Here is a 115343-nt window from a genome sequence, read left to right as displayed (position 1 = left end):
GCGTCGCGCCCGCGCTCATCCCCGCGGGCCTCGCAGGGCTGCTCTGGCTCCTCTCGACCGCCCACCTCATCCCCTACAACGCCGGCGCGTGGTATTTCGAGAATGACGGCGTGCCCCTCGTCATCAGGCTCGTCCTCACCTCCATACTCGTCCTCGTCCTCGGATGGGCCTTTCAGACGCCGACCGCGCGGGAAGCTCTGTGGCGGCGCGTTCGCGAATACTCGCCCGACAGCCGACCGCTCGAGGAAGGGGATTCCGAGGTCCTCGCCGCCCTGCGCCTGAGCATCCTGCCGCTCTGCGTCTTCGTGATCCTCCCGCTGCTCGTGGACGTCGGCCCGGGGACGAGCCCTTATCTCGTGCCGCTCCTGACCATGCTCGTCCTTGATCTCGTCGCCGAGGTCCGTGCACGCATGCAAATCGAAGGCGAGCTCGTCTCGGTTTGGCCGGAGCACCGCGTCTTCGCCGCGGACATGGTCGCCGCCGTTCTTCGCAGCGAGGGAATCCCGGTCCTCCTGCGCGGCGTCCTCTACCGGACGATGGCGCGTTTCGCCCATCCGTTCGTCCCCATCGAGGTGATGGTCCCCGCCTCGCGCGCCGAGGACGCGACGCGAATCGTGCGGCAAATCATGCTCGGGGAGATGCCGCCCGCGGAGGTTCGAACGGACGAACCCGCATCTCCCGCGAAAAAGAAGAAACGCAAGAAGAAGCCGACGGAGGACGCGGCGACGGCGTGACCGTCACTTCGGACAGACGTCGAACTCGGCGATCGTCGTCTCGAGGTAAAAATTCGAGCCCGACGTATGCCGCTCGGCGAAGAAGAGCGCGAAGGGGAACACCTCGCCTTTCGTGATCCCGAGGGCCTCGGCCTCCTCGTCGAGGAGGATCGTCCGGCTCTCGGTCGCGTGCACGCCCCCGAGATCGATGGCGAGCTTGTCGTTGATGAAGACCCAGAGGTCGTCGTCCCCGCGAAACGTGAGTGATTCGCCGCCGACGTACCGGAACGGGCTCTGCATCTCCAGCGTGAAATGGAAATTGTGCGGGTTTCCCTCGTTCCCGAGGAGCTGCCCGTCGATCGGGAAGAAATCAGGCGCGTTGAACTGGTACAGATTCGGCGCGCCCGGGCTCGACGCGAGCTCGAGCGTGAACGACGTCGACGCGTTGACCCCGGGGACGTCGCGGTACCATTCGTCGAAGCCCGCCTTGCCGCTCGTCGTGAGCGTCGTGGGGTTTCCCGCATAGACGGGTTTGCCGTCGCTGCCGAGGTTCGTCTCGACGATCCCGAGATCGAGCCCGATCGAGGGCTCTTCGAAATCGGGGTGCGACGCGCTGAAATCGCGGATCGTCACCCCGATGGGGATCGTGGAGGAGGGCCGGGGCGCCGTGCAGCCCTCCCATTTCCCGAAGACGCACGTCTCCACGCCCTTGCCGCAAATGGTCTCGCATTCGCGCTTTTCCCCCTCCACCTGGCAGACGGGCAGCTCGGTGCGCGCGCCGCAGCCTGAAACGAGGCCGAGGAGGAGGAGCCCACGAACGATCGTCGCCATGACGATCATCGTCTCCCCGGCCCCCGGGGAAATCAATCGATTTTACTGGAGGAAGCCCGCTGTGCAGGCGTTCGCCACGAGCCGCGCCCAGTCGCCGGTGCCTTGCATGTTCGGGTGCCCCGTGCCGTTCGAGTAAACGACCTTGAAGTCGGGGCGGTACGCATGCGCGATCTCGCCGTCGGCGTACGTGCCGTCGATGATGCCGGCGCCCTGCAGGATGAGGATGTCGCGGTAGAACGAGGCATACGTCGAGACGCCGCTGTGGATGAACGTCGTGCCATTGCCCGAATAACTCGACGAGGTGTAGCGGTTGTCCCCGGTCGGCGAGACCACGGGCGAATATGCGGAGGTCATGATTTTGCCCGCGAGCGAGATGTTGCTCGTGTAGGTCGAGAACACGCCGAGGACGACGTTTCCGCCCGCGTCCACGAAATCGCCGAGGTTGTTGCCGAACGTGGTCGCGTTTGCAAAACCCGTGTTCACCCACGTGTGCACGCAATCATAGGTGTTCAGCGTGGCGAGCGAGGGCGTCATCGTGCGGGGATCGACGTATGTGACCGTGCCGCCCGTGATCGCCGCGATGGCAGAGCGATAGGTCGAGGCGTCGGGGTTCGAGGGAGCGTACGCGATCTTGATGCGCGCGCACGTGCTCGGGGTACCCTTGCACCGGAAGTACGGCTCGACCTTGCAGGTCGCGCTGCACCCGTCGCCGCCCACGGCGTCCCCGTCGTCGCATTTCTCGCCGGCCAAGAGGATCCCGTCGCCGCAGAGCGGTCCGCACACGCTCGGCATGCCGGTGCAGGAATAGCCGGCCTCCACCTGGCAGGTCGCCGAGCACCCGTCGCCGGACGTCGTGCCCGCGTCGTCGCAGCCCTCGCCCGCGACCACGAGGCCGTCGCCGCAGACCGACGTACACGTCTTGCCATTGCCGGTAAAACCCTGATTGCAGGCGCAGGAGAAGGTGCCGGGCTGGTTCGTGCACGTCGCGTTCGCGTCGCAGTCGTCCGTGCCGGCGGAACACTCGTTCACGTCCGTGCACATGGCGCCGCTGCCGGTGTATCCCATGTTGCACGCGCAGGCAAACGAGCCGGGCGTATTCGTGCACGTCGCATTCGAATCGCAGTTATCCGTATTCAACGCGCACTCGTCCACGTCCGTGCACATGAGGCCGTCGCCGGTGTACCCCATGTTGCACGCGCAGGCGAACGAGCCGGGCGTATTCGTGCACGTCGCATTCGCGTCGCAGTTGTCCGTGTTCAGCGCGCACTCGTCCACGTCCATGCACAGGACGCCATTGCCGGCATATCCCATGTTGCACGTGCACGAGAACGAGCCGGTCGAGTTCATGCAGGCCGCGTTCGCATCGCAGTTGTCCGTGTTCAGCGCGCACTCGTCCACGTCCATGCACAGGGTGCCGTCGCCCGCATATCCCATGTTGCAGGCGCAGGTGAACGAGCCCGGCGTATTGGTGCACGTCGCATTCGCGTCGCAGTTGTGCGTGCCGAGCATGCATTCGTCGAGGTCCGTGCACACGGTCGGCTCTCCGGCGCAATTCCAGCCGGACTCGAGCACGCAGGCCGCCGAGCAGCCGTCCGCATCGACCTCATTGCCGTCGTCGCACGCTTCCATGCCGGCGATCACGCCGTCGCCGCAGCCGGTCGTGCACACGCTCGGCTCCCCGGCGCAGCTCCATCCTGCTTCGACCGCGCACGCCGCCGAGCAGCCGTCCGTATCGGCCGTATTGCTGTCGTCACAGCCCTCACTGCCCTCGACAGCGCCGTCACCGCAGACGGCGCTGCTGCCGCCCGTGCCGCCCGTGCCGCCTTGCCCCCCTGCCCCCCCCTGTCCGCCCTGGCCTGCGTCGCCGCCCTGGCCCGCATCGCCGCCCTGGCCGCCTTGACCGCCCGCCCCTCCCTGGCCCGCGCCGCCGCCCTGGCCGCCCGCCCCCGTCGCGGTCGTCGCGGGATCGTCGCTACAGCCCGCCGCTGCGACCGATATGGCCCCGAGGAGCAAAACCCCGCCGATCGCCCGAATCCCGAAACGCATGCTCCGACCTCCTCGTGGGCTGCTCCGTGCAGCGCACAAACGTCGGGCATCGAAACCTGGACAGCCGCGCTTGTCCAGAGATTTTCGTGAGGGATCACGGGCGATTGCGTGCTCGCTCCGCCGTCAGGCTCTTGGCCGTTGCACGAGCCGCGTCGAGAGGAAAATCAAATACAGACCCGAGAGGCCCACGAGCACGTACACGATGCGCGTGAGCGCCGAGAACGTCCCGAAAAGAGCGGCCACGAGGTTCCAGTCGAAGAGCCCCACGAGCGCCCAGTTCAGGGCGCCGACGATCACGAGGACCATCGCCACCCACGCCAGCCCCGACATCCCATCCGTGCGTGTATCTACCATGCAGGGGCGGCGATGCATGGGACGGACCAGCGATCCGCCCAGGCGAGCCGAGCCACGTCAGGATAAAAAATCGAGCAGCGCGCCGTAGGTTTCGAGCGGCGCCTCCAGCGGCACGAGGTGCCCCACGCCGCGCAGCGTGCGGAGCCGCGCGCCCGGAATCCGCCGCGCGAGGAGCTCGCCATTCTCGTACGGAATGAGCGGATCGGCGTCGCCGTGCACGACGAGGGTCGGCACGCGGACGTCGCCGAGGCGATCCCAGATGGAGAACCGACTGATCGCCTGGATCTGCCGCAGGAGACCGTCCACCTCGGGCGCGCCTTCGAGCGCGAACGCGATGGCCATGTCGAGGATCTCGGGGTTCTTCTGGACGAACGCGGGGCCCGTGATGGCGCGATAAAACGCGGCGAGGCGCGCCTCGGCCGCCGCGCGATCGTCGCCGCCGGCGAGCGAGGCGAGCTCGGAGAGGATCGCGCCTTCGGCCTTCTTCGCGAGGTCGCCGCCGGCCCAGGTCGCGAGGAGCACGAGGCGCGAGAAACGCTCGGGGAAACGCACGGCGAGCTCCTGCGCGATCATGCCGCCCATCGAAATGCCGACGAGCCGCGCCTCGCCGATGCCGAGGTGGTCGAGGAGCCCCACGGCATCCTTGGCCATGTCGGCGATCTCGTAGCTCCCGCCCGGGAAACGCGAGGAGCGGCCGACGTCGCGGTTGTCGAACTGGATCGCGCGGAAGCCGCGGCCGGCGAGGGCGCGCGAAATGGCCGTCCAGTTGTCACCCCGCGAGCCGAGGCCCATGACGAGCAACACGGCCGGGCCGGCCTCGCCGAAGGTGTCGTAATGAATGTCGACGTCGCCGATCCGCGCGATGCCCATGGTCCTCGGAGGAGGTAGCCGCTTACGCCCACGACGTCGAGGCTTCCCAGCGGGGCCCGTCTTCCCTTACCCTGCCGGCACGGCCCTTCCGGGCCCTCGGGAGAGCATCGATGCTCGACATTTCGCAGCTGCTCAAGGCCTCGATCGCCACGCTGATCTTCGTGGTGATCGGGCTCGTCGTCTTCGCCGTGGCGTTCTTCATCATCACGAAGGTGACGCCGTTCTCGATCCGCAAGGAGATCGAGGAGGACCAGAACACCGCCCTCGCGATCGTGATCGGCTCGGTGATCCTCGGGCTCTCCTGGATCATCGCCGCGGCCATCCACGGCTAGGGGAGGGCCGAGGAGGTCCCCGAGCGCCTCGTGAACGGGCCCTGGATCTGGGGCGCGCGCGTCGACGTGGCCGTCTTCGGCGGGTCCGCGGCGCTCGCGCTCGCGCTCGCCGCGCTCGCACCCGCGCTGAGCGACGAGGGCGCGCTGCCGCTCTGGGGGTGGATCACGTTCGTGCTCGCCGTCGATGTCGCGCACGTCCACACGACGTTCTTCCGGACGTACTTCGATCGCGAAGAGCTCCGCAAGCGCCGCGCGCTCTACGTGGCCACGCCGCTCGCGTGCTGGGCCGCGGGCGCGCTGCTCCACGCCACGTCCGAGCGGCTCTTCTGGCGCGTGCTCGCGTACGTGGCGGTGCTCCACTTCGTGCGGCAACAAGCGGGCTGGGTGGCGATCTACCGGGCGCGCGCCGGCGAGCGCTCGCGGCTCGGACGCGCGCTCGACGACGCCACGATCTACGCGTCGACCTGCTTCCCGCTGCTCTACTGGCACGCCCACCTGCCGCGCGCGTTCCGATGGTTCGTCGAGGACGACTTCGTGACCGCGCCGTGGCTCCGCGCGCTCGTCGTGCCCGCAGGCGTCGTCTGGGCCGCGCTGCTCGTCGCGTACGTCGCGCGCGCCGTCATCGTTTCGCGGCGGGGCGGGCCGCGGAACCCGGGCAAGCACCTCGTGGTGGCGACGACGGCGATCACGTGGTTCTCCGGGATCGTCGCGACGAACTCGGACTTCCAGTTCACCGTGACGAACGTGCTCGTGCACGGGATCCCGTACATGGCGCTGCTCTGGGCGTACACGCGGGAGCGGGCGCGCGAGGCTCCCGCGGGGCTCGTCGCGCGGATCGCGGCAGGCGGCGTGCTCGCGTTCGCCGCGGCGGCGCTCGCGCTCGCGTTCGCCGAGGAGGCGCTCTGGGATCGGCTGGTCTGGCACGACAGACCCTCGCTCTTCGGCGGGATGCGCGAGGCGCCGCTGCTCGGGCCCTCGGCGCGGGCGCTCGTCGTGCCTCTGCTCGCGCTGCCGCAGGCCACGCATTACGTGCTCGACGCGGTGCTCTGGCGCCGCAAGGACACGGGCCCGGCGCAGGCGCGGGCGCTCGGGTTCCGGGGCGCGCCGGAGCCTGCCGCTTGACCGGGCCGCGCCGCGCGGCGAACGTTCGATCGATGCTTGCTTGGTCTCGCGGAGCGCGGCTCGCCCTGCCCTTCGTCGTGCTCGCCCTCGCGGGCTGCATCCCGAACGCGCCGGTCTTCCGCGTCGAGCCCGCGGCGACGGCCACGGAGCAGGCGCCGAAGCCGCCGCCGACGCTCGCGAACGGCCGCCTGCCGGACACGGCGCGGCCGCTCCGTTACGCGCTCTCGCTCTGGGTGAACCCGAAGGAGCCGCGCTTCACGGGCGAGGTCACGATCGACGTGGAGATCCCGCGCCCGACGTCGCACGTGGTGCTGCACGCGGCCGAGATCGATCTGCGGCGCGCGCAGGTGGTCGTCGGCAACGAGCGGCGCCCGGCGCGGACCTCGACGCGGCCGAGCGCGGGGCAGACGACGCCGAACGAGCTCGTGCTCGCGTTCGAAAAGCCGCTGCCCGTGGGGCGCGCGTCGATCGAGATCACCTACGTCGCGCCCTTCGGCGAGGGCACCGCGGGCCTGTTCCGCGTCGAGGACGCGGGCGCGTCGTACGCGTTCACGCAGTTCGAACCCGTCGACGCGCGGCGTGTCTTCCCGTGCTTCGACGAGCCCGGCTTCAAGGTGCCGTTCGACGTGAAGGTGACGGTGCCGAAGGGCCAGCTCGCGCTGTCGAACGCGCCGGAGACCAGCCGGACGGCCTCGCCGGACGCCGCGCACGAGACGTTTGCCTTTGCAACGACGGAGCCGCTCCCGACGTACCTCGTGGCGCTCGCGGTGGGGCCGTTCGAGGTCCGCGAGGCGAAGACGAACGTTGGTGGTCAAAAGGAACCCGTGCGCCTGCGCCTCGTCACGACGCGCGGCAAAGCGAAGCTCGGCGAGCTCGTGCTCGACACGGCGGCGCGCGAGCTCGCGATGCTCGCGGGCTTCTTCGGTCGCGCGTATCCGTACCGCAAGCTCGATCTCGTGGCGGTCCCGGATCTCATGGCCGCGGCGATGGAGCACCCGGGGCTCGTGACGCTCCGCGAGGATCTGGCGCTGCTCGACCCCGACGCGGCGTCGGCGGTGGGCTTGCAGGAGATGGCGTCGATCGTGGCGCACGAGCTCTCACATCAGTGGTTCGGCAACCTCGTCGGGCCGCCGTGGTGGGACGATCTCTGGCTCAACGAGGGCCTCGCGACGTGGATGACGGCGAAGGTCATCGACACGATCACGAAGGACACGGGCGCCGCCGCGTCGGCCGTGCGGGACAAGCACCTCGCGATGAAGCTCGACGAGCTGCCCTCGTCGCGCGCCGTGCGCGCGCCCGTGGTGAGCACGGGCGACGCCGAGGACATCTTCGACGCGATCACCTACGAGAAGGGCGCGAGCCTCGTGCGGATGCTCGAAGGGTGGCTCGGGGAAGACGTGATGCGGAAGGGCCTCGCCGCGCACACGTCCGCGCATGCGCATGGCACGGCGTCGACGGACGTCTTGCTCGCGGCGCTGGCCGAGGCGTCGGGCAAGGACGTCGCGGCTGTCGCGCGCCCGTTCCTCGAACGCACGGGCGTGCCCTTCGTGCGCGCCGAGCTCACCTGCGAGGCGGAAAAACCGCCGCGCGTCTCGCTCGCGCTCACGCCGCCGGCCTCGCGGCCGGGCGCGGGCGGCGAGGAGCCGCGGGCGTTCGTCGTGCCTGCGTGCGTCGCGTACGAGGGCGCAGCGGCGCCGGTGTGCGGGCTGCTCTCCGATCGCCTGACGCTGGAGCTGCCGCGGCGCGGCTGCCCTTCGTGGGTCCATCCGAACGCGGACGAGCGCGGCTACTACCGGTTCACGCTGCCGCGCGCCTCGTGGGACGCGCTCGCGAAGGTCGCGAAGAAGCTCGCGCCGACGGAGCGCGTGGGCCTCGTGGCGAACGCGCTCGCGCTCGTGCGAAGCGGGGAGCTCGGGGCGGATGCGCTGCTCGAGCTGCTCTCGTCGCTGCGGGGCGAGCGGCACCCCGCGGTGCTCGCCGAGATGACGGAGAGCCTGCGCTGGATCCGCGTGGTGCTGCCGGACTCGGGGTCCCGCGAGGCGCTCGGTCGCTTCGTCGGTTCGCTGTTCCTTCCGCTCGGCAAGGAGCTCGGGTGGGCGACACGCAAGCAGGACGACGAGGCCACGCGCCTCGCCCGCGTGGCCGTGCTCGAAGCGCTCGGCGTGCTCGCGGAGGAGCCGTGGACGCTCCGGCAAGCGGCCTCGCGCGCGACGGCGTACCTCGACGATCCGCGGGCGCTCGACGCGGACACGACGGCGGTCGCGCTGCTCGTGGCCGCGCGGACCGGCGGCGACGAGCGGCTGCAAGCGCTACGGGACGCGGTGCGGCTCGCGGCGACGCCGGAGGAGCGGGTCATCGCGGCGCGGGCGATCGGGAGGATCGGCGATCCGGCGGAGCTCGGCCGGGGCCTCGACATCGCGCGGGCCGGCGAGCTGCGGGCGCACGAGTTCGCCCGCGCGTTCCACGAATCGGCGCGCGCGCCGGAGACCTTGTCGACGTCCCTTGGATGGATCCGCGCGCGTGGCCCCGAGCTCGCGCCTCGGTTCGGCGGAGGGCTCTTGCTCGAGCTCTCGAGCGCGGTGGGCGAGGCGTGTGATCCGGTGACGCGGGACGACGCGCTCAAGGTCTTCAAGGCGATCTTCGAGACCGTGGACGTGAGCCCGAAGAAGCTCGCGGCGCTCGAAGAGCAGGCGAATCAGTGCATTGCGGTGCGCGAGCGCGAGACGCCGCGGCTGCGGAAGAAGCTCGGGCTCGGGACACGCTGAGCGATGCCATGGGTCACCTGGAAATGTGACCCGGACGCGAACGCACGCCGACCCAGTAAGCCCAGGCGATGAACACGATCTGAAATGGAAGCCGGGCCCAGAGCGCCCATTCCGGCACGGGGTCCTCGCCGATCGAGATGTTGTGGATCGCCATGTTGATGTTTGCCGGGAAAACCGCGACGTAGAGGGCCATGAGGCCGATGCCCGCCGCGCGCCGGAGCCGCGGGATCAAGAGGCCCACGCCTCCGGCAATCTCGGCCACCCCGCTCACGTACACGAGCGCGAGCGGCGCGGGCAGGGCCGCGGGGACGATGCGCACGAAAGGCTCGGGGGACGTGAAATGCAGGACGCCGACCCCGATCATGGCCAGGGCGAGGACGATGCGGAGGGCGACCTTCACGCGGCTCTCGGGCGGCGCGGGTTCGGCGGGACGATCGGCGGGGGCCATTCGCCCTCTTTTCGAGCGCTCGGCGGACCCCGTCAAGCCTCCGCGCGAATCTCGCCGCCGCCGAGCCGCTCCACGAAGAGCCGCACCGCGGGCAAAACGACCTCGACCGTCGCGCGTCGGGCCACCTCCTGCACCTCGGCCTCGCCGAGCCGGCCATGCGCCGCGAGGCGCGGATCACTCGGCGTTCGCTCGCCGGGCGCGCCTTGCCCGAGCGCCGCGAAGACCTCGAGGACGGCCGCGCGCACCGCATCGCCGCCCACGCGCACGGCCCAGGCCACCGTGCGCCATGCGAGCTCGGCGTGGCGCGCCTCGTCCTCGGCGATGAGCCGGAGGACCGCGTGCACGGCCGGATCCGTGGCGGCCGCGAGCTGCTCGGCGGCGACGGCCGCGGCGATCGTTTCTCCAATACAACCTTCCCGCGCGGCGCGCGCGGCGACCGAGGCGAGATCGGCGCAAATATCGATGCGCCCCTCGAAGGGGAACGGCCCCGGGGCCCTGGCTTCCCCGGCGTAATTCGAGGCGAGCGCAAAACAGAGCTCCGCGTGGCGCACCTCGTCCTCCGCGGCTCGATGCGCCCGCGTGACGAGATCCGCCGGGGCGCCCACGGCGAGCAGCTCCAGGGCAAACCGTCCGAAGGAGGCGACGGACGCATGCTCGAAGAGCCCATCGCGCGTCCATGCCGCCGCGAGCAGGGCGCGCTCGTCCGCGGAGAGATCGTCGATGTTCGGAGCCATCGCCTCCGGGCTGCGCGCGCCCGACGCGAAGGCGCCGCGGACGGGCTCGGCCGTGCGGGGCGCGTCGTTCACGAGGAAGGGGCGACCCCCGATACACAAGGGCTTGAAGAGCGTATCGTAACAGCACTGACCATTCTGGAGCGTGCCGTCCGATTCCATCGTGTGCATCCCGGCGGTTTGTTGGTCGAGGATCGACTTCGCTTCGGCCTGCGCGGGACACATCACGGGGGCGCCTCCCCCGGCGCCGCCCGCGCCGCCAGCGCCTCCGCTGCCGCCGCTTCCGCCCGCGCCCCCGCTGCCCACGGCGCCGGAATCCTGGGGCCAAGCGAAACACGCGTGCTTCGGGGCGGCCTCCGGGCAATCGCCGCCCGTGGATTCTTGCACCACGCAGCCCGAGAGCGCGCTCATCGTGAGGGGGAGCGCGGCGGCGACGAGCGCGAGGAGGCGACGCGCGAGGTTCCGGCGAAAGTCATGCGAAGCATTCATGGGTGACCTCGTGAGTAAGGAAGTATCTCCGTGATGCGGAGCACGCGCATGGTACGGCGATTCTCCACCGAAAGCGAGCGCGACCGTGGAGAGAACTCATAGAACGTGCGCGACCGTGCTCACGACGCTTCCCATATTGTAAAATTATGGTAAGAGGCTTGAGGACTGCAGAATTTCCTGGTAGCGGTGGATTCGTCGACGGTCTTCACGCCAGGAAAGGTCCTGCGAAATGGATGCTTGGCGTCCGTGCCAGGGGGGGAACGCCCTTGTCGGCCCCTTTGGCCCCGCAGCATCCGCGGACGAGGTACGGCGCACGCTGGGCCCGTTCCTCGCCGAGCGAATCAACGCGGTGGCCCGGGACCGCGATCGTGACGCGCGTCCGCTTCCCCTCGAGGTGCTCGGGGACATCGCGCGGCTCGGGTGGATGTCGCGCCTTCCGCTCGCGGGGAAGAGCGAGGCGTGGATCGAATGGGGGTGGCTGCTTCACGAATGCGGGTTTCTCGGCGAGGACCTCGGGCTGCCCGCGCTCCTCGCGCTTTGCGGCACGATGGGCGACATGCTGTCCCAGCTCGGGCGGGACGATCTGAGAGAGCGGTATTTGCGCCCTTTGCAGGAGGGTCGGGCGTTCATCGCCTTTGCGTGGAGTGAAGGCGCCGATCCATTCTCCTTTCGTACGACCGCGCGGCCGGACGGCTCCGATTTCGTGCTGGACGGGAGCAAGAAGCCCATCACGGGGGCCATGCTCGCGACGGCGCTCGTCGTCTTCGCTCGCCATGCCGAGACGAAAGAGATCGTGGCGGTCCTCGTGGAGCGAGACGATCCCGGCGTGGAGGTGAGCCCGGTCTCGATGATGGGCCTGCGCTCGGCGGGCTTCGGCCACGTGCGATTGCAGGGATTCACCGCCTGAAAGCGCGTGTCCCCGCCGACGAGACGTGCGGGGTCGTGCTGGAGTTCGTTTCCGGCCCGAACGCACCGGGCGACCCCAGCGAGCGCGGGGGCGGACCGGGGCTCGGAGGGTCGGGCGGCTCCTGACATCTTTACGCGATAGTTGGAAAAACCCACCGAGATCGTTTGATGTCGCACGATCCGAGGACGGATTCCCCGCTTCTGCCCGGCGGGCTCTTCGGATAGCCTCGGTCGTCGGACGACATGGCAGCGATCCAACTGTACTGCCCCTTCTGCGGGCAGAAACTATCCATCGAGACCGAAGCATTGCGCGTGCAGACGACGTGCCCGCGTTGCGCAAAGGGCTTCGTGCCGATCGACGCGATTCCGCGCGACCAGACCTTGCCGGCGATGAAGGTCCCCGGGACCGCCGACGTCGCGGCGCCGCCGCCCGCCGAGGCGAAGGCTCCCGCGAAAAAGCCGGGTTCACTCGCGGGGCAAGTGGATACGATCTTGCTGCCGCCGAATGGAGGTCCGCTCCCCATCGTCACGGGCGCGCATCGAGCCGCCGCGCCGGAGCCGGCGGCGCCGAAGCCCGAGCCCGCGCCGGTCGCAGCGACGAACGTTTTGCCGGCGCCCACGCCGCCGCCCGTCCTCGACGGTCCCACCTTGATCCGCGCCGCGCCGCCGGAGCCCGCGGCCAATGCGTCGGAAAAGGCCGATGCGCTCGCGGCGACCGTCCCGGTCGATCCTCCGGCGGCCGAGCCTCCGGCCGTCGAGGCAAAACCCCTCGAAGTCACCGTGCCCGCAGCTCCGGCCGTCGAAACCACGGCGCCCGCCGGGCCTGAGGATCTGCCGCCGGTGGCCTCCGATGGATTGGCCGCGACGGTGAACGAGCCCGAAGCCCCGGCCGTCATTCCGCCGCCCCCGAAGACGGCGCCGGCAGAGGGAGCGATTCCCGCGGAGCTCGCCGCGCGCGCGTCGACGATGCTCGGATCCGTGAAGGTCGGCAGCTCGAAGGCGCTCGGATTCGAGCACGTGGCCCTGGTCGCGGCCGTCGCGGCCGTCCTCTCGCTCGTGCTGCTCGCCATCACGAACGTCGGCGCGTTGCGGCTCATCGGCGGGTTTTTCGGGACGATTTCGCTCACGGCGGCCTTCCTCGCGGGCGCGGCGTTCTGGCTCGTCCGCTCGCGGAAGGACAGCTCCGCGGCGCCGGCGATGTCACGACCGGCGCGAAATGCGCTGATCGGAAGCGTCGTCGCCTCGCTCGTGCTCGGAGCCGCGATCACGGGCGGCGTCGCCGCGGCGACCGGCAGCCCCCCCGAGCTCTTGCGCGCCAAGCACATGCCGCCGCCGAAGCTCCCGCCGAAGCCCGAGCTGCCGCCCGAGCAGCGCGCCGATTACAAGTTGAAGCGCGAAGGCCACGTCTTCGTGAACGGCGGCCTCCTGCACGTCCCGCCGAAGTTCCGCTCCGACGACGGCGCGTTCGACCTGTACATGCATTTCCACGGCAACACGAATCTCGTCGAGGAGAGCGCCACCGCGGCCGGGCTGAACGCGCTCGTGTACACGGTGAACCTGGGCAATGGCTCCGGGCCGTACGAGGACAAGTTCTCGGTCGTGGGCGTGCTCGACCAGACGATCGACAAGATCCAGGACATGGCGAGGAAACATGGGCTGCGCGACGCCAAGGTGCGGCGCGTGGCGCTCGGCTCGTGGAGCGCGGGGTATGGAGCGCTCGCGAAGCTCCTCGACGTCGCGAAAAACGTCGAGCGGATCGATTCGGTGCTGGTGCTCGACGGGATTCACGCGGCCTACCTCGACCCGAAGGCGAAGACCGTCGATCCTCTCCGACTCGCGCCGTTCTCGCGATTCGCGAAGCTCGCGGCCGAGGGGAAGCGGCTCTTTTCGATCACGCACTCGGACATCGGGGGCACGGAGTACGCGAGCTCGGGGGAGAGCGCGGACGCGCTCCTGCGCGACGTGGGCGCCGAGCGCGCGCCAGCGCAAGCGACGCCGCCGCGCGTGACCACGAAGGCCGCGCTCACGGCGTTCAACAAGGGGGCGCAGGAGACGCGGCTCGAACAGACAACGGAAGCGAAAAAAGGCGGATTGCACGTGCGTGGTTATTCGGGACAAACGCCCGATCAGCACATGGCGCACCTCGTGCAAATGTCCGTGACCGTGCTCCCCGAGCTCGCCGAGCGCTGGAAGGAATGACGAGCTTCCTCGCCATCGAGGGCACGTGATGCGGGCGCTCCGCGCGCTCGCCCTCGCGGCGATTTACGTTTCCGGCTGCTCCCGCACCCGCGAACTCCCGCCGTGTGACGCTTCCCCCGCGCTCCCCGTGACGCCGAAGGATCCCTCGGCCGCCGTGATCGTGGCGGCCGGCGATATCGCCGAGTGTCCCGGGGGGCGGCAGGAGGAGACGGCCGCCCTCGTCGAGCAGATCGGGCCGGACGCGGTGTTCACGCTCGGGGACACGACGTATCCCGACGGCACGCTCGACGAGTTTCTCGATTGTTATCACCCGAGCTGGGGCAAGTTTCGCCCGATCACACGCGCCGTCGTGGGGAACCACGAATATCACGCGCCGCGCGCCGGGCCGTTCTTCGCTTATTTCTGCGGCGGCGCGGGGGCGCCTTTCGAGGGGCGCGCGAGCTTCGACATCGGCGCCTGGCACGTCGTGATGCTGAATTCCAATTGCGGCGGCGATCTCGACGTGCCCGCCTCGGTGCCGGACGATTTCGGTGGCTGTGGCCCGGATTCGCCACAGGCGCGCTGGCTCAAAGGGGACCTCGCGGCGCATCCGTCGCGCTGCACGCTCGCAATGTGGCATCACCCGCGTTTCACCTCCGGGGAGCACGGGAGCGCCGATTCCATGCGCGACCTCTGGAGGATCTTGCAAGACGCCGGCGCCGACGTCGTCCTCGCCGGCCACGCGCACCTTTACGAGCGATTCGCGCCGATGAATGCCGAGGGACAAATCGACGTCGCGCGAGGAATGCGCGGGTTCGTCGTCGGCACCGGCGGGAAGATGCCGCTCCACGCCGTCGACGAGGTCCACGCCGGGAGCGAGGTAAGGAATCTCGATACACACGGCGTCCTGCGGCTCGAGCTCCGGTCGGAAGGATACGCGTGGCGATTCGTCCCAGCCGCGGGTGGCTCGTTCGCCGACGAGGGCGAGGCGGCGTGTCACGATTGACGTGCGCCTTCCTGGTCTCTCTCGTGACCACCCTGTTCACGCAAACCGCCCATGGTGAAACGGGGCATCGATGGAGTGTCGATGCCCGCCTCGGGTATGCCACGTCGTGGACCACCGGGCAGTCGTACCTCGGCGCGGCAACCGGGCTCATCGGGGGATGGACGTTCCGCGTGCCGATACACGTCGAGCTCGGCGCGGCGTATCACGTGGGCAGCATCGAATCGGCCGCGAACGATTCGCTCGTCTACTGGTCGCGGCGGCGCTCCGTGTTCGTGCACGCCGCAGCCGGTTACGATCGGACGATCCTCGCGGGGCGACTGCTCGTGAGGCCGAGGCTCATCCTCGGTTCTTTCTTCATTGTCGACGAGGCTGAGCTCGGCGGTGCGATGCGCGAAGGGATCGAGCCGCGGTTCGCGCTCGGCCCCGGTGTCGACTTTCTCTTTCGTTTCGGGGCTCTGCACGCGGGGCTCGACGCACGCGCGCTCTTCGTTCCGTCCCATGTGGCCGCGCCGATCGGCGGCCTGTTTGGCGTTTTTGGCATCACGCGGTGAGCCCACGGCGGAACCAAACATTGCCGCAGCGCGCAATCGTACCGTATCATTGCTTTATATTGATTACGCTGCATCGGCTGTGATAATAGCTGAAAGGATGATGGCCTCGACGCGTCGATCCTTTCCCGTCGCTCCGTTGCTCCTCACGATGTTCTTCGCCGCCGGCCCGCTGGGCTGCGGATCCACCGCGGAAAACTGTCGACCCGCGATCTCCGGAGACGTGGCGGCACAAGCGCCTCGCGTGGATGCAGGCGTGAGCGGGACGGCCGGCGCGCGCGTGGATGCGGCCGCCGATGCGAGGGCAAACGTCGAGCCGCCGCGGGCCGAGGCGCAGCTCCGCGAGGCCGCCGAGCTGCGCGCACGGGCCAAGGTGAACATCGACGCGGGTCGTCTGCGGGAGGCGCTGCCGGATCTCGAGCGCGCGTTCGAGCTCTCGGGCGACGTGACGATCCTCGGGGATCTCGGCCTCGCGCTGCAGGCCGCCGGGCGCCTCGACGAGGCCTGGCTCGCGCTGCATCGATTCCGCGCGGAGGCGCGCGCGGCCTACGAGCCGGTCCGCGCGAAAATCGACGCGGCGCTCGGCGAGCTTTCGGGCAAGCTCGGCGGCCTCGTCCTGGAGGGCGGCGTGCCGGGGGCCCTCGTGCTCGTGCGCGGGCAAATCGCCGCGAAATTGCCCATGGCGTCGCCCATTTACCTCGCGCCGGGGGACGTGTCGGTCGTGGTCCGCCCGCCTGGAAAGCCCGACCTGACGGTCCGCGCGCGCGTCGCCGTGGGCGCCATTGCCCGCGCGAGCGCGAACCTGGATACGCCGGGCATTGGCATCGCGGCCGGAGGCCTCACCGGGACGGTCGGCGGGCTCGCGGGCGGGCTCGGCAAACCGACGGGACAACTCACGGGGGCGGTCGGCGGACTCACGGCGCCTGTCGGAGGGCTCACCGGAGGACTCACCGGAGGGCTCTCGGCGCCCAATCCTGGGCTCGAGGCGCCCAATCCTTCCCTCAACGTGCCCAATCCCAACATCGGCGCCCCGAATCTCTCGGCGCCGGTCGGCGCGGTCACGGCGCCCGTCGGCGCGGTCGCGGCGCCCGTCGCCGCGGTCACGGCGCCCGTCTGGCCCATCGTGGTGGGCGTCGGAGGCCTCGCGGTGATGGGCGGCGCGATTGCGGCCTCGGTCGTGCATTCGGGCAGGCTCGACAATTTCGACGCCAACCTCTGCGGCGGGTCGGGCGCGAGCCCCGAATGTCCCTCGATCGAATCCGGGATCAAGGTGACGACCGGCCTCCAGGTCGTGGGGTACATCCTCGGAACCGCCGCGCTCACCACGGGGATCGTGGTCTTCGCGCTGTCGCGCTCGACGCCCGACCTCGAATGCCCGAAGGTGGGACGCGCGCCGGCCTTGACCCTCCAGTGCGGCCCGCACGTGGGCGGCAAGGGCGGCGGCGTGGGCTGCGTCGGCACGTTCTGAACGATTTTCTGCTACAGACTCGACCATGACCGAAACCACGAGCAGGTTCGTTCGCGTGGGCGACGTGGAGCTCCACGTTTTCACGGAGGGCTCGGGCCCTCCGATCCTCGTCCCCACGGGCGGCGGGATCGAATTCTACCGGCGCACGTTCTCCCGGCGGCTCCTCGATGCCCATTCGTTCGTCTATGTCGAAATGCGAGGGACGGGGCGATCGACCGGCACGCCCGAGGGATCGACGTACGCGACGCTCGCCGACGACATCGACGTCGTACGCGACAAACTCGGGATCGATCGCGCCGTCGTGATGGGTCATTCGAACCACGGCGGCATCGCGCTCGAGTTCGGATTTCGCCACCCCGAGCACGCGGCCGCCGTCGTCTCCGTGGCGAGCGTGCCCGATTTCAGCCGCGCCATGAGCGTGGGGATCGCTCGCTGGGAGGCGGAGGCGAATGCGCAAAAGAAGGAGCTCCTCGCCCAAAAACAAGCCGAATTCCACGCCCTCGATACGAGCGCCATGGATGCCGACGAGGTCGTCCTGCGGCAATATCTCGCCTTGCATCCGCTCGTCTGGAATGACCCGGCGCTCGACGCCGGCGCCCTCTGGGGCGGCGTTCCGAAGGGGTTTGCCCGCTACATGCAATCGGTCATCCTCCCGGAGGCCGAGCGCTGGAGCCTCGTTCCTTCCCTCGGCAAGATTCCTTGCCCCGTCCTCGCCCTGAGCGGCCTTTACGATTACGTCTGCCCTGTCGAGCTCTGGGCGGAGGCCAGCAAGAAGCTGCCGCGAGGCCGTCTCGACATCTTCGAGCAAAGCGGACACAATCCACAGTTCGAGGAGCCGGCTCGATTCGACGCCGTCTTGCTCGAGTTCTTGCGCACCCTTTCTTGAGGGGGCGCGCCGCTCGATGGAGGTCAGGAGCATGGAATCGCTTGGTGGATGCTGCACCCTCGACATCGACACCTTCCGAAAGACGCGCGACGCGGTGGAGAGAGCGCCCGAAGCGGGGAAAGGGAGCTTCGAGACCGTGACCGAATGGCGCGACGGCGCGCAAGCCGTGACGCGGGCGAGGTCCTTCACGATCGAGACCGACGAGCCCACGCCGCTCGGCGGAAAAGATCAACACGTCGATCCGATGGAGCTCTTGCTCGCGGCGCTCGGATCGTGCCTGACCATTGGATGGGTCACGCAGGCGCGCCTCCGCGGGATCACGTATCACAAGCTCGTGATCAAGGTGCAGGCGCCGTTCGACCTGCGCGGATATCTCGCGCTCGAGCCTTCCGTCCGGCCCGGGTTCGGGCAGCTCCGGTATACCGTGGACGTGGACACCGACGCCGACGCCGCGACGCTCGAAGAGATCCGGATCGCCGTGGAACGGACGAGCCCCATGTTCGACAATATCCTTCGTCCGACGCCGATCGAAGGGATCGTCCAGCGCCCTGCCAGTATGTCGGCCTGATCCCCGCGCCTCCGTCGCCCTCACCACGCCGCACACCATTCGAACCCGCGCGACGCCGCGGACGTTCGTATCCTCCTAAAAAGCACCGTACGGGAGAATACCAGCGCTCAGGCACGGGCGAGAGGGGTGCGCTGCGCTATGGTGTGCGAGGTCGCAGTCGCACGGGAGATCGTCGGGCGGGGGGGACGAATGCAGGTCGAGCGCAGGTCGGATTCGTCGTGGGAGGACGAGCCTTCGGGTCTGCCCGTGGCCATCGGCGACGTCCTCGATGGCAAGTATCGCGTCCTGCGCGTCCTCGGCAAAGGCGGCATGGGCGTCATCGTGGCCGCCGCGCACGTGGAGCTCGGGCACCGGGTCGCGCTCAAATTCCTGCTGAAATCCGCCACCCAGAACGAGGAGGTCGTCGCCCGGTTCGCCCGCGAGGCGCGCGCCGCGGCCATGATCCAGAACGAGCACGCGACGCGCGTGCTCGATATCGGGCGATTGCCGAGCGGACAGCCGTACATGGTGCTCGAGCTGCTCGAAGGCTCGGATCTCGGCGCATACGTCACCCGGAACGGCCCCCTCCCCATCGACGACGCCGTCACGTACGTGCTCGAGGCGTGCGAGGCGATCGCCGAGGCCCATTCCCTCGGGATCGTCCATCGTGATCTGAAGCCTGATAACCTCTTCCTCGCCCGACGCCCGGACGGATCACGCACCGTGAAGGTGCTCGATTTCGGTATTTCCAAGCTGTCGGTCGACAATGATAGGGCGTCGGAGCGCGGCGGGCCGCTCACGACGACCTCCGCCGTCATCGGATCGCCGATGTACATGTCGCCCGAGCAGCTCCGGGCGACGCGCGACGCCGATCCTCGCTCGGACATCTGGTCCATCGGCGTCACGCTGTACGAGCTCATCGCGGGGGAAGGACCATTCCCCTGGCAAAGCCTCCCGGAGCTCTGCGCGGCCATCCTGAAGGACCCGCCGATGCCGCTGAAGGAGCGTCTTCCCGACGTGCCGCCGGGGCTCGACGCGGCGGTCCTGCGTTGCCTTCAGAAAAACCCAGCCGACAGGTACGCGAACATCGGCGAGCTCGCGGTCGCGCTCTCGCCGTTCGGAAAGCCCGGGGCCATTGCGTCGAGCGAGCGCGCGGTGCGCCTGCTTTCGCGCGGGTCGTCCGCGGACCGATTTTCGAGCACGCGCGCCCTGCACCAAGCGTCGGACGCGAGCACGAGCCCGACGTTGACCGATCCGCGCGTGCCCTTGCCGCCTCCGCACTCGACGCCGCCGGTCGCCGCGACCGCGATCCTCGCGCGTGATCCCGCGGGGGCGAAATGGCAACGAATGCTGCGGCCCGTGCCGCTCTTCGCCATGGTCGCGGCGATCGTCCTCGTCGGCGGCGCGGGGATTCGTCTGCGTCGCGTGTTTGGCGCGTCGAACGTCCTCGCGGCCACGGCGCGCGGGGGAATCGAGGCGACGCTGGCCCCGGCATTCACGAAGGTGACGCCGGCGGCGTCGGTCGAGGCCGCCGAGACGAAAACGCCTCCGCCCGTCGTGGAAGACGTGCGAACCGCGCCGCGCCCGATGAACAAGGCGCCGCAGGGGGGCTTTTCAAAGCCCCGCCCGCAAAGCACGATCACGGACAAGACCTCGGAGAAACCTCCGTCGTCCGTGAAGCGCCCCAATCCTTTCGATGGGCGCGAATGACACCCATGACGAATACGATCCGCGCCGCTCATCGTGATCCGAGGAGAAACGCCGTCACGTCCGCGGTCGCCCTCGCTTTCGTGCTTGTCTCCGGAACGGCCGCCGCGAATCCGCCCGACCCGATGGAGGACCGCGCCGCGCGGCGCGCCGCCGCAGAAGCGCTCTTCGACGAGGGCAAATGGCTGATGGACGAGGGGCGATATCCGGAGGCTTGCCCCAAGTTCGCCGAGAGCCAAAGGCTCGACGCGGGCGTCGGGACGCTCTTGAACCTCGCCGATTGTCTGGAAAAAATCGGTCGCACCGCGAGCGCCTGGGCGGAGTTCCGGGCTGCCGCGTATGCCGCGCGCGAAAAAGGGCAGGTCGAGCGCGAGCAGGTCGCGCGCGAGCGGGCCGCGGCGCTCGAGCCGAGGCTCGCGCGGCTCGTGATCACCGCGCCGTGGGCCGAGCAGGCGCAGAGCCTCACGATCCGCAAGGACGGGCAGATCCTCGGGCGCGCGCTCTGGGGAACGGCCGTGCCCGTGGACCCGGGCAAACACGTGCTCGAGGCCCAGGCCGAGGGCAAACGCCCCTACCGCGTGGAGGTGGAGGTGCCCGGCGGCGAGGCCACGCGGGTGACGGCGGCCATTCCCGAGCTCGCGGACGTCCCCCGAGCGCCGGCGTCCGAGCCCGTCAAGCTCCTTCCGAATTCGAGGGCGAAGGTGCACGAGATCGCGGGGATCGCGCTGGGAGGCGCGGGCATCGTGTCCATCGTCGCGGGCTCGATTCTGGGGATGCAGGCCATCGCGCGGAACGACGCGTCGGCCGCCCATTGCATCGAGGGCAACCTCTGCGACGCGACGGGCGTCGCCCTGCGCAGCGAGGCGCGCGCGCGTGGCGACGCGGCGACGGGGACCATCATCGGGGGCGTCCTCGCGGCGACGGGAGGACTCGTCCTGTACCTGACGGCGCCGGAGAGCACGCCCGCGCGGGCCGGCGTGGGGACGGTGGGATCGGGCACGGGGCTCGTGGTCGGAGGTGTGTTTTGAGTATCAAACGGCAAACGGGGCGCCCGCGCGGACGTCCCTTTTGGTGGCTCGGGCTCTTCGTGCTCGGCCAGGCCCTCGGCTGCAATGCGATCGCCGGAATCGAGGAGGGGGTGCTCGCGCTTTGCCAGGACGGCACGCGTATCGATCAGACCGGCTGCCAGGGCTCGGACGAGGGGAACGGCGGCGGTGGCGGCGGGGGATCGTCTTGCCGGAGCTGTCCCGACCCGGAACCCGACCCCGACGAATGTCCATTGCCGTGGCAATGGAAGTCGCCGACGACGGGCTCGTGTTATTTGCATCATGGCACGGAGCGCGACTGGAACACGGCGCGCGAGCATTGCCTGGAGCTCGGCGGCGATCTGGCCGCGCTGAGCTCGGCCGAGGAGTTCTGGTTCGTGGCGAGCGTGGTGTCGGGGGATGTCTGGATCGGCGGGACGGACGCCCAGCAGGAGGGCGAGTTCTCGTGGTCGAACGGCGAGCCGTGGGGGTTCACGGCGTGGAAAGAGGGCGTGCCCGGGGATCAGGGCAGCAAGCAGGACTGCGTGATGCTCTCGGCGTCGCCGGGGACCGCGGCGTCGTTCGACGACAGGTCCTGCGGCGAGAAGCGCGGATTTCTCTGCGAAAAATCCACGACGCCTTGACTTTTCTTGTCGCCGGCCCGCACAGGGTGCGATTCTGAAGGCGTATGCGGAAGGCTCCCCTTTCCCTTTCGTCCGTGCTCGTGCTCGCGCTCGCCGCCGGCTGCGGCGGCGAACAGAGCTCGCCGGCAAACTCCGGCTGGTCCCAGGATCTCGGTGATCCCACGGGCCAGCCGCTCCGCCGCACCGAAACGCTGAGCGAGCTCGATCAGCCCCCCGCGCCGCTCACCGGGACGACCGCGACGCCGCCCACGGAAAAACGGGTGCGTCACGACGTGATGATCGCGAAGGACGCGCCCCACCCCGCGACGTGCTCGTGCCTCGCCGTCGTGGTCGGCGAGCCGGGGAATCCGCGCTTCACGTGGCAAGCCCAGGTGCCGAAGCTCGGCGCGGACGTGGCGGTGGTCGCGGTGAGCGCCAAGGGCGTGCCCTGCCCCGGGATGGCCGAGGATGCGCCGCGGCGGCCCAGCATCGCAGCGGTGGAGCAGGAAGGGGCCGACGTGGTGCTCACGATCGAGGAGCTCGCGCCGGGCCGTCCGCAAGCCTCGGGGGCGGTCGTGCCGCGGCCCGGGCCGGGCGGAGCGGTGTACGTCAAGCCGAAGGGGCCGAAGGTCCCGTATGGTCGACCCGCGACGGGCGCGGGGGCGCGCTGCAAGGTGCAGTGACCGAAGGGCCTATCCGGGGAGCGAAACACGGAACGTCGCGTAATCGCCCTCGATGCTGTCGAAGGTGATGCTGCCGCCGTGGCCATTGACCACGATGTCGTAGCTCAGGGACAAACCGAGGCCGGTGCCCACGTTGCCGGGCTTGCTCGTGAAGAAGGGTTCGAAGATCCGGTCCCGTACCGAAACCGGGATGCCCGTGCCGTTGTCACGGATCGTGACCTCGACCATTTTGCCCTGCCGGCGGCTCGAAACATGGATCGTCGGCACGTACCGAGGATCGCTCCGCTGTTGTTTCTCGCCGAGGGCGTAGAGCGCGTTGTTGAGCAGGTTCACGATGACGCGCCCGAAGTCCTGCGCGACGATCTCCACCATGCCGACGCTCGGATCGTAATCGCGCTCGATGTGGACCGGGTTCTCCCCGCGCGAGCCGTGGTACGAGAGCTTGACGTAATCCTCGACGAGGGCGTTGATGTCCGTGGGCTGACGGACGCCCGTCGCGCCGCTCGCGTGCTGCATCATGCTGCGAACGATGTCGTCGGCCCGCTTGCCGTGCGACGCGATCTTCTCCGAGTTCGCGCGGACGTCGGCGAGGATGTCCGATACCTCGTCGAACGTCGAGCCGCTGGCCGCGCTCTCCTCGATTTCCTGGATGAGCTCGGCATTGATCTGGGCGAAGTTGTTGACGAAATTGAGCGGGTTTTTGATCTCGTGGGCGATGCCGACGGTGAGGCGCCCGAGCGAGGCCATCTTTTCCGCTTGCACGAGCTGCGCCTGCGTCGTTTTCAGATCCTCGATGGCCTGCTGGAGGTTGATGTTCTTCTTGCGTAGCTCCTCCGTGCGTTCGAGCACCCGCTGCTCCATCTCGCGATAGAGCTGCGCGTTCTCCAGCGAGATGGCGATCTGCGACGAGAGCAGGCGGAGCATCTCGAGCCGCTCCTTGGTGAATGCGCCGGTCGTCAGGTGGTTTTCGAGGTAAATGATGCCGAGCGGTTTGCCCTGGTGCAGGAGCGGCGCCACGAGCATGCTCTTCGGCGCGTGCGACGCGACGTAGGGGCTCCGGGTGAAGGCGCCGGCGCGCGCGGCGTCGTCGAGGATCACGGTCTCACGGGTCCGCGCGACGTAACGGACGATCTCCTCGGAAGCGTTCGGATACTCCTCGATCGGCGTCGAACGGAGCACGCCCACGACCTCGCCCGTGGCCGCGACCGTGGCGTCGACCTCCACGACGAGCCTGCCCTTCTTTTCGAGGACGAGCGCCCCCCGCTGCGCGCCGGCATTCTCGATCACGACGTGCATCAGGGTCGTGAGGAGTTTTTCCAGTACGATTTCGCTCGAAATGGCGAGAGACGCCTTGATGACGCTCCCGAGGTCGAGCCTGTCGCCCGCGGTCCGGCTCGTGGTCGAGGAGGGACCGGAGGGCGGCCCGGAGCGGCGTTCGTTGATGTCGCGGGGCGTGAGGGACGGAGAATACCGCTCCCGGAGCAGCCCGAGCTTGCGCCGGGCGCCGCGGAGCTGATGGGCGCGGTAAGCCTCGCGGAGATAGGCCTGGGCAATCGATTCTCGACCGCGGGCGAGCCAGGCTCTGCCCGCGAGCTCGTACGCGAGCGCGGTGTGCTGCAAGAAATTCCCCCGCCGCGCGCCCTCGATGGCCTGCTCGTACAGATCCAGCGCCTCGGAGATCCGGCCATCGACGCGGTAGACCTCCGCCGATACGAGGGCCGAGAGGTGCGCGAAGTTGTCCGGTCCGGTCTCGGCCCATCGGACGAAATCAGCGGCGAGCGCGCCGAGCTTCTCGCGAAGTCCGGCTCGGTCCGCCTCCGGCGCGTCGGGAATCACCGCCGCGAGGCTCAACGCGTGATAGAGGTGATGGTGCGCGACGGCGACGTTTCCGATGATCGCGGCGAGGAGTGGCTCCGAGCGCGTGGCCACCTCGAGCGCGCGCGCAGGTTCGTCGTGCAGGTACAGCACCTCGGCCTTCAGCGTCGGATAAAACGCGAGCGCCATGGAGCTCTTGTGCGCCTCGCACGCGGCGAGATAGGCCGCATCGTCGATGCCCTCGGCGCTGAAATCGGTCCGTGACGGCGTGTTGCCGAGCAGGTTCTCGAGCGCGAGGCGCAGCCCGACGATGATGTCGCTGGCGATCTCGTTCTTCGTCTGCTGCGTCAGCTTGAGGAAGCCGGGCAGATCCTGGGCGATCGGGTCGAGCGCGGCGCCCTCGTAGAATCGATTGAAGAGTTTGTAGATGAGGATGTAGCCCGCGTACTGGAGCTCGCCGCCCTCGAGTCCGGCCTGATAACCCGCGTCGTTCACCGGCAGGCTCTCGCGGAGGTGCCTCACCCAGGGCGAGATGAAGTTCGCGAGCAAGAAGCTGCTCCGGCACTTGTCGTCCGGCGCGCGGAACCGGTCGGAGAGCGAGAGGGCCAGCATCGCGAGCTCGCGGCCGAGCCGGCGATCGCCGAGGATGCTGCTCGTGATGTGCCCATAATACGCGTAAATGTCGGACGACTCGGGCGCCGGGCCGAACTTCAGCGAGATGTTGACGGCCTTGACGATGATGAGCGCGTAAAGGAGCGGGCTCACGAAAAACGCGGGCGCGAGGACCGTCGTGAGCAGGCCCATCGCCGCGCGCGCGGTCGGATCCGTCATGGGAGGCGCATCGCGGAGCGAGCCGAGCGAGCGGATCGCGAGGGTCGCCTGCACCTCGGCGATTTCGGCGCCCATGGCTGCCTGAATGCCCTCCGGCGGGAGGTGGATCGGCAGGTCGACCCCGAGGATCGCGAGGCCGTCCTTCGCCGCATTGATCGCCTCGTCGTACCGCGCCACCATGGTGTCCTTGCGGACGAGCATCTCGTACGACTCGGCCTTCTCGATATCGGTCGGGGCGTGCTCGAGCACGTGCCGGATGAGGGCCTCCGAGCGCTCGTAGTTGCCGATCAGCGCCGAGACCGCGGCGAGCTCCTTGTGCAACAAGAGCGGGAGGAAGGCGTCTCGCTCCGTGTTCGTCTCGGGCAGGGCGGCGAGGCCCGCTTCGAGGTATGCGCTCGCGGCCGCGTAGGCCGTGGCGCGCTTGGCGCGCAAGCCCGCGTCGAGGTTCAATCGGCAAAGCTCGCGCAGGCCGGGCTCGTCGGTGATGAGGCGGCGGCCCCGGTTGAGCTGGTCCACGACGTCGAAGAGCCGTTCGCCCGCGTCGTGCCCGCTGTCGAGCAGGTGCCGCCCGATCCGGACGTGCACGCCCTCGCGCTCGTCCTCGCCGAGGAGGGCGTAGGCCGCCTGCTGGACGCGATCGTGAATGAAGCGAAATTCGCGAATGACGAACGGGGAACCCGCGACGTCCGGCTGGGCGAGGACGAGGCCCGAGAGCGCCACGACAAACCCCTCCTGGAGGGCCGGCAAGAGCCTCTCGTACGCCTCGGGTTCGCTGATCTCGAGCACGACGGCGAGCGGCTTCAATTCGAAGACGCCGCCCATGCACGAGGCGATCTCGATGGCGCGACGGCTGACCTCGGGCAGGCGGCGCAGCTTGCCGATCATCAGGTCCACGACGCTGTCGGTGATGCCTTGCGCCTCGATACGCGTGACGTCCCATGTCCAGCGCCCCGCCGCGCGATCGAAGGCGATGAGTCCTTCCTGATAGATCGTCTTCAAGAGCTCGCCGACGAAGAGCGGGTTGCCCTCGGTCTTCCGGGCGACGAGGCGCGCGAGGGGCTCGACGTCGGCGGGGCTCCGGCCCACGGCGTCGGCGATGAGCGCCTTCACGTCCTCGATTCCGAGGGGCGAGAGCGGAATCCTGTCGATGGGCACGTGGTCCGCCTCGAGGGCGCTCAGCATCATGCGCAATGGATGCGAGGGTTCGACCTCGTGATCACGATACGCGCCGATGACGAGGAGGCATTGCGGCTCGACGTCACGCAGGATCAGGTCGATGAGCTTCAAGCTCCCCGAGTCGGCCCATTGCAGGTCGTCGAGGAGGAGGACGAGGGGGTGCGACGGCTGCGCGAAGACGCGGATGAAGCTGCGGATGGCGAGGTTGAAGCGATTCTGGGCCTCCGTCGGCCCGAGCTCCGCGACCTCCGGCTGCGGCCCCACCACGAGCTCGACCTCGGGGATGACGTCCGTGATGATCCGGCCATTGGGGCCGAGCGCCGCGACGAGCTGTTCGCGCAATGCCGCGAGCACGTCCTCGCTCTCGCCGAGGATCTGGCGGACGAGGGATCGAAACGCGGAGACCAGCGCGGAATAAGGCGTCGTGCGCAGGAACTGATCGAATTTCCCCTCGATGAAGTAGCCGCGTTGCCGGGTGATGGGCTTGTGGAGCTCGTGCACGAGCGCCGATTTGCCGACGCCCGAGTAGCCCGTGACGAGCGAGAGGGCCGCGCTCTTGCCCTCGGTGACGCGATCGAAGACGCCGAGCAGCGTCGCGAGCTCCTTCTCGCGGCCATAAAGCTTCTGCGGTACCTGGAACTGCTCCGGGACGTCGTGCTGCCCGAGGGGGAAGACGTCGATCTTGCTCTTCGCCGCGAGCATCTCGGCGCACGCGCGAAGATCCGCCTGGATGCCGTACGTGCTCTGGTAACGCGCCTCGGGCGTCTTCGAAAGGAGGCGCATGAGCACGTCCGAGAGGGGCTTCGCGATGCTCGTGTTGCGCTCGCACGGCGCGATCGGCACGCGCGCGAGGTGGCAATGCACGAGCTCCATCGGGTCGTCGGACGAGAACGGGGGGACCCCGGTGAAGAGCTCGTAGAGGGTCGCGCCGAGCGAGTAGAAATCGGTGCGATAATCGAGCATTCGGTTCATCCGCCCGGTCTGCTCCGGGGAGATGTACCGAAGGGTGCCTTCCAGCGCCTCGGGGCTCAGGACGACCGCGCGCTCGCGCGACAGGATGGTGGAAATGCCCAGATCGATGAGCTTGCAGACCTGGGTTTTGGGGTTGTAGACGAGATTCGCCGGGCTCACGTCCTTGTGCACGATGCTGCGCTGGTGGAGCGCGGCGAGCGCGTCGGTGGCGGCGATGGCCACGGCGAGCCGCTCGGCGAGGGACCACGGATGCGCGGGGATCAGGCGATCGAGTGATTGCCCGCCGAAATCCTCGAGGACGATGGCGTGGCGCCCGTCCGGCGCCTCGAGGAGGGCATGGGCGCGCACGACGAAGGGCGAGCTGACCTGGGCGAGCAGCTCGTATTCGCGGCGGAACCACGCGATCTCCTCGGGCGAAGGGTGCTCCGCCTTGAGGACCTTGAGGACGACGGGCGTGTCGTCGACCTCCCGGCGCGCGAGGTAAATGCAGCAATGAGATCCTTCGTGGACGAGATCGGACGGCTCGTATCCTGTCATCATGCCCATCGCGATGGCTCCTCGGCGCTCACCAGATGGAGGGGACGTTTGGCGCGGCTCCCGGGGCGCGCCCTTTTCCACAGCAATAAGGGAGGGAGAGCTCCCAGGGCGCCCGGAGCTGGAACGCGCCCGTCGGCGATTGATCGATGCCCTCCGACGAATACCTCCCGGGCGCGAGCCCCGGCACGAATGCCTCCTGGATGATCGTCTTCGTGCGCAGGGGCCGGATCTCGGCCTCTCGCCAGAGTTTGTCGAAGTCCGAGCACGCCAGGAGGGGCCCCACGGAGAGGGGTTGCCGCGACACGAGCGGCTGGGTCATGATCTCGAGCTGTCGCTGGAAGGAGGGCACGGCGATTGCCGGCTCGAACGACCCCGTGGCGCCCCACTGCAGCCCGAGGATCTCGTCGCCTCCTCCATAGAGAGGACAAACGGCATACGACCCGTCCGTCTTCGCGGGGTTCGTGCCCTCGAGGACGCGGACCAGCTTCTTGGGAAAACCCCAGAAAAGGATGCCGCCGATGGTCGCGAGCAGGTTCGTCAGGAAAAGCCGCGGCATGTAAAAGAAAGGCCCCCGGACCCGACCTCCACAGAGCGGGCGCTTCGCGTACACGTACGGCACGCCGACCACCTGCTCGAAATACGTCATCTCGGGGGGGAAAAACCGCGGAAAGGTCATGTGCGCGTCGCGCACGTGACCGAAGTACAGCGACACCGGATGTGTATCCCGGTGCGTCAAATCCTGATCGCCGAGCTCGAGCCCGTCGGGGAGCATCCACCGGACGTCCTCGCGAGGGAGCGCGATCGTGACGCCGTAGACCGACCATTGACCGACGAGCTTCATGGCCTGGTAGGGGTTCAACGACATCGACGACCTCCCACGCATCGTGGTACGGCGAGGCGGAGCAGCCGGACCTGTACGGGTAAGAACATCGTCCCATGGTCGGGCTCGATTGGGACAGGTGTCAAGAGCCAGAATCGCCTCGCGACACTTGCTTCCGCCCCCGAAGCTCGGGTAGCCTCGTCCCCGCGTTACAGGCTCCGAAGACGCGGGGGCGCTCCGCCCGGACGAACGGGCCTCGCCCCCGAACCCCGCGGCCGAGACAAGGCATGAGCAGAGCCAATTTGCCGAGATACGTCGAGCGAGCGGACAACCAAGCGATGCCGACGCCCGCGACGCTCCGGAACGTAACGGCCTATTTTTTCCCGCTCGAGAGCGACACGCAGAGGCAACAAGCGCTCGCCGACAAGTTCTTGAACGCCCCGTCGAAGGGCCTCGCCAGCTACCGCGCGTTTTTTCCTCAGGTATTCCTCGTCTTCACCCACACGGGCACCGTGTCCTCGACGGTCCCGGTCTTCCGCGACCAGGGCAGCTTCAACTACACCGAGGCGGGGATCTGGATCCCGCTCGTGTCGATCGATAAGACAGGTCCGATCCCGGTCGCCACGCGTCTCGTGCTCTTCCCCTATTACATGTTCGCGACCTCGAGCCACGCCGTCGTGAGCGGGCGCGAGGACCAGGGATGGCCCAAGGAGACCGCGGAGATCACGGTCCCCACGAGGCCCTCCGTGGCCGATCTCTTCCAGATCCGGCCCACGCTCTTCGATCGCTTCGGGCCCGACGTGCTCGCGCAGAAGGAGTACCTCGTGCAGGTGAACCGGGTCGGAGGCACCTCGCGCGGGGTCGTGGCGCAGGGTTTTACCGAGGGCAAAGCCGCGCTCGAGGCGATCGTCGACCTCGTCTTCGGCGGCCCCACGATCACTGTCCCCGGCCTCGGGCTCGCCCTGTCGATGGTCGACCTCCTGCGCACGGGGCCCACGTTCGCATTCCTCAAGCAATTCCGGGATGTTTCGGATCCCAGCCGCGCCTGTTATCAGGCCGGCATCGAGGCTGGCACGCAGATCGACTGCTTTCGCTGGGCCGGCTTGCTGGATGGACGCTACACGCTCGACGTGAAGACCGCCGACAGCCACCCGCTGGTCTCCGGGCTGGGGCTTTCGCCGCGCACGTTCGACGCGGTCCGCGGCTTCTTCGTGGACATGGATTTCACGCTCGACACCGGGGTCACGCGCTGGAAGGCGTTCTGAGTCGAGCCCGCGCGCGCGTGCGCCCCAGGAAGGCACGGACGGTCGACATGCTACCGAAAACCTACAAGAAGCTCATCGCAGTTCACCCGAGCCGTGATTTCCGCGCCGTCGCGAAGATCGTGGACGCCGATCTCGTCTCGCCGGGGCCGGGGCAGGTCCTCGTGCGCAACGTGGTCGCCGGCGTGAACGCTTCGGACCCGAACATCTCCGCGTCCGCCTACGATGCCTTCAAGGAGGCCAGCACGAGGTCGTCCGATATCGATCTCGGCGCAGAGTCGGCCGGCGAGGTCGTCGCGGTGGGGCCCGACGTGACGAGCCTCAAGGTGGGCGATCTCGTGATGGCCCTGGTCATCGGCGGCGGGTTTCGCGAGTACCTGCTCGCCCCGGTATCGGCGTGTATCCCCATTCCCCGCGCCACGCCCGAGATGCTCGCCATCCTCGTGAACGGCCTGACCGCGTCCATCGGCCTGAAAGAGGTCGGGCACATGGGCTCCGGCGAGACGGTCGTGGTGACGGCCGCGGCCGGCGGTGTCGGGCAATTCGCGGTGCAGCTCGCCAAGCGCGCGGGCAATCACGTCATCGGTGTCTGCGGCACCGATGAGAAACGCGAGTTCCTCGAAAAGCTCGGCTGCGACCGTGTCGTGAACCATCGGACCGAGGATCTCGGCGAGGTCCTCGCTCGGGAGTACCCGCGGGGCGTCGACATCGCATTCGAATCGGTAGGCGGCGCCCTGTTCGACGCGTCGCTCGCGAACCTGGCCATCCGCGGCCGGCTGCTCGTGTGCGGGTTCATCTCCGAGTACACGCGCCCCGAGCCCGCCTCCACCACGGCGCCGCGCGTCTACCACGAGCTGCTCTGGAAATCCGCGCAGATTCGTGGCTTCTTCCTGTTCCACTTCGCCGATCGGATCGCCGGGCATCTCGCGGAGCTGCTCGAGCTTTCGAACGCCGGCGCCCTCTCGGTCCACGTAGATCCGACGCCATTCGAAGGGCTCGCGTCGTGCATCGACGCGGTCGAGCACCTGCACTCCGGGAAAAACGTCGGGAAGGTCGTCGTCCGTATCGGCGCGGGCCCGTCCTCGATTCGTCCTCAGTAGCTCCGATCGAGCACGTACCATCCGAACGCACGCAGCCGCGCCGTCGCGACCGAGGGCGCAACGAGGCGTGAGAGCCGCGTCCAAGCCGTCTCGACGAGGTCCCGAGCCTCGCGCACGCACGCGTCGAGCGCGCCCGTGCGCTCGATGCGCGCGATCAGGTCCTCGACCACGGCGTCATCGTCGGGTTTGTCCCGGAGCGTGCGCGCGAGGTGCTCGCGCTCGTCTCGGTCGAGGAGACCGAGCGCTCGCACGATGGGCAACGTGACCTTGCCGATACGAATGTCCTCGCCCCGCTGCTTCAGGTTCCCCTGGAAGCCGCGCACGTTGAGGACGTCGTCGATGATCTGGAACGCGAGCCCGATGGACTCGACGTACGCGCCGAGCCCCTCGACCTGCGCCTCGGTGCCGCCTCCGGCGATCGCCCCCATGCGCGCGAGCGCGCCCGCGGGCACGGCCGTCTTGAGCCGGTTGATGGCCGTGACGCGACGCACGAGCTCCTCGGTGTCGCCCGACGCCACGGCGGCCGGCAAGAGGTCCTCGAGGCCGGCGATGTCGAGGGCCTGCCCGCCGTGCCCCGCGCGCATCGCGTCGAAGTAGAGGTGCATGACGCGCTCGGCGCGCTCGGGCGGGAGCGCCGAGCGCGAGAGGAAGAGCTCGGCCAGGAAGTACGCCGCCGTGCCCGCGTTGATCGCCGTCGGCTCGCCGTGGAGGAGGTGACACGCCGGGCCGCCGCGGCGGATCGTCGAACCGTCCTGCACGTCGTCGACGAGGAGCGAGCCGGTGTGGATGAGCTCGGGGATCGCGAGCCAAGGCGAGAATCCCGTGGCGTCGCCGCCGACCGCGTCGATGCAGGCGAGCGTGACGAACGAGCGCCAGCCCTTGCCGCCGCGATCGAGGACGTCGAGGAGCGGCCCCGTGAGCGAACGGCCGATGAGCTCGGGCTCGACGCCCTCGAGCCTCTCCTCGTGGCCCACGCAGCCGAGGAGCTCCGCGAGCGCCGGCTGGGAAGGGGCGCGCGAGACGAGCGCGGCGATCTCGCGTCGCACGCTCCGATGCGCGGCGGAGAGGAAGCCGCCGAGATCGACATGGGCAGGCGGAGACGTCTGCTCGACCCAGCCGATCCCCTCGATGGGCCGCCCCCAGCGCGTTCCTTTGACACGCGCGCGTCCCCGCCACGCGGAGACGCTGCCCACGAGGCCATGGAACTCCTGCGCGGGCATGGCCGCTTCGAGCACGAGCTCGAGCCCTCCGCCGGGGATCCGGAGCGTGAAGGAGACGGGGTACTCCTGGTACGAGCGCGGGCTCCGCCACGTGCCGAACGGCGCGAGCGTGGCGTGCGCCTCGGCGAGCGAACGCCCGCGGACGTCCATGACGACGGCCCGCGCGCGCTTCGTGTCCTGACCTTCTCGCGCGAGGACCTGCACGACAACCGAGCTGCCGTCGTCGAGGTGGAGGAACGCCCGCTGCACCCCGGTCGGCGCTTTCGATCCATCGATCACGGATGCGCCGGAAGGGGGCCCGATCAGGCGATCGTAGTGGCCGAACCCCGAGACCCGGAGCTCCTCGCCGTCGAGGAAGAGGGTGCCGTCGACGAAGCAGCTCGGCAGCGCGTAGTGGAGCGAGGCCCCCTCCTCGCCGGCGGAGCTCTCCCGCGCGTCGTGGAGGAGCAGCGCGGGCTTGAGCGCACGCAAGCGCAGGTCGCAGCCGCGCGCGCCGCGGAGCTGCCCGAGCACGAGCCGATAGCTCCCGTCCGGCTTTCGCGAGAGCAGGCTGCCGCCGTAACGCAGCTCGAGGCCCCGCGGGTCCACGGTGGGCTCGGCGTGCATCCCGTGCGCGGGGGCCGGGAGCGTCTCGGCGTCGAGCATCTCCAGCGCGGCGCGGGCGAGGTGCCGATCCATGGGCGCCGTGCCGTGCGTGATGGCGTCGCGCAGGGCGCTTCGACGCGCGGCGTCGAGCTCGAGCCTCGGGCGGTATCGCTTCGTGCTCTCGTCGCTGAGCGCGAAGGAGAGGCCGTGGGTCAGCACCGGCTCGCCGTCCGCGCCGGCGTGGAGCCTCCGATCGAAGGCGGCCCACACCGTGAGGGCGCGCTGATCCTTCGTCTCGACGTGGACGGCGGCGGACCAGCGTTCGAACCACGCGCCCTCGGGAGCGTCGCGCTGCGTGAAGTCCACGCTCGCCCGCTCGGGGGCTTTCTCGTTTTCGGTGTGGGTCCGGGCGGGATCCGGGCCGCGCGCGGCTCCGAGCTTCATGGCTGCCGGGGTCGATGTCATCTCGTCGTGTCTCGTGCCGAGGGTTCTCCGTCGATCAAGCGAGGCTGTGCCCGCGCCCGCAGCAATGGGGCAGGCTGAGCTTGAAAGGGGCGCGAAGCTGGAACGAGCCGAGCGGCGACATGTCGAGCCCGCGCGAGCGATAGGTCCCGACGACGAGCCCCGGGACGAACGCGTCCTCGATGCGCGTCGTCGTATGAAGAGGCCGCGCCTGGGCGCGCTCCCAGTCATTTTCGTGATCGGCGCACGAGAAGAGCGGCCCGCGCGCGACCGGCTGGCAGCAGATCAGCGGCTGGCGCAGGACGTCGAGGATGACCTCGTGGTTCGGCACCTGTGTGAGGGGCTGGAAATCGCCGGTCACCTCGTAGCTCAGCGACACGATCGACTCGGCGTCGTCCCCGGGGGGGAAAACGCGGTACGTCCCGGTCTCGTGCCTCGTCTCGTGGGGGTTTTTCTCGGAACGTGGTGCCTCCGCGCCCGCGCCGTTCGCCCCCTTGTCCGGGCCGAACGACATCTCCCGAATGCGGCCGAGTTGCTTCGCCAAACCCCAGAAGAGCCATCCGCCGATCACGGGCAGGATCTGGCTCGCGAAGAGGCGCGGCAGGTAGAGGAAAGGGCCACGCGCGCGCCCACCGCAGAGATCGCGCTTGGCATGGACGAACGGCACGCCGATGGCCTGCTCCTTGTACGTCGTCCCGGGCAAGAGCAGGCGAGGCAGCGTGACGTGCACGTCGTAGCGGTGGCTGAAGGAGAGCACGACGGGGTGCGTCCCCGGAGGCGTGTGGTCCTGGGGTCCGAGCGCCAAACCCTCCGGGAGCATCCACGCCACCTCGTCACGAGGCATGACGAGCGTCACATAGGAACTGGACAGCTTTCCGACGACGTTCATGGACCGGTACGGGCTCTCGAGCATCCATCCTCCGCAAAGGACCTCGTACGGAACTCGTCATGGTACACCGAGACGCACCCCGAAGTCTACTTCAATTGCACGCAGGCTCTGCGCTCGGCCAAACGTTGCTCGGGGCTTGCGTGGCTTCTCGCAAGGCGTTTACCATGGCCGATGGCTCCTGACTGCCCTCACCGAGGGCGCGCGACACGCGCGACCGAGGATGGGGCTCTCGCGGAGGCGGAGCGAGTGATGTCCGGATCAGCACCGACCAGGAAGAAAAAAATCGCGGTCCTCGGCAGCGGCGTGGGCGCGATGACGGCGGCATTCGAGCTCACGAGTGTCCCCGGCTGGAAAGACGAGTACGAAGTGACCGTCTATCAGCAGGGGTTTCGCCTCGGCGGCAAGGGCGCGAGCGGGCGCAATCGCAAGGCCTCCGATCGCATCGAGGAGCACGGGCTGCATGTTTGGCTCGGCTTCTACGAGAACGCCTTCAACATGATGCGGCGCTGCTACGAGGAGCTCGGCCGCAATCCGAACATGCCGCTCTCGAGCTGGGACGAGGCCTTCAAGAAGTTCTCGTACGTCGGTGTGATGGAGAGCATCGAGGGGGAAGACGCGGGGATCCGCGGTCTCGAGGTCGATCCGGACTGGGTCTTCTGGATCGAGCATTTCCGGGAAAACCACCACACGCCCGGACAAGGCAAGGAGTTTTTTTCGATCTGGGACGTGGCCGGGGAGATGATCGGCCTCGCGCTCCACGCGTTCGAAACATCGCCCTACGGCCCGCCCCAGGGCGCGCCCGTCCCGGGGGCAAACCCGGACAGCGCCGCGTCGCAAACCCCTCCCCCCGAAAATACCTCGCCTCCGGTCGGCCTGGCCTCCGCGGAGGGAGCGCGCAAGGAGAGCTTCCTGGCGGACCTCGCCACCATGACGGTGGGGGTCGTGGGCAGCGCGCTCGGCCTCGTGGCGCGCCGCTCGAACGCTTCGAGCCAGCGGCACCGGACGCGGCTCGTCGTCGGTCCCACGACCGCGCACCTGCAGCTGCTCCGCGCGCGGGAGCTCGCCAGGGCCTCGCACGAGCACGGGTCGACCATCTGCGAGATCCTCGCCGATCTCCGGGAATGGTTGTGGGACGAGATCGAGCACATCGTCGAGCAAAACACGGTCCTCCGGCGCCTGTGGATCCTGATCGATCTCATCGCGGCCGGCCTGCGCGGCGTGGTCTTCGATGGAGTCCTCGAGCACGGCTGGGATGTCATCGACAAGTATGATCTCGTCGAATGGCTGCGCCGCAATGGGGCGAACGAGCTCACGCTCCGATCGGGCATCATCCGCGGGACGTACGATTTCGTGTTCGCTTACGAGAAGGGCGACACGCGAAGGCCGAACATGGCCGCGGGCGCGATGGTGCGCGCCATGCTGCGGATGCTCCTCGAGTATCGGGGGGCGATCTTCTGGAAGATGCAGGCCGGCATGGGCGACGTCGTCTTCGCGCCGCTCTACATCGTCCTGAAGAGCCGCGGCGTGCGCTTCGAATTCTTCCATCGGGTGACGAAGCTCGAGCTCGACGCGTCGAAGACGGAGATCGAGCGAATCCGCGTCGACCGGCAGGTGTGGATCAAGCCGCCGCCCACGGGGCCGCAGGAGCCGCCGCGCCACGAGGACGACGCCCCGATCCAGCAAGCGCCGCTGGTCTTGGAGACGGACGAGGCCCCGCCGTCGGAGCAACCCGAATCCGTGCGGCCGGCCCACCTTCGCGAATATTATCCGCTCTTCTCCACGAAGGGCCTGCTCTCCTGGCCGAGCGAGCCGCTCTACGAGCAAATCGTGGACGGCGACGCGCTGCGGGCGGGCTGGACGAAGCTCAATTACAACCTCGAATCCTTCTGGTCCTCGTGGAAGCCCGTCGAGAAGCGCGTCCTGAAGAAGGGCGAGGATTTCGACATCGTCGTCCTCGGCATCGCGCTCGGCGCGCTGCCGTTCATCTGCCAGGAGCTCATCGAGCACAGCCGGCAATGGAAGGACATGGTGGAGCACATCCCCACCGTGCAGACCCAGTGCATGCAGCTCTGGATGCGCCCGAGCCTCCAGAATCTCGGCTGGAACGGGGCTTCGTCGTGCGTCGCGGCTTATGCGCAGCCCGAGAACACGTACTGCGACATGACGCACCTCATCAATCGCGAGAACTGGCCCGTGGGGACGCCGGAAGACCCGAATCGCGATTACCCCGGCAGCCTCGCGTATTTCACCGGCCCGCTGCTCGACGCGGACCTCTTGCGCCCCTTCCCGGTCGCCTCGATCCCCGTCTCGACCACGCACCTGCCTCCGCCGCAGGCCCCGTTCGTCGGCGCGACCGACCCCTCGGTGAGCCTGTTCGCGCCTCCTTCGTCCACGGCCACCCCGACGGGCATCGCCGCGGCCGCGCTGCAGCGGGACGGGCTGCCCCCGCCCTGGGATCACGATTTCCCGCGGAGGATGCACGAGGCGGTCCGGTGCATCTCCGTCGAATGGCTCACGAAAAACCCCGGCGTGCTCTGGCCGCTCGCGACCACGACCCACGACGAGGACGAGCTCAACTGGTTTTTCCTGGTCGATCCCCAGCACCGCGACGGCAAGAAGCGGTTCTACGCGCAGTACTGGCGCGCGAACATCGATCCCTCGGAGCGCTACGTCATGTCGCCGAAGGGCTCGACCCATTATCGCCTGCATTCGGACAGGTCCGGCTTCGAGAACCTGTTCCTCGCCGGCGACTGGACGAAAAACGGGCTCAACACGGGCTGCGTCGAGTCCGCGGCGATGTCCGGCATGCAGGTGTCACGCGCGATCTGCGGCTTCCCGGAGAACATCGTCGGCGATTACGACGTGCGCGGCACGACGCCCGCGCTGGGCCCCGTCGAGGTCCTCGGCGAGTACGACGGCGCCGTCGCAGTCATCTTCCTCCCCGAGAACGACGTGCGGCGCATGCTGCCGAACGGGCTCGAGCTCGAGGAGCAGGAGATCACGCCGCCCGGCTTCCACCCGCTCGTGATCACGCTCGGCGCGCGAGAAGGCGCGCGCTTCTCGTTCCCGCGCTCGCTGCTCCATCGAAACTACCTGGAGGTGATGAACGCGATTCCCTTCGTCCGCATGACGGGTTTTTCCCTCGGGCGCGGCCCCTTCACGTACGTGCCGCGCTTCTATGTGACCGATCCGCTCATGGCGGGCGGCGGACTCCTCTTCTGGGGCTTCGATACCGAGCTCGCCAGCGTCGAAATCAGGGACAAACGCGGCGCCTCCACGCCCGAGCGGCTCTGGCAGGTCCGCTCGCCGCTGCGCCGCTTCTGCGCGCTGACCGCGTCGATGCAAGGCCGCGAGGCGTTCCGCAGCCTCGAAGATTGGCTCGACCGCGGCCCCGTCTGCAAGCTGCCGATCCGCAATGCCGGGTCGAACCCCGCCTGCAAGACGGAGGCGATCGCTCGCAACGTGAAGGCCCTCTCGTCGATGCTCTCGCAGCCGATCCTCACGCGCTCGGCGCGTGGCCTCGGGCCTTTCGTTTCGGCCTGCCTCGACTGGGGGCTCGGGCGGTGCGAGGTGCGCCCCCTCGACGGCCGCGTGACCCTCGATGACGAGTATCTCGCGGGCCCGATGCGCGGCAAGTACGACATCACCGGGTTCGACGCCACGACGAGCCATTCGTTCGGCTTCCAGATTCGCACGCGCTGGAAGCTCTCGCTGCCGGCGCCCTCGGGCCTCGCGTCGCGCCTCGTCGAGCTCGGGCAGGGAAAGAACAAGCTCGCGCTCCGGAGCCTCTTGTGAACGCCGGCGTCGGAAAATACGTCGAGCGCCCGGACAACCAGGCGCTCGCGCAGCCGCTCGCGCTCTCGAACGCGACGCTCTACCTGTTCCCGGTGGAGGCGGACGTCCGCCGCCTGCAGGTGGTCTGCGATCGGTTCCTGAATCGCCCGTCCTTCGGGGTCTGCGATTATCGGGTGTATTCGTCGCGGGTCGTCTTCACCCTCGCTCGATTCGGCGTCACCCGCGCCGAGAGCCCGCCCGACGCCCAGCGAGGGTTCTTCTCGGTCGCCGCGGCCGGCGTCTGGATCCCCGCCCTGTCCACGCGCCCCACGGGGCCGAGCCCCCTGACGAACCGCCCGGTGGTTTTTCCGTACTACTCGTTCTTCGACGAGGGACATGTCGTCGTGACGGGGCGCGAGGTATGGGGGATCCCGAGCGAGCTCGCGCATCTGGAGGTCCCGTACGACGCAGCTTCCGCGAGCGTGTTCCGCGTCTCGCCGGTCGTGATCGACCGATTCGGTCCACGGACCCTGGGGCGCACGGAGCAGCTCTTCCAGATCACGAAGATCCCCGGGACGAGCCGGGCGCTCTTCGACGAGGTCTGGGAGGATCCGTTGGCGGCCGGAGCGGGTTTGTCGGACCGGCTCTTCGGTGGGCCGGAGACCGCGGGGCCCGAGTCCTCCGTGCGCCTCGACCTTTCGCGATCGATGTCCTCCGGGCTCACGTTCGCGCTGCTGAAGCAATTCCGTGACGCCGAGCGGCCCGAGAAGGCCTGTTATCAGTCGGGCGTCGAGGCGAACGCGACGATCAGGCGTTTCCGCCGGGCCGGCGTGCTCGATGGTCGTTTCGCGTTGAACCTGAAGGTGGCCGACAGCCACCCGATGATCGAGGAGATGGGGCTCGCCACGAGCTCGTTCGACGACCTCGTCGGGCTGTTCGTGGATATGGATGCCGTGATGGAGAATGGCTTCGAGCTCTGGCGCGCGCCCTGATACGAGCTGCTAAAGCCCGCCCTCGACGCCGATGCTGGGTACGGTGACGGGTCCGATTTCCTGGGCCTCGCATTCGGTGAGGTCGCAACTGACGCCGGTTTGCTCCTTGCTGAGCGTCGCGTTGAGCATCTCGATCACGAGCGAGACCCAGCCGCGCTTTTTCAGGTTCCAGCGCTTTTCGATGCGCGCGTCGATGCGAAAGAACGGGTCGGTGCGGCTCTTGCCCCATACCGCGGCGGTCTCGGCCGCGAGGGGCAAACCCGTGTAGAAGACGACACGCGAGCCGAGGCGCCAGCCCTTGCCGGCCTCCCAGGAGATCGCGCCATTCAGGACGTGGGTGCGATCGAATTGCGCCGGGCCCGAGGAGAAGCCGATGCTCCGCGACGAGCGTGAGAGGGTATAAGCGATGTATCCGCCGAGCCGCTCCGTGAGCTTTCGGCGAATGTAGATCTCGAGCCCCACGGCGGTGCCGAGGGATCGATCGGAGATCACGTTCGCCTCGTCGTCATCGTCGTCCACCTCGTCGGTCGGCTGCCCGCCTGGGCCTCCGGGGCCTCCGGGTCCTCCGGGGCCTCCGCCGGGACCGCCGGGGCCTCCTCCTCCGCCGCCGGCCGCCCGGCCGACCGAATCGAGCGCGTCGGCCATGTTGAAAAAGCCATTGAGGAAAAACGTGCCCGTGGCCTCGAAGCCGAACGGCAATTTGACGTCGAGGCCGGTGCTCGACTGGACGCTGCGCTGGAGGCCGCCGGCGAGCTTGCCGATGGTGAGGCCGGGGACGGGCAAGACGAACCCGGGCGGCTGGTGGGCGAGGCCCATCGCGGAGACGAGCTTGAGTCGATGCGCGATGGGGACCTTCATCGCGAGCCGGACGTCGGCGCTGATCGCGGTGACGCCGCCCGAGCCCCAGAGGTCGACGCGCGCGCCGGGGGTGAATTCGACACCACGACCCGCGTCGAGGATGGCGTCCGCGTAAACCCCGACCGCGATGTCCTGGCGCGGCGGGAAGAACTGGTCGAGGAACGTCTGGAGATTGCGGCCCTCGTCGTCGTCCGTGCCCGCGACGAGGTCGTAATAATCGATGTTCGCATCGACGCCGGCCCGAATGAGCATGGATTCGCTGCGACGGTGGAGGATCTGGCTCCGGGCCGCGAAGAGGAAATCGCGCGCGAAAATGCCCTCCTGGCCGCCGATGGCCGTCCTGTCGTAGCCGAACGAGACGGCCTGGCGGAGGCGCGTCCGCGAGCTCACGTCCTTGTCGTAGCGGAGGTCGATGCGGTGGAACTGGACGTCGAAGAGGCCCTGCTCGACGCCGTCCAGCTCGGCGCCGAGGTAATCGTGGGCGCCGAACGCGAAGAGGGTGAGGCGATCCGTGGGCGTGACGTCGAAGGTCGCGCGGGCCTGATAGTCCCAGTAATTGAGCGTGGTTCCGGGCGCGAGCAGGGAGAGCGCGGCCGCGGTGTACGAGAATCGGCCGCCCGCCATGACGGTGGCGCGATCGCCGATCGGGGTCTCGACCATGGCGCCGGCGTCGAAAACCCGGATGTTCGCCTCGCCGTGGAGCTCGCCCTTCGGCTTGGTCGTCTCGCCGGCGACGATGCCGCCGGCAAAACGACCGAACTGCGCAGGATAGCCGCCGGGATAGAGGTCGACCCGGTCCACGATCGCCGGATTGACGACCGAGGGGCCGAGGGCGAGGTGATACAGATAAGGGACGCGGACGTTGTCGAGGAAATAACCGACGTTGCCGGGAGGAGCGCCGCGAATGTAAAAGAATGGCAAACCCGAGAAGATGGGCGTGACGCCGGGGAGGGATTCAATCGCGCGGAAAGGATCGCCGAACGCGCCGGGCAAGACGCGGACCTCGGCGCGGCCGAGCGAGGAGGTTCCGACGGCGCGGCGCTCGCCGAGCGCAAGGACCTCGATCGGCGCGGGGCCCGCCGGCTTCGGCGTCGCGGTCGGCTTTTTGCCGGGGGCGCCGTCCTTCGGCGCGGCGCCGTTTTCAGCCGCGGGAGCGGTCTCCTCCTCGGCGGGCGGCTCGGGGGGCGTGAAGTGGATGAGGACACGAATACGCGCGGGGATGGGCTTACCGTTCCGCGTTGCGGGCTCGAAACGCCAGGACGGCGCGGCGCGGGACGCGGCCTCCGTGAAGGGCGCGTCGCCGGAGACGACACGCGCCTCCTTGACGCTGCCATCCGCCGCGACGGTGACGTCGAGCATGACGTCGGCTTCGCCCGTGAGGCCCGGCTGGGTCGGATAAGCGGCCTCGAGCGCGGCGAGCGGTCGAGGCGGGACGAGGACGGGCGCCGCGGGGGGAGAAGCGGCAGGTGGAGCCGGCGCGGGCTTCGTGGGTTCGTCGGCGCGCGCAACGCCCCCGAAGAACAGGGAGGCCGAGGCCGTGAGGGCAAATAGGGGGGCTGCGCATTTCATCGGCTGGTTGCTACATCATACGCTTCGCGTTCGAATATGTAAAAATGTGTCGAGATCACGTTTCCACCAAAGCGGAAGGGGGCGCGCGCCCGACCCTTGCTCGGTCGCTGCGCGCAGGTGTATCGTCGCCGCGTGCTGGACAGTCGTAGCGGATGGGACGTTCGAGCGCGGCGGCGCACGGATTTGCTGGGGCTCGGGCTCGCCTCGACCGCGCTTCTCGTCGGGGTCCTCGCCTGCACGCCGAAAGCACGCGACTACACGAGCGGCACGGGCGGCGCAGGCGGCGCAGGCGGCGCAGGGGGGATGGGCGGCGGCGGCGGCAGCGCCCCCTGCCCGGAGACGCATCGTTGCGCGGTCCCGCCGCCGGACGGATGGTCCGCGCCTGCGGCCGTCGTCACGGGCGTCCCTTCCCCGGCGTGCCCGGAGAGCTTTCCGACGCAGCTCCTCGACGCGCGCGACGATATCACCGGCGCGCCGGCGGAGTGCGGCTGCTCGTGCGGCGCGCCGAGCGTCGATTGCGGAAACCTCCTCCTGCTCTACCATCAATCGTGCGGCGCTCCTGTCGGTCTGGACGTGGCGTCCGGGCCGCCGGACACGTGCCTCGATTCGACGCCCAAACAGAACTCGGTCCACGCCTACTTCAACGAGGTCATGGGCCCCTGCACGCCCGCGCCGACGACGACGCTCCCCGAGCCATCCTCCCAGAGCGCCGTTCGCGCCTGCGGCGGCGCGTCGACGGACGGGGTCTGCGAGGATGGCCTGCTCTGCGTGCCCGAGCCCGTCACGCCATTTCGTATTTGTGTCGTCCGCGCAGGCGAGCACCCCTGCCCGCCCGGGTATCCCGACCGCGCCATCCATTACGAGGGCAAGAACGACACGCGCGCCTGCACCGAATGCACGTGCGGCACGCCGGCGGGCGCCAAGTGCAGCGCGTCCGTGCAAGGGTACAGCGACGCGTGCACCACTGCGACAGCCGCGCTCGTGACGGACGATCAATGCACCGCGTCCTTCTCCTATTATACGTACACCACGCCGGAGGTCACCGAGCCGGGCGCGTGTCCGGCGGGCACGGTCGAGCCGATCGGCACGGTCGAGCTCGCCGACCCCATCACGTTCTGCTGCTCGGTCGATTGACCCCCTGAGGCTCGGCCGTGACCCTCGGGCAAGATCGGCAGATGGGCCGAGGCTCGCCTGTGACACTCGCCCAAGGTCGACAGATAGGCCGAGGCTCGCCTGTGACACTCGCCCAAGGTCGACAGATAGGCCGAGGCTCACCTGTGACACTCGCCCAAGGTCGCCAGATAGGCCGAGGCTCACCTGTGACACTCGCCCAAGGTCGACAGATAGGCCGAGGCTCGCCTGTGACACTCGCCCAAGGTCGACAGATAGGCCGAGGCTCGCCTGTGACACTCGCCCAAGCTCGGCAGATGCGCTGAGGCTCGCCCGTGACACTCGGCCAAGCTCGGCAGATAGGCCGAGGCTCACCCGTGACACTCGCCCAAGGTCGGCAGATGCGCAGAGGCTCGGCCGTGAGCCTCGGGCCGCTCGCGACGCCTGGGAACATCCGCTCAGATCTCCCTTGCGCTCACAGCCCAACCCATGGAAGAAGCCGCCATGGCGAAGCGCATCTATTTCTTCGGGGGCGGACAGGCCGATGGGGACGGTACCCAGAAGCCGCTCTTGGGCGGCAAGGGCGCAGGTCTCCACGAAATGACCCGGCTCGGGATCCCCGTGCCGCCGGGCTTCACGATCACCACCGAGGTCTGCACGGCCTTCTTCGCCTCCGGGGAGCGCATCCCGGAGGGCCTGCTCGACGAGGCGCGCGCGGCCATCCGTCGGGTGGAAGAGATCGTCGGCACCCGCTTCGGCGACCCCGAGAACCCGCTCCTCGTCAGCGTCCGCTCCGGCGCCCGCGCCTCGATGCCCGGCATGATGGACACGATCCTGAACCTCGGCCTGAACGAGGCGATCGTGGCCGGGCTCGGCGCGCGCACGCAAAACCCGCGCTTCGCCCTCGACGCCTACCGCAGGTTCATCGTGACGTACGCCGACGTCGTGCTGGGGATCCACCGCAAGCGCTTCGACGACGCGCTGGAGATCGCCCGCCGCAAGGCCGCGGCCGCGCGCGGGATGGCCGAGGCGCAGAGGCTCACGGTGGCCGAGCTCCAGCGCAAGCTGCCCGACTCGATGTTCGACGAGGAGACGCTGCGCTCGCTCGTGAAGGAGCAACGCCGCATCGTCCAGGAGGCGACGGGGGCGCCGTTCCCCGACGATCCGTGGGCGCAACTCGAAGGCGCGATCGCCTCCGTCTTCCGGAGCTGGAACAACAATCGCGCCAAGACGTACCGCAAGATGCACGACATCCCCGAGGCGTGGGGCACGGCGTGCAACGTGCAGGCGATGGTCTTCGGCAACCTGGGCGAGGACTCCGGTACGGGCGTGGCCTTCACGCGAGACCCGTCGACGGGCGAGAAACGCTTCTTCGGCGAGTGGCTGCCGAACGCGCAGGGCGAGGACGTGGTGGCCGGCGTGCGCACGCCGAACCCGATCGCGAAGGAGCAAGGCAACGACGAGGGCTCGCTCGAGGTGCGCATGCCCGAGGCCTACGCGGAGCTCGTGCGCACGCAGGAGCGGCTGGAGAAGCACTTCCGCGACATGCAGGACCTCGAGTTCACCGTGCAGTCGGGGAGGCTCTACCTGCTCCAGACGCGGAACGGGAAACGGACCGGGCGCGCGGGCGTGCGGATCGCGGTGGAGATGGCGAAGGAGGGGCTCATCGATCAGCGCGAGGCGGTGATGCGCGTCGACCCGGCGTCGATCGAGCAGCTCCTGCACCCGACGATCGATCCGAAGGCGCCGAAGAAGCTCCTGGCGCGAGGCCTGCCGGCGAGCCCGGGCGCGGCGAGCGGGCAGGTGGTGTTCCACGCGGACGAGGCGGAGCGGAAGGCCGCGCAAGGTCTGCCCGTGATCCTCGTGCGCGCCGAGACGTCGCCCGAGGATATCCACGGGATGAAGGCCGCGAACGGCATCCTGACGGCGCGCGGCGGCATGACGAGCCACGCGGCGGTCGTGGCGCGCGGCATGGGCAAGTGCTGCGTGGCCGGGTGTTCGGCGGTCGCCGTGAGTTACGAGACGGCCACGATGACCGTGACGATCTACGACGAGCTCGGTCGGCCCACGGACACGGTGAGCGTGAAGGGCGGCGACGTGATCACGCTCGATGGAGCGAGCGGATCGGTTTACCTGGGCGCGATCCCGACAGCGCCGGCGGCGCTCTCGTCGGAGTACGAGGAGCTCATGCGCTGGGCCGACACGGCGCGGCGTCTGAAGGTGCTGGCGAACGCGGACACGGGCGCGGACGCGCGCACGGCCCGGTCGTACGGGGCCGAAGGCATCGGCCTCTGCCGCACCGAGCACATGTTCTTCGACGACAAACGAATTGCCGCGGTGCGTGAGATGATCCTCGCCCGCGACGTGGACGCGCGGAAAGCGGCGCTCGCGAAGCTCCTGCCCTACCAGCGCGAGGACTTCACCGCGATCTTCCAGGAGATGTCGGGTCTGCCCGTGACGATCCGCCTGCTCGATCCGCCGCTGCACGAGTTCCTGCCGCAGGAGCGCAAGCAGATCGAGGACCTGGCGGCGACGATGAAGGTCCGTCCGGCGGATCTCGTGCGCAAGGTGGAGGAGCTGCACGAGCTGAACCCGATGCTCGGCCACCGCGGCTGCCGGCTCGGCGTGACGTTCCCCGAGATCAACGAGATGCAAGCCCGCGCGATCTTCGAGGCCGCGTGCGACGTGGCCGAAAAGGGCGCGCCGCCGAAGCTCGAGGTCATGATCCCGCTCGCCATGACGCGGAAGGAGCTCGCGCTGGCGAAGGCGACGATCGAGCGGGTGGCGAGCGAGGTGTTCGCCGAGAAGGGTCGGTCGGTGTCGTACCTGTTCGGCACGATGATCGAGCTGCCCCGCGCCGCCCTGCGCGCCTCGGAGCTCGCCGAGGAGGCCGAGTTCTTCAGCTTTGGCACGAACGATCTGACCCAGACCACGATGGGCATCTCGCGCGACGACGCCGGGAAGTTCCTCGGGGCCTACGTCGAAGCGGCCATCCTGCCGAAGGACCCGTTCACGAGCCTCGACACGGAAGGCGTGGGCGAGCTCGTGGCGATCGCCTGCGAGCGCGGCCGCAAGACGCGGCCGAACCTCGAGCTCGGGGTGTGCGGCGAGCACGGCGGCGACCCGTCCTCGATCCGCTTCTTCGAGCGGGTGAAGCTCGACTACGTGTCGTGCTCGCCGCTGCGCGTGCCGATCGCGCGGCTCGCGGCGGCGCAAGCGGCGCTCGCCGAGGGCGCGGCGACGACGCTTCAGACGACGGCCTGACCCATGAACGAAAGCTCGACGAGCGGCGAGGGTGACGTGAGCCGCGGGAGCGATCCCGCGGCATGGATCGTGGGCGCCGGCGACGGGACGGGCGGCGCCATCGCGCGCCGCTTCGCCCGCGGAGGCTTCGTCACCTGCGTGTCGCGCCGCAACGCGGACAAGCTCACGCCGCTCGTCGACGCCATCACCGCAGCCGGCGGCCGCGCGCACGCCGTCGGCTGCGATGCTCGCAAGGAGGACGAGGTCGTCGCGACCGTCGAGCGCATCGAGCGCGAGATCGGTCCGATCGAGGTGTACGTCTTCAACGTGGGCGCGAACGTCCCTTGCAGCATCCTCGACGAGACGTCGCGCAAGTACATGAAGATCTGGGAGATGGCCTGTCTCGGCGGGTTCCTGACGGCGCGCGAGGTGGCCAAGCGCATGGTGGCGCGCGGGCGCGGCACGATGCTCTTCACGGGCGCGACCGCGAGCCTGCGCGGCGGCGCGAATTTCGCGGCGTTCGCAGGCGCGAAGCATGCGCTGCGCGCCCTCGCGCAGAGCATGGCGCGGGAGCTCGGCCCGCGGGGCATCCACGTCGCGCACGTCATCGTCGACGGCGCGATCGACACCGATTTCATCCGCGAGAACCTGCCCGCGATCTACGCGAAGAAGGACGAGGGCGGCATCCTCGACCCGGACCACATCGCGGAGAACTACTGGCACCTCCACAGCCAGCCGCGGGACGCGTGGACGTTCGAGCTCGATCTCCGCCCGTGGATCGAGAAGTGGTGAGGTCGAGGCCGCATCTCGCGCCTCTGTGAGGAAGCGCCCTCTGGACTCTCGCCCCATGTGTCGGGCACGATCCACAAGGAGGGCATGAGCACACCGCAGCGCTCCGTCTACATCATCTCGGATCTCCACATCGGGGGGCGTTACCCGGAGCCGAACGAGCCGGGGCAGCGCGGGTTCCGGATCAACACCCGCGTCGACGCGCTCACGCGGTTCGTGCGGACGCTCGGGGCGCGACGCGCGGAAGGCCTCGACGTCGAGCTCGTCATCAACGGCGACTTCCTGGATTTTCTCGCCGAGGAGGTGCGTCCAGGCACGTTCGTCCCCTTCATCGCGGATCCCGGCGACGCGCTCCGGGTCCTCGGCGTGATCGTCGAGCAGGACAAGTCGCTCTTCGACGAGCTTCGCGCCTTCGTGGGCCGAGGCGGTCGCTTGACCCTCCTGCTCGGCAACCACGACGTGGAGCTCGCGCTGCCGCACGTGCGCGCCGAGTTCCTGCGTCTCCTCGGGGCCGACGCGTCGCCCGCGCGGATCAGCTTCCTCTACGACGGCGAGGCGTATGCCATCGGGGACGCGCTGATCGAGCACGGCAATCGGTACGACGGCTTCAACACCGTCGACCACGGCGCGCTCCGCGAGGTTCGCTCGCTCCAGTCACGAGGACAGCCGATCCCTCCCGATTTCGCGTTTCCGCCTCCCGCGGGGAGCCAGCTCGTCTCCTCCGTGATGAACGAGATCAAACGGCAATATCGTTTCGTGGATCTCCTGAAGCCCGAGACGGAGGCGGTGCTGCCCATTCTCCTCGTCCTCGAGCCTGGGTATGGCAACAAGATCCTCACCGTGGGGCGCCTCAAGCGCGAGGCGGAAAAGCACAAGCCCGCGCAGCCGGCGATGCCGCGCCACCGCGGCGATCTCTCCGCCGTGGAGGGGACGGACGGCGCCTCGCCGCTCACGCTCGCGGAGATGCTCACGGCGGCCATGCCCGCCGACGCAGCCAGGGAGTTCTTGACGAACCTGCCCGCGACGTCGACCGGCGGAGAGCTTTCGGCCATCGACGACGTGCGTTTTGCAGGTGGGTTATTGCGGTTATGGGCAAGCGGGATGACGCAGGAGCTCGAGCAGCGGCTGCCGAAGCTTCTCACCGCGCTCCGCGCGCTCCAAAAGGACCGCTCGTTCGAGCGAAGCGTCGAAACGCAGCCAGAGTATCTGAAGGCGGCGACCGAGCTCGTTCGCGGCGGATACCGGTTCGTCATTTTCGGACACACGCACCTGCCCAAGGCCGTCGATCTCGGCCGCGGGCGGATGTATCTCAACTCCGGCACCTGGGCCGACACGATGCGTGTCCCCTCCGCGCTGCTCGACGCCGAGGGTCCCGAGGCCATGGCCATGCTCCGCGACTTCCTGAGCGATCTCGCTGCGAACCGGATCGCGAGTTACGTCGAATTCAACCCGCACTACGTCAGGCTGGATGTCCGCGGTTCTCGCGTCGAGCGTGCGCTCCTCTGCAATCCCGAGGAGGAGCCGATTTGAGGGAGAGCATCGCGTCCGTCAACGTGACCGGGGACGTCGTGAGCCACCGGCCCCCCTCGCGAGGGACCGGCTTTCTCGTCGGAGAAAAGCTCGTGCTCACGGCGCTGCACGTCGTCGCCAGCAGGCAGCACAACGACGATCCCGAAGCGTTTCCGCGAGAGATCGAGCTCAAATTCTCGAACGGCAAGACAATCGAGGCGAGCGTCGTCCCCGGCATGTGGAGCCGCGAGGACGACTGGGCGCTCCTCACGTGCGCCGAGGCGCCGGGCGTGCCCTCGATGCCATGCAGCGAGCACCCCGTCGAAATAGGCAGCTCCTTTTCGACGTACGGGTTCCCGACAGCGGAGCCCAGGGGCAAACACTTCACGGGCAACGTCGTCGCCGTCGACGCGACGTACGAAGGGGCCTCCGTTTTTGATCTTTACTGCGACCAGCTCGCGGCCGGAGAAGGGGCAAGAGCGGAAGGGCTCTCCGGCGGGCCGTGCGTCGTCGAAGGTGCCGTCATCGGTATCGTTCGAGCCGGCCCCAAAGATCAGGACGGCCGCGTCGCGCTCGGCACCGTGTACGTCACGCCGATGGCGTCGATCCTGAAGCGCGCGGGGCCGCTCCTCTCTTCACTGGATCCGTGTCGCGGGCTTCCGCCGATCGATTTCCCGGCAGGTTTGCCCGAGGAGCCCTATCCGGGTCTGACGCCTTATACGCCGGCACAAACGGCGACGTTTTTTGGTCGGTGCAAGGACATCACGCAGCTCCACGGCAAGCTGACCCGATCCGACGGGCGGGGAATCGTCCTCCTGTACGGAGCTTCGGGCGTCGGGAAATCGTCGCTCCTCGAGGCCGGCGTTTTGCCCCGCCTCCGGGCGCGGCACGCCGTGCAGGTGGAGCGGCGAGATACCGGCGACGAGCTTCGTCGATGCCTCGACGACGCGCTGGCTCGGGCCTCGAAACCCCAAGATGGGGAGCCGGCGGCGCCGCGCCCGGTCCTCGTCGTCATCGATCAGGTCGAAGAGGTCTTCGCGCGCTCGCGCGCCGAAGCGAACGTCGAGATGAAGGCGTTCGTGGATCTGCTCGTCGAGCATTTCAAGCCAGGGAGGCCGCCGCGCTTCCGGCTGCTCCTCTCGTTCCGGAAGGAATGGTACGCGGATATCGCGGCGCGCCTGCGAGACCGCAGTTTGCCGTTCGAGGACCACCACCTCGAGCCGCTCGACGAGGAGGGGATCGAGGAGATCGTCCACGGCCTGACGCGCACGTGGCACCTGCGCAACCGTTACGGCCGGCGCGTCGCGGCCGGGCTCGGCAAGCGTATCGCGAGCGAGCTTTTGCCGCGGGATCGGGACTCCCCCGTCGCCCCGACGCTCGCGCTCGTCATGTACGAGCTCTGGAAACACACGCGCCCCGGGGACGAGCTGACGGCCGAGGCGTTCGACGCCCTTCGCCGGGACTGGACCGTGCTCGGCGAGTTCATTCACCGGAACGTCGGCGACCTCCGCCGAGAATCTCTCGGTGAATACGTCGATTCGGGTCTCGTGGAGGACGTGCTGCTCGCGCACACGACGCAGGCGCGATACGCGCTGCCGGTGGCGACGACCTGCGCGGCGAGGGATCTGCAAGAGGCGTATCCCCAGCTCGCGGCCTCGGGGAAGCTCGAAGCGCTCCTCGAGGCGCTGAAGGGCGCGCACTTGCTCACCAGCGAGAGCGAGGGGGCGACGCGCCTCTCGCACGATACGCTGGCGCCGCTCGTCTTCGCGCGATGGCAACAATCCGAGGCGCCCGGGCCACGCGCGCGCCGGCTGCTCGAATGGTGGACGCGAGAATGGCAACGCGATCCGCAAGAGCGACGCGTGATCGACGCGGCGGCCCTCGCGGAGGTCGAAAAAGGCCTCGATGGAATGCGGGTGCTCACGCCCGACGAGGCGCAGCTCCTCGAGGCGAGCCGCGCCGCGCGAGAGGCGGGCGAGCTGGAGCGCAAGCGGCGCGAGCGGCGCGAACGGTTCCAGAGACGCGCGCTCGGGACGCTGGGCGTGCTTGTCGTGGTCTCGTTGGCGGTTGCCCTGTGGTATAACCTCGACGCGAAGGAGCATGCGGAGAAGCTGCGCGTGCGCAGCCTGGAGGACACGGCGCAGATCCTGGCTTCACGCGGAGGAGAGAACCTCCAGACCGCGGCCCTGCTCGCCGTCGAGCTTTTGCAACGCAACTGGACGCCCGAGGCGGACGCCGCGGCCCGCTCCATTCTGGGGCAAATGGCGCTGCCCGTGCGGGTCACCGAGTACGATGGGGGGACGCTCGACTACATCAAACCCTTGGCCGACGGGGATCTGCTACTCACGGCCATTCGAAACGAGCAGGGCGTCTCCGAGGTTTCGATCACCGATCTCGCCCGTGGGGCGGAGGTGGATCGATTCGAGATACCAATCGGGAAAGAGCCCCTCACCGGCATCAACGTCAGCTCGGATGGGGGGTTCGTCGCCGTAAAATCGAACACCTATTACTGGCGGCGCGACCTCCGCGCGCACGTGACCGAGCCGAGGAAGGTGATCCCGACGAGCGGCCCCGTCATTTTCAGCAAGAACAACCGGTGGATGGCCTCGAAGTGCGCGGACGGGGTGTGCGTGTACGATCCGCAGTCCGAAGAGCCCTGGGTATCCATACCGGCAGACGACGTCGATTTCCGTGCCGACACGATGGACACGAAGTGGAGCTCCCGGCACGAGGACCTGCTCATCCACAAGATCCCGGAGGGCGTTGCGTTCTTCGACGTAGCGGCGAGATCGTACGCGGCCCCGTCGCTCCTCACCAGGAACATCGGCGCGTCGGATTATGTTCTGCTCGGCGATGACTTGCTGGCCACGTACCCGGCGCTGGGGGACGCGTCGTGGTCTCTGTGGCAGATCGAAAAGGAGGCGTGGCGACCCGTCGAAGTCCCGCTCAATACGCGACGTCCCACCCTTTCGAGCGCGGACGGGCGCCTCTTCGTCAGCACCGCTTGGGCAGGCACGGTCCAGCTCCACGAGATGAGCGGAGACGGGCGGATCAAGACGAAGCCCCAGATCGCCATCGGCCACGAATACTGGCCGATGGCGATCTCACGCGAGCAGCCCTTCATCGTCGCCAAGCATCGGCAAGATCTTCGCGTGTTTTCCATGGGGAAGGGCGCCGCACACGGGCGGGTGCTCCACGATGTCCTCAACGTCGCCCCCTCTCGCTCGTTTTTCACCACGGCCGACGCCTCGCGCATGGTGACCTGGGCCTTCCCCGGTCATGGCAGCGACAGCCTGTATCGAAGCTTCGATTCCCGACAATTGTGGGAGAGCAACTCCCCGTGGATGCTTAGCACCGTCGGAGGGATCATTCCCCTGCCGAGCGCCCCGGCCGAGTTGAACTTGTGGATGCCCGAGCGCCAAAACGAAACGCTTTGGCTCCGCGTGAGCGGGAAGCTGGGTGCGAACGATTCGATCATTGGAGCGCACACGAGCACGATCGGCTTCGTCATCAGCAGGAACGGCGAAGTCGTGGTCGTCGCCGACGAAAAACGCGCTGCGGCCTTCAAGCTGCCGAACGGCGAGCGCTTGTGGTCCCTCGAATTGCCCCTTTTGTCGCTGAAGCAGTCGCGACTCGACGAGGGCGACGAGTGGGTCGTCGTCCCCTCGCGTGAGGCCCGAGAGACGTTGTTCGGCTTCAAGGATCGCACGGAGGAGATACGCACCTTCGATTCCAAGGCCTCCATGACCGACAAGCATCTGCCGCCGAACTTCTTCGTCCGACGCCGACTTCACATCCGGGTGAAAGGAGAAGACGAGGGCCTGCCGAAGGATGCCAGCGTCTCTCTTCCTTGGAGGGCGAAAATCGCCGTGAGCCCGCAGGGCGACAAGGTTGCGATCGCCGCGGGAGACAAGGTGTGGGTCTACGATACCCACTCCGGGGCGCGAAAGGCTTATTTTTCGATCGGTATGGCCATCGATACCTTGTTCATGGAAGGCTTCTACACCAGCGCGGTCGACGAGATGATGTTCGACGACTCGGGCCAGCGACTCGGCGTCGTCACGCACCAGGGGATCTTGTGGCAATGGACGGAGAGCGGCTCCGAGCCGGTGCCTCTCAAGCGGCTCGCCACGCCGGACGGCGTCGTGATTAGGGGTCACAAGCACTTCTTCGTGCTGTATCGAGACAAATTCATCGTCAAGACATGGAACGGCGACGATGTGGCGACCTTCGGCGCCGTCGGCGGAAACCCATTGACCAGCAAGGACGACGCGCGTATCGCCACCAGCAAATACGGCGTGCATCCGAGCGCGGGGGACAAACCCACGAATTCCATCGTGGTTTGGGACATCAAAACGGGCGCCGCAGAGTACACCTTCCCCGTCGAGAATGATGCGATCGGTATTCTGAGCTGGGACGGGCAGCGTTTGGCCATCCATCACGCGAAGGGCGACATCGACGTGTGGGATATCTCCACGTATCCCGCCCGCGAGGTCGCTCGAATCCCGAGCAAGGAGCACACGTGGTCACGCTTCGGATTCGTGAACCGTGACCTGCTGTGGACGATCGCCAGCGAATTCGAGGGCGTGCACCTGCACCCACTCGGACAGGACAAGCTCATCGACGAGATCTGCCGCCGGTCCATCCGCAACATGACGGCGGAGCAGTGGGCTCGCTTCTTCGGCGACACGAAGCCCTCTCCGACGTGCAAGCTCCGCTCGGGGAAGAACTAGATCCGCCAAACTTGCTTTTCGGCTTGACAATCGCCCAAGGATCGCGGGGATCTTTCGGGATCCACGTTCCCCCTCCACACGCGGAGCCGACCATGCACATCACCTCTCGGCCCTACACCGGCCTTGCCGATCTGCGCGCTCTCCAGCGCACGATCACGGCCTCGTGGCTCCTCGCGCGGCCGTTCGTGAACATGACCGTGGGAGACGTCGCGTGGTGGATGGTCGTCTCGCCGCTTGAGGTCGACTGGACAACGCGGATCCGCCTGTGGGAGTCCGGCGGCGACGTGGTCGCCTGGGGCGGGTTCCAACCGCCGGGTGAGCTTCTCTGTCATCTCCGGGCCGACCTGCCGGCCGCGCCCCTTCGCGCCGTCGTCGCCGAGCTCGTCGAATGGCTGACGGAGAGGGTCGTGTCCCACGCGGAGGCGCCGAGCCACCTCACGACCCACGTCCTCGACACCGATCACGCGCTGCGAGAAGAGCTCCGGTCGCTCGGGTTCACACCCGCCGACGAGCCTTCGTACAGCCACTTCATCGCGCCCCTTTTCGAGAGCCCCGCCGCGCCCGTGCTCCCGCCCGGATACACGATTCGTCACGTCCGGGGCGAGGATGACATCCCGGCGCGGGTCGCCGTGCATCGCGCCGCCTTCGCGCCCTCCCGGATGACGGTCGAGAAGTACCAGCGGCTCGTCGCCATGGACCTTTACGCGTTCGAGAGGGACCTCGTCGTCGAGGCGCCGGACGGATCGTTCGCCGCCTTCACGATGGTCTGGTGGGATCCGGTGGCCCGCATCGGCGAGTTCGAGCCGGTCGGGACCCATCCGGACCATCAGCAGAAAGGCCTCGCCAGGGCCGTGAACCTCGCGGGGCTCCACCTGCTGCGCCGGCTCGGCGCGCGCGAGGCCCTCGTGTTCTCGAGGCCCACGAACGCCGCGTCGGAGGCGCTCTACGCCTCGGCCGGCTTTCGGCGCGCCGCCGTGCATCGGCCCTGGACGCGCCCGCTCCAGGCTCGGTGATCCAAGCCCCACGCTTTACAGCCGCCGCTCGCCGGTGCACCTTTGCCGCATGGGCATCTTCGACCGGATGGGCAAGGTCATCTCGAGCAACGTCAACGCGCTCCTCGACAAGGCGGAAGACCCGAAAAAGTCGGTCGATTTGATCGTCGAGGAGATGAAGGACCAGATCCGCGCCGCCCGCAAGGAGCTGGTCGAAGCGGTGGCGGCCGAGAAGGTGCTGCGCAAGAAGGTCGACGAGGTCGACGCCGAGACGACGAAGTGGGAGCGGCGCGCCGAGCTCGCCCTGAAGGCCGGAGACGAGTCGCTCGCCCGTGAGGCGCTCGTGCAGAAGAAGCGCATCATCGCCGAGCGCGACCGCGCCGAAGCGCTGCGCGCCGAGCAACGCGCGGCCGCGCTGAACATGAAGCGCGAGCTCGAGCGCATGGAGCAGAAGCAGCAGGAGCTCGAAGCGCGCAAGGGGACGATCGCCTCGCAGCTTCAGCAGGCGAAGGCCGGCGGCGGCGCCGAGGGGCTCGGCGCGCGCGGCAGCACGGGCGGCGCGTTCGCCGAGTTCCGGCGCATGGAGGACAAGATCGAGGGCAAGGTCGCCGAGGTGGCCGCCGCCCGCGAGCTCGACGACGCGCTCCGCAGCGGCGGGATGTCCGACATGGAGCTCGAGTCGAAGTTCGCGCAGCTCGAAGGCGGCGGGACGATCTCGAAGGACGGCAAGCCCTCGAACCCCGAGATCGACGATGAGCTCGCCGCGCTGAAGAAGAAGATCCGGATCGGCTGAACGACGCCGCGTTCTGGATCAGGGCGCCGGAAGGTCCGCGCAGCAGCGGAAGCCGGTGCGCGGGTCGGTGTTGCTACGCGTGATGCTCATGCTCGCCGTGGAGCAATCCAGATCTGACTCGCCGCTCGTGAACCCACCCCCGCGACGGTGGCACAAGTCGGTGTCGCCCATCCCCATCTGCGTCTCGCAGGAGTCCTCCCACTCCCAGACGTTCCCGCTCATATCGAAGATATGGTCGAACCCCCCCTCGCACGTCGCGAGGCTGCCGACGGGCACGGTCCCATTCGCCATATTGGCGCCGTTGCACGCGTCGCCCACGTACTCCTTTCCGTAGGGGAACGTGCGCATCCCGCCCATCGTGCAGGCGTTGTGCCACTGGCTGATCGTGGGGTCATCGTAATCGTTCGCGTACGGCGTGGGCCCCCCACCGATGGCGCCGCAGAGCCGCTTCTCGTGCGCGGCGCAGAATGCGAACGCGTCACACCAGTCGACGTTGGCGACGGGGTGATCGTTCGGGGAGGTGACCGCCCCAAAGCTCTTGTTGAACTCGCATTGGGGGAACGGCTGGAACGTTTCGAGCGTCGGATCGGGGTTCGTGTCGAGCCAGGCCTTGTACTGCGCGTTCGTCACCTCGGTGCTGTCGATGCAAAACCTCGTCCCGGAGGACTCGAGCTCGACCATGGCGGGCGTATTCGGGACCTTCGGACACGCGTTCTGCGGGATGCCGCCCCCCATGCCTCCACTCCCGGAGCTGCTCGACGACGACGCGCCCCCGCCCGCGCCGCCCGTTCCACCGCTCCCGCCCGTGCCGCCCGTCGCACCCGATCCGCTCGGTCCGGGCGGCGGAGCGTCGATCCCCCCACCGCCAAAGCAACCGGCCGCGATCACGAGCGGGCAAGCAATGAGCAAAAAAGAAACGGTGACGCGCATGAGTCCGACGATGACACACGTCGCCCGCGAACCGCAACGGGGGAGCGATGGCGCGGACGAAACACGCACGTCGCCCGCCCCACGCCGAGAGAACGCCGGCTACTTCGCCGTGTTGCGACCGAGCGCCACGACGTTGTCCACCGCGCTCGCGCCCCCCTCGCCCACCGTCACCTTCACCCGAGGTTTGGCCCGAAGCAGGCTCACCACCAGCGTGAGACCCCATCCATCCTCGCTGCGAATTTGCACCGCGCCGTGGCTGTCCTCGATGGACATGATGAGCCGCCCGAGCACCTCGAGCCCCGGCGGCGCCGCGCCCGGCGCGATGAGCACGCGCTGCAGCGCCGACTCGGGCAAGCCAAAGCCGAGGCTCCAGTCGAGGATCGAGAGCTCGACCGCGGTGCTCGTCTCTCGCACCGAGATCACCGGCGGCTGCGCCGACGGCGACTGGCCCGCCGCCTCGACCATGAACGCCTCGAGCGCCTTCTCCAGCGCCGATCGATGCCCGATCACGTGGCCCATGCCCCGCATCGGCTCGATCTTCACCTGCCGCCCCGTCGCCCGCGCCGTGCCCGCCACCGCCTGCGCGATCACCTCCGAGAGCGGGAACGCGCTCAGCGGATCGTGCGTCGGCGCGGTCGCGAGCGCGCGGACGTTCGTGGGTTTGTCCTCGGGCTGCTCCACGACCGACGCGACGTACCCGACGATCGACGAGAAGCCGTCCGCCTTCTGCCGGAGCGCGCGGATCGTCAGGACGAACGCCGGCGACGTGCCCGCCTGGCTGCGGCCCGTGATGCCCGACTCGCTCTGCAGCACCTCGGCCATGCTCGTCGCGGCCTCCTCGGCGGTGCAGCCGGTGAGCGCGACGAGGATCTGGCTCAGGTGGATCGATCCAGGCGGGAGCGCGCCGTCGGCCGACTCGGGCGGGACGGAGACGCCGCGCGCACCGAGCCAGCGGCCGAGCTCGCGGCTCGCGAGCCGCACGTCGCCGAGCGCGTCCGCATAAAAGAGGCCCACCGGCGAGCTTCGCAGCACCTCGCTGAACGTGGCGATCTCCTTCGCGGCGCCGTCCGCGCGTTGCACGAGGCGCTCGGACGGCGGCAAGGGCGCGTCGAGCAGGCGTGATCCCGAGATCGGCTCGCCTTCGCCCGCGCTCCCGAGGCGGCGCCTGCGCGCGATGAGCGCGAGCTCGCGCGCGAGGCGTTCGAGGCGCTCGGGGGCCTTGGCGAACGCTGCCTCGGCCTTCGGGCCGCACAGGAACACGTAGCCTTCCGTCTCGCCGAGCGCGATGAGCGGCACGACGAGCGAGGGCTCGCCGGGGTTCTTGAGGAAATCCGTCACGAGGTGGGGCGCGGCCACGCCGTGCTCGTTGATGAACGGCCTGCGGCGCACGTCGCGGCGGCGCTCGGCGATGAGGTGCTCGCCGACGTCGCCGTCGTCCCAGAACTTGAGGTGCCACTGCGAAGACGGCAGCTCCGCCACGAGCACGAAGTCGGAGGGGAAGAGGCGCCCCGCGAGGCGGCCGAGCCGGGGCCAGAAGATCGCGTCGGGCTCGGTCTGCACGCGGCGGAAGATGCCCTCGCGGCCGAGCAGATCCGAGGTGCGCGTGACCGCGCGTCGCCAGCCCGAAAGATCGAGCGAGAGCGCAACGATCGCGCCCGCGAGGATGCTCGCGGCGATGCTCGCCGCCGGCAGGAGGCCCCGCACCATCGAGGCCGCGAAGATCGCTTGCCCGAGGATCGTCGCGAGGAGGCAGATGCCGAGCGTGATCAGCGCGCCGCGGATCGACGCGACCCTCCGGACGAACGCGAGGATCAAGACCGAGAGCGAAGCGACGAGCGCGCTGATCCAGCGCGGCGCCTCGCGCCTCGCGCCGCCGTCGAGCAGGCCGCCGAGCGCGGAGGCCACGTGCGTGCCCATCGAGATCGGGGGCGCGCCCGCGGCGCTCGCGCGTGGTTCGAACGGCGAGTCGAGCGCGGCGATCACCACGCGCCCCGCGGCGACGGAGAGCGGCGTTCGTCCGGCCACGACGTCGGCGAGCGAGACCTTGGGCACGCTCTCGGCTGGCGCGGGCACGATCCACGGCGCCTCCGCGATCCCGAGCGCGGCGAGCGCCGGCCGATCCGCGGGCGGGGCCGAAAAGCCCACCGCCGCGCCTTGCGCGCCGACGCGCACGATCCCGGGCGGGAGCGGCTGGATCGACGCGGCCGGCTCCGCATTCGGCTCTTTGCGGTTCACACAAAACGCGTCGAGCGGCGGCACGACGAGCACGCCGCGCGCGTGGCCCAGGGCGACGAGATCGGAGAGCGCGCCGAGGCAATCTCGTGCGGCGAGCGTCTCGGGCGAGGCATGCACGACGAGCACGTGCGACGAGGGGCTGCGGCCTCCGATCGCGCGCAGGGTGAGCTCACGCGCCTCGTCGTCGGCGCCGCGGAGGGGCGCGATCGCGGCCGTGATCCCGGCGACGAGGATGGCCATCGCTTCGAGACGGGCGCGGCTCGAGAGACGCGATCGATCCTTCTCGAAGGCCATCGGCCGCGGGGCGCGGAACGGCTTCGGTATCTTGCGTGCTTCGAGCAGGCGTCGGGCGAAACTTCGCATCGAGGGGGTACGGGTTCAGCGTGTGCGGCAATTTTCCTGCCATCGGACCGATGCCAGGCAGAGCTCACCCGTCTCGCTGTGGGAACGTCGATCTTTGCACTTTCTCGATCCTGGAAAATCGACCGGCATGCTCCCGGGGCTGCCCTTACGGGCGTTTCCGCTGCGGTCTGGAGTCCTCGCCTCCGATGTCCACAGTCCTCACGCAGCGTGGCCTTTATACCTCAAAGTGTTGGTTGCGTGGGCGGAACCGTGGCCCGGTCCTCGATGCTACCAGGGCCCATGCCCAGGCGCCCATTTCTCGACGGCGTCCAAATATTGCTTTCTTTCCGAATATTTGAGCGACCTTCCGCCCAGAGCGCGTGCTGCACATCACCCGGAATTGGTGGATTTTTTCCTCCCATGGAGGGAGCATCGCGGACCATGCTGTCCTTGCGATTCCCTTCCACCACGGCGCGGGTACTCACGCTGCTCGCCCTCGTCAACGGCGCGGCGTTCGCCGCAGTCAGCTGCAGCGGAGGCTCCGTAGAGACGCCTCCCGGCGGCACCGCAGGCTCCACCGCCCAAGGCGGTCAAGGCGGCGTCGGCGGCCAAGGCGGCCAGGGCGGCGTTGGCGGTCAAGGTGGCCAAGGCGGTCAGGGTGGCCAAGGCGGCCAAGGCGGCCAAGGCGGCGTCGGAGGGACCGGTGGCACGGGCGGCGTCGGAGGGACCGGCGGCACGGGCGGCATCGGCGGGACCGGCGGCCAAGGCGGCGCGGGCGGCATGGACCCGTCGACCAGCAGTTCGTCGAGCTCGTCCAGCAGCTCGAGCTCGTCGAGCGGTGTGGGCGGCGGCGGGGAACCGGACGCGGGCGAATTGCCCGACGCGCTCCCCGATTTCACGGACGCCGAGCTCGAACCCGTGACGAGCATCGACGGCATCCCGAACCCGCTGCCGGGCGTCTACATGGACCTCGGTCCGGCCAATCTGAACGCAAAGTTCCGCTCGCTGATCGCCTTCCCCATCCGGGACAAGCAGGTCCTCGAGGAGACGATCGCGAACATCTACGACCCGGGCCACCCGATGTTCCGGGACTACATGACGGTCGACGAGTGGATGGCGCAGCACGCGCCGCCCGAGGTCGATCCGCACCTCGTCAAGATCTGGCTCGAATCCGAGGGCTTCACGGTGCCGTACGTCGCGACGAACCGCCTGCTCATCGAGTTCCAGGGCACGGTCGCGAGGTTCAACGAGGTCTTCCAGACAACGCTGCACCTCTTCGAGCGTGAGAACCCGCAACAAGGCAACGACCCGATCGACGTGTACGGCACGCTCGAGCCGCTGAAGGTGCCGACCTGGGTGGCGCAGCGGATCGGCGGCGTGATCACCTGCGATCTCGGGGCGTCCACGACGCCGCTCACGCCCGAGGGCGGCGGCATCGTGGTGCAGCCGCAGACCGTCCCGACGAACCGGCAGTCGCCCGCGAAGATCGCCAAGGCGTACGGCGTCGATCAGCTCTACGGCATGGGCTACCGCGGCCAGGGCGTGAAGCTCGGCGTCACGGTCGGCGCGATGTTCCGCTACAAGGATCTGCAGTCGTTCTGGCAGTCCTTCGGGATCATCCGCGACGATCCGGTGGTGACGTACACGATGGAGCCGCCGTCGACGCGTTACATCGAGACGACGCTCGACGTGGAGTGGGCCGGCGCGCTCGCGCCGGGCGCGACGCTGATGGTCTACGCGGGCCACGACGCGCGCAACACGTCGATGGTCTACACGTTCAACGAGGCGATCGCCCGCAACGAGGTCTCGGTCATCACCGACTCGTTCGCACACCGCGAGGACTCCGAGCCGGCGCCCGTGCGCATCCAGTACCACGACTCGGCGATGCAAGCGGCGGCGCTCGGCATCACGGTCATGGCCGCGACGGGCGACTCGGCGCAGATCGACACGCCCTCGGCGAGCCCGTACGTCACGGGCGTCGGCGGCACGCATCTCTTCTGGAACTCGAATGGGACGCTCGCGAACGAGACGAACTGGTACGCGTCGGGCTGCGGCGACTCGCTCACGTTCCTCATGCCCACGTGGCAAGCGCCGTACGTCACGAACGTCGAGATCAACAGCCCGCCGCGCCGAGCGACGGCGGACCTCGCGGTCCACGCCTCGCAGTACGCGGGCTACTACGTCTTCTATCTCGGGGCTTGGACGCAAGCCTACGGCGGCACGTCGTTCTCGTCGCCGGTCTTCGGCGGGCTCATGGCCGTCGTGAACCAGTACCGCGCGGCGAACAACCTGCCGCAGGCCGGCTGGCTGAACTCGATCCTCTACACGAACGCCGCCGTCAAGGCGTCGTTCCGCGACATCACGCAGACGGATCCGGACGGCAATACGCCCTCCAACAAACTGCCCAAGGCGGGATGGGATTATCCGACAGGATGGGGGGCGCCGAACGCGATGGGGCTCGCGCTCACCCTCCCCTGATCCAGGATCATGCGTTAACTCGACAGCGCGGCCCCGCCGGCGCGAAGATCATCTTTCCTTCGCGCCGGAGCTCCTAGCCGCGAGTCCATGCTGGCCTCTCTCGCCGTCTTCCCGCCCAACGGTCTCGATCGAAGCCTGCACGTCGCCGTGCTCATCGGCCTCGTGATCGGGACGATGTTCACCGAGCTGTTCGGCTGGACCTACGCAGGCCTCGTCGTCCCCGGCTACCTCGCGACGATCTTCATCGCCGCGCCCGCGACCGCGATCTTCATCATCGTCGAGTCGGTCGTGACGTACTGGCTCGTCGCGGGCGTGGGCCGATGGGTCACGCACCTCGGCGCGTGGTCGGCGGCGTTCGGGCGCGAGCGCTTCTACCTGTTCATCGTCGGCGCGGTGCTCGTGCGGCTGCTCTTCGAGGGCGTCATCGTGCCGCGTGTCGAGGCGCAATACGGCTTCGCGCACTCGCGTGAGCTCTACAGCGTGGGGCTCGTGCTCGTGCCGCTCGTGTCGAACACGTTCTGGAACGCGGGGATCATCAAGGCGTTCCCGCGCGTCGGGTTCGTCACGGTGTTGACCTGGATCCTGCTCGTCTTGCTCCTGCGCACGACGAACCTCTCGGTCTCGCGCTTCCAGGTCATCAACGAGAGCCTCTCGATCAAGTTCCTCGAGTCGCCGAAGGCGCAGATCATCCTGGTCATCGGCGCGCTGCTCGGCGCGCGGAACAACGTCCGGTACGGCTGGGACTACAACGGCATCCTCGTCCCGGGGCTGCTCGCGGTCGCGTGTTACGAGCCGCTGAAGCTCGTGACGACCACGGTCGAAGCGCTGCTCGTGTACGGCGCATCGAAGTTCTTGATGAGCGTCCCGCCCTTCTCGCGCATGCTCATCGTCGGCCCGCGGCGCATGCTCATGTGCTACATCACGGGCTTCTTCGTGAAGGTCCTCCTCGGGTTCGTCCTGGCCTACTTCTGGCCAGGGGTCCCGATGATCGACTACTTCGGATTCGGCTACCTCCTGCCGAGCCTCCTGGCGGTGAAGATGTGGAACAAGGACCACATCGGCATCGTCGTCATGCCGACGCTGCAGGTGTCGATCACCGCGTTCCTCGTCGGCAACGGGATCGGCTACGGGCTCGTGAAGGCCGAGGGGCTGCTCGTGCCGCGCGCCTCGGTCTCGGAGATCGCGATGATCGCGGGCGGCGCGACCGTGCCGTACGAGCTCACGCTGGGCGACACGGGGCCGAGGCCGAGGCCCGCGGCGGAGCGATCGGTGGGGATCACGGCGCTCGAGGTCGCGCTCGAGGTCGCGAACGAGGTCGATGGATTCACCGAGACGCGCGGCGGCGAGGAGGTCTCGCCGCGGACGCTGACGGCGGCGAAGACCGCGGGCCTCTTGGTGATGCGCGAGGAGAAGGGCGGCTGGGTGGTGGCGCGGCCGCGCGCATCGGAGATCGATCCGGACGACGTGACGCCGGCGCCGCGCTTCGCGGTGCGGCCGAAGGCAACGCCGGGGGTCGTCTCGCGTCACGGCGGCTTCCTCGTGCTCGCCGCGCCCGAGGGTCCCGGCTCGGCGCTGCCCGCGCTCGCGCACGCGGCGGCGGAGGCGCTCGGGGCGCGGGCGCTCGTGCTCTTGTCGAGGCACGAGGGGCAGCGGGCGCTCGACGAGGCGTTCGCGGCGGAGCTCGGCAAGCGGCTCGGGCTGGATCAGATGCTCGTGGTCGAGGCGGGCGGGGACGAGCCGCCCGGCGTGAGCGCGGTCGGCTCGGTGCCCGAAGGCTTCGACGTGATGGCGCTCGGGCGCATGCTCAGCGCGGAGGTGACGCTCTCGTGGAGGGCGCCGGTGCAAGGCGCGACGCAGCGGCCGTGGTCGAACGCGCCGACGTTGCGTGTGCCCTTGGCGCTCGCGGAGGAGGTCGCGGGATCGCTGCTCGGCGCGCGTGAGGTCGAGGTGTGGTCGGGCGGCTTGCGGCAGGAGCTCGTGGGCCGGGTCGTGGCGCTGACGTCGGTGGGCACGACGGGTTATCGCGGGCCGACGATCGAGGAGCTGCGCCTCTTCGACGCGACGCTCGCGCGGCGGATGCCGCACGCGGGCATGGAGCCTCGATGGACGGCGTGGGAGCGCGCGGTGGCGGCGCGGCTCGGCTACGCGATCGTGCGGGTGCACAAGCCGGACGGCGAGATCGAGGCGTGGGGGCTCGTCGAGGACGAGACGGGCGGGCGGCGCGGGAACGCGAGCCTGTTCGTGAAGGTCGAGAAGCTGGGGCTTGGGGCGGAGGACGCCGGAGGCGATCCGAAGCCCCAAATGTCGACCCGAGAGGTCGTCGCGCCGGGGGAGATCCTCATCGAGGTGCCGGCGCCGCGCTGGGAGATCGGGACGTTCGGCGCGGGTTTGTCGCTGTACGACGCGCTCGGCGCGCGCGGGCTCTTGATCGCGGGCGCGCTGCCGAGCGCCGATCCGCGCGGGTATGCGGATCCGCGGCGCCGGGTGTCGCGACGATCGTTCTTCCAGCGTGTGCACGAGGTCTGGCTCGGCGAGGGCAACTCCGGCATCAGCATGCAGGGCATCGCGCCGGAGCGAGACTACACGGGTGATCTCGTCGTTTCGTTCGGGCGTGAAGTGATCCGGCGCGAGCAGGTGCCGGAGTGGGCGCGGCCGATGGTGGAGGTGTTCGGCGACCTCGGCATGCGCGTGGGGATGTTCGACGGGGCGCGCGAGCACGCGCCGTACAACGGCTCGGCGGACCTCTCGATGAGCTACGCGCGCAAGTTCGCCGATGGTCGCTTCGCGCTCGTGTACATGTCGGGCGAGCTGCGCTCGGCGCTGTCCGCGGTCGAGGGCGACGGGATCCTCACGCCGCGGCTCGGGCGGCTCGGCGTGGATCTCGGCTCGGAGGACGTCGCGTCGCGCGCGTTCGAGCTCATCGCGTGCAAGGCCGAGGCGCCGGCGCCGAAGGGGACGCCGAAGAAGGCGGACGGCAAGAAGACGGACGGCAAGAAGAAGGGCGCGGAGGACGCGACCCCGGCCGAGGCCCCGAAGTCGCGTTGCCCGAGCTTCACGGCGGACGCGGCGAACCGGTGCGACGCCGAGGCGCGCCTCGAGAGCTTCGAGCGTTATCTCGATCAGAACAATCCGTTCGATCTGCGCGCGGCGATCAAGGACGATCGGGCGTGCCACGTCGAGGTGGTCCGGGACGCGGTGTCCCGGCGGATCTGGGCGCTCGTGGCGGAGCCGGGGCAAGTCATGCTGGTCCCGCTCGGTACGTCGCGGGTGCCGCGCGCGCCGAAGCCGCTCACCTCGATCGTGCGGGTGCGGCGCGCGGTCGCGACGGGCCTGACCAGCATACGGGTGGTGGAGAGCCCGTGATCATCCGCTGGTTCATCGTCGCGATCCTCTTCTTCGGCTGGGCGGCCTTGCTCTGGCCGCTCACCTCGCCGCCGCCCGCGTCCCACCTCGCGCTGCCCGCGATGGACGAGATCCTCGCGTATCGCGTCGACCCCGACAAACCCGTCGCCGTGAAGGTGCCCTCGTCGATCGACGCGGTCGTGGTCTCGACCTGGGCCCTCGTGCCCCGCGTGACCGTTTGTGATCCAAAGGCACGTTTTTCGTACGGATTCGAAGCAACGTTCGTCGACGAGCACGGCAAGGACGTCCAGACGCACAGGTTCGAGCTCGAGAGCCGGCTCTCGTGCGACGACAAGGACGGCGCCACGGCGGGCGAGTACGCCGCGCGGGTCGCGCAGGGCGACGAGTGGGTGCTCGATCCACGCACGACCACGATCACGACGGGGGAGCTCTTGCCGCGCGGCGGCGTGATGCGGATGCGGGGGCTGCCGATCTCGGTGAAGGACGTGCTCTCGCGCGTGGAAGGTCGATACCGGCGCGGATCGTACGAGCGCACGTTCTACGAGATGAGCCTCGACGACGAGGATCGCTCGCGCGTCGTGTCGGACATGACCTCGCTCGGCTTCGAGGATCTCCCCGAGACGGCGCGATCGCGCGCGCTCTCGGGCTGGGATCGGCGCCTCGACGCGGCCGGGCTCGAAGGCAAGGACTACTCGCTCCGGCGGCTCTTGCTCCGCAACTACCGCACGCCCTTCCCCGCGGCCGCGGGCACGGTGCCGGGGTATTCGGTGGGCGAGCGGCACGCGGCGGCGATCAACGTGATGGGTCCGGTCGAGCTCGACGTGCTCGCGCCGCCGGGGCGAACGGTGACGGTCAGCGAGGGCGGAGGCGGCGGCGCGCGGATGCTCACGGTGCCCGAGGACGGCGTGTTTCACGTGTCGTCGTCGCGCCTCAACCCGCGCACGTTCGTCGTCGAGGGCAAGGGCGACGATTTCCTCGTGCGGTTCGTCCTTCCGAAACCGTACGAGCGCGCGCAGATCGGCGATCTCATCGCGCTGCCGTTCGAGGGGGAACGGCTCGAGATCCGGCCCGACGTGCGGGTCGTGAAGTATTTGAAGCTCGATCCGGAGCGGCCGGTCCTCGCGCGCGTGGCGCCGGAGCAGCCCTACCTCGGCCTGCTTCTCCGCGCGGAGCTGCCCGAGGCAGGCGCGCCCGATTCGATGTCCGGCACCGTCGTCGCGCGCTGGGGCCCCGGGCCGAACGAGCGCGCCGAGCTGCGCCAGACCTTGCCGTACTCGCGCTTCGAACGCTGGGGCAGGCCGCGGGATCAGGCCGAGGAGGGCGGCGCGCTCGCCTCCGGGAGCGACAAGACCGAGGCCGACGCGACCGATCCGCGCCGCGCGATCCTGCGCATCCCGAAGGGCGCGACGAAGATCGAGATCCTCGGCGACGCTCACATGCGCGTGCACCTGCGCGTGCTCGATCCCGGCGTGCCCGAGGACATCCTGCGCGTGCCGTACCGCGTCGAGCTCGCGGAGAACGAGATCTGGCGATACGCGCCGTTCGACGTGCGCACCTGGACGCCCATCCGCGCCGAGAACCAGAACGAGCTCGAACGGCAAGGCCGCATCGCCGACCTCTACGAGCAGGTGCGCATCGAGCTGCGCGGCCAGCCTTCGCCGAGCGAGGCCGGCCAGAAGCCCGAGCGCACGCTCGTGCCGGACCAAGCGCCCGTCCGGCGTCGCTTCCTCGCGCCGTACGAGATCGCCGCGAAGGAGCTGCTCCCGAACGACGGGTGGACGCCGCTCGATCTGGAGAGCCCGCTCAAGCTCGGGATCGGCTACGCGGGGGAGCGCGGTGGGCGGCTGAAGGTGCTCTACCGGGCGCATCCGTCGCGGCTCGGGAAGATGGCCGAGCTCTGGATCGACGGGAAGAACATGGTGGAGCAGCCTATCGCGTCGCTCTCGGGCGTGCTGCGGGCGAGCCTCAAGGCCGGCGTCCACGACATCCAGGTGAAGGGCATCGGCGACGGGCTCGCGTACGCGGACGCGGCGCCGTGGGAAGGCGGCGGGATCATGCGTCGCCGCGACGTCTTCGAGCTGCCCGCGCGCGAGCCGCTCTCGTTCACGTTCCGGCAGCGCCCGGGCGAGTCGCTCACGCTCGTGCTGTTCGTGATCAGCGAAGCGTCGGCGCGCCCGTTCAAGATTCGCTACAGCATCGACGGGGGCAAACCGGCGCGGCAGAAGAGCGCGTTTTTCCGGTCGATCACGACGGCCAGCGGCGAGCTCTCGGGGCGCACGGGCGACGCGGGGATGGGCCTGCTCTGGGAGGCGCGACGGACGGCGAAGGAAGCGCGGAAAAACCTGGATGGCCTCGCCAAGGTAAAAATCCCGATCGGCGACGACCTCGAGCCGGGGCTCCGGACGATCAAGATCGAGAGCGTCGATCGCGTGTGGATCGGAGCGGTGCTCGTCGGCCAGACGCCGCTGCCGGGAGACCTCGAGCCGAGGCTTTGGTCGGAGGACGATCTGTGAAAAAAGCACGATGGGCAGGGCTTCTTTCGACCACGTTGCTCTTCGGCTGCGGGGCGCCGTCCTGCCCGAAGAGCCCGCCCGCGCCAGCCGCCGCTTGTCCTCCCTCGGAGGCCTCCGCGATGATGCCCCAGGTGGACGAGGGGGCGACGAAGGCGCTCGAAGAGCGGATCGCCAAGCTGCGGAAGGGCGGTCGCCGCACCGTGACGTACAAGGCGCCGACGAACGACGAAGAGCGCGCATACGCCGCCTGGGTGCGCGACGCGCTCGTCGCCGCGACCGAACGCAAGGAGCCGCCGAAGAAGGCGCCCGAGGGGTTTTCGCTCCGCGTGCTCGGAGACGTGTGGCTGCTCGAGGAGGCGCGGAAAAAGAAGCGGGGCGCGGGCGTGGTCGTGATGCGCACCGGTCGCGCGAGGCCGATCCTCGTGGAAGCGCCGCACACGTTCTACGACGCGGGCACGTTGCCGATCGCGCTCTCCGTGTTCGACGCGCAGGCGGCGCGGGTGCTCTTGATCAACACGGTGCACCGCTACATCGACAAGCCCGCGGAGGCCGCGAAGGACGGCGGCGCGAAGGACGAGAAGGCGTCCGCCGGGAAGGACAAGGACAAACCCAAGGGCACGGAGGCGGAAGGGGACGAGGTCGACGACAAGGACGACGACAAGGACGACGACAAGGGCGCCGCCGTGGAGGAGCCGGCCGGCGTCGATCGCGACGAGGCGGACGACGCGAACGCGGCGGCGCCGGTGGTCGCGTCGGACGTGGCGCACGCGGAGCGCTCGTTCTTCCACGCGGCCCATCGCGAGCTCGTCGCGCTCGTGCAAGGCGCGGTCACCGTGCAGATCCACGGGTTCAAAGACGACAAGTCCGAGGGCACGGGCATCATCGTGAGCGCCGCGAAGACGAACGCCGACGCCGCGAGCCTCGCCGCGCGCCTCGGGCCCGCCGTCACCGACACCCGCGTCAAGGTCTACCCGACCGACGTCTCGATCCTCGGGGGCACCATCAACCAGCAGGCGCGCGCCTGCCGCGAGCTCGGAGCGCCGTTCTTCCACGTCGAGCTCTCGCGCACCGTCCGCGACGCGCTCGGCGCCGACAAGCAGAAGCGCGCGCGCTTCGCCGCCGCGCTCGATCCGATCTTCGCCCGACCGTTGCCCCCGAATCCATGAACGTTCGGTCTGCCCTCGCCGCGGCCCTCGGGCTCGTCCTCGGCCTCGCTCCCGCGGGAGCGCGCGCCGATGCGAGCCTCGATCCGCCCGGCTGGGTCGCGCCGACCCGCGCCCGCGTCGCGCCCTTCTCGCTCGACACCCCCACGCAAGGCGGTGCCGTCGAGGTCGATCCGAGCGCGCCGATCTCCCTCGCGAAGGGCTCGGTCCTGCTTCTGCCCATCGAGCCCGGTGATCGCGTCCGCCTCGAAGGACCCGTAACCGCCGTCGGCCTCGGCACCGGCGTGCGCGAGGTGCCCGACGCGGTCACGTGGCTGCCGCTTCCACCCACCATCGCCCCGACGTCGGCCAAGACCCGCGAATCCCGCGTCGTCGACGTCCCCATGTGGACCGGCGCTCGTTTCCTCGTGGTCCGGTCCGACAAACCCGCCGCGATCACCGCCGCGATGGGCAGCCTCCTCCGCTCCTCGCTCGCCTGGCACAGGCTCGACGAGGACGTCACGCGCTGGCTGCGTGATCCCACGGCGGCCCGCCCCGAGACCGCCATCCCCGAGGCCGCCTCGATCCTCCGCTGGCTCTTCGCCGCGAGGAGCGCGCTCGAGGCCGCGCCGACCGACGCCACCCGCGACTGGCTCACGGTCCGCTGGCTCGAGAGCACCCTCCTCGTTCGCCCCCTCGTCGAGCCTTATTTCGTCCGCCGCCCGGTCTCCCTCGAAGGCGGCCGGGACGCCCGCGAGGCCGCCGATCAGCTCGCCGTCCTGCCCGATGCCTCGCCGTGGCGCCTCGTCCTCGCCTCCCGCGGCGCGCTCGCCGCCAAGGCGAACAGCATCGTCGTCGACGCGCCCGCCTCCGACGTCGTGCGCCTCTCCATCCAGGCCCGTGGCATCGGCGCGGCCCGCGCCATCGTGCGCGCCGGCGATGTCGTCGTGCGCGAGCTCGTGTGGGACGTCGCGACCCGCACCGCCGATGCGCAGCGATGGACCGCGACGCAGAGCATCCGCGTCCCCTTGCCCGTCGATACACGTCGCGTCTCGATCGAGGCCCTCGAAGGCGAGATCGCCGTCGCCGCCACCGCCTTCCGCAAACGCACCGACGTCCTCGACATCGCGCCTCGCGTCCGCGATCGCGAAGCCCGCCTCGACGCCCTCGGCGAAGGCGCGAAGGAGCCCGCCGCCGCGGCCGTCGTCCGCCTCGCGGCCGCCGCCGACCGCACGGGCGCCGCGCGCGACGTCGATGCCGCGCTGAAGCGCATCCTCGCGGGCGACATCCCTCCGGCCCTCCGCGCCTTCCTCCTCACCGAAGCCGTCCGCTGGGCCACGAGCCCCGAGCAGGCCCGCGAGGCCGCCGAGCGCGCCTTCGACCTCGCCCGCGCCCTCCCCGCGGGCGCCGCCGGCCCCGTCCTGCGCGCCGTCCTCGAACGGCTCGCCTCGGCCCATGCCCACACGCTCCCTCCGCCGCGCCCCTGGGAGCGCCCGCTGCCCGAGGCCACCCACGAGGACGATCGCGTCGCCCTCGACGCCCTCCGCGCCATGCTCTCGCCGCCCGAGGATGGCCGCCGCCCCGCCGCCGCGCCCCTCGCCGAGCGTTACGCCTGGCTCCACGGCGACCTGCCCGGCGCCGCCAGCCGCGCACGGCAAACCTGGGTCCGCGAGGCGCCGTGGGACACCCTCGATCCGCCCACCGGCTCCGTCGTCTGGAACGACATCTCCGTCCCCTTCGACAACGTCGGCAGCACCCGCTGCGCCCTCGTCGGCCCGCGTGGCCTGCGCTGGACCGTCCTCCGCGAAGGCCGCGCCGACATCGACGTCCTGCCGCCGCCCGCGCCCGCGACCCACACCCGCCTCCTCGTCATTTCCGGACAAACCGACCCGGCCCCCGAGACCTCGCTCCTCATCGACAACATCGCCTCCGCCGTGCACACCGGCGCCGGCCTCGGCAGCGGCATCGCCGTCACGCCTGGCCGCCACGCGTTCGAGCGCCCCGCCGGCGCCGTCCCCGTCTTCGCCCGCATCCCCCGCGACGGCTACGCGCCCTGCGACACCCTGCGCGAGCTCACCCGCTGGATCCGGCTGAACGGCGACGCCAAGTTCCGCGTCCCCGACCCGGGCCGCGCCACCGTCGCGCGTGTCGTCGCCCATGCCGCCGAGAGCGGCACCCGCAAGCCACGCCGCCTCCACGTCCGCGTCGGCGACCGCGTGTACGAGGCCTGGATCGACCACGGCGCGACCGGCGCGATCGAGGTCCCCGTCCCCGCCGAGGTCGGCGAGATCCAGATCGAGACCCAGGAAGAGACCCTCGTCCGCGTCTCCGCGCGCCTCCACCCGCGCCGCGCCCCCGAGCCTCGCATCCCCGCCGCCGCCCGCGAAACGGCCCTCGACGCCGTCAGCCTCCTCCTCGCCCGCGTCCGCGACGCCTCCCGCGAGCTCGAAAAAGCCCCGCCCGCCGAGCAGGACGCAATCCGGAAGCGACGCGCCGAGGCCCTCGCATCCCTCGGCTACGAAACCCTCGCCGCCCTCGATCGCAAGGACGAGATCCCCCTCGAAGCCCTCGAGGAGCCGGACGCGCAAGGCCCGCCGCAGGCCCTCCGCTTGCCCGCCGGCAGCCCCGCCGTCGTCCCCCTCGGCCTCGTCCCGCGCATCCCGCCCCTCCCCTTGCCGAAGGACCTCGACCCGCTCACGCGCGCCCGCCGCGCCCAGGTCGCCGACGACACCGCCGCCGCCCTTACCGCCCTCACCGACGGAAACGCCCGCTCCTCCACCGACGCCGACGGCCTCCTCTACGCCGTCCTCACGGAGCGCACCGGCGCCGGCTGGATCGCCGGCGAGGTCTTCGAACGCATCGGCCTCGCGCATGGCTCCGGCCCGGCCCTCGCCCGCGCCGCCTCCCTCTCCGCCGACCGCTCCGCCGACGACCAGGACCGCGCCCGCGCCCTCCGCAGCTTCGTCCTCGCCCAGCACGCCGTCGAGAACGGTGATCCCGCCTCGAACGCCTTCGCACGCCTTGCACCCGCCGTGGGTTGGCTTGCCGTCGCCCGCGCCGATCAAGCGGCCGGCACCGGCCTCGTCGACGTCCGCGGCGGCCGCGCCCCGTCGCTCGGCTTCCAGGTCCGCCGCGCCCTGCTCGACGCCCCCGACGACGCCCTCCTCCTCGCCGAAGGCCAGCACGTCGAGCTCCGCGTCCGCCAGAGCAAGCCCACCACGCTCGGCGTCGAGACCCAGTGCCTCGCCCTCGAAGACGACCCGAACTGCCAGCTCAGCGTCGAGATCGACGGCAAACCCGCGCCTTGCGGCCATGACCCCAAGTCTCCCCGCGCCGCCTGCACCCTCTCGATCCCCCGCGGCCCGCACCGCGTCGAGATCCGCGCCCCGCGTGGCCGCACCATCATCGGCTCGGCGCGCCTCTCCGGCGCCGGCGGCTTCTCCTTCCAGGCCCGCGTCGTCTCCGAGTGGTTCGAGATCGACCCCGAGCGCCCCCTCGAGCTCACCTTCGCCGCGCCCACCGTCGTCCGCCTCCAGGCCCGCGGGCCAGCCGGCGAACCTCGCACCCTCAACTGGTCGGTCGATCCGCAAATCCCCCTCCCCAGCACCACCTCCCGCGGCGAGCTCCCCCTCGATCCCACCGCCGACCCGACCGCGCACCTCGTCGGCGGCGACCCGAACAACCTCCGCCCCCTCGGCCAGGAGCTCGAAAAGCGCATCCCCGTCCTCCCCGACGGCCCGCACACGCTCCACGTCACCTCGCCCGGCGGCCGCGCCCTCGTCCGCGTCCAGCTCGCCGTCCCCATCGGCCTGCCCAAGCCTCGCCGCGTCGCGCCCGCGCCCGGCCTCCGCCCCGCGCCCAGCGGCGCCCCCGAGCCGCCCCTCCGCGTCGCGCCCGACATCGTCTCCGACGCCGATCCCGGCAGCCTGCTCACCTCCTTCTATGCCCGCCTCGTCGACCTCGACGTCGGCGACGAGGACAACCTCACCGGCGCGCGCCTCCTCGAAGTCGGCGTCGCCCTGCGCCGCGAGATCGAATCGATCAACGCCTGGGCGCAAGGCTCCGTCTTCGCCCGCGCCCGCTTCGGCGCCCCGAGCTTCGGCGTCGCCGGCTCCTTCGACCTCGCCCCGAACGGCGTCATCCCTGGCCTCTTCGTCCGCGGCCGCGTCGTCGCGCAGCCGACCGACACCTTCGCCCTCGGCGCCCGCGCCCTCGGCGGCGTCCTCTGGTCGATCCCCGTCGCCGACTCCGTCTCGCTCGTCCCTTGGGGCGGCGCGGCCGTCATCCTCACCGACCCCGCCCTCGAAGGCCGCGACGACGCCGACCGCGAGGTCTGGACCCGCTACTCCAGCACGCGCCCCTTCTACGGCGTCGTCGGCCTCCGCGCCCTCTTCCGCCCGGCCATCGACGCCCTCGCGAGCGTCGGCGTCTCCACGCGCACCACCCCCGACTTCGCTGGCATCGACCGCGCCGACCTCGAAGCCCAGCTCCACCTCCTCCCCGGCCGCGGCCTCGCCCCCTGGATCACCCTCGGCGCCTTCACGAGCTACCGACCGGCCGGCTACGACCGCGCCGAATCCTTCCTTCGCAGCGGCGTCAGTGCCCAGCTCACGTTCTGGACGTGGCTCATGCGGGGCCATCGGCTCAGCGCCGGGGCCGAGGGCCGTGTCCTGCTCGACCTCCCCGTCGAGGCCTCGCCCTTCCGACTCTCCGGAGGTATCTTCGTGGGCTACGACCTCGCGGGTGGCAGGGGCCTTCGTGACTTGCCACCGCGGGAGGCACCGTTCCGTGCTCGGCTCGAAGAGGGCAGTGGCCGTATCGACAGGCGCCGCACCTCCTCCGACCCGACCTGGGGCACGCCGCCTTGAAGTACCCCCTCGCTCCCGCGCTCACCAAACGCAGATCCCGCTACGCCGACGGGCGGGACGGGCTCGCGGTGGACCTCTTCCAGAGCGTCTCGCCCCTCATGGCGAAGCTCCGCGTCCCCACCGTCGAGCGCATCGCCGAGAACATCGCCGCCGAGCTCGGCCCGGGCCCGCATCCCCCGGGCATCTTCATCGCCTCCCTCATACGCGCTGCCGACGTCGCCGTCGGCGAGCTCGACCGCCTGAACGGCGAGGCCGCCTCCCTCATGGTCGCCTACCAGGGCGCGGCCACCGACGAGGACAAACGCAAGATCCTCATCGACCACCTCCGCGGCTCGGCCAAGAGCCGCCTCGACGCCCGCCGCGACGTCCAGGCCACCAAGCGCTGGCTCGACATGGAGGCCGTCCAGGAGCGCTTCGCCGCGCGCATCGCCGACCAGGTCGACGCCGTCGAGGTCGCCTACGAAGCGACGATCACCAAAGCCAAATCGCTCACCGAGGCCGACGCCTTCCGCCTCCTCTCCGGCGGCGGCGTCCTCGAATTCGCGATGTCGCACGCCTCGACCGGGCGCCCGCAGCCCGTCCGCGTCGCCGCCTTGCGTGTCCTCGCCGCCCTCCTCGCGCGCCTCAACCCCTCGCAGCGCCTCGGCCGCTTCGGCGTCGAGCGCGCCCGCCAGGTCCTCGCGTGGGCCCGCGGCGTCGACGCCATGCGCTGGGCGCAGGTCGCGGCGCTCGAAATCGCCTCCCTCGTCTTTCCCGACGGCATTCGTGGCGTCATCTCCGAGCGCCTCCGCATTCGCTCCGGCAAGGACGGCCCCATCATTCGCCGCAATGCCTTGCGCATCCTCGGCACCCTCGCCGACGACCGCACCCGCCTCGAAACCGGCCTCATCGCCAAGGACGACCCGAGCGAGCACGTCCGCCAGGAGCTCGCGCGATTCCTCGGACGAACCCGCGGCGAAGGCGGCCTCGAGCAGCTCGTCAAGATCATCACCGAGGACAAATCGCCCCGCGTCCGCGGCCTCGGCATTCGTGTCCTCACGAAGCGCGCCGGCGGCTTCGCCTGCGAGGGCCCGAATGCCGGGAACGAACCTCCGATCGAGGATCGTGATCCGGAGGCGGCCGAGGCGCTCCTCGGCGTCATCCAGCGCGCCCTCACGAAACCCGAAGATTCGCTCCCGGTCCGGGTCTCGCTCGAATCGATCAAGCTCGTCGCGGCCGGCACGACGCCCGTCCTCCGCCCGGGCCATTTCGTCGAGCCCTTGGCCACGCTCGCGAACAACGAAAAGGCCGGCGCCGAGCTCACGGAGGGCGCCGCGGCCACGCTCCGCTGGCTCGAAGTCGCGGCCGAGCCGGAGCTCGTGGCCCTCGCGCAGCGCTTCAAGGACAAACTCGAAAAAATCAAGGAAGGCCGCTCCTCGCGCTTCGACGTCCCGCCGAACACCCCCACGCGCGACCTCGAACGCGCCCTCGCCGTCGCCTCGCGCGGCGACATGACCGTCTCCCTCCAGAAGGTCCGCGCCGGCAAATACATCCTCTGGCGCGGCGAACCCCGGCACTGGCGATTCTGGCGATTCTGGAACGAGCTCAAGACGCCCATGCCGGACAAACGCAAAGGCTACGCCCATACCCAGGGCCGCGTCTGGCAGGGTGAAATCGTCGTCCCGCCGCACGGCATGGCCGAGGTCACGCCGACCCGCGTCCCCGGCGAGCGCCAGCTCTGCCCGCCCGTCGCCGGCTGGGGCCCGTTCCTCCCGCGCGTCGACGAATTGCTCGCGGTCTGCTCCATCTCGGGCAAACCCCTGCGCATGATCACGCCCGTCGGCACCGTCCTCCTCCGCGGCCCGCACACGCTGAAGGAGCGCATGCGGACGCGCTGGAAGCTCTCGCTCGAATACCCCCAGCTCGCGCTCGTCCGCCAGCGCTCGCTCGCCGCCAGCGAACCGCGCGAGAAAAAGTTCTTCTGGCAAAAAGCCCAGGAGCTCGGGTTTTCCCTCGACGTCGTCGACACCGAGGGCGAGATCGAAAACGCCCGCTTCAACCTCGTCCCGCACCTCCCGCGTAATTTCTACGCCCCGTTCCCCTTCGCGCTCCCGCCGATCGCCGAGCACGTCCTTTCCTTCTTGTTGTCGCCCTCGGGCAACACCCCGGCGCACCTCGCCGTCGTCGTGTGGAGCCTCTTCTCGTACCTCATGCTCCGCACGGCGGTCATCATGCGCGGCATCGAAAAAGCGCGCGCCTCGATTCCGCTCTCCATCGGCGGCTGGGGCACCCGCGGCAAATCCGGCTCCGAGCGATTGAAGGCCGCGCTCTTCCACGCCATGCGCTACGACGTCGTCGTGAAGACCACCGGCTGCGAGGCCATGTTCATTCACGCGATGCGCGACCTGCCGGCCGGCGAGATCTTCATCTACCGCCCCTACGACAAGGCCACGATCTGGGAGCAGCGGAACGTCCTCTTCACGGGGAAAAACCTCCATTGCCAGGTCTTCCTCTGGGAGTGCATGGCGCTCCAGCCGAGGTTCGTCGAGACGCTCTGCAACGAATGGATGCAGGACCCGATCACGACGCTCACGAACGCCTATCCCGACCACGAGGACATCCAGGGCCCCGGCGGCGAGGACGTGGCGCGCGTCATCTCCTGCTTCATGCCCCAGGACGGCGTCACGTTCACCTCGGAAGAGCAGATGTTCCCGCTCTTCCTCGACAATGCCCGCCGCAAGCGCACGAAGCTCGTCCACGTCCAGCCCATCGAGGCCGACCTCATTCCCGTCGACCTCCTCCAGCGCCTCCCGTACCAGGAGCACCCGCGCAACGTCGCCCTCGTCCTCGAGCTCGCCGATTACTTCGAGATCGACCGCGAAAAGGCCCTCGTCGAGATCGCCGACCACGTCATCCTCGACCTCGGCGTCTTGAAGACCTATCCCACCGTCGAATACCGCGGCCGCAAGCTCACGTTCTCCAATGGAATGAGCGCGAACGAGCGCGCCGGCTTCCTCTCGAACTGGACGCGCCTCGCCTACGACAAACACAACCCCGACGAGACGCCCGACCGGGCCACTTGCGCCGTCGTCAACAACCGCGCCGACCGCGTCGCCCGCTCCCGCGTCTTCGCGCAGATCTTCGTCGACGACGCCGGCTGCGACCACATCGTCCTCATCAATACGAACCTCGGCGGCATGATGCAGTTCATCACCGAGGCCCTCGACATCTGGCTCGGCGGCACCCGCATCACCGCCGACGCCGACAAGGAAAAGGCGCTCCTCAAGTTCGACGAATACCTCCGCCGCACCGGCACCCGCTCGAGCCTCGAGGCCCTCGAAGAGACGCTCCTCATCATGCTCAAGGCCCTGCCGATGGAGGACGAGGACGCGCGCAAGATCGTCGAGGACGCCCGCCCCCTCTTCAACGCGACCCCCGAGGAGCTCGGCGCCGCGATCGAAAAAGCCTTGTCCGGAAAAACGCCCGCCGAGGGCAAGGACGACATCCGCCCCGACATCGTCACGCACACGATCCGCTACGCCAAGCGCACGAAGCTCCGCGACGACGCGAAAAAACGCGTCACGGCCGCCCTCGATCAGAAGGCCTGGGCCGAGGCCGACACGATCTTCCGCACCGCCTACCGCGAGCTCTTCTTGGAGCGCGTCTGCGTCCTCTGGAATGCCGGCTCCACGGGTGATCAGGTCATCGATTTCATGGTCAAGCAGATCCCGCCCGGGATGGACGTGCGCATCATGGGCACGCAGAACATCAAGGGCACGGGGCTCGACTTCGTCTATCGGTGGCTCTCGATGGACCGCGTGCGTCAGAACATCGAGAAGATGGAGACCACGCCGAGCGCGCGCGCCGAGGTGCTCACGTTCTTCATGTCGTACAACGACTTCAGCCTGATCGATTGCCGCGAGGCCCTCGACGCGACCAGACGCGCGAAGGTCTCCGACGATCCGGACTGGCAGAAGCACGCGAATCTGATCAACGCCGCCCTCGAGCGCCTGAGCAACCTGGAGCGGGACAAGGTCACGAAACTCCAGGCGACGGGCAAAGCGGGCCTCGGGCAACGCGTGCTCAACAAGGTCGAGCAGCTCTTCGACCACCTCGACTCGGTCCGCCGCACGAACACCGCGCAGACGGTCATGAACGACCTCTTCGCCGCGCGCGTCGGCCACGGCCAGGCCGCCATTCTCTTGCGCGACGTCACGGGCCGCTCGAAAGGCGGCTGGCTCTACAAAGACCTCAAGAAATGGTGGGCCAAGCAGGAGGAGCGATTCCCCTGGCTCAAGGGCAAGAGCGAGGAAGAGCAGAAGAAGGACGACAAGAAGGGCGACTCTCCGCCGGCCGGGGATCCCGCGCCTGCTGGCTGATTCCTTCATTTCCTTCGAAACCGGACGAAATACGAGAGCGCCCCGCCGCGATCCACGCGGCACCGATCAGCGCGGGCGCATCTGCGGAACGGGACGGCGTCACGCGCATGTCACGCATCCCACCACATTCCAGCACCTCGTTCGCCGAATAAACTGAAAACGATTTTCATTGTCATTTGTGGAAGGCGGGGTAAAGTCCGTTCGGCCGACCTGGGAAAGAATGGACGCAGTTCGATGAAAAGAACGATCTTCTGGCCGTGGGCGCTGGCCCCGGCTCTCGTGGTGTGCGCGGGCGCGGGTTGCACCGACGAAGGCGAAGTAATGCCCGGCTCCGGGGGGAACACCGGCGCGTCGACCACGACCTCCGGCAGCGGAGGCCAAGGCGGCTCGGGGGCATCGGGTGGATCGGCCGCGTCCGCCAGCGGCGGCACGGGGAATACCGGCGGCGAAGGCGGCGGCGGCTCGGGTGGCACCGGCGGAATGGGTGGCACCGGCGGGTCCGGCGGCGCGGGCGGCTCGGGCGGAGAAGGAGGCGCATCGTCCGACCTGACGCCGCCCGTCGTGACCCTCGGAGGAATCGGCAACGGCGCGCTGCTCCGTACGGCTCGTATTCTCGTCTCCGTGCACGCCGAGGATTCCGGCGGCCTGGCAAAGGTCGAATTCACGTTGAACGGCGCCCCCGTGACGGCGCTCCCCGTGAGCAGCGGCGCGCCGATGTTCGATGGATTCGTCGACGCGCGGCCGACACGCGGGAAAAACACGCTCGTCGTCGCGGCCGAGGACCTCGCCGGCCATCGCACGGAGGTGCCCCTCGACCTGACGTTCGAGCGAAGGGCCGGCGCCGGAGGGTCTCACACGGGCGCAATCGCGTCCGGGAAGGTCGCCGTGTGGGGCCGCAACAACCTCGGGCAGCTCGGCCTCGGCGTCGGAGACACGACGTCGCGCCTCGAACCCATGCTCGTGCCGGGGATCGAGGAAATCACCGCCCTCGATTTCCGCCAGAATCAATCGCTGGCGCTCCGCAAGGACGGCGCCCTGTTCGTCTGGGGAAACAACGCCGACGGCCGGCTCGGCCTCGCCGCCCCAGGAATGAGCGACGTGGACAAACGCGAGGTCCCCACACAGAACACGAACCTCTCCGGTGTCCTCGCGGCGACGTTCGGGTACGATCACACGCTCGTCTTGCTCGAGGATGGAACGGTCCGCGCCTTCGGCGACAATGCTTCGGGACAGCTCGGCGACGGCACGACCGAGGACCGCCATTCCCCCGTGACGGTCGCGGGGCTCGACGACATCATCCAGATCCTCGGCGGCTCCAAGCATTCTCTCGCGCTGCGGCGCGATGGCACCGTGTGGGCGTGGGGCAGGAATCAATTCGGCAACCTCGGCCAGGGGACCGCGGATACCGACCCTCACCCGACGCCCGTCCAGGTCCCGGGAGTGGCCGACGTCGTGCACCTCGCCTCGGGGCGGGATCACGTGCTTGCGCTGCGCTCCGATGGGACGATCGTCGCGTGGGGGCTCAACCAGAGCGGTCAGATTGGCAATGGAATGAGCGGCGCCGACGCGGATGTTCATTCACCCACCGGCGTCGTGGGATTGGCCGACGCGGCGGCCGTCTTCGCCGACGGAAACTTCAGCTTCGCCATCCGGACGAATGGAAGCGCGGTCGGCTGGGGGCAGAACTTCAATGGGCAGCTCGGCATCGGCGGCGATGACACCGTCGATCGAAGCGCGCCGGACGCGCCGCTCGCGCTGCCTGCGGTGCTCGACATCGAACCTGGGGCGACTCACGTGATCGGCACGGCGCCGGACGGCGCGGTCTTCACGTGGGGATGGAGCACGAATGGAAGCCTCGGGCGGCCGAACCTGCTCAACAACTGGGCTTATCCGACGCCGGGGCTCGTGACGCTCCCATGAGGCTCCGCGCGCTCGCCATTCTGGTGCTCGCCGGGTGCGTGGTCGCCGCGTGCTCCGGCGACGGGCCGCCGGCCTCGGAATCGACGACCGCCGGCTCGGGGGGCTCGGGGGGCATGGCCCCGGGCGCCGGAGGAGGCGGGGCCGGCTCGGGCGGTGAAGGCGGCGGCTCGATCCCCGCGCCCGACGCCACGCTCACGCTCACGAGCCCCCCGCCCGGTATGGCATTCGAGCGCCATTTCGTGGACGTGGACGTCGCGTTTTCCGTACCGGAAGGAGGAGCCACCCTCCGGCTCCAGCGCGGCGAACAGCTCCTCGACGAGCGACCCATCGACGCATCGACGACCACCGGAGCAGCAAGGCTGCGGCTCCCTCTTTCTCGGGGCGTGAATCCATTCGTCGTGACGCTCGTTTTGCCGTCGGGGCACGCCACCGATGCGGAGGGTCACCTCTATGGCGGACGCCCCGTGGCCGCCTCCCTCGACACGATGTATGCCGTTCGCGACGGGTCGATCGTGCAATGGGGCGGCGGCGACCCGATTCCCGCCAAGAGGGAAGCCCCGGCTGGGGTCGTCTCCGTGGCCGAAGGCGGAGGCTCGCTCTTCGTGCTGGATGCCGAGGGACACGTCTTCGCGGCGACCGCGGACCAGCCGTCCTTCGCGCCGGTGGCCGGGCTCGACGACATCACGGCCCTCGCGCCCGGCGCAGGACATACCTTGTTCCTGCGCGCGGATGGTCGCGTCTTCGCCGCTGGGCTCAATGGCCGCGGGCAGCTCGGCGTCGGCGATACGGAGAGCCACGTTGGAATCGTCGAAGTGCCCACCACGGACGAAATCGTCGCCATCGCCGCCTCGGACGACGCGTCGTTCGCCGTCGACACGAATGGCCTCGTTCATGCGTGGGGCTCGAACGACGAGGGCCAGCTCGGAATCGGCGACGAGGACATTTCACCTCACCCCTCGCCGCTCATCGTGCCGAATCTCGTCGACGTCGTCGACGTGGCCGCCGGCCGGGACCATGTCCTTGCCATGACCACGAGCGGCAACGTGTATGCATGGGGCCTCGGCTCGAGCGGGCAAATCGGGGATGGCTCGGCCGGCATTCTCGCTGTGAGGCCGCAGCCCGTTCCCCTCGTCTTGCCCGACCGCGTGATCGCGCTCGGCGCCCGGGGAAATACGAGTTACGCGGTGCTCACGAGCGGCGCTCTCCTCGGCTGGGGTCAAAATAGCCTCGCGCAGCTCGGCGTGGGCGACACCCATTTGCGGACCAAGCCAACGCCGTGCCTGGTGGGCGCCGTGCGCGCGCTCTCCGCGGGCCTCACCGGCGCGCTCGTCGTGGACGGCGCCGGCGGCCTCCAGGCGTGGGGCTCGAATGCAAGCGGACAGCTCGCGCTCCCGCTGCCCCCGGAAGGCCCCGAACGATCGAGTGTCCCCGTCGGAGTGCCCTGGCCGTGAGGCTTCGGAGAGCACTTTGGGCCGCGATTCCCCTCGGATTCGCGTGCTCCGATCCAAACCTCGAACCGAGCCCCGGCGGAACCGGCGGCTCTTCTTCGAGTGCCGGCGGCGCGGGCATGTCGAGCAGCAGCTCGAGCTCCGGCACGGCGGGCGCGGGCGGAGCCACGCCGGCGATGTTCGAACCTGGCGAAGAGCGGCCCGGCGGCGACACGACCCTCGAGACGCGCGACGAAAAGAGTTTTTCGCGACCCGCCGCGAACCTCTCCTTGGAGCGCCTCGGGACATTCGAGGCCGGGCTCGCGCTCTTCGACGTCGCGTGGACGGTCGGAGGCGAAATCGACCGTGACGGCCTGGGTCCGACGTACGTCGGCACCTCCTGCCGGAGCTGTCATTTCCGGGGCGGCCGCGGCGCGCCTCCGCCTCCTGGCCAGCCGATGACGTCGATGCTCGTGCGGCTGTCGATTCCTTCGGAGGACGGCGCCACGTTCGTCCCCGATCCCCGCTACGGCGATCAGATCCAGAACAAGGCCATTCCTGGGGTCACGCCGGAGGGGTGGTTTTCCGTCGACCATGCCCCGAAACCCGGCTCGTATGCGGATGGCACATCGTACGAGCTGCTGGAGCCGACGTACACGGCGCGCGATCTTGCATTCGGCCCGCTCGCCGCGGACACCCGCATTTCACCACGCGTGGCTCAGCCCATGATCGGGCTCGGCCTCCTCGCCGCCGTCCGCGACGAGGACATCGAGGCGCTGGCCGATCCCGACGATGCCAATGGGGACGGCATTCGCGGCCGCAGAAATCATGTATCCATCGACAACACGCTCATGCCCGGGCGATTCGGGTGGAAAGCAAACGAGGTGGACCTCGCGCGACAAACCGCCGGTGCCTTCCTCGGGGACATCGGCATCACCTCTCCCCTGCGCCCGACCGACAATTGCCCGCCCATTCAGGTAGATTGCGCCGCGGCCGCAGGCACGACGCTGGACATCGACCCGGCTCGCTTCGACGCGATCATCGTCTTTTCTCACCTCATCGCCGTGCCCCACCGCCCGGACGCGGCCGACCCCGAGGTTCTCCTGGGAAAGGCCCTGTTCTCGCAGACACGATGCAATGCGTGCCATACGCCATCGTTCGTCACCGGCCCGCTCGCGGGTTTTCCCGAGGTCGAGGGCCAGCGGATCTACCCGTACACCGATCTCCTCATTCACGACATGGGCCCGGGGCTCGCCGACGATCGCCCCGACCACGAGGCCGGGGGCCGCGATTTCCGGACGGCCCCGCTCTGGGGCGTCGGCATGACGAGCCTGATTTCCGGACACACGCGGCTGCTGCACGATGGGCGCGCCCGGAGCATCGAGGAAGCCATCCTCTGGCACGGCGGCGAGGCCGAAGCCTCGCGCGAGGCATTCCGCGCGCTCTCCGCGTCGGAGCGGGCCGCCCTCCTTCGATTCGTCGATTCGCTTTGATCGGCTAACGCACGTAAATCGTCGGCCCTTCTTCCCACCGCAGCCACGACTCCGAGAGCATGAGGAACGTCGACGCCGACGTCATCCCCTTGTAGCCAAATTCCACGCCGATCCATTCGAACACCCGGCGATCCCCGGTCCGCACCGGGAACACGACCTCGCCGCCCTGGGGGAACGGGACGAACTCGTCGGTTCCCACGGGATCGAGCTTGATCGACACCCCTTCGTGATTGCCGCCCAGCATCGCGATCTGCCCGATCGACCCGGTGCACCGGATCCGCACCCATTCCCGGATATGGTGCAGCCGACAGCCACCCGGTATCGACCCCGGCGAAAACGACATCTCCACGCCCAGCACGTCCCAGTCGGCATCCTTCGGCCGCGGCGACTTGTCCGCCGAAATCGCGAGCGTCTGCTTCGGCGGCGCGGCCGGCGCCGCTTCCGCGTCCCCACCGTCGCCCCCCTCCTCCGTCCCCGCATCGTCCAGCACCGCCACGCTCCCGAGCGGCGCCTCTTGCGCGGGCGGCGCATCCTCTGCGCTCGCCCACCCCGCGAACAGCGCGCCCCCTGCGAATGCGAGCGCCACGAACCCGATCGTGCCCTTCTTCGTCCTCATAACGTCCTCAGGAACGCCACGAGCGCCGCGCGCTCCGGCTTGGTGAGCTGGTTCGTGTTCCCCATGCGATCGTCGTTCCGCTCGATGAGCTCCTCCAGCGTCGAAAAACGCCCATCATGTGCATACGGCGCCGTCCCCCCGACGAACCGCAGCGACGGCGTCTTGAACTCGAGCTCCGGATCCGCTTCGAAGCTCTCCGGCGGCGGCAGCTTCGAATACACGGGATACGGCGCGCGATCGCTGTAATCCATCTCGGGCACGTGGCATCCCGCGCATTTCGTCTCCACGCGCAGAAACACCTCCTGCCCCTTCTTCTCCTCGTCCGAGAGCTCCCGCGCCTTGCGCGGCGGCGGCACGAGCCCGAGCCGCAAGAACGCCCGCAACGCCATCGCCCGCTCGGTCAGCTCCTTCCGATCGTGCCCGTACGGCAGATCGCCCCATCGATGCAGCAAGAACCCGTTCGTCAGCCGGTGCGTCAGATGCGGGCTCTCCGCGTGCCACCCGTACGGCCCCTCGTACACCACGCGCCCCGCGAGCATCGGCGTTTGTCGGGCAAAACCTCCGCCCGTCCCCTTCTCCACATCCCACCCGGGCATGTTCGCCGCCCCCGCGAAGAAATTCGGCCCCTGCCCGACGGCCGCGCGCTCGTGCCAGACGTGCCCATCGTCTCGCCCCTCCGGATGGCAGCCCGCGCAGCCCATTCCCCCGCTCGTCACCTCGTCGGTCCCGTTATAATAAAGCTTCCGCCCGAGCGCCGCCTGCGCGGGGAGCGGCTCCTCCCCGAGCCGCATCAACTGGTTCTTCCTCGAATCGAAGAACGCGATCTCCAACGAATGCGTGGCCCGGCAGAACACGTACGCCGACTTCTCGTCCGCGGCGAGCGCGATCCCGCTCGGCGCGCCGCAGCCGGTCGCCACCTTGTAATTCGAATCCGGATTCTTCCGTAGTTCGACGTTCCCCGCGATGAACAGCGTCGGATCGATCGGCCCCGCGTGAAGCACCGACAGCTCGTCCGTCCCCTCCGACGCCACGAGCAGCGTATCCGTGCTCTTCTTGTACACGATCGCGCGCGGCTGCACGAACGGGTTTGGCGCGGTACGCGGCCCCTCGCCGCCCGTCTCCGGATCCTCCACCATCCCGGTCACGTCGGGCGTCGTCGTCTTCGGCCCGGCGAGGCGCGTCGGCGCGAGCGGCGTGTCGTCCGTCGTGAGCAGCACGTCGACCGCCGACACCCCCATCCAGACCTGCGGCCCCATTCCGCCGAGCGCGTGCCGCGCCACGTAGAGTTTCTTCCCATCCGGCGACAGCACCGCCGAATACGCGAGCGACGCATTCGACGTCGCCCCCACCGGCGTCCGCAAAGGCGACGCCGGCAGCTTGATCCGCTTGACCGACGCCGCCTCCCCGTCGATCCCATCGATCCGCGTGAGATCCGTGCCCACGAGGTGCGTCACGTAAACCGCTTTTCCGCTCGGGTGCGCCACCACCGCGCGCGGCTCACGCGCCACATCCACGGAAAAACGCACCTTCCCCGTCGCGAGGTCCACCCCCGACACCTTGTGCGTCCAGGCGCTCGTCACGATCGCCGTCGATTCATCGGGCGTCACGGCCACGCCCCACGCGTCCTCGGGCAATTCGACCCGCGACTCGACCACGAGCCCCTTTTCGGCGTCCTTTCGCATCACGAGCAAAAGCCCCGGCCCCGTCGCCGATGGCACCGTCTTCGGCTTCTCGTATTTCTCCGGCCCCTTTGCTTTCACGACCGCCGGCGCCGCGCTCGCCGACGCCGTGGGCGCGGGCGCCGCGCTCGCCGCGCGCTCCTCGGGCGAAAGGTCCGTGCCCGGCGCGATCGCCCCTTCACTCCGGATCGTCACGAGCACCCGATCCGCGAGCGCGAGCACCTGGGCCGGCTGACCGGGCACCTTCACGGTCTGCGCCGATTTCTCCACATCCACCGGCATCGCGATCACGTGCACCACGCCCCGATCCTCGTCGGCCACGTAAAGCGCGTCATTCATGGGCGAACGCGCGATCGTGCTTCCCTCCCGCGCCACCGCCTTCGGCTTTTCTTTCGGCGCCGCCGGCGCCTCGGCCGCGCCCTTCGCCGTCGCGCTCGTCGCCTCCGCCGGGCCCGGCGTGGGCCCCGCGGGCGCCTCGCCACCCCCCTTGCATGCAACGAATGCCGCTGCGACTGCGATCGGATAGCCCCATGAAAAACGCATCGTCCCTGTCTCTCCCGGCTCGCGTGTCCCCTACCTTCGCCGCGGCGCCGAGCAACGCTCGGACCTCGGCCCCTCGTCCCGGATCACGCAAGAGCGCGCATCTTACCTCGGTCCACGCGCCGTGATAAGGTGCTCCTCATGACCACGGGGATGCGAAAGCTCGTCGAAGAGCTCTGTTCTCCGGCATGCGCCGGTCGCAAACCAGGCACGAAGGGCGGCGACGCCGCGCGTGCCGCCGTCGTATCCGCGCTACGCCAGGCCGGCCTCGATCCGCACGAGCAGCCCGTCCCGGGCCTGCGCGGCGCCAACGTCATCGCGGTCCTCCCCGGCGACATTGAGCGATACGTCCTCGTCGGCGCCCATTTCGACCACCTCGGCGAGCTCGCCGGCAAGGTCTACTGGGGCGCCGACGACAACGCCGCCGCCGTCGGCATCCTCCTCGAAGTCGCCCGCGCCCTCGCAGCGAAACGCCCGGCCGGCCGCGGCGTCATCCTCGCCGCCTTCGACGGCGAGGAGCCCCCGCATTTCACGCAGAACACGATGGGCTCGGTGTTTTTCGCGAAACACCCCCCCGTCCCGCTCGACCGCATCGACATGATGATCGCCATGGACCTCGTCGGCCACACCTTCGGCCCCGCGGGCGTCCCCGACGAGGTCGGAGCGTCCCTCTTCGCCCTCGGCGCCGAGCGCAGCGAGGGGACGGCGGCCCACGTCGACACCATCGCGACGAGCGAGCCCGGCGTGCGCATCCGCCGCGCCGACGCCGAGATCATCCCGCCCCTCTCCGATTACCTCGCCTTCTGGCAGCGCAGCGTCCCTTTCTTGTTCCTCACCTCGGGCCGCTCCCGCCATTACCACATGCCGACCGATACGGTCGACAAGCTCGACTGGCCCAAGATGATCGCGACGGCCCGCTGGCTCGAGCGATTCGTGCGTGAGACCTGCGCGCGGCCCCCGGGCCCCATTCCTTTCCTGCGCCACGGACGGGACGACGCCGCGACGCTTCGCTCCCTCGTCACGATCACGACCGCGCTCGAACCCGTCTCCGCCGAAGCGAGCGGCGCCCGCGAGATCGCCGAGGAGCTGCTCGCTCAATGCGACGAGCGCGGCGCCTTGCCGGAGCCGCTCCGGAGCCACGCATCGATGCTCGTCGGCATGCTCGAATCGAAGCTCGCCTGAGGTCCGCCGCGATGGATCACGCCGCCCGCATGCGCCGCATCGCCGACACGCTCTCGCGCCTCGTGGACGAAGAGGTGCCCGCGCTCATCGACACCATCGACGACGGCCCGCTCGGCGACATCGAACGCGAGGTCAATCGCACCATCACGAGCTTCGCCGTCCGCCTCGAAGAGCGCCGTATCTTCCGCATCGGCCCCGTCGTCGTCTTTCGCTGGCGCGCCGAACCCGACTGGCCCGTCGAGTATGTCTCGCCAAACGTCCTCGAACTGACGGGTTATCCCGCCGAAGAATTCCTCTCCTTCACGCGGACCTACTCCGGCCTCATCCTCCCCGAGGACGTCCCGCGCGTCACCGAGGAGCTCCGGGCCTTCGAGGCGAGCCGCGCCGAATGGTTCACCCAGTCCCCTTATCGCATCCGTCGGCGCGACGGCCGGACGATCTGGGTCTCCGACCACGCGGTCATCCACCGCGACCCGTGGACGCGGGAGATCACGCATTATTTCGGCTTTATCTTCGACAGCACCGCGCACATCGAGCAATCCATCCGGCTCCAGCAGAACGAGCTCGTCCTCCGCAAGCTCGCGAACCCGGTCCTCCACGTATGGGACGGCGTCCTCGCGATGCCCGTCATCGGCGCCCTCGACGAGACCCGCGCCGCGCAGATGACCGACACCCTGCTTCAGTCGATCACACACGGCGGAATCAAGGTCAGCGTCATCGACCTGACGGGCCTCGACGACGTCGACGCGGCCACGCTCGAACATATCGTGCGAATGGTTCACGCCGCCGAGCTCCTCGGGAGCCATTGCCTCGTCTCGGGCATTTCGCCCCGGGTCGCCGCGGCCATCGTATCGCTCGGCCTCGACGTCACGAAACTACACACCTTCGCCACGCTGAGCGCCGCGCTCGGCCACGCCCTCCGGCAACGGAATCTCCGCCGCGGCAGCCGGTAGAAGAGCGCACAGCGCAGAATTCCCATTGCGCCACACCGAAGGCTACGAATTCCGTCATCATCCGAATTCGAAACGTTCGTGGTCCCCGTGAACCCCTTGTCGACGGGAACGCGGCTCGGGTAAACTGGACGGGTTTTCATTGGGGGGATAAGCTTCGGGGGGTGCTCGAAAGCCGAAGGAACCCCCATGGATCAAGCCGAGAGACTGCGTCGAATCTCCACGACCCTGGCACGCCTCGCGAACGAAGAGCTGCCTGACTTCATCGAGGATATCGACGATGGCCCTCTCGGCGACCTCGAACGGAACCTCAATCGCGCCATCGGCAACCTGAGCACGCGCCTGGAGGAGCGCCTCCTCTTCTCCGTGGGCCCGGTCGTGGTCTTTCGCTGGCGCGCCACGGAGGGCTGGCCCGTCGAGTACGTCTCCCCGAACGTGTTCGATCTGACGGGGTATCCGACCGAGGATTACCTCCTGGACAAGCTGAAATACTCCGACCTCGTCTACCCGGAAGACCTCGGCCGCGTCGGCGAGGAGGTCAGCACGAACAGCGCGAGCGGCGTCGAATGGTTCGCCCACGAGCCCTACCGCATCAAGCGCCGCGACGGACAGACGATCTGGATCGCCGATTATACCGTCATCCGGCGCGACCGGGCGAGCGGCCAGATCACCCATTATTTCGGCTACATCTTCGACACCACCGACCGCATCGAGCAATCCCTCGTGCTCGAGCGCAACGAGCGGACCCTGAGGCAGCTCAAGAGCCCGCTCTTGCATGTATGGGACGGCGTCCTCGCGATGCCCGTGCTCGGCGCCGTCGACGAGGCGCGCGCCTCGTCCATGACGGACGCGCTCCTCGCCGAGATCACCCGCAGCCGCGTCCGCGTCACCGTCCTCGATCTGACGGGCCTCGAAGACGTCGACGCGGCCACGCTGGAGCACCTCATGCGCATGGTCCGCGCCGTCACGCTCCTCGGCAGCCATTGCCTCGTCTCGGGCATTTCCCCGCGCGTGGCCTCGATCATCGTCTCGCTGGGAATCGACGTGGCGAAACTCTCCACGTTCGCCACGCTGAGCGCCGCGCTCGGATACGCCCTCGCACAGGCGGGGCGCCGCCGCCCCGGCCGCCTCAACGCGTGAACGACTCGACCGCCTTGTACTCCGCGCGCCGCTTCCCGAGGTGCGTATCGAGCCATTGCCGCGTGCGCCACCGCGCGAACCTGTCCGCCCACGTGTCGACCACGTCCACGTGCCTGCGCACGGTCTCCAGCGCGAACACGAGCGGGAACTGCGCGATCGGGTGAAACCTCCAGATCCCCGGATCCGGCAATCCGAAAATGCGGAACGCCTGCGGGGACAGGAAAAACTTCGTGTACCCGAGCTCGAGGTGATATTCGAGCCGCTTGCGCAAAACCACGAGCGGCGGATCGCCCTCGCGCGGCGCATACGATTGCACGTACGAGCGCGCCAGATCCACGCCGTCCTCGCCGGCCTTCTTTGCGCCCTTGTTGAGCGCGGTGAACAGGAGGCGCACGCCGTCCTCGTACGTCGTCGGATACCATCGGGGCTGCACACCCATCAAATGGCCCACGTACCGCCAGAAGTGCATGAGCGCCTCGATCTCGTCGCGGCTCGTGCGATAGCCGAGCTTCTTCAGCGCGAGCGCGCCCACGCTGCCGGCCATCAGCGTGATCAGCGCATCCCCCTGGCTGATCGGCACGCCCCAGGCGTCGAGGTCCCACCCCGGATGACGCAGGAGCCGCTTTCGCACGAACACGTGCATCAGCCGCACGCGCAGCGCCGTCTTCCTGCCCAGCCCGCCCGGCCGCAGGGCCCCCGGCTCCGAGATGTCGATCCAGAACGCGGCCGTCTCCAGAAACCGCCGATGCGCCGACTCCCCGGTATACGCGCCGGTGAACGCGAGCGGCTTCGCGACCGAGCTCTCCTGGTACCCGTCGAGCGTCACCGCGCCCGCGAAGCTGAACATGTGCGTCCCATAGCGCCGCCATACACGCGCGCCGTGCTCGACCTTGTCCCAATCGAGCCACGAAGGCGGCGTCTCCACCTCGGCGAAGAGCGCCTGCAGCGACGCCGGCGCGTCCGGGATCGACGCCACGCCCGATTCGAGGGCGCGATCCACGAGCTTGCGCCCGGCCCCTTGCCCTTGCGCGAGGTAGACCTCCTCGACGAAAGCCTCGGCCACGGGATCCGCGTCGTAATAGCAGTGCGCGAACGTCCGCACGAGCTCATCGGGCAGCACGGGATCGAAGCCGACCAGCTTCCCGAACTGCTTGCGACGCTTCTGCGTCCGAGCGTCGTTCATGTTGTCCCAGTAGCGGAACTCCGTCGGAATCCGATCCACCGACCCCGACCTGAAAAACGCTGGCTCGCCCATCCTGGTCCCTTTCCTGCGCGACCGTGATCGTGCTCCGCGCGCCCCCAGGATAGCTCAATCGTCCCAGGGTCGGGAGGATTCGAGCAGCCGCATCATCTCCCCCGAGGAGACGCTCGGGACCGCGCCGCTCTCGTTCTCGCCCTCCGACACCACGTGCCGCATCCGCGTCGAGCGCATCCCGTCGCGCCCGCGCACGAGATCCGCGAACACGATCGCCCTGGGCAGCCCGCGCAGCGCCGCGATGATGGCCGTCGAATGCGTCGACAGGAGCACCTGCGGCACGGCCGTCGCCTCCCCGAGCGCCGGCGCGGTCGCCGAGAGCAGCGAATCCACGAGCGCGCGCAGCCTCCCCGGATACACGCCGTTCTCGGGCTCCTCGATGGCCACGATCGCGCCGCGCCGCGCGGATCGCAAGAGCGTGAAGAGCGCGAGCAGCCGGAGCATCCCATCCGAGAGCAGCCGCGCCGGCAGGCGCTTCATATCCATGAAATCGGCCTCGAGCCGGAGCTCGTCCTCGAACGGCGTCACGTCGAAGCCCCGGAACCCGGGCAGGAGCGTCTCCATGTCCTTGCGAATCGCGGCGCGCGCCTCGGGCCCGAGCGCGGCGAGCACGGTCGGCAGGTTCGAGCCGTCCTCCGTGAGCGACGTCCCGGCCGCCCGATCGCTCGGCTTCGTGAGCCGGTGCGGCTCGAGGTGCAGGAGCCGAAACGTCCGGAGCTCGCGGCTCGTCGCCTCCACGAGCGGCGTCACGAGCGCATACGGCAGCGATAAGAGGCTTCGATCTCGCCCGATATCCACCGATAACGACGGCCCGCCGTCGCCCGGCTCGATCCGCACGATCCGCTCCGGCCCCGGGGCGCCTTCGAGCTCGACGCGCATCTCCGGCGCCCCGTACCGCGCGAGCGGCCCCCAATGCGGATGCTGATCGATCCACGCGTCGGCGCCGCGCTTGATCGGAAGAAGCCGCTCGCGCGTGATCACGAGGCCGTCGAGCCCGCCGCGCTCCAGCGTCCGCTCGATCTCCACCTCGTACCGCACGCGCGACTGCACGAGCTCGTAGCGCGACGACCCGGGCAGGAGCAGGAGCTCGGCCGCGAAGCGCATCGAACGCTCGACGCCTTCGGGCGTGCGCGCGAACTGATCCCGAATACGCCCCCGACCTCCCTTGAACGCGGTGACGAGGTTCGTCTCCGCCACCTTCGCGAGCAGCGCGAGCGCGTCGAACAGATTCGACTTCCCTGCCCCGTTCGGCCCGACGATCGCGGTGAGCGGCTCGAGATCGAGCGAGAACGCGCGCAGCGACTTGAACCCGTCGATCTCGATGCGTGTGATCATCCCGAGGTCTGCGAGAGCCGGCGAGCGGCCCCCCTCCGCGACGCATGCTAGGGCGGCTTCACCCGACCTGTCAAACGTCGTATTGGCCTAACGCACGCTGAAGCTCGTTTTCGCCGTGCGCACCGCGACGCGCGGATCGGCGGGCCGCACCACGAGCTCGTGATCCCCCCGCGTCGCCTGATACCGCACGCGGAACGGCCAGCGCGATCGCCCCACGACCTCGCCATCCACCACGAACTCGACCTCGCTGACGCGCCGCTCCGGAGAACCACCCACCGCCGACGCCGAGAGGACGATCACCTGCGCATCGCCCTCGTCCCCGTACACGAACACGCTGCCCGCCGCGGGCCCGTCGATTCGTAGCATCGCCTCCGCATGCGCCTGATCCCCACAGCCGGGCACGCTCGACCGCGAGAGCCAGGGCAAACCAAAGGGATCGTGCCCCGGCGCGCCGGACGGCAGCGCCGCCAAAAAACCGTCGTAAGTTTCGGGCAACACCACGATCGACCGGCTCCCCTGCGAATCACAGACAAACGGCGTCTCGCCCGGACCCGCGCCCTCCCGCGTGCTCGCGCGTACGTGCCAATCACACGTCTCCTTCGGCGCCTTCCCTCGAATGAAATGCCGCGACGCATGATCCACGCAAGCCGGCCCCGGGAGCTTGCCCGTGAGGGGACAAACCTCGACCGATTCGAGGTGCGCCTCGTCCCGGAGCGGCGCGCGTGAAGACACGTCCTCCATCGCTCGCCGCATCACGTCGCCGAAGAGCGGCCCCGCGCCGCTCGCGCCCGTGAGCTTTTGCGTCGGCGCCCCGTCGGCATTGCCGATCCACACCGCGACCGTCCGCTCGTGCGTGTAGCCGACACACCACGTATCACGATGCCCCGAGCTCGTCCCCGTCTTCACCGCCACGGGAAACCCGAGATCGAACGGCCCGCGCCCGTGCAATCCCCGCACGCGCGCCAGCGGATCCGAGAGCGACTCCGTCACGAGCGACGCGACGGCCGCATCCATCACGCGCGAAGGCTCGCCCGCCGCCTCGTTCGCCACGATCCGGATCGGAATCCGCTCTCCGCCCCGCGCGAGCGCCACGTACGCGCCCGCGAGCTCGCGCAGCGTCACCTCGCCGGTCCCGAGCGCCAGCGACAAACCATAATGCCGCGCCTCCCGATCGAGGCTCGCAAACCCGAGGCTCCGTAGCGATTCGAGCATCCGCCCCTCGCCCACCTCCGCCGCGAGCCGCACCGCGGGCACGTTCAAGCTCCCCGCGAGCGCCTCGCGCGCGCTGATCGGCCCCTCGAACGTCCCGTCGAAATTGCCCGGCGCGTACGTCCCGCCCTGCTCCGAGAAACGCGTCGGCACATCCGGAAGGGGCTCGGCCGCCGAATGCCCGTCCGCGAACGCGAGCGCATACACGAACGGCTTCAGCGTCGACCCCGGCTGCCGCCGGGCCCGCACCATGTCGACCTGCCCGGCGATCGAATCATCCCAGTACGAACCACTCCCGACCCAGGCGAGCACCTCGCCGTGCTCGTTGTCCACCACGATCACCGCCGCATTCTTTGCCCCGAGCGACGCGAGCGCCGCGAGATGCGTGCGCACGAGCCCTTCGGTATCCTCCTGCAAAGCAAGATCGAGCGTCGTCTTCGTGACCCCATGCGCCCGCTCGCCGGGCTGCGACACCTCGCGCACCACCGCATCCACGAAGTGTGGCGCGTAAAACGGCCGCTGACTCTTCCGCACGCGGACAGGCTCGTCCACGGCACGCGCGTGGTCGGCCTCGCTCAAAACCCCCTCCTCGCGCAGATCGTCGAGCAAAGCCCGCTGCCGCAGGCGCACGCGCTCCGGATGATCGTACGAATCGAGGAACGACGGCGCGCGCGGCAACACCGCGAGCCACGCGGCCTGCGCCCAGCTCAGATCCTTCGCCGACACCCCGAAATACCCGAGCGCCGCGGCCTCCGGCCCCGTGAGCCCGTGGCCATACCCGAGGCGATTCATGTACGCCTCGAGGATCGTCCGTTTGTCCACGGTCTCTTCGAGGTTCTGCGCCCGCGCGGCCTCCGTGACCTTGCGCTCGAGCGTGCGCGGCGCCGGTTTTCCCTCGGCGTCGAGCAATTTCACGAGCTGCTGCGTGATCGTGCTCGCCCCGGACACGATACGCCGGCCCTTCAAATTCTGCCCGATCGCCCTCGCAATCGCTCGGCCGTCGACGCCGTCGTGCTCGAAGAACCGTTTGTCCTCGCTGACGAGCGTCGCGAGCACGATGCGATCCCCCATTTGATCGAGCGCCACGGGCCGGCCGCGCTGCTCGGCCTCGGAGCCGATCTCGCGGAGCAGGCGCCCCTCTCGATCGACGATCCGATGCCCCTCGTGCCAATGATCCGCGAGGTGCGCCGACGGCTCGCCCGCGGCGGCGCGCACCCGCTGCGACGCCACCACGCTGCCGAGGACGATGCAGGCCACCACGCCCGCCACGACGCCGAGCCGACGCAGGGCCTTTTTCGAGGGAAGGCGTTTCATTGGATCGTCACCTGCCCGGCGTCGCTGTACCCCACGCTGTCCGGCTCGTACATGAGCTCGCCGGCCGCTGCGGGCAATGCGAACACGCCCGGCGTCGTCGCCCGCACGAGATACGTCGCGGCAACCGAATCGCCCCAGACCTTGTCGAAATACACGTTCACCCGATCGTCGCGCATCTCGATGTGGCTCGCCTCGGACGAGCTCCAGCGGAGCGCGGAGTAGAACGGATGATGCGAATCGATCCCCGGCGCGCTCGCCACCGTCGCGAGGTCCGGCTGCACCGGCTCGAAGCCCGCCGGCAGGCGATCGGTGAGCGCGACGTATCCGCGCCGCTCGTCGCCGACCTCCGGGAGACGCGCATACAGCGCGACACGCAGGAGATCCCCAGCCTTGACCTTCGCGAGATCGACGGCCCCGCCGCGCGGATCGCTGATCACGCGATACACGGACGGCCCATTCTCACCGCGGGTCGCGGCGGGCGAATCCGCGGCCGCGATCGCGCGCTGCCAGGCCGACGAAATCGCATACCCGACCGACCGATCCCCCTCGGCCTCCAGCACGAGCTTCATCTTCTTGCCCCGCACGCGGCTCAACGGAACGGCGAACTCCTTGCTGCCGAAGCCGAGATCCGCCGTGGGCACGAGGCTCTCGCCGTCGAGCTTCACGCGCACGGCCACGCCGTCGTCGGTGCTCGCTTCGAGGTGCTGGCTCAACGCGAGCAGCGAATACGCCGTCGCTTGCGTCGTGTAATCATCCATGTCGGCGGCGATCTCCCGCAGGAGCAGCGGGAGGATCGTCGACGAGCGACGCAGCCGGGCGAGCGCGATGGCCGCCTGCGCCCGCGAGCGCGAGGGCGAACCATAATAGTAGAAATCGTTCATCCGCTTCGTGTTCGAGAGCGCGCCCTGCTCGTCGAAGCTCCCCTCGATCTTGTCGAGCAGGGTCTTCACGCGATCCTCCTGGTCCGGGAGCGACGCGAGCGCGAGCGCGAGGCTGCCGAGCCCGAAGACGCTCTGATTGTCCTTCCGATCGAAGAGCGCGTCCGCCGCGCTCCGATCGAGCGCGCCCGCGTCGGCGAGGCTCTCGGCGATCGCGGCCGAGACCTCGGGGGCCGTGTCCTCGTCGAGCATTCGATCCGCGAGGAACCGCTGCATGCCTTCGAGCAAGCCCGCCGGAGGATTCACGCCGGCCTTCTTCGCCAGGATGACGGCCCGGATCGCGTACGCCGTGCCATACACGTTCGGCTCGTCGCCGCCGGGCCAATAAGCGAGCCCGCCCGAATCCGTGCGCATGGTCGCGAGCCGCTGAATGCCCGCCGCGATCCGCTTCTGGAGCTCGCCCTCCGAGAGGCGCGTGACGCCGATGCGCGGCAGGATCGTGCGCGCCGCGATGAGCGGCAGCGTGCTCGACGTCGTCTGTTCCACGCATCCGTGCGGATATCCGAGCAACCACTCGAGCCGCGCGCCGAGCTCGGGCCAGAGGTGCTCGCCCACCTTCACCGTGAGGAACCCGCCCCGCTCGATCACGCCCGCCGGTACGTCGAGCAAAACCTCCTCATTTCGGACGAACGCCCCGCCGAGCCGCGGCCGCTCGTCGATTCCGGGTTCGTCCACGGAGAGCTTCGCCTCCACCTCGTCGAGCTTCTTGCCCGCCTCGTCCTCGGCCGAAAACACGAGCGGGAGCGCGCCCGCGGCCGCCGGTTCGAGCGAGAATCCCACCCGCGCCTTGCCGCCCGCCGGCACGTTCACCGTCTGCGACCGCGCCCCGAGCCGCACCGTCGCGCCGAGCGCGGCGACGGTCTCGTTGTGCAGCATCGCCGCCGCCTCGAATCGATCGCCCACGCGCGCGAATCGCGGCACCACGGGCACGAGCATCACCGGCTTCTTCACGAAGAAGCTCGACTCCGACTTCGCCCCTTTGCCCTCGCGATCGAGCGCGACGGCCATGATCCGGAACTCGGTGAGGTTATCGGGGAGCTTGAACCGCACCTTCGCCTTGCCCTGCGCGTCCGGGCGCACGTCGGGCTTGAAGAGCGCGGTCTCCACGAATTTCTTGCGCGCCTCGGTGATCGTCGAGAGCGCCGCGCCGCCGCCGTCGCCGGGCACGTGGCTGCGCTCGAACAGCTCGCCGAGGTCGCTGCGCGAATCACGCACGCGGAACGAAAGGCCCCGGCCAGGCCGGAGCGCCACGGCGGGATCGATCGGGTGGAAATCCGTCAATCGAAGGACGCCCTCGTCGACGACCGCGAGCGCGACCTCCGCGTCGCCCTCGGGTTTGCCCCCGTCCATGACCTCGATGTCGATCTCGGCCTCGTCCCCCGGCCGATAAAATGGTTTGTCGGTCCGCGCCGCGACCTCGAGCCGCGCGCCCGCCATCGACACGGGCAGCCGCACCGCGCCGATCTTGTAATCCGTCGCCGCGCGGCCTTTCGCGCCGATCGGCAGGAGCGTCGCCGTCGCGTGCACGTACGGCGCATGCTCGGCCCGGAGCGGCACGTCGATCACCGTCGCGCCTGCCTTCACGCGCATCGCGCGTTTTTCCAGCAGAGTGCCCTGCTCGATCGTGGTCACGAGCGTCGCCTCGGGGAACGGATTGCGCACGAGGATCTTCGCCGTCTCGCCGGGCGCGTATTTCGATTTGTCCGCCGAGAGATCCAGCGCATGCGGCCTCTCCGGGGCGGCCGGCAGCGCCTCGCCCTCGCTCCCGTAGGCCCAGAGCCCCATCGCGCCGCCGGGCCGGCCGTCCACCTCGGCCGTGATCTCGTAGCTGCCCGAGCGGCCGATGTTCACCTTGCACGTCGCGGGCTGCTTTGCGCTCGTCACCGTGCAGCGGCCGGCCTCGACCCGCTTCGACGTCCAGTCCCATTCGAGCGACCCGCCCGCGCCGCGCCGCCTCGCATATTGCCACTCGATCCGCTCGAGCTTCGCCGTCACGGTCGTGCCCTCGACGGGCCGCCCCTCCGGATCGATCACGCCGAGCTCGACGGGAACGTCGTCGCCCACGCCATACCACGTCGAAGGCAGCTTCATGCCGGCATACCGTTTGGCCGGATGAACCACGACGCTCCCCCTCCCCGCGACGTGCCGGTGGGAGGCGTCGGTCACGTCCGCCTCGATCACGAATCTCTGCGGCCCGAGCGCGGGCGCGATTTCGAGCGCCTGCACCACCGCGAGCTTCCCATCGGCCGAGAGCGATCCCTCGCCCGCGCGCGACCACGGCTGCTCCTCGTCGTCGTACCAGCGAGGCGCGCGCCGGAACGAGAGCCCCGCCGAGGTCAAAGGCCCCTCCGGGAAAGGCGCGCCCTCGCGCCGCACCGTCCACGACGCGGTCGCGCCGTCCATCGGCGCGCCGAACAGATATCGCGCCCGCACCTCGGCCCGCAGCGTATTCTTGGCGTCCGCGGACGCATCGACGTCGACCACGAATCGAGGCGGCTCGAACTCGGCCACCTGCACGATCGTCTGCGCGAGCGGCTCGCCGTCCTGACCTTGCTCGGGCTGCTCCAGGAGGATCTGGTGCCGGCCGATCTTGGCGTCGGCCGGAATGGTGATCGTCGTGGAGAGGCTGCCCATGTCGTTCGTCGTGAGCGTCTGCTGGAAGACGTCGTCGCCCGTCGGGCCCACGACGTGCAATCGCAGGGACGCGCCGGAAATGGGCGAGAGCGTGGCCCCGTCGGGTTTGCGAACGGTTGCCTTGACGAACACGCTCGAACCGGGCCGGTAAATGCCGCGGTCCGTCAGGACGAACGCCCGCCCGAACGACGAGGGCGCGCCCTCACCCGAGGCGAGGTCCGGAAAGATCTGGCGCTCGGTGATCCCGTCCCCATCGAGCGGAAGAATGAAATCGGCGTCCTGCGCGCGCACGTCGAGGAAAGGCCGCTCGGTCGTGCGCAGGTCGAACGGCAGGAGCGCGACGCCCGAGGCATCCGTGGTCACACCGGCCGAATTCTCGTCGCCCGAGAGGCGCACGAGCGCGCCCTGCACCGGCGCGCCGCCCGCGAGCCGCGAGACCTGCACGAGCGTCGCATTCGGCGTCGCGCGGGTATGCACGGCGAGCGAACGCTCGTCGCCGGGACGAATCAATGCGACGATCGGCTTCCCCGCCTCGCTGCCGCGCGAGAACTTCACGAGCTTCGCGCCGAAGGCAATCTCGTCGGCGGCGATCGTCGTGACGTAACTTTGCCCCGCCGACAGGTGCTTCGAGAGATCGATTCGTGTCGTGACGAGCTTGTTTCGTTCGGCCTTGATGGCGATCGGAATCCGCACGGGCGCGGCCTCGGGAGGCAGGTCCCGCGTGCGCACGCGCCGGAGCGCGACCTCCTGCGCGGCGCGGTCCGCGGAGGCGACGGGCCAGGCGAGGAGCGAAGCTTTCGCGACGTTGCGCGAGGTCACGGCGAAATGGCGCGTCGTCTCCGGATCGAGCCACAACATGCCGTCCGCCATCGTCACGCTCGCCGGCATCGGGGCCATCTCGACGCGGAACGAGACGGGCTTCGCGAGGCGGCTTCCGTGATCGTCGGTGAGGCCCTCGATCGTGACCTCGTACGATTTCGAGGGCTCGAACTCGCCGCGGATCACGATTTCATCGTCCCAGCGCTCGTTCCGCAGGGTCATGTTCCGCACGGGCGGGCTCACCCGCACGCGGGCCGCGAGCTTGTCGTCCGGGGTCGCGACGGCATGATTGAACGCCACGCGAATCTCGCGCCCCGCCGTGTACAGCTTCCCGTCCTGGAACGTGCACGACCGCTGCCGTCCGTCGTCGTCCCAGTACCATTCACACGTCACGTCCTGGAACGCGAGCGGCTCGGCCACGGTCACTTCGACTTCGCGCGCCTGATGGAGTTTTTCCAGGAAGCGAGGTTTTGCCTGGAGGACCAGCTTCGTGCCGGGCGCGACGGGCGAGACGGGCCGGACGAGCACGACGAACTTGGGATCGACCTTGATCCCCTGGAACGTCGGCGTCTTCGGATGATCGAAGACGACGGAGATGGGTCTCTCGCTCGCCGCCTCCGTCAGCGTGATCAGGCTGCGCGCGAGGCCGAGATCGATCGGCTGATCATAGAGCACGGCAAACGTCGCGCGCGCGCCGACGTCGAGACCGTCGTTCGGGTGCATCGCGATCACGCGGTGGCGGCCGGGAACGGGGAGGTAGCCGAGGTCCTTTCCGGCGATCGTGACGCCCGGCGTCGCCTTGAATTGCGCTTTCCACGCCTGCTTCAGGCCGGCGCCCGCGGGCGTCTTCACTTCGCCGAGCTCCACGCCGTACGTGGTCTCCGTGTCGAAGGGGCGCTTCGCCACGAATTCGAGCGTGGTGTCGTTCAGCCAATGCGCCTCCCCCTCGACGCTCGGCGTCAGGCGAATCGTGCCCTCGGCGGCCTTCGTGGGGCCCTTCGCATTGGGATCGGCCGCGGGGCGGGCGACACGCTGATTGAAGGAGATGCGGAACGAGGTGCCGCGAAAGGAGAATTTGCCGTCGCTGTCGAGGCTCGGGCTCTGGACGTCGAGGTCGGTGGAGGTGCGCTCGACCTCGTCGCCGTACACCGGCAGGCGCGCATTGCGCGACACGGCAGGAGGGAAGACCAGCGGCTCGTCGCCCTTGTGCACGGCTCGCTCGATGACGACGGGCGGCGGGGGTTGTCCGGGCAGGGTGGTCGGAACGGAGGGCGTGCTGCTGCAAACGAGGCCGAACGAGGAGGCGAGCAGCACGGCCGGGACGAGCCAGACGGGACGGGTACGAGCGGAGGACATGGCCCGCGCCCTTTCCACGCCCTGCGCCTGCCGGAGAAATGAACGAAAACGCATGGTTACGAGCTCCGGTGTGTGTCCGACGGGCCGCGACGTGTGGAAACCACGCCGCGGGGTGGGCGCGAGGGAGACGAGGCGCGCGTGCGAGCCGCCATGGTTCGATGCTACCACCATTTCCAACCCAGGACGTCATTCGAAAACGCGGGAGGGAGCCTGCTTCCATCTGGAAATCACGCGGCCTCGGGGGCATGCTGCACTGAGGAGGTTCGAATGGGGGGCACCGTCGAAAGCCTCATCGAAGAGCTCGCCGGCACCATCGAAACGTGGGCCGTGCCGCCGAGCCGCATTCCTGGATGGACGGAGCCGCAGCGGCCCTGGCGCGCGACGCTCGATGACGCGCTGCATGCGCTCTCGGGGGATGGGCGGCTCGCGCGGCTCGACGCGCTCGGGCATCCGCTCGTCGAATCGCTCGTGGCCATCGCGACGGCCCCGCTCTGGAGCTTCTTCGCGACGCCGGAGGGGAGAAATCGCGCGCTCTTCGAGCTCGTGCAGAACCTGGCGAATCCAGGGCGCATCAATCAGGGGCTCAAGGGCACGTGCGCCGCGGCTTGCCTCGAGATCTATCTGGCCACGCAGGATCCGGCCGAATATGCGCGCCTCGTGGCCTGCCTCCTTTCCGCGTCGGGCCGGGCGACGCTACGATCGGGCGAGGAGCTCGTCTGCGACGAGGACATCCTCTTGCCGAACGCGGGCGAGCGCGGGCGCAACCCCATCAGCCGCATCTTCCAGGTCGCGTGCATGGAGTTCGCATACCCCGACCTCGATTACGACAACATCCTCGACAGCCACTTCAAGGGCGGCGAGCGCGTCGGGACCGGGCTCGAAATGGGCGCGTTCGAGCGACTCCTCGTCGCGGTCACGGGCAAACCCTGGAAGACGCTCTCGACCGAGCACGCGATGATGGCGAAGGCCTTCGCGAAGCTCGGCATTTCCACGGAAGGCGTCGCCGACCTCGCGCGCGACGGGCTCTCGATCCTCGATCAATCGACGCGCAAAGGCGAGCCGGTCTTCGCGACGATCGTGCTCCCCGTCGTGACGAGCTTCCAGGGCGACGCGGGCGGTGAGCCGATCCGGCACGCGGAGCACAAGATTCTGGTGCTCTCGATCGACGAGGAGAAAGGCGTCGTGCATTACGACGATCCCATCGATCCGCGGGAGCGCTGGTTCGAGGGAGCGGACGTGCGCATCGAGGACGAGTACGGCCGGTGCAGCATGCCGATCGCCGATTTCGAGCGGCTCCTCGGCGATATTTCGTATCAAGAGGAGCTCTGGGATCGGTCGCTGCCCCGGCCTCTGGCGGGCGAACGAAGTTAGCCCGATCAGTCCTTCTGCATTTCCTTCTTGGCCTCGTCTCCGGCCTCCTCGGCCTTGTCCCCGGCCTTCTCGATCTCTTCCCCGGCCTTCTCGCCCGCCTTCTCCGCGTCCTGCTCGACCGCGTCCGGCGTCTTCGCCTCGCTGCCTCCGCCGCCACAAGCCGCGAGCACGAAACCGAACGCGGTCACCATCCCGAACGCCATGAGGTGTTTCATGGTGCGGGAGCAATCCAAGAACCGTACCGTTCCAGGGACCACACGGGCGGACGGGAGCATGCGCGGACGGCAAAGCGCACGGGCAGGCGGATCAACCGGCGTACGCCTCGTCCTGCTCGATCCGGCTCAGCACCCAGTCGAACGTGCTCGCCTCGACGAGCGTCCCGCAATACCCGCAGCGCTCGGCCATCTCCATGGTGAGCGTCGCGCCGCATTGCGGGCAGGCCGGTGCGGCGCGCGTGGGGCCGTGCTGGATCGCGCTCCGCACGAGGGTCCAGTATTCGGTGTACGCGCGCTCCTTGTCGCGCCTGCCGCCGACGACGGCGTTGTCCCCGAGCCGGATCGTGTAATCGAGCCCCGTCGCGTGCACCCGCACGGTCGCGGCCTCGTACCACCGATCCGAGGCGATACGCACGAGCTCGATCCGCAGGATGCGCGCATTCTCGGTGACGTTCCGGAGCCCCTGCTGCCGATAGGCCTCGATCCAGTAGCTCTGCGCTCGCCAGAGCCGATCGGTCAGGCAAGGCCGCGCGCGATTCCATTCGAGCGACGTCCACGCGTGCTGCATGGAGGCGAAGACCCATTGCACGCGCCCGGAGAGCGTCGACTCGGTGAAGGACGGATCGCGCCGCGCCATTTCCATGCGCGCCGCCGAGAGCCCCGGATCGAAGATCGTGGGCAGCTCGGTGCCCTCCTCCTCCGTCGTGCCCGTGAGCATGGGCCCGCGGCTCTCGCGGGCGAGGAGGTCGATCCGCTCGACGACCCAGTCGAATTGCCCCGAGTCCACGGCCTGGCTGCAATACGTGCAGCGCCCGTGCGTCGTGCGCTCGAGCGGCGCGCCGCAGTTCGGGCAGGCGAACGAGCGGACCCGATCCGGCGAGCGCGAGCGAGCGCCGAAGGCCCGCACGAGGACCCAGCGCTCGAGCGCGTAATAGGAGGCCGGCGGGGCGCCCTGCGGGTCCTCGGTGTAATTGGATTCGAGCTCCACGACGAGCCGGCTCAGCTGGGTCCGCCTGTCGATCGCGAAATGTACGAGCCGGAGCGCCCCGACGATGACGGTGGTGACCGGGACACGCGGCAACGCGCCGAGCGTGCTCCGTGCGGCCGGCCGCAGGTAAGGGGAATACTTTTCGAGCGCATTCGAGCCGCGGGCCGTGTGTGCCTCGGCGTAGAGCGCGGTGATGAAGTCTTCGAGCAGGATGACCGAAAAATCGGGGTCCTGTCCGCGCAGGAGCTCCATCTTGCGGCGGACCTCGGCCGGGCTCTCCTCCGGCTCGGTCGGCGCGTTCATGACCCCGGTGGCGACGAAATGGCCGGCGGAGGACCAGCCCACGTCGAGCTGGTTTCGCTTTCGTTGCCTATGAAGCAGGAGCCCGATGAGGAACATCGGCGCCGCCAGCACGCCCGCGCCCATGGCGAAGAAGCCGGCGCCGAAGGCGAACCCGGCGACGCGCTCGGCGGTCGACGCCGTGTCGGGTCCGATCGGAATGGGCGCGTGCGGCGGAGGGGCCGGATAGATCGAGGCGCCGGGCGACGAGGCTTGTTTGGCGTGAAGAACCCCGCTCTGGTCCCGGAACGCCCAGACGGTCTTGCGCGGCGTACCTCCGCCATGACTTTTCGAGCCGCTTCCAGTGCTACCGCCGAGTGTGACCGGGCGGCTTCCCCAGCTCGATCCGGAGGATCGGCTCCCGCTGCCGCTGCTGCTTCCCGACGAACGACTCCCGCTGCTGCTGCCCAACGAACGACTCCCACTCCCGCTGCTGCCGGACGAGCGCGAGCCTCCCTTGAAGGAGCTGCCGCCGCCGGGGCGCGCGAAGGCCTGATCGTTGGACCACAACAGGAGCAGCGAGAGGAGCGCCGATCCGAGGAGCGTCTTGCGCCGTGTCATGGTCACCTCACCTCGTCGCTGAGCTCGTTGATGTCGTCCGCGCGCGGCGGGAGCGCCTCTTTCAGCCAGCCGCCGAGGCCTCGGACCGCGGAGACGAACCCCTCCATGGGCAAACCCTCGGCCACGGCGCGCTCGACCCCGCGGATCGCCTCGCCGGGCTGGCCGTCGCTCTCGCGGCGGAGAATGCCGATATCGGTGACGACCTCGGCGCGGCGCTCGAAGACCGAGATGTAGATGAGAATGCCCGTGCGGTCGCGGGTGCCAGCGATCCCCTGATCCAGAAATGCCTCCCGCGCGGCCGCGCGCACCTGCCGCGCCTGCAACGCCTTCGGCAGGAGGAGCCGCCGCAGCGGCGCGACGTTGGCGCAGAAGACCGCGCCCGCGACGAACAGGAGGAGCAGCGCCGGCGGCACGAGGTCGTCCGTGAACTCCGGCGGCGCATAGATGTAAACGCAGAGGCCGACGAACGCGCAGATCGCGCCGAACAGGTAATCGGCCTGGCGGTAGGCTCCCGACCGAGGCCGCACCGTGATGACGATCTCCGCGGAGCACATCGCCTCGACCTCCTTGATGAGGCCCTCGATCTGCGCCCGCTCCGCCCCGTCCTTTCGCCATGATATCGACGCCATATCAATCCTCGGTGGGCAGGCCGGGGAGAGCCTTCCGCGCCGCGGCCTTCAGCGCCTCCTCGATGTTGCGATGGAAATTGCCGGCGATCTCGCCCTTGACGTTCGCCCCGTCGTCGGTGACGTCGACCATGGCGCTGTTCTCCGCGACGAACCCGAATCCGCCGAGGTGGCTGCCCGATTCCACGTCGAAGACGAGCACGTCCGCCTTCAGGTACCCGCCGTCGAACCGATGGCACGTCCCGGCGTCGCTCGCGCCCGCATCACCCGCGCCGCCGTCGCCCACGCCTGCATCGTACAGGCTGCATGCGGTGGACGTGCGCGGAGCGGAGGGCTCGACGAACGCGAGCGAGCGGATGACGAGCAGATACCGGAGCGCCTGGCAAAGGTCGAGCACCTCGTCCGCGCGATAGCTGCTCATCGTCGGCGGCGCCGATTGCGGGTGCGCCGCGTCGTACGGCTCCCGGTGCGTCGCGAGCGCCGACGCGCATCGATTGATCGTCCCGGTCGCGGACACCCGATGAGGGACGTTCCCGAGCTCCGTGAGATTGTCGAGGTCCTCGAGGTACACAATCGCGGCATTGACCCCGACGGTGCCGCCGCTCCACGACACCACCGGCGCAGGGCCGCCCGCGATGTGGACGACGTCGCTCGACACCGCGGGCAGGGCGCGGGCCTGCTCCTTCAACGCCTTCACGTTGGCGAGCTTCGCCTCGACCGGGGCGCGATGCTCGGCGAGGACCTCCTTCAGGTCCTTGCCGAAGATGCACCCCGCCGCGAATGCGGGAGCGAGCAAGAACAGGAAAAACCGCGCCGTCCGGAGAGGCATGCGGGCCAGTCTACCAGCCCTCGCCTCCTCCGTGCGTCGTCAACAGGCGCCGGCGCAGCCGCGGACGCTGTGGAACCAGAGGCCGCCCTGGTTTTCGCAGGCGTCGCGCTCGAGCTTGATCGTGCAGCAGCGCTTCGCCGCGCCGCCGCAGACCTGCTCGACAGGGCCGCTGCGCAGGCAGCAGACCTCGGTGTCCTCGTCGAGAGGCACGTCCATCTTGGGCTTCTCGGGCGCCGACGGCAGCGAGACCGAGGGCGGCGCAGGCATGTCGACGGAGGGCACCTCGGGCACCTGGGGCACCTGCGGGAGCTGGGCCTGCGGCGCCTGGGGCGCGTCCGGCAGGCCGATGAGCTGGCAACCCAAGGGGCCTCCCGCGAGGGCGACCATGACGAAGGGCACGCAGAGGGCGGCGAGATGGCGGAGCGGCTTCACGATCCCCTTGCATCGCCGAGGGACGGGCACCTCGGCCGACAGTTCAGGTCCACGTGTGTCTCATGAACACGCGCCGGTGGCAAGATCCCGCCAGCTTCGCCAGCTCTTCCCCCAGGCGCTCCGGCCCACTAGGGTCGCCCGATGCCCGCCTGGACCCTGCCCGCCATCGTCGCGGCTTGTTTCTTCGGCCTGCACTACCTCGCGCTGCGCGCGTCGAGCGGTCGCATCGGCGACGCCCTCGGCGCGCTTTGCCTCGAAGGAACGGCCGCGCTCGGGATCCTCGCCTTCCTCGTCGTGCGTCGCGAGGCCGAGGCCACGCCGACGAGCACGCCCGGCGTCGTGTGGGCATGCCTCGCGGGCCTCTGCATCAGCGTCGCGACGACGCTCCTCTTCACGGCGCTCCGCCTCGGCGGCCCGGTCGCCGCGACGGGCACGCTCGCGCTCGGCGGCGGCGTGGTCCTCTCGGCCGCGCTCGCTCCGCTCATCTTCGGCGAGGGTTTTACGGTGCGGCGCGCGCTCGGCGTCGCGCTCGGCGTGATCGCGATGCTCCTGCTCGCGACCCCTTCCGATGCGAAGGAAACGCCCCAAGGTGCAGGCGGGGAGGAGGCTTCACCCATGCCGATTCAGGACCGCCACACGGCCGAGTACGGCCACGACCCCAAACGAGCGGTGGGCGTGCGCCAGCGGGAAATCCAGCACGCGGAGGTCGAGCGCGAGCGAGAGCGGCAGCGCGCCGAGCCCACGATCGACGAGCTCGTCGAGGAGAACGATCCTCGCTCGAGCGCGGAGGAGTCCGAGGAGCTCTAGCGGGACCGTTGCCAGCGGACGCGCGGAATGCCATGGGGGAAGGCATGACCTCCGCCCCGCTCGTTTCCCCGGCACCCGCGCGTTCGCTCGCGCCGCGGGAGCACGGCGCGTACGGTCAGCTCGGCTTGCCGCTCGTGGCGGGTCTCGCGCTCGGCCGGCCGGGGATCGCGGCGTTTGGCCTGACGATCGCGTGGATCGCGGCGTTCCTCGCGCACGAGCCGGTGCTCGTCCTGCTCGGGCAGCGGGGCAAGAAGGCCCGCGCGCAGGACGGCCCGCGCGCGGCGCGGCGGCTCGCGTGGCTCGGCGCGGCGGTGGCGCTGTCTGGCTGCGTGTTCCTGCTCTTCGCGCCCGCCGAAGCGAGACTCGCGCTCGTCCCGCCGGTTTTGCTCGGGCTCGTCGTGATGGCGTTCGTCTGGCGCAAGGAAGAGAAGACCGCGGCGGGCGAGATCATCGCGGCGGCGGCGCTCTCGGGCGCGGGGTTTCCGGTGGCGCTCGCGAGCGGAGTCGCGCTGCTGCCCGCGGCCGTGGCCTGGATCGTCTGGACGACGGCGTTCCTCATGTCGACGCTCGCGGTGCGCGCCGTGATCGCGCGGGCCAAACACGAGGGGAAGGCGACGCTCGTCGCCGCGTTCATCGCGACGATCGGCTTCGGCGCGGCGAGCGTGATCCTCGCGCTCCGGGGCGCGCTCCCGATGGCCGCGCCGATCGCGCTCGCGCCGTTCGTGATGCTGTCGCTCGGGGTGACGGTGCTGCCGGTCCACACGCGGCATTTGCGCCGCATCGGGTGGGGGCTCATCGGGGCGAGCGTGGCGACGCTCGGGATCCTCGTCGCCACGCTGCGTTAGGCCACGGCTAGTTTTCCTGACAATCGAGCCTTTGCGTGCTGCACTGCGTAGTGACGCAGCCCTGGCAATCGGCCGTCGACTCGCCGCTCGTGCAGATGTATTCGTCCTGGCAATCAGCCGCGCAGGCGGCCTGGCAAGCGCATTGCTTCAGGGCCTGGTAGGCCGTGAGGGCGTCGCCCGGGCAAACGTCGGCCTCCGTGGCGCCCTGCGTGGACATGGCCAGCACGCAACTGAGGCACGCCCCGCCGTCGCCCATGACGCCGTCCGTGCCGTCGCAGTTCTGATCGATTCCGTCGCCCGTCGTATCCTGTGCGCCAGGATGGATGTCCTTGTTCGTGTCGTCGCAATCATCGTGCCAGGGGCAGAACCCGTCGCCGTCCTTGTCATCGGCCGGATCACACGGGGGTAGGCCATAACAAGCCATGAGCGTGACGGCCATGGCCCCGCCCGTCGCCAGGGCCGCGAGGCTCTTCCCGAAGCCCGCGAGCGCCGAAGGAACCTTCTCTGCGGCCGCGCCGCAGTGAGGACAGCTCGAAGCCGATCCGGGAACGAAACCTTCACAAGATACGCAAGTCTTCAGCATGCGAGGAAAGCTGTCATGCACACAGGCGAACGCAAGCGAAACGCGGCATCCGCGACGTAGTTGTGGCGACGCTCGCGCTTGACGGCCTGACGGGGTTCTTCTTTATTGGAGATCTCCCCCTCCGCGCCGATCGTCCACGATCCGAGGGGGGCCGTACCCATGCCTCCTCGAACCACCCTGCAAAGCCAGCCCCTGTTTCGCTGGATCTGGCATGCGTTCTTTCGCACCGCGCTGATTCCGCTGCTGCTCGTCGAGGTCGTCCTCATCCTCGCGTACCTCGGCGCGAACCGGTTCGTGCAACGCGAAAATACGGCCGCCATACGCACGGTGGCCACGAGCGAGCTCTCGCGCATCGCGTCGCGGGAGGCGGTCTTGATCGACCAGGATCTCTCGGAGGTCATGACGGGCGTCAGGGTACTCACGGACGAGGTCGGACGCTCCCTCTCCGAGCCGCTTCGCCTCTCGGAGGCGGAGCGCGAGGCGGCGCTCGCGCGGTACGCACCCGCGCCGGAGGGGCTCTATTACAAGACGCGCGACGAGGGAGGGAGCGCTCTCTTTTACAGCAGCCGCACGAAGATCGGCGACGCCGAGCGCGACAAGGTATTGAAGACCGAGCGCCTCGACCCGCTGCTCCGATCGATCGTCCGAAACAACCGCTTGTGGGTCCAGGCGTACCTGAACACGTCGGACTCGATGAACCGCATCTATCCGTTCATGGACGTGCGCAAGCAATACCCGCCGGACATGGACATTCCCTCGTACAATTTCTATTACGAGGCCGACGCGAAGCACAACCCGGAGCGCAAGGTCGTCTGGACAGACGTCTACGTCGATCCGGCCGGGCAAGGCTGGATGGCGTCGTGTATCGCGCCCGTCCATCGCGGCGACGTGCTCGAAGGCGTCGTGGGGGCGGACGTCACGGTGGCCACGCTCGTCGAGCAGGTGCTCAAGCTGCAAATCCCCTGGGAAGGGTATGGCGTCCTCATCGGACGATCGGGCACGATCCTGGCCCTGCCCTCGGGCGGGGAGCGGGATTTCGCGCTCACCGAGCTCACGAACCACGATTATCGGGCCGCCATTCTGAAGGACACCTTCAAGCCCGACGCGTTCAACCTCTACAAACGCGAGGATCTCGGCGAGCTTCCGGGCGCCTTGTCGCGGCAGCGGGAGGGGAGCCTCGAGACGATGCTCGCGGGCGAGGCGAAGCGCGTCGCGTGGAGCACGGTCGACGCGACCGGATGGAAGCTCGTCATCATCGTGCCCCAGGCCCGGATCGACGGGCAAGCCGTGACGCTCGGCAGGCGGATCGGGCGCATCGCGGTGTACATGGTGGCCGGCCTCGTCGTTTTTTACGCCTGCTTCTTCGTCTACCTCTACCGCAAGGCGCGGACCATGAGCCGCGGCATCGCGGACCCGCTCACGCGCATCAATGACATCGTGCGGAGCATCGGCGAGGGTCGTTATGAGCAGGAGGCGGTCCCCGTCGCCGTCGTCGAGCTCGACGAGACGGCGCGTGGTGTCGTGGGAATGGGGCGCAGGCTCGGCGAGGACAACGCGGCCCTCTTGCGCACGCAGGACGAGCTCCGCGCCGCGAAGGAGCTCGCCGAGTCGGCGGCGCACGCGAAGAGCGAGTTCTTGGCGCGCATGAGCCACGAGATTCGCACGCCCATGAACGGCGTGCTCGGCATGACCGAGCTGCTCCTCGAGACCCCGCTCACCCCCGTGCAGAAGGAGTACGCCGGAATCGTCCAGGGCTCGGCGAAGGGGCTGCTCTCGATCATCAACGACATCCTCGATTTCTCGAAGATGGAGGCGGGCAAGATGGAGCTCGCCCGCGAGCCGTTCGAGCTCGACACGCTCCTCGAAGGCGCGCTCGACATGCTCGCCCAGCGCGCCCACGACAAACACGTCGAGCTCGTGCTGCGATTGCCGGACGAGGTGCCGAAGGACCTCGCCGGAGATCCGGGCCGATTGCGCCAGGTGCTCGTGAACCTGCTCGGCAACGCCGTCAAATTCACCGACGCGGGCGAGGCCGTCACGAGCGTGTCGGTCGTCGAGGACGACGGGCGCTCGGTGCTCCTGCGCTTCGAGGTGAAGGACACCGGCGTGGGGATCGCGCCGGGCGATCAGGATCATATCTTCGACGCATTCGCGCAGGCCGACGGATCGAGCACGCGGCGGCACGGCGGGACCGGGCTCGGGCTCGCCATTTCGAGGCAACTCGTGCGCCTCTTCGGCGGCGAGCTCGGCCTCGCGAGCGAGCGCGGGCGGGGGTCGACGTTCTGGTTCACGGCGCGGCTCGAGAAGGCCACGAAAAACGCGCCGCGTGCCGCCGCGCCCCCGAACCTCACCGGGCTCCGCGCGCTCGTCGTCGACGACAACCTCGCCGCGCGCGCGGCCCTTTGCGCCTCGCTCACGAGCCTCGGAATGAAGGCGGACGAGGCCGACGGCGGCGGCGCGGCGATGACCTCGCTGCATCAGGCGGCGTCCGCGGGGCGGCCGTACGACGTGCTCTTGCTCGACCGCGACATGCCGGGAATGAGCGGCGCCGACGTCGTGCAGGCGGTCCTCGCGAGCCCGAAGCTCGCGTCCCTTTCATTCGTCCTGCTCTCGCCGGTGGGGCGTGACCTGCCATCGCTCCCGCCGGGCGCGCGCGCCGCGCGGATCCACAAACCCGTGCACAGGTCGGCGCTCGTGGCCGCGCTCGGGGCGGTCGCGGGGCCACGCTCCGAGGCGAGGGACGAGGCGCCCCAGCGCGAAAAACTCGTCGATTCGGGGGCGCACGTGGGCCTCCGGGTCCTGCTCGCCGAGGACAACGTGGTCAACCAGAAGGTCGCGCAGAAGATGCTCGCGATGCTCGGCTGCGTGGTGACCACGGTGGACAATGGGCGCGCCGCGGTGGAGGCGTTCGAGCGCGGAGCGTATCGGCTCGTGCTGATGGATTGCCAGATGCCGGAGATGGATGGCTATCGCGCCACCGAGGAAATAAGGCGGCGGGAGCGCGAGCACGGATTGCCACGCACGCCCGTCGTGGCGCTGACGGCGAATGCCATGCCGCAGGACCGGGAGCGCGCGCTCGCGTCTGGAATGGATGACCACGTGCCGAAGCCCATCGAGCGCGTGGATCTCCAGCGCGTGCTCGAGCGTCATGTAACGCTCTCGCGGCCCGCCGCGGAGGCGGCGCGGCCCGCGGTCGTGTCGGACGGCGAAGGGCCGGTCCTCGACATGCGAATGGTCGACGGGCTCCGCGAGCTCGGGGCCCTCGAGGAGATCGGCCGCGCATTCCTCGCGGAGGTCCCGGAACGAATGGTCGGGCTGCGTGGCGCCCTGAAGAAGCGCGACGCCGTGGACCTCGAACGACGCGCGCACGCGCTCAAGGGGTCGAGCGGCGCGGTCGGCGCGAAACGCGTGGCGGAGACGAGCGCGCGGCTCGAAAGCATGGCGCGGCGCGGCGTGCTCGACGGCGCCGAGGAGCTCCTCGATCGCCTGGAGCACGAGTTCGAGGTGTTCGGCTCCGCGATCGAGGTCGAGTGGACCCGAGACGCGACGTCCACCGGCGCCTGAGGCGTGCGTGGTGGTAACCTGAGCGCCGCCATGCCCCTCCGCCGCGTCCCCGTGCTCGCTGACGACCATCATCCCGCCTATGTCGTCTGGGAGCTCACGCTCCGCTGCGATCAGCCCTGCGCCCATTGCGGTTCACGCGCCGGCGGGCCGCGGACGACCGAGCTCGGGACCGAGGAGGCGCTCGGCGTCGTCCAGCAATTGAAGGAGCGCCGCGCGCGGGAAGTCGTGCTCATCGGCGGCGAGGCATACCTGCACGAGGGTTTCCTCGAAATTGTCCGGGCCCTCAAGAATGCAGGGATCCGGCCCACCATGACCACGGGCGGCCGCGGGATCGACGCGGCGCTCGCGCGGGCCATGAAAGAAGCGGGTCTGCACAGCGTCTCGGTGAGCGTCGACGGGCTCGCGCGCACGCACGACCTCATCCGCCGAGCGAAATCGAGCTTCGAGAGCGCCACGCGCGCGATCGGCCATCTGCGCGGGGCGGGCCTCTTCGTCGCGGCGAACACGAACGTGAACCGCGTCAATCGGGGCGACCTCGAAGCGCTCTACGAGCACCTGCGCGTGCTCGGCATCGTCGCCTGGCAGGTCCAGATCACGGCCGCCCTCGGCCGCGCCGCCGATCGCCCGGACATGCTGCTTCAGCCTTACGACCTGCTCGACGTCGTGCCACGCGTCGCCGCGCTGAAGCGCCGCGCCTTCCGCGACGGCATCACGCTGATGCCCGGCAACAACCTCGGCTATTTCGGCCCCGAGGAGGCGCTCCTGCGCTCCGTGAAAGAGGGCGGGCGCGACCATTTCATTGGCTGTCAGGCGGGAAAACGTGTCCTCGGGATCGAATCGGACGGCGCGGTGAAGGGTTGTCCCTCCTTGCAAAGCCATCCCTACGTCGGCGGCACGTTACGCGAGAGGAGCCTCGGCGCGATCTGGGACGAGGCCCCGGCCCTTGCGTTCGCGCGAAACCGCACCATCGACGACCTCTGGGGTCATTGCCGCACCTGCTCGTTCGCCGAGGTCTGCATGGGCGGCTGCACGTTCACCGCGCACGCGCTCTTCGGCCGACCCGGAAACAACCCGTATTGCCATTTCCGCGCGCGCACGCTCGCCGCCGAGGGCAAACGCGAGCGGCTCGTCCCCGCCGCGGCGGCCGAGGGAAAACCGTTCGATCACGGCCTCTTCGAGCTCGTCGTCGAGCCTCTCGACGCCCCCGAGCCGGCGCCGCTCGGCCCGGTGGAGGGCCTCGTTCAGATCACGCGGCGCCCGAGGCAAGGGCAGGCATAGCGCTACTGAATTCGCTCGAGGTTGCCCAACGGGTGGGTGGGCTTTTTGTACGTGGCCCGGAACGTCGCCGACTCCGCGTCGACGACACGTTCCAGGCAATAGTAGTTGTTATCGAGGGGCATGCAGTCGCCCGCATCGATGGTGAACCGTACCGCTGCAACTGTTGTAACAGAGGGGCGTTTGCTCTGCGCACCAGTTCGGGGGCATGCACTGCGTCGCCGTCACCGACGGCGACGCACACCCCGTCCCCACCACGGCACCCCAAGCAGAAGCCACAGCAAGCGCATGCCCATCACCTTCGGCGCTTCCCACGGTTACCACACCCACAGGGACGGGCTCAACGGTTGGCCTGGCCACTCCCCCCAGCTCCCCGGATCCCCGCCCCCCAAACCGTCTCCGTACCTGCCCTGCCGAACAGTGTCACCCATGGTCCCGGTCTACGTGCCGGAGCCCCCGGGTTGCGCCACCCAAGGTGATGGGTCGACCTCTCGAGAAGCGAAGAAGTGTCACCCGAGGTCCCGGTCTGATGTGTCACCCAAGATTCCGGTTGCACATGACCCGGGTCATCCACGACACGCAACCGTCGGCCCTCGGACCTGACCCGGGGCATCCCCACGCCCCGTCCGCGGGCCTCGCAGATGACCCGGGTGAGCCCCAACGCCTGGCCGTCGGCCCTCGGACCTGACCCGGGGCATCCCCACGCCCCGTCCGCGGGCCTCACAGATGACCCGGGTGAGCCCCAACGCCTGGCCGTCGGCCCTCGGACCTGACCCGGGGCATCCCCACGCCCCGTCCGCGGGCCTCACAGATGACCCGGGTGAGCTCCAACGCCTGGCCGTCAGCCCTCGGCTTTGACCCGGGTCATCGACCGCGCCCCGAGCACGGAGCGGGGCATCGTGTTCCCTTCGCAAGAGGCGAGCAGAAATTCGCGTCCGCCAGCACGGATTCAGCGTACGGAGGAGTACCGTTGACTTCTCCGGAAGACCGGCCTAACCCGGGGCCGGGGGGGCGGAACTCGGTGTCGTAGACACCCGTCCAATACACACGAGCCCCCGCGAAAGGAAACGTCATGGCCCGCTTTGCATTCACGCAACCTTCTTCGCCAGGGAGAGAGTTCATCTTCGAGATCACCGATGAAGAGAAGATCGCCAAGGCGCGCCGGATCATCTCTGGAGAGGAACAGAACGAGGTGCATGTCCATGGGCGGATCGTGAAGAGACGAGTGGACTACAACCCGAACTGGTCGTATCACCTCGATCCCGCTACGATCAGCTTCTTCGCGATGGCGATCGAAGTCTGTGATGCCGACATGACGTATGTCGAGGAGCACCTCGATGAAGCTTGCGGCGCGTTCCTTCCGGGCTGCCATTTTTGCCCGTGGAACTCCAAGGTGACGCGAGAAGTAAAGTAGGCTCGACGAACGGAGGTGCGAGACCTCGCCCGCACCTCGACGCGCGCGGCGAAATCAGCCGTGGAGCTCCCTGAGCAGCGTATACGAGCGCTTGCGCGCCTCCGCATCCGGCACCACGCATAACACCATCAGCTCGTCGGCGCGGGTTTCATCGAGGAGCTTTTCGAGCTGCTCACGCACGGACGCCGGGCCGCCGACGATGTTCTGCGCGAGCCATTTCTCGGCGAAGGCTTGCTCCTCCGGCGCCCACGGATACGTCTCCGCCTCCTCGATCGTCGGATAGGGCTCGCGCTTGCCCTGGCGCACGCGCATGAATGCGAGCGCGCTCGGGAGCGCGAGGCGCCGCGCCTCGGCGTCCGTGTCGGCGACGATCACGATCGCGCCGATCATCGCTTCGGGCTGGGAGAGCACGGCCGACGGGCTGAACGTCTTCCGGTAGAGCTCGAGGGCCGGCAGCGTATTGGCCTGGCTGAAATGGTGGGCAAACGCGAAGGGCAAGCCGCGCCGGCCGGCGACCTTGGCGCTGTAGCCGCTCGACCCGAGCAGCCAGACCGGCGGTTCATGGCCGAGCGCCGGGACGGCGCGAATGCCATGGTAGGCGTGATCCTCGCCGAAGTCGCCGCGGAAAAACCCGTAGAGCTCGTCGAGCATCGCGGGCAGGCCCTCGCCCGTCGTCGGATCATCGCGGCCCAGCGCCGACGCCGTGAGCGGGTCGGTGCCCGGGGCGCGGCCGATGCCGAGGTCGATACGGCCGGGGAAGAGCGCCTCGAGCGTGCCGAATTGCTCCGCGATCACGAGGGGCGCGTGGTTCGGGAGCATCACGCCGCCCGAGCCGACACGAATCGTCGACGTCGCTGCGGCGATCCGCGCAATCAGCACCGCGGGCGACGCCGACGCGATGCCCGGCATGGCATGGTGCTCGGCGAACCAGTACCGCCGATAGCCGAGCGCCTCGACATGGCGCGCCAGATCGATGCTCTCGGCAAAGGCCTCGCTCACGCCGGACCCCCGACGAACCGGCGCCAGATCGAGCACGGAGAGCGGAATTCCCATCCCTACACCTCCTCCATCACGGCAATGGCGGCGGCACCAGCGGCACGAGCGCCTTGAGCTCGTCCTCGATGAACGATTCCACCCCGCGCCGCGCATCCTTCCCCGCCCCCTCGTCCCCGAGGTCCGCGGCCACCGCGTCGTGCCGCAACGCGAGCTCGCTCCGCCGCACGTACGAGGGATCCGACCGCAGCGCCGCGGCCCACGCCAACCCGAGCGCCGCCTCGCGTTGCTTCTTGTCGAGCGAATGTTTCTTCGCGAGCACCACCTTGCCGCCCACGTTCACCGCCGTAATCGCCTCCGTGCGGTGATTCATGGGCAAGGTCAGCCGCGCCGCCGCGACCGCGAGCTCGTCGCTCGACTCCTTTTCGCCCTCCAGCACATACCGGATCGCATCCACGCACGGCGCGCCGAACGCCCGCGCCGCCTCGATGCGTTGCCGCGCCTCCCCGTGCGCCGCCGTGACCTCCTCGGCGAGGAGAGACGTCTTTTTCCCGATCACCAGGACCGCCTGCTCCTCGCGCGGGTCGACCCCCTCCAGCATCGCCGCGTAAAACGCGCCTCGCAGCACGGCCCGCGCGATCTTCGGCGGCAGCCCCTCCGGCACTTCGAGCGTCTCGGCCTTCACGGGCTCTTCCTTCGCGAGCGCCCGCTCGTCCTCCTCGGGCAAACCGAGCGACGCGATGAAGCAGCCGCGCTGCGACTTCGCCTCCATCTGGAACGTCCCCGTCGCCCCGAGCACCGCCGCGAGCGCGCGCGCAGCGAACCCCCCGAACGCCGTCACCCGCGCGATGTCCTTCTCGCTCGGCTTCGACGTGAACAAGGACCGCACGCCGCGCGCCCCGCCTTCGAGCGAGATCCCCTCGTCGATCACGTCCGCCATCGCGAGCCATCGCGGCGGGTGGATCGGGGCGATCGCCGCCGTCATCCGCACGAGCCACGTGTCCCACGCGCCGAGGTGCTCGGGCAGCGCCCCACGCGCGGTCGCCTGAAGCACGGGCGCGCGGCGCTTCGCGAGCGCGCGGAGGACGCCCTCGTCGAGGCGGTTGGTCGAGGCAATCGCAAAAAATACGTCGTCGCAGAGGCTGCGCGCGGCGTTCACCAGGCAGATGTTCGGCGGAAGGGCCACGGCCCGGGGTTTTATCAGAACGGCCGCGCCTTCGAAAGATGAAGCACGCGCCGGATCGCATGCCGCAAGCCGTCGCCCAGCGTCGCGAAGGTCCGCGCGCCCGGGAAGAGCTCGCCGATGTCCACGAACGTGCGCGCCGCGTCGCTCCGCACGCCGACCAGCATGCCCTCGGCGCCCACGAGCCCCGTCGCGCGCATCATCGCGCCGAGCACCCCCGCCGCGTGCGCGTCGACGACGCTGAGCCCCGTCACGTCGATCAGCACGACGCGCGCCTGGTACGTCCCGATCGCGTGGAGCAGGACGCTCTTCGCGTGCTCGGCCCGCTCGGGCGAGATCTCGCCGATGAGCGGCAGGAGCAGCACGCCCTCCCAGACGCGAAGGACCGGCGAGGAGAGCACGCGCAGCATGGCGCGCTGGGCGTCGAGCTCGGCGCGTTTCTCCCCGAGCTCGGCCTCGAGCTCGCGCCTCTGCGCCACCACCGAGCCCACGAGCTTGTCGCCGTACACGTCCGAGAGCTCGAAGATCGCCTCGTGATAGACCTCTTCGACGAGCCCGAGCGCCCCGAGGGCCTCGCGCGCGGGCCAGCGCTCCTCGGCGATCACGGCCGCGACGCCCTGCTTGAACGAGAGAAACCCCCGGAGCAGCGTGGAGACGCGGAACTCGCTGGCCGCGCGCAGGCTGGTCACGTAATCGATGAACGTATGCAGGGGCCGACGGTCGCCGGATTCGAGGACGGCGACGTTCGTCGTGATGACCTGGTCGACGAGGCTCTGGGTCTCCTCGCGCGGCCGTTTGCCCTGGAGGTCCGGCGCGAGCGCGAAGACCCAGTCCGTGCCGCGCTCGAGCACGTCGTCCCGTCTCCGCGCGAGCAGCCCGAGGAGCGCCGCGAGCCCCGGCGTCTGCCCCGCGCCCGGACGCGCCCGGACCGGCCCCGCGCGGCGCCTCCGCACGGCGGCGAGGAGCCGCGCCC

Annotated in this window: 72 protein-coding genes (1 of these 72 running past the window's edge); 44 read left to right on the top strand and 28 right to left on the bottom strand. The window is 69.2% G+C overall.

From position 1 onward, the window contains the following. On the top strand, window positions 1–734 hold the 3' end of the coding sequence (locus QHF83_RS09550; RefSeq protein ID WP_282417463.1) for a DUF2007 domain-containing protein. The gene continues 862 nt to the left of window position 1, outside the view; only the last 734 of its 1596 coding nucleotides appear in the window; its start codon lies beyond the left edge, outside the window; its stop codon occupies window positions 732–734. Between the two features lie 3 nt (window positions 735–737). On the opposite strand, the gene QHF83_RS09545 is transcribed toward QHF83_RS09550, so the two are convergent. The 4 genes from QHF83_RS09545 to QHF83_RS09530 all read right to left on the bottom strand — a co-directional run bounded on the left by QHF83_RS09545 (window position 738) and on the right by QHF83_RS09530 (window position 4814). Then, complete coding sequence (locus QHF83_RS09545) at window positions 738–1544, bottom strand: fibro-slime domain-containing protein (RefSeq protein ID WP_282417462.1); 807 nt, start codon at window positions 1542–1544, stop codon at window positions 738–740. Window positions 1545–1586: 42 nt separating this feature from the next. Then, window positions 1587–3590, bottom strand: a complete 2004-nt coding sequence (locus QHF83_RS09540; RefSeq protein WP_282417461.1) for an EGF domain-containing protein — start codon at window positions 3588–3590, stop codon at window positions 1587–1589. A gap of 123 nt (window positions 3591–3713) precedes the next feature. After that, window positions 3714–3944, bottom strand: coding sequence for a DUF378 domain-containing protein (locus QHF83_RS09535; RefSeq protein WP_282417460.1), 231 nt, complete (start codon window positions 3942–3944; stop codon window positions 3714–3716). Window positions 3945–4001: 57 nt separating this feature from the next. Next, window positions 4002–4814, bottom strand: coding sequence for an alpha/beta fold hydrolase (locus tag QHF83_RS09530; RefSeq protein WP_282417459.1), 813 nt, complete (start codon window positions 4812–4814; stop codon window positions 4002–4004). Between the two features lie 110 nt (window positions 4815–4924). Here QHF83_RS09530 and QHF83_RS09525 point away from each other — a divergent pair, with 110 nt between their 5' ends. The 3 genes from QHF83_RS09525 to QHF83_RS09515 are packed head-to-tail and all read left to right on the top strand — an operon-like array spanning window position 4925 to window position 9033. Beyond that, on the top strand, window positions 4925–5146 hold the full coding sequence (locus tag QHF83_RS09525) for a DUF350 domain-containing protein (protein ID WP_272421266.1): 222 nt from the start codon (window positions 4925–4927) through the stop codon (window positions 5144–5146). A gap of 30 nt (window positions 5147–5176) precedes the next feature. Beyond that, a complete protein-coding gene (locus tag QHF83_RS09520; RefSeq protein ID WP_282417458.1) occupies window positions 5177–6268 on the top strand; it encodes a hypothetical protein in 1092 nt (363 codons plus the stop codon). Window positions 6269–6300: 32 nt separating this feature from the next. Then, entirely contained in the window at window positions 6301–9033 is a 2733-nt protein-coding gene (locus QHF83_RS09515; protein ID WP_282417457.1) for a M1 family metallopeptidase, read from the top strand. A 13-nt stretch (window positions 9034–9046) separates the two neighbouring features. On the opposite strand, the gene QHF83_RS09510 is transcribed toward QHF83_RS09515, so the two are convergent. Then, window positions 9047–9481, bottom strand: coding sequence for a DoxX family protein (locus tag QHF83_RS09510; RefSeq protein ID WP_282417456.1), 435 nt, complete (start codon window positions 9479–9481; stop codon window positions 9047–9049). A gap of 32 nt (window positions 9482–9513) precedes the next feature. After that, window positions 9514–10701 carry a ferritin-like domain-containing protein gene (locus QHF83_RS09505; protein WP_282417455.1) on the bottom strand — a complete coding sequence of 396 codons (1188 nt, stop codon included), beginning with the start codon at window positions 10699–10701 and terminating at the stop codon, window positions 9514–9516. 349 nt (window positions 10702–11050) lie between these two features. On the opposite strand from QHF83_RS09505, the gene QHF83_RS09500 reads away from it, so the two are divergent. The 11 genes from QHF83_RS09500 to QHF83_RS09450 all read left to right on the top strand — a co-directional run bounded on the left by QHF83_RS09500 (window position 11051) and on the right by QHF83_RS09450 (window position 22278). Continuing rightward, the gene (locus tag QHF83_RS09500; RefSeq protein ID WP_282417454.1) at window positions 11051–11608 is read left to right on the top strand and encodes an acyl-CoA dehydrogenase family protein; all 558 of its coding nucleotides are present in this window, start codon (window positions 11051–11053) and stop codon (window positions 11606–11608) included. A gap of 242 nt (window positions 11609–11850) precedes the next feature. Continuing rightward, window positions 11851–13806 carry a hypothetical protein gene (locus tag QHF83_RS09495; RefSeq protein WP_282417453.1) on the top strand — a complete coding sequence of 652 codons (1956 nt, stop codon included), beginning with the start codon at window positions 11851–11853 and terminating at the stop codon, window positions 13804–13806. A 28-nt stretch (window positions 13807–13834) separates the two neighbouring features. Next, window positions 13835–14791, top strand: a complete 957-nt coding sequence (locus tag QHF83_RS09490; RefSeq protein WP_282417452.1) for a metallophosphoesterase — start codon at window positions 13835–13837, stop codon at window positions 14789–14791. After that, window positions 14779–15342 carry a hypothetical protein gene (locus QHF83_RS09485; RefSeq protein WP_282417451.1) on the top strand — a complete coding sequence of 188 codons (564 nt, stop codon included), beginning with the start codon at window positions 14779–14781 and terminating at the stop codon, window positions 15340–15342. The genes QHF83_RS09490 and QHF83_RS09485 overlap by 13 nt, the downstream gene beginning before the upstream one ends. A gap of 253 nt (window positions 15343–15595) precedes the next feature. Next, window positions 15596–16807, top strand: coding sequence for a tetratricopeptide repeat protein (locus QHF83_RS09480; protein WP_282417450.1), 1212 nt, complete (start codon window positions 15596–15598; stop codon window positions 16805–16807). A 25-nt stretch (window positions 16808–16832) separates the two neighbouring features. Next, window positions 16833–17693, top strand: coding sequence for an alpha/beta hydrolase (locus tag QHF83_RS09475; RefSeq protein ID WP_282417449.1), 861 nt, complete (start codon window positions 16833–16835; stop codon window positions 17691–17693). Window positions 17694–17724: 31 nt separating this feature from the next. Further along, complete coding sequence (locus QHF83_RS09470) at window positions 17725–18261, top strand: OsmC family protein (protein ID WP_282417448.1); 537 nt, start codon at window positions 17725–17727, stop codon at window positions 18259–18261. A 189-nt stretch (window positions 18262–18450) separates the two neighbouring features. Further along, window positions 18451–19950 (top strand): serine/threonine-protein kinase, encoded by a 1500-nt coding sequence (locus QHF83_RS09465; protein ID WP_282417447.1) that lies wholly within the window; start codon window positions 18451–18453, stop codon window positions 19948–19950. Between the two features lie 5 nt (window positions 19951–19955). Continuing rightward, window positions 19956–20975, top strand: coding sequence for a hypothetical protein (locus QHF83_RS09460; RefSeq protein ID WP_282417446.1), 1020 nt, complete (start codon window positions 19956–19958; stop codon window positions 20973–20975). Beyond that, window positions 20972–21616, top strand: coding sequence for a C-type lectin domain-containing protein (locus tag QHF83_RS09455; RefSeq protein ID WP_282417445.1), 645 nt, complete (start codon window positions 20972–20974; stop codon window positions 21614–21616). The genes QHF83_RS09460 and QHF83_RS09455 overlap by 4 nt, the downstream gene beginning before the upstream one ends. A gap of 44 nt (window positions 21617–21660) precedes the next feature. Continuing rightward, complete coding sequence (locus tag QHF83_RS09450) at window positions 21661–22278, top strand: hypothetical protein (protein WP_282417444.1); 618 nt, start codon at window positions 21661–21663, stop codon at window positions 22276–22278. 9 nt (window positions 22279–22287) lie between these two features. Here QHF83_RS09450 and QHF83_RS09445 read toward each other — a convergent pair whose 3' ends face one another. Beyond that, window positions 22288–27618 (bottom strand): AAA family ATPase, encoded by a 5331-nt coding sequence (locus tag QHF83_RS09445; RefSeq protein WP_282417443.1) that lies wholly within the window; start codon window positions 27616–27618, stop codon window positions 22288–22290. 19 nt (window positions 27619–27637) lie between these two features. After that, window positions 27638–28582 (bottom strand): acetoacetate decarboxylase family protein, encoded by a 945-nt coding sequence (locus QHF83_RS09440; RefSeq protein WP_282417532.1) that lies wholly within the window; start codon window positions 28580–28582, stop codon window positions 27638–27640. 134 nt (window positions 28583–28716) lie between these two features. On the opposite strand from QHF83_RS09440, the gene QHF83_RS09435 reads away from it, so the two are divergent. Together QHF83_RS09435 and QHF83_RS09430 are read left to right on the top strand one after the other, a co-directional pair. Then, window positions 28717–29694 carry an acetoacetate decarboxylase family protein gene (locus QHF83_RS09435; RefSeq protein WP_282417442.1) on the top strand — a complete coding sequence of 326 codons (978 nt, stop codon included), beginning with the start codon at window positions 28717–28719 and terminating at the stop codon, window positions 29692–29694. A 47-nt stretch (window positions 29695–29741) separates the two neighbouring features. Then, entirely contained in the window at window positions 29742–30791 is a 1050-nt protein-coding gene (locus tag QHF83_RS09430) for a zinc-binding dehydrogenase (RefSeq protein ID WP_282417441.1), read from the top strand. Here the strand turns inward: QHF83_RS09430 and QHF83_RS09425 are convergent. Together QHF83_RS09425 and QHF83_RS09420 are read right to left on the bottom strand one after the other, a co-directional pair. Further along, window positions 30785–33040, bottom strand: a complete 2256-nt coding sequence (locus QHF83_RS09425; protein WP_282417440.1) for a polyprenyl synthetase family protein — start codon at window positions 33038–33040, stop codon at window positions 30785–30787. The genes QHF83_RS09430 and QHF83_RS09425 overlap by 7 nt on opposite strands. Before the next feature lie 55 nt (window positions 33041–33095). Beyond that, window positions 33096–33971 (bottom strand): hypothetical protein, encoded by an 876-nt coding sequence (locus QHF83_RS09420; RefSeq protein ID WP_282417439.1) that lies wholly within the window; start codon window positions 33969–33971, stop codon window positions 33096–33098. Window positions 33972–34196: 225 nt separating this feature from the next. Between QHF83_RS09420 and QHF83_RS09415 the strand changes: the two genes are divergently transcribed. Beyond that, window positions 34197–37742 carry an NAD(P)-binding protein gene (locus QHF83_RS09415; protein ID WP_282417438.1) on the top strand — a complete coding sequence of 1182 codons (3546 nt, stop codon included), beginning with the start codon at window positions 34197–34199 and terminating at the stop codon, window positions 37740–37742. Further along, window positions 37739–38713 (top strand): hypothetical protein, encoded by a 975-nt coding sequence (locus QHF83_RS09410; RefSeq protein ID WP_282417437.1) that lies wholly within the window; start codon window positions 37739–37741, stop codon window positions 38711–38713. Before QHF83_RS09415 ends, QHF83_RS09410 begins: the two co-directional genes overlap by 4 nt. Window positions 38714–38722: 9 nt before the next feature. On the opposite strand, the gene QHF83_RS09405 is transcribed toward QHF83_RS09410, so the two are convergent. Then, window positions 38723–41140 carry a TonB family protein gene (locus QHF83_RS09405; RefSeq protein ID WP_282417436.1) on the bottom strand — a complete coding sequence of 806 codons (2418 nt, stop codon included), beginning with the start codon at window positions 41138–41140 and terminating at the stop codon, window positions 38723–38725. Window positions 41141–41272: 132 nt separating this feature from the next. Here QHF83_RS09405 and QHF83_RS09400 point away from each other — a divergent pair, with 132 nt between their 5' ends. From QHF83_RS09400 to QHF83_RS09370, 7 genes are all read left to right on the top strand, one after another. Beyond that, window positions 41273–42274 (top strand): hypothetical protein, encoded by a 1002-nt coding sequence (locus QHF83_RS09400; protein WP_282417435.1) that lies wholly within the window; start codon window positions 41273–41275, stop codon window positions 42272–42274. A gap of 480 nt (window positions 42275–42754) precedes the next feature. Continuing rightward, window positions 42755–45514 carry a pyruvate, phosphate dikinase gene (ppdK, locus tag QHF83_RS09395; protein ID WP_282417434.1) on the top strand — a complete coding sequence of 920 codons (2760 nt, stop codon included), beginning with the start codon at window positions 42755–42757 and terminating at the stop codon, window positions 45512–45514. A gap of 3 nt (window positions 45515–45517) precedes the next feature. Beyond that, entirely contained in the window at window positions 45518–46285 is a 768-nt protein-coding gene (locus tag QHF83_RS09390) for an SDR family oxidoreductase (protein ID WP_282417433.1), read from the top strand. An 84-nt stretch (window positions 46286–46369) separates the two neighbouring features. Then, complete coding sequence (locus QHF83_RS09385; protein ID WP_282417432.1) at window positions 46370–47812, top strand: hypothetical protein; 1443 nt, start codon at window positions 46370–46372, stop codon at window positions 47810–47812. After that, the gene (locus tag QHF83_RS09380) at window positions 47809–52524 is read left to right on the top strand and encodes a serine protease (protein WP_282417431.1); all 4716 of its coding nucleotides are present in this window, start codon (window positions 47809–47811) and stop codon (window positions 52522–52524) included. Before QHF83_RS09385 ends, QHF83_RS09380 begins: the two co-directional genes overlap by 4 nt. 92 nt (window positions 52525–52616) lie before the next feature. After that, on the top strand, window positions 52617–53537 hold the full coding sequence (locus QHF83_RS09375) for a GNAT family N-acetyltransferase (RefSeq protein ID WP_282417430.1): 921 nt from the start codon (window positions 52617–52619) through the stop codon (window positions 53535–53537). 49 nt (window positions 53538–53586) lie between these two features. Next, entirely contained in the window at window positions 53587–54309 is a 723-nt protein-coding gene (locus QHF83_RS09370) for a PspA/IM30 family protein (protein ID WP_282417429.1), read from the top strand. An 18-nt stretch (window positions 54310–54327) separates the two neighbouring features. Here the strand turns inward: QHF83_RS09370 and QHF83_RS09365 are convergent, their stop codons facing one another. Then, the gene (locus QHF83_RS09365; protein WP_282417428.1) at window positions 54328–55239 is read right to left on the bottom strand and encodes an SUMF1/EgtB/PvdO family nonheme iron enzyme; all 912 of its coding nucleotides are present in this window, start codon (window positions 55237–55239) and stop codon (window positions 54328–54330) included. 99 nt (window positions 55240–55338) lie between these two features. Next, entirely contained in the window at window positions 55339–57837 is a 2499-nt protein-coding gene (locus QHF83_RS09360; RefSeq protein ID WP_282417427.1) for a hypothetical protein, read from the bottom strand. A gap of 420 nt (window positions 57838–58257) precedes the next feature. Here QHF83_RS09360 and QHF83_RS09355 point away from each other — a divergent pair, with 420 nt between their 5' ends. The 9 genes from QHF83_RS09355 to QHF83_RS09315 all read left to right on the top strand — a co-directional run bounded on the left by QHF83_RS09355 (window position 58258) and on the right by QHF83_RS09315 (window position 81378). After that, window positions 58258–60294, top strand: coding sequence for a S53 family serine peptidase (locus tag QHF83_RS09355; RefSeq protein WP_282417426.1), 2037 nt, complete (start codon window positions 58258–58260; stop codon window positions 60292–60294). An 87-nt stretch (window positions 60295–60381) separates the two neighbouring features. Next, on the top strand, window positions 60382–63657 hold the full coding sequence (locus QHF83_RS09350; protein ID WP_282417425.1) for a poly-gamma-glutamate biosynthesis protein PgsC/CapC: 3276 nt from the start codon (window positions 60382–60384) through the stop codon (window positions 63655–63657). Continuing rightward, window positions 63654–66170 (top strand): hypothetical protein, encoded by a 2517-nt coding sequence (locus QHF83_RS09345; protein WP_282417424.1) that lies wholly within the window; start codon window positions 63654–63656, stop codon window positions 66168–66170. The genes QHF83_RS09350 and QHF83_RS09345 overlap by 4 nt, the downstream gene beginning before the upstream one ends. Beyond that, on the top strand, window positions 66167–67336 hold the full coding sequence (locus QHF83_RS09340; protein WP_282417423.1) for a hypothetical protein: 1170 nt from the start codon (window positions 66167–66169) through the stop codon (window positions 67334–67336). The genes QHF83_RS09345 and QHF83_RS09340 overlap by 4 nt, the downstream gene beginning before the upstream one ends. Further along, window positions 67333–72180 (top strand): hypothetical protein, encoded by a 4848-nt coding sequence (locus tag QHF83_RS09335; protein ID WP_282417422.1) that lies wholly within the window; start codon window positions 67333–67335, stop codon window positions 72178–72180. Before QHF83_RS09340 ends, QHF83_RS09335 begins: the two co-directional genes overlap by 4 nt. Next, entirely contained in the window at window positions 72177–76538 is a 4362-nt protein-coding gene (locus QHF83_RS09330; protein WP_282417421.1) for a capsule biosynthesis protein CapB, read from the top strand. The genes QHF83_RS09335 and QHF83_RS09330 overlap by 4 nt, the downstream gene beginning before the upstream one ends. Window positions 76539–76772: 234 nt before the next feature. Then, a complete protein-coding gene (locus QHF83_RS09325; RefSeq protein WP_282417420.1) occupies window positions 76773–78458 on the top strand; it encodes a chromosome condensation regulator RCC1 in 1686 nt (561 codons plus the stop codon). Then, window positions 78455–79909, top strand: coding sequence for a hypothetical protein (locus QHF83_RS09320; protein ID WP_282417419.1), 1455 nt, complete (start codon window positions 78455–78457; stop codon window positions 79907–79909). The genes QHF83_RS09325 and QHF83_RS09320 overlap by 4 nt, the downstream gene beginning before the upstream one ends. Before the next feature lie 116 nt (window positions 79910–80025). Beyond that, the gene (locus QHF83_RS09315) at window positions 80026–81378 is read left to right on the top strand and encodes a di-heme oxidoredictase family protein (RefSeq protein ID WP_282417418.1); all 1353 of its coding nucleotides are present in this window, start codon (window positions 80026–80028) and stop codon (window positions 81376–81378) included. 4 nt (window positions 81379–81382) lie between these two features. Here the strand turns inward: QHF83_RS09315 and QHF83_RS09310 are convergent, their stop codons facing one another. Both QHF83_RS09310 and QHF83_RS09305 read right to left on the bottom strand, forming a co-directional pair. Next, window positions 81383–81994, bottom strand: a complete 612-nt coding sequence (locus QHF83_RS09310) for a hypothetical protein (protein WP_282417417.1) — start codon at window positions 81992–81994, stop codon at window positions 81383–81385. Further along, a complete protein-coding gene (locus tag QHF83_RS09305; RefSeq protein WP_282417416.1) occupies window positions 81991–84216 on the bottom strand; it encodes a hypothetical protein in 2226 nt (741 codons plus the stop codon). Before QHF83_RS09305 ends, QHF83_RS09310 begins: the two co-directional genes overlap by 4 nt. A 138-nt stretch (window positions 84217–84354) precedes the next feature. On the opposite strand from QHF83_RS09305, the gene QHF83_RS09300 reads away from it, so the two are divergent. The 3 genes from QHF83_RS09300 (at window position 84355) to QHF83_RS09290 (ending at window position 87485) form a co-directional block, all read left to right on the top strand. After that, window positions 84355–85395: a M28 family peptidase gene (locus tag QHF83_RS09300; RefSeq protein ID WP_282417415.1), complete on the top strand. Its 1041-nt coding sequence runs from the start codon at window positions 84355–84357 to the stop codon at window positions 85393–85395. Window positions 85396–85406: 11 nt separating this feature from the next. Beyond that, window positions 85407–86348: a PAS domain-containing protein gene (locus QHF83_RS09295; protein WP_282417414.1), complete on the top strand. Its 942-nt coding sequence runs from the start codon at window positions 85407–85409 to the stop codon at window positions 86346–86348. Window positions 86349–86534: 186 nt separating this feature from the next. Next, a complete protein-coding gene (locus QHF83_RS09290; RefSeq protein WP_282417413.1) occupies window positions 86535–87485 on the top strand; it encodes a PAS domain-containing protein in 951 nt (316 codons plus the stop codon). On the opposite strand, the gene QHF83_RS09285 is transcribed toward QHF83_RS09290, so the two are convergent. From QHF83_RS09285 to QHF83_RS09270, 4 genes are all read right to left on the bottom strand, one after another. Continuing rightward, window positions 87475–88668: an oxygenase MpaB family protein gene (locus QHF83_RS09285; protein WP_282417412.1), complete on the bottom strand. Its 1194-nt coding sequence runs from the start codon at window positions 88666–88668 to the stop codon at window positions 87475–87477. The two genes, QHF83_RS09290 and QHF83_RS09285, sit on opposite strands and share 11 nt — an antisense overlap. Window positions 88669–88794: 126 nt before the next feature. Further along, window positions 88795–90075 (bottom strand): AAA family ATPase, encoded by a 1281-nt coding sequence (locus tag QHF83_RS09280; protein ID WP_282417411.1) that lies wholly within the window; start codon window positions 90073–90075, stop codon window positions 88795–88797. Window positions 90076–90162: 87 nt separating this feature from the next. Next, the gene (gene pbpC, locus QHF83_RS09275) at window positions 90163–92598 is read right to left on the bottom strand and encodes a penicillin-binding protein 1C (RefSeq protein WP_282417410.1); all 2436 of its coding nucleotides are present in this window, start codon (window positions 92596–92598) and stop codon (window positions 90163–90165) included. Then, window positions 92595–98345 carry an MG2 domain-containing protein gene (locus QHF83_RS09270; RefSeq protein WP_282417409.1) on the bottom strand — a complete coding sequence of 1917 codons (5751 nt, stop codon included), beginning with the start codon at window positions 98343–98345 and terminating at the stop codon, window positions 92595–92597. The genes pbpC and QHF83_RS09270 overlap by 4 nt, the downstream gene beginning before the upstream one ends. A 267-nt stretch (window positions 98346–98612) precedes the next feature. Between QHF83_RS09270 and QHF83_RS09265 the strand changes: the two genes are divergently transcribed. Then, window positions 98613–99716 carry a hypothetical protein gene (locus tag QHF83_RS09265; RefSeq protein ID WP_282417408.1) on the top strand — a complete coding sequence of 368 codons (1104 nt, stop codon included), beginning with the start codon at window positions 98613–98615 and terminating at the stop codon, window positions 99714–99716. A 5-nt stretch (window positions 99717–99721) separates the two neighbouring features. Here QHF83_RS09265 and QHF83_RS09260 read toward each other — a convergent pair whose 3' ends face one another. The 5 genes from QHF83_RS09260 to QHF83_RS09240 all read right to left on the bottom strand — a co-directional run bounded on the left by QHF83_RS09260 (window position 99722) and on the right by QHF83_RS09240 (window position 103706). Next, window positions 99722–99931: a hypothetical protein gene (locus QHF83_RS09260; protein ID WP_282417407.1), complete on the bottom strand. Its 210-nt coding sequence runs from the start codon at window positions 99929–99931 to the stop codon at window positions 99722–99724. A gap of 91 nt (window positions 99932–100022) precedes the next feature. Beyond that, window positions 100023–101819: a TIM44-like domain-containing protein gene (locus QHF83_RS09255; RefSeq protein WP_282417406.1), complete on the bottom strand. Its 1797-nt coding sequence runs from the start codon at window positions 101817–101819 to the stop codon at window positions 100023–100025. Between the two features lie 2 nt (window positions 101820–101821). Next, entirely contained in the window at window positions 101822–102448 is a 627-nt protein-coding gene (locus tag QHF83_RS09250) for a hypothetical protein (protein ID WP_282417405.1), read from the bottom strand. A 1-nt stretch (window position 102449) separates the two neighbouring features. Then, the gene (locus QHF83_RS09245) at window positions 102450–103274 is read right to left on the bottom strand and encodes a hypothetical protein (protein WP_282417404.1); all 825 of its coding nucleotides are present in this window, start codon (window positions 103272–103274) and stop codon (window positions 102450–102452) included. A gap of 39 nt (window positions 103275–103313) precedes the next feature. Continuing rightward, complete coding sequence (locus QHF83_RS09240; protein ID WP_282417403.1) at window positions 103314–103706, bottom strand: hypothetical protein; 393 nt, start codon at window positions 103704–103706, stop codon at window positions 103314–103316. 141 nt (window positions 103707–103847) lie between these two features. On the opposite strand from QHF83_RS09240, the gene QHF83_RS09235 reads away from it, so the two are divergent. Together QHF83_RS09235 and QHF83_RS09230 are read left to right on the top strand one after the other, a co-directional pair. Continuing rightward, window positions 103848–104513 (top strand): DMT family transporter, encoded by a 666-nt coding sequence (locus tag QHF83_RS09235; RefSeq protein WP_282417402.1) that lies wholly within the window; start codon window positions 103848–103850, stop codon window positions 104511–104513. 44 nt (window positions 104514–104557) lie between these two features. Then, window positions 104558–105358 (top strand): YwiC-like family protein, encoded by an 801-nt coding sequence (locus QHF83_RS09230; RefSeq protein ID WP_282417401.1) that lies wholly within the window; start codon window positions 104558–104560, stop codon window positions 105356–105358. 7 nt (window positions 105359–105365) lie between these two features. Here the strand turns inward: QHF83_RS09230 and QHF83_RS09225 are convergent, their stop codons facing one another. Continuing rightward, window positions 105366–105941, bottom strand: coding sequence for a putative metal-binding motif-containing protein (locus QHF83_RS09225; RefSeq protein ID WP_282417400.1), 576 nt, complete (start codon window positions 105939–105941; stop codon window positions 105366–105368). A 159-nt stretch (window positions 105942–106100) separates the two neighbouring features. On the opposite strand from QHF83_RS09225, the gene QHF83_RS09220 reads away from it, so the two are divergent. From QHF83_RS09220 to QHF83_RS09210, 3 genes are all read left to right on the top strand, one after another. Beyond that, the gene (locus QHF83_RS09220) at window positions 106101–109505 is read left to right on the top strand and encodes a response regulator (RefSeq protein ID WP_282417399.1); all 3405 of its coding nucleotides are present in this window, start codon (window positions 106101–106103) and stop codon (window positions 109503–109505) included. Between the two features lie 30 nt (window positions 109506–109535). After that, window positions 109536–110783, top strand: a complete 1248-nt coding sequence (locus QHF83_RS09215) for a radical SAM protein (RefSeq protein ID WP_282417398.1) — start codon at window positions 109536–109538, stop codon at window positions 110781–110783. A gap of 1069 nt (window positions 110784–111852) precedes the next feature. Beyond that, the gene (locus QHF83_RS09210; protein WP_282417397.1) at window positions 111853–112194 is read left to right on the top strand and encodes a hypothetical protein; all 342 of its coding nucleotides are present in this window, start codon (window positions 111853–111855) and stop codon (window positions 112192–112194) included. A 54-nt stretch (window positions 112195–112248) separates the two neighbouring features. Here the strand turns inward: QHF83_RS09210 and QHF83_RS09205 are convergent, their stop codons facing one another. The 3 genes from QHF83_RS09205 to QHF83_RS09195 form a co-directional block, all read right to left on the bottom strand. Further along, window positions 112249–113247 (bottom strand): LLM class flavin-dependent oxidoreductase, encoded by a 999-nt coding sequence (locus QHF83_RS09205; RefSeq protein WP_282417396.1) that lies wholly within the window; start codon window positions 113245–113247, stop codon window positions 112249–112251. A 16-nt stretch (window positions 113248–113263) separates the two neighbouring features. Further along, a complete protein-coding gene (locus tag QHF83_RS09200) occupies window positions 113264–114373 on the bottom strand; it encodes a hypothetical protein (protein WP_282417395.1) in 1110 nt (369 codons plus the stop codon). Between the two features lie 14 nt (window positions 114374–114387). Further along, window positions 114388–115343 (bottom strand): STAS domain-containing protein (locus QHF83_RS09195; RefSeq protein ID WP_282417394.1); only part of this gene is annotated, 956 nt, incomplete at its 5' end.

Source organism: Polyangium sp. 15x6 (assembly GCF_029960785.1).
Taxonomy (GTDB): Bacteria; Myxococcota_A; Polyangia; order Polyangiales; family Polyangiaceae; genus Polyangium.
Note: the sequence above shows the minus strand (reverse complement) of the source record. Positions and strands in the feature narration are given on the sequence as shown.

Coding starts and splice junctions, on each gene's coding strand:
- QHF83_RS09545 (WP_282417462.1), bottom strand. CDS start 1,544: ATGGCGACGATCGTTCGTGGGCTCCTCCTCCTCGGCCTCGTTTCAGGC.
- QHF83_RS09540 (WP_282417461.1), bottom strand. CDS start 3,590: ATGCGTTTCGGGATTCGGGCGATCGGCGGGGTTTTGCTCCTCGGGGCC.
- QHF83_RS09535 (WP_282417460.1), bottom strand. CDS start 3,944: ATGGTAGATACACGCACGGATGGGATGTCGGGGCTGGCGTGGGTGGCG.
- QHF83_RS09530 (WP_282417459.1), bottom strand. CDS start 4,814: ATGGGCATCGCGCGGATCGGCGACGTCGACATTCATTACGACACCTTC.
- QHF83_RS09525 (WP_272421266.1), top strand. CDS start 4,925: ATGCTCGACATTTCGCAGCTGCTCAAGGCCTCGATCGCCACGCTGATC.
- QHF83_RS09515 (WP_282417457.1), top strand. CDS start 6,301: ATGCTTGCTTGGTCTCGCGGAGCGCGGCTCGCCCTGCCCTTCGTCGTG.
- QHF83_RS09510 (WP_282417456.1), bottom strand. CDS start 9,481: ATGGCCCCCGCCGATCGTCCCGCCGAACCCGCGCCGCCCGAGAGCCGC.
- QHF83_RS09505 (WP_282417455.1), bottom strand. CDS start 10,701: ATGAATGCTTCGCATGACTTTCGCCGGAACCTCGCGCGTCGCCTCCTC.
- QHF83_RS09495 (WP_282417453.1), top strand. CDS start 11,851: ATGGCAGCGATCCAACTGTACTGCCCCTTCTGCGGGCAGAAACTATCC.
- QHF83_RS09490 (WP_282417452.1), top strand. CDS start 13,835: ATGCGGGCGCTCCGCGCGCTCGCCCTCGCGGCGATTTACGTTTCCGGC.
- QHF83_RS09475 (WP_282417449.1), top strand. CDS start 16,833: ATGACCGAAACCACGAGCAGGTTCGTTCGCGTGGGCGACGTGGAGCTC.
- QHF83_RS09470 (WP_282417448.1), top strand. CDS start 17,725: ATGGAATCGCTTGGTGGATGCTGCACCCTCGACATCGACACCTTCCGA.
- QHF83_RS09465 (WP_282417447.1), top strand. CDS start 18,451: ATGCAGGTCGAGCGCAGGTCGGATTCGTCGTGGGAGGACGAGCCTTCG.
- QHF83_RS09460 (WP_282417446.1), top strand. CDS start 19,956: ATGACGAATACGATCCGCGCCGCTCATCGTGATCCGAGGAGAAACGCC.
- QHF83_RS09450 (WP_282417444.1), top strand. CDS start 21,661: ATGCGGAAGGCTCCCCTTTCCCTTTCGTCCGTGCTCGTGCTCGCGCTC.
- QHF83_RS09445 (WP_282417443.1), bottom strand. CDS start 27,618: ATGGGCATGATGACAGGATACGAGCCGTCCGATCTCGTCCACGAAGGA.
- QHF83_RS09435 (WP_282417442.1), top strand. CDS start 28,717: ATGAGCAGAGCCAATTTGCCGAGATACGTCGAGCGAGCGGACAACCAA.
- QHF83_RS09430 (WP_282417441.1), top strand. CDS start 29,742: ATGCTACCGAAAACCTACAAGAAGCTCATCGCAGTTCACCCGAGCCGT.
- QHF83_RS09425 (WP_282417440.1), bottom strand. CDS start 33,040: ATGAAGCTCGGAGCCGCGCGCGGCCCGGATCCCGCCCGGACCCACACC.
- QHF83_RS09420 (WP_282417439.1), bottom strand. CDS start 33,971: ATGCTCGAGAGCCCGTACCGGTCCATGAACGTCGTCGGAAAGCTGTCC.
- QHF83_RS09415 (WP_282417438.1), top strand. CDS start 34,197: ATGTCCGGATCAGCACCGACCAGGAAGAAAAAAATCGCGGTCCTCGGC.
- QHF83_RS09405 (WP_282417436.1), bottom strand. CDS start 41,140: ATGAAATGCGCAGCCCCCCTATTTGCCCTCACGGCCTCGGCCTCCCTG.
- ppdK (WP_282417434.1), top strand. CDS start 42,755: ATGGCGAAGCGCATCTATTTCTTCGGGGGCGGACAGGCCGATGGGGAC.
- QHF83_RS09390 (WP_282417433.1), top strand. CDS start 45,518: ATGAACGAAAGCTCGACGAGCGGCGAGGGTGACGTGAGCCGCGGGAGC.
- QHF83_RS09385 (WP_282417432.1), top strand. CDS start 46,370: ATGAGCACACCGCAGCGCTCCGTCTACATCATCTCGGATCTCCACATC.
- QHF83_RS09375 (WP_282417430.1), top strand. CDS start 52,617: ATGCACATCACCTCTCGGCCCTACACCGGCCTTGCCGATCTGCGCGCT.
- QHF83_RS09370 (WP_282417429.1), top strand. CDS start 53,587: ATGGGCATCTTCGACCGGATGGGCAAGGTCATCTCGAGCAACGTCAAC.
- QHF83_RS09365 (WP_282417428.1), bottom strand. CDS start 55,239: ATGCGCGTCACCGTTTCTTTTTTGCTCATTGCTTGCCCGCTCGTGATC.
- QHF83_RS09360 (WP_282417427.1), bottom strand. CDS start 57,837: ATGCGAAGTTTCGCCCGACGCCTGCTCGAAGCACGCAAGATACCGAAG.
- QHF83_RS09355 (WP_282417426.1), top strand. CDS start 58,258: ATGCTGTCCTTGCGATTCCCTTCCACCACGGCGCGGGTACTCACGCTG.
- QHF83_RS09350 (WP_282417425.1), top strand. CDS start 60,382: ATGCTGGCCTCTCTCGCCGTCTTCCCGCCCAACGGTCTCGATCGAAGC.
- QHF83_RS09335 (WP_282417422.1), top strand. CDS start 67,333: ATGAACGTTCGGTCTGCCCTCGCCGCGGCCCTCGGGCTCGTCCTCGGC.
- QHF83_RS09325 (WP_282417420.1), top strand. CDS start 76,773: ATGAAAAGAACGATCTTCTGGCCGTGGGCGCTGGCCCCGGCTCTCGTG.
- QHF83_RS09320 (WP_282417419.1), top strand. CDS start 78,455: ATGAGGCTCCGCGCGCTCGCCATTCTGGTGCTCGCCGGGTGCGTGGTC.
- QHF83_RS09315 (WP_282417418.1), top strand. CDS start 80,026: ATGTCGAGCAGCAGCTCGAGCTCCGGCACGGCGGGCGCGGGCGGAGCC.
- QHF83_RS09310 (WP_282417417.1), bottom strand. CDS start 81,994: ATGAGGACGAAGAAGGGCACGATCGGGTTCGTGGCGCTCGCATTCGCA.
- QHF83_RS09305 (WP_282417416.1), bottom strand. CDS start 84,216: ATGCGTTTTTCATGGGGCTATCCGATCGCAGTCGCAGCGGCATTCGTT.
- QHF83_RS09300 (WP_282417415.1), top strand. CDS start 84,355: ATGACCACGGGGATGCGAAAGCTCGTCGAAGAGCTCTGTTCTCCGGCA.
- QHF83_RS09295 (WP_282417414.1), top strand. CDS start 85,407: ATGGATCACGCCGCCCGCATGCGCCGCATCGCCGACACGCTCTCGCGC.
- QHF83_RS09290 (WP_282417413.1), top strand. CDS start 86,535: ATGGATCAAGCCGAGAGACTGCGTCGAATCTCCACGACCCTGGCACGC.
- QHF83_RS09285 (WP_282417412.1), bottom strand. CDS start 88,668: ATGAACGACGCTCGGACGCAGAAGCGTCGCAAGCAGTTCGGGAAGCTG.
- QHF83_RS09280 (WP_282417411.1), bottom strand. CDS start 90,075: ATGATCACACGCATCGAGATCGACGGGTTCAAGTCGCTGCGCGCGTTC.
- pbpC (WP_282417410.1), bottom strand. CDS start 92,598: ATGAAACGCCTTCCCTCGAAAAAGGCCCTGCGTCGGCTCGGCGTCGTG.
- QHF83_RS09270 (WP_282417409.1), bottom strand. CDS start 98,345: ATGTCCTCCGCTCGTACCCGTCCCGTCTGGCTCGTCCCGGCCGTGCTG.
- QHF83_RS09265 (WP_282417408.1), top strand. CDS start 98,613: ATGGGGGGCACCGTCGAAAGCCTCATCGAAGAGCTCGCCGGCACCATC.
- QHF83_RS09260 (WP_282417407.1), bottom strand. CDS start 99,931: ATGAAACACCTCATGGCGTTCGGGATGGTGACCGCGTTCGGTTTCGTG.
- QHF83_RS09255 (WP_282417406.1), bottom strand. CDS start 101,819: ATGACACGGCGCAAGACGCTCCTCGGATCGGCGCTCCTCTCGCTGCTC.
- QHF83_RS09250 (WP_282417405.1), bottom strand. CDS start 102,448: ATGGCGTCGATATCATGGCGAAAGGACGGGGCGGAGCGGGCGCAGATC.
- QHF83_RS09245 (WP_282417404.1), bottom strand. CDS start 103,274: ATGCCTCTCCGGACGGCGCGGTTTTTCCTGTTCTTGCTCGCTCCCGCA.
- QHF83_RS09235 (WP_282417402.1), top strand. CDS start 103,848: ATGCCCGCCTGGACCCTGCCCGCCATCGTCGCGGCTTGTTTCTTCGGC.
- QHF83_RS09230 (WP_282417401.1), top strand. CDS start 104,558: ATGACCTCCGCCCCGCTCGTTTCCCCGGCACCCGCGCGTTCGCTCGCG.
- QHF83_RS09225 (WP_282417400.1), bottom strand. CDS start 105,941: ATGCTGAAGACTTGCGTATCTTGTGAAGGTTTCGTTCCCGGATCGGCT.
- QHF83_RS09220 (WP_282417399.1), top strand. CDS start 106,101: ATGCCTCCTCGAACCACCCTGCAAAGCCAGCCCCTGTTTCGCTGGATC.
- QHF83_RS09215 (WP_282417398.1), top strand. CDS start 109,536: ATGCCCCTCCGCCGCGTCCCCGTGCTCGCTGACGACCATCATCCCGCC.
- QHF83_RS09210 (WP_282417397.1), top strand. CDS start 111,853: ATGGCCCGCTTTGCATTCACGCAACCTTCTTCGCCAGGGAGAGAGTTC.
- QHF83_RS09205 (WP_282417396.1), bottom strand. CDS start 113,247: ATGGGAATTCCGCTCTCCGTGCTCGATCTGGCGCCGGTTCGTCGGGGG.